The organism is Corynebacterium sp. Marseille-P3884 (genome assembly GCF_017942225.1).
Taxonomy (GTDB): domain Bacteria; phylum Actinomycetota; class Actinomycetes; order Mycobacteriales; family Mycobacteriaceae; genus Corynebacterium.
The window spans coordinates 57,190-172,532 of the sequence record NZ_JAGKSD010000001.1; the positions used below are offsets into that span (position 1 = coordinate 57,190).

Consider the following 115,343-nt stretch of genomic DNA (forward strand, 5'->3'; position numbering starts at 1 on the left):
TGAACATTAAGCCGAATTTCACTCCGCCCCCCATGGCGGGGATGGAAGCCGGGGAACCGAAAACGTTTCCTGGGGTGAACGGGAAGCAAGGAGCGCGCACCGAGTGCGCCGGAGCGTCCCAAAGGTGATTTCCTGCACCGAACCCGTCAGCTAACCCGGTAGGCGACACTGGAAGATATTGGAGATTGTCCATGGCTAAGCACCGCCGCCAGAACACGACTGCAAAGCGCAGCATCGCTACCGCCTCCGCGATCGTCGCGGGCGCAACCCTTTTTGTACCGGCCACCGCTAACGCGGCTCAGGTCACCGTCCCGAACTCTGGCATCGCTACTGAGGTTCCGGGCATCGAGAACGTTCCGGGCATCGCTAACGTCCCGGGTATTGATCAGTGGATCCCGTCCCTCGCCGGCAAGGCTGACAAGGGTGCGGATGTCCGCGCAGCTATCGACGCTGTGAAGAACGTTCCGGGCGTCAACAACGTCCCGGGCTTCAGCGCTTGGATCGCAGGTGTCGAGGCTAAGTACGCCCCGGCCAAGGCTCAGACCGAGTACCGCGCGGCCGCTGCTAAGCCTGCTCCGAAGCCGGCACCGGCTCCGAAGCCGAAGCAGTCCCAGGGTGAGCGCATCGTGTCCATCGCGAAGTCCAAGATCGGCTCCCCGTACGTCTACGGCGCAGCTGGCCCGAACGCTTTCGACTGCTCCGGCTTCACCTCCTGGGTTCACGCTCAGGCTGGCAAGCAGATCCCGCGTACCTCCGGCGCTCAGGCTGCCGCTGGCCGTAAGGTCGCTATCTCCGACCTGCAGCCGGGCGATGTCGTCGTGTACTACAGCGGCGCTTCCCACGTTGCTATCTACGCTGGCAACGGCCAGATCATTGACGCGCTGAACTCCGGCACCCCGGTCGGCTACCGTCCGCTGAACTACATGCCGATCCACTCGGCAGTCCGCTTCTAAGGCGTAACGCTTTTAAGAGCGATCAACCGGCCGCGGCACCCCGCAGCAACCACGGGGTGTACGCGGCCGGTTTTTTGTCTCGTTTTTCACTTCGATCACACCTGTTTCAGTGGCGGAACTTGTCCTTTCTGGGCGTTTGACCTGCGACTGTTTGCAGATTAGTTTTGTTACAAGTTTGTAATCTTTTCACCTGTTGCTGCGGCCCCGACAGTGTGCGTGGGGGACGTCTGCGTTTTTTGAAAGAAGAGGTTCCCGTGATGGGTACGCACCGCGCTTCTTCCCGTGTGAGTGTTCGTGGCTTCAATGGCACCGCGAAGGCGTTCGCCGCCGCCGGTCTCGCGTCGGCGCTCGCAGCTGGCGGCATTGCTACGCCTGCCCAGGCTGATGAGGTCGACGACCTGATCAAGCAGATGAGCGAGATCTCGGATGAGGCCACCTCGAAGGCTGAAGAAGTCAAGGCGATCGAAGACGATATCGCCAAGGGCGAGCGCGAGGTGAAGTCGCTGAAGAAGGTGGCGGACGATGCGCGGCGTGATGCCCGCAAGGCCGCTGACGCTCAGGACGGTGCGCAGGGCGAGGTGGATAACCGTGCGCGCGTCCAGTACCGCAAACTGTCGAATGACGCGAATGTGAATGCGTTGGAGTCGGCGAATCCGCAGGAAGCTATTGACCGGGCAGCGTACCTCGGCTCCCTGTCCCGTTCTGCGCAGCGCACTCTCGACGAGTCGCAGCGGCTCAACCAGCGGGCTGCTCAGCGCGCGACCGATGCGAATATCGCGGTGGCAGTGGCGAATTACCGCCAGTCCGAGCTTGAGGGCAAACGCAAGAAACTGGAGCGCGAGCGCCGCGACCTCGACGACAAGGTCAAGGATGTGGAGAAGCGCGTGGACGCCTTCACTCCGGAGCAGCGTTCCCGTTGGGAGGCGAAGAACGGGCCGGTGAGCCTCAACGTTCCGCCGTCCGCGTCCGCGAACGGTGTTGTCGGCTCGGCGCTGTCCAAGATCGGTTCGCCGTACGGCTGGGGCGCCGCGGGCCCGGGCCAGTTCGATTGTTCGGGCCTGATGTACTGGGCGTACCAGCAGAACGGCAAGTCCATTCCGCGTACCTCCAGCGCCCAGCTCGCCGGCGGCACTCCGGTGTCTATGTCCGAGCTGCAGCCCGGTGACATTATCGGCTACTACCCGGGGGTTACTCACGTGGGCATGTACGTGGGCAATGGCCAGGTAGTCCACGCTGCGGACTATGGCATTCCGGTTCAGGTCGTGCCTTTGAATTCCATGCCCGTCCAGGGCGCCGTGCGCTACTAGTCGCGCAACGCGTCGAATCGCCCCCTTATTGGGCAGCATGGCAACGCTTCTCGTCACGAATGATTTCCCGCCCACAGTCGGCGGGATTCAGTCGTATCTGCGGGATTTCGCGAGCGAATTCGTGCGCCTGCGTGGGCCGGAGTCGCTCGTCGTCTTCGCCTCCACGCAAGATGCGCATGAAGCATCGCTTTACGACGCTACGTTGCCGTACACCGTCCACCGCCTGCCCGCGAAAATGATGCTGCCGACTCCGGCGACGGTGCGCCGTATGCAGGAGCTGATTGAACAGCACGGCATCACCACGGTCTGGTTCGGTGCGGCTGCGCCTTTGGCTGTGATGGCTCCAGCTGCCCGGAGAGCTGGTGCACGCACAATTGTGGCGACGACGCACGGACACGAAGTGGGATGGTCGATGTTGCCGGGAGCGCGTCAGGTGCTCCGTCTGATCGGCAATGCGGCGGATACGGTCACGTATATCTCGGAGTACACGCTCCGGCGTTTTCGCGCCGCATTCGGTGAACGCCCCGCATTCGTACCACTGCCCTCTGGGGTAGACACGGACTTCTTTTGTCCCGCAACGAGCGAGCAGCGGGCTGCGGCGCGCGACCGCTACGGATTCGGCTCTGCCCCCTTGGTCGTGGTCGCTTCCCGGCTCGTGCCGCGTAAGGGGCAGGACCGGTTGATCGAGTGCTGGCCGGCGGTGCGCGATGCAGTGCCGGGGGCGACGCTCGCCGTCGTCGGCGAAGGTCGGTACGAGCCGCGCTTGAAGAAGCTTGCGCGACGCCACGGTGTCGAGGACGCCGTGCGCTTTTTGGGCCGCCTGCCGCGGGAGGACATGCGGGATATCGTCGCGTCGGCTGATGTGATGGCTATGCCTGCGCGCACACGCGGCGGTGGGCTGGATGTTGAGGGGCTGGGCATTGTCTACCTCGAAGCCCAAGCGTGCGGAGTGCCCGTCATCGCAGGACAATCCGGCGGTGCACCGGAAACCGTCACCGCCGAAACTGGCATCGTCGTCGACGGCACCGATAACACCGCGATCACAGCAGCGGTCATCGAATTATTGCGCAACCCGCAGCAACGTGCCGCAATGGGTGCAGCCGGCCGGAAGTTCGTGGGGGAGAGGTTCTCGTGGACAGTGCTGGCCGAACGTCTCGCGGACGTGCTCGAGGATCGTTCGGATCGTGGTGGGGCAACCGGTGGGATATAGACCGCGCCGCCGCGAGGCTAGAATGTTGACCCATGCGTACACAAGACAGTGCCGCCCCGCTCACCATCGGTTTCGATATCGGCGGCACGAATACGCGCGCGGGCGTCGTGGATGCCTCCGGCAGTATTCTCACCACGGTGTCCACGCGCACCCCAGAGGACGAGGACGGCCTGGTCCACGCCATCGTTGAGCTGGTGGAGCAACTGCGCCGGGAGTATTCCGTGGGCGCCGTCGGTGTTGCGGTGGCAGGGTTTTTGGACCCGGAGTGCGAGGTCGTTCGCTTCGCGCCTCACCTGCCATGGAAAGACAATGAGCCAGTCCGCGACATTCTCCAGGAGGAACTCGAACTGCCCGTGCGATTAGAGCACGACGCGAACTCGGCTGCTTGGGGCGAATACCGCTTCGGTGCGGCGAAGGATGCTGATACGTGGGTGCTCTTCGCGGTGGGGACCGGAATCGGTGCCACGCTCATGCACCACGGGGAGATCTACCGCGGCTCGTTCGGCACCGCACCGGAATTCGGTCACCTCACCGTCATGCCGGGTGGGCGGGCATGCTCCTGCGGCAAACGTGGGTGCCTCGAGCGATATGCCTCCGGCACCGCGCTGGTGGACACTGCCGTGGAGATCGCAGAACGGGGCGGGTTCGACGGTTGTGGGCTGTACCGCCGCGTCGTCGATAAGCGTGCGTCCGGTAACGATGTCGTCGCTGCGGCGCGTTCCGGCGATGCGCTCGCGCTGGCGACGATGGATCACTTCGCGGGGTGGCTCGGGCAGGGCCTGTCGATCGTGTGCGATGTCCTCGATCCTGAGCTCATTGTGCTCGGCGGGGGAGTGAGCCTAGATGCTGACATGTTCCTGGATACCGCGCGAAACAAAATGGAAGCTGGCGTGGTCGGTTCCGGGTTCCGTCCCAATCCGCGTCTGGAAACAGCTGAGCTCGGCGCGCAGGCAGGTATGATTGGCGTTGCTGATTTGGCCCGAGACGTGCTGTAAGAGGAAGTATGAACAACAAGTGGTACAAGTTTTTCAAGTACATCCTGATCGGGCCGTGGTTGCGGATCTGGAACCGCCCCGAAACTGAGGGGCTTGAGCACATCCCGCCGGAGGGGAAGCCTGCGCTGATGGTGTCCAACCACCAAGCCGTGATGGATTCCTTCTACTTCCCGCTCGTGTGCCCGCGCCAGCTGGTGCACCCGGCGAAGAAGGAGTACTTCACCGCACCGGGCTTCGTCGGCCGCGTCCAGAAGTTCTTCTTCACCTCCGTGGGCCAGGTGCCCATCGACCGTCAGGCGAAGGATGCTGGCGCGCACCTGCTCGAGGTCGCTCAGAATGTCTTCGATAAAGGCGATCTGTTCTGCATCTACCCGGAGGGAACGCGCTCCCCGGATGGGCGTATTTACAAGGGCAAGACCGGTATGGCGCGCGTGGCGATGGAATCGGGCGTGCCCTGCATTCCGGTCGCCATGATCGGTACCCGCAACGCGAACCCGATCGGCTCCTGGATTCCGCGGCCGGCGAAGGTGCGAGTGAAGATCGGCGAAGCGATCGACCCGCACGAGTGGGCACGTGAGAACGGATATGACCCGAGCGATTCTGCCGTTTGGCGCCCGTTCACCGATTTCTTTATGGAGCGGCTCGTTGAGCTGTCCGGCTACGACTATGTCGATGCGTACGCCGGGGACGTGAAGAAGTCCCTCGAGGCAGGCAACGGCTACCCGGAGGGCACGGAGCCTGACTGGCAGAACATGCAGTGAGGTACTTCTACGACACCGAATTCATCGAGGACGGCACGACGATCGAGCTGATCTCCATCGGGATCGTCGCCGAGGACGGACGCGAGTACTACGCCGTGTCCACGGACTTCGACGCCTCGCGCGCGAATCCGTGGGTGCGCGAGAATGTCCTAGAGAAGCTGCCCAATCCGCAGCGTCCGGAATGGAAATCGAAGCAGACCATCCGCGAGGAGGTCTTCGCCTTTCTCACCGATTCCGATTCGAAGCCCGAGCTGTGGGCGTGGGTGGGCGCGTACGACCATGTCGTGCTGGCGCAGCTGTGGGGCGATATGGCCAAACTCCCGAAGGAGATGCCGCGGTACACACGTGAGCTGCGCCAATACTGGGACATGGCGGGGCGCCCGACGCTGCCTCCCGCCCCCCAGGGCAACCACGACGCGCTTGTCGACGCGCGCCATAATCTCCTTAAATTCAAGATCTGCGCGCGCTCGCTGCCCCTCGATCGTCGGGGTCACGCGACCGCGCGGCCGGAATAATCCAAGCTCATTTCACACTTTTGCTACGTCCGGTGTCGCAGACGTGCTAGAAGTAAAGAGGTGAGTTGGACAGTAGACATCCCCAAAGAAGTGTTGCCCGATCTGCCGCCGCTTCCCGGTGACATCAATGAGGCGTTCCAGGACGCCGTCAACCGCGACGCAAAGCAGCAGCCGACATGGGATGAGAACTCGTCCCTGTATGTGCGCAAAATTCTCGAGTCGGTCCCACCGGTGGTGGTGGCACCCGAGATCCACAAGCTGAAGAGCCAGCTGGCGGACGTGGCTAACGGCGAGGCCTTCCTGCTGCAGGGCGGTGACTGCGCCGAGACCTTCGAGTCCAACACTGAGCCGCACATCCGCGCCAATATCAAGACCCTGCTGCAGATGGCAGTGGTGCTGACCTACGGCGCATCCACCCCGGTGGTGAAGCTGGCGCGTATCGCCGGCCAGTACGCCAAGCCACGCTCCTCCGATCTGGACGAGAACGGTCTGCCGAACTACCGCGGCGACATCGTCAACGGTGTGGAACCGACCGAGGAATCCCGCCGCCACGACCCGGCCCGCATGATTCGCGCCTACGCGAACTCTTCGGCGGCGATGAACCTGGTCCGTGCGTTGACCACCTCAGGAACGGCCGATCTGTACCGCGTTGAGGCCTGGAACCGTGAGTTCGTTGCCAATTCCGCCGCTGGTGCTCGTTACGAGGCACTGTCGCGCGAGATCACCCGCTCGCTCCACTTCATGGACGCCTGCGGTGTGAACGACCGCGAGCTGCGCACCTCCGAAATCTACGCGTCCCACGAGGCGCTGCTGGTCGACTACGAGCGTGCGATGCTCCGCCTCGCGGAGAACGAGAAGGGCGAGACCAAGCTCTACGATCTGTCGGCGCACCAGCTGTGGATCGGCGAGCGCACACGCGGTCTCGAGGACTTCCACGTCAACTTCGCCGCCCTGATCGACAACCCGATCGGCATCAAGCTCGGGCCGAAGGTCACTCCGGAGGAGGCTGTCGCCTACGCCGAGAAGCTGGATCCGAACCGTGAGCCGGGCCGTCTCACCATGGTCGCGCGCATGGGCCACGAGAATGTCCGCGACGTCCTGCCGGGCATCGTGGATGCCGTGGAGCGCTCCGGCCACAAGGTGGTCTGGCAGTCCGACCCGATGCACGGCAACACTTTCACCGCATCGAACGGCTACAAGACCCGCCACTTCGACAAGATCATCGACGAAGTCCAGGGCTTCTTCGAGGTGCACCGCCACCTGGGCACCCACCCGGGCGGCATCCACATCGAGCTGACCGGCGAGCACGTCACCGAGTGCCTCGGCGGCGCGCAGGACATCACCGATATCGACCTGCCGGGCCGTTACGAGTCCGCTTGCGACCCGCGCTTGAACACGGAGCAGGCGTTGGAGCTCGCATTCCTCGTCGCGGAGATGCTCCGCAACTAACAGAGCGGGAACCAACAGAGCGGAGTGGGGGAATTCCCGCTCTACTCAGGCATCCGGAGGATTTCGGGGATCTCCCCGTAGGACCCGGAACCGAACCACCAGCCACCGACAGCGACTGCTGCGGTGGCTGCTGTTATGAGCAGGAGAATCACGACCATCGCAGCCGCCGAGCGGTTCGTGTCCACCGGGGGCTGTTCATCCATTTCGGGCTCCCGCCGGCGATCGTCGACACGCTCCAACGGCGGAACATGCGGTTCGTACGGTGCCGGGGCTGGGGCCGGAGCTTGTGCGGCTGCCGGCGGGAGCGGGGCAGCGTACGGCTCCCGTGGCTCGTCGTGATCCCAGTACCTGTGGTCGTCGCGGCGGCCGAACAGACCTGGTTCCGGTGCCGGGGCAGATTCCGGGGCAGACTGCGGGGAGTCAAGGTGAGTGACGCTCGTGGGAATCGCTGCGGCCCGGTTCGCCGCGGACTGAGTGGGCACTGGGACCGTGAACTCTGGCAGCTCCAACTCGGCGGCGACATCGTCGAGAGCATCGAGAAACTCCCGTGCATCGGCGAAACGCTCGCGGGGATCGCGGGCGGTGGCGGTGGCCACGAGCTCGTCGAAAAGCATTGGCACGCCCTGCATGCGCGACGACGGTGCCGGGACATCCGACCGCAGGCGCGCCATCGCATGGCCGAGCGAGGTGTCCCCATCGAAGGGGACGGTGCCGGTGAGGAGTTCGAAGAGCACGATGCCGGCGGAATACACATCAGAGGTCTGGGTGATTTCTGTGCCGTCGACCTGCTCGGGGGAGAGGTACGCGACAGTGCCGACGATCTGATCCGTGGAATGCCGGGCATCGCTCGCCGCGCGCACGAGACCGAAATCTGCGAGCTTCACCGTGCTGTCGCCGTTGATGAGAATATTGTCTGGTTTGATGTCGCGGTGCACCAGACCGCGACGGTGCGCGACGGACAAGCCCGTCAGCATTGCCCGCATGACTGCGGCGGCGGCATGTGGGGGCATTGGGCCGCGCTCGGCGAGCAGCTCCCGGAGCGTGCCGCCGGTGATCAGCTCCATGATGAGGAAGACATCCTCGCCGTCGGCCGCGAAATCGTACACATTGACCAAATTCGGGTGGCTCAGCTGCGCCATCGCGCGGGCCTCGCGCGCGAAGCGATCGAGAAAAACATCGTCGTGGACATAGCGTTCATCCATCACCTTCGCGGCGACTTCACGGCCCAAACGGTCGTCGAGGCAGCGGTACACGGTGGACATGCCGCCGCGCGCAATGGGGCGGTCGATGATGTACCGGCCTTCCAACACGTCGCCGGCTGCGAGGTGAGTCATAGCACCCAGTATGGTGCACGGGACTTCCCGACCGGTAGACGGCATGCGGTGAGTAGAGTGGCGGGCGTGAATTCTACAGAGCACGACCCCAACGAACACGACCTCGACGCACTGCTGAGCGGGGAAACGCTGCTGCCATTCCCCGAGGTGGCGGAGCGGCTCGGCGTCCCTGTGACAAAGGTCCACGACTACGTCAACGCCGGCAAACTCGTGTCCCACAAAAAGGACGGCACGAAAGTCATCCCCGAGCTCATGCTCGACGGCGGGAAGGAGCTATCCAAATTCATCGCCGGGGCCATCACCGTTCTCCTCGACGGTGGCTTCAACCAGGAGGAAATCCTGGCCTACCTGTTCACGGAAGATGACAGTCTGCCCGGCCGCCCGATCGACGCGTTGCACGGCCACGGGGCCCGTGAAGTGATCAGGCGCGCTCAGGCGATGGCGTTTTAGAACGCGGCAGGACATACGCGGCCGCGCACCAGCCGGCGATCAAAGCGGCGAGCATCCACGGCCCGTTGTAGAAGTGGTGGTTGCCGCTGCCGGAAAACGCGAGCGCCACGATCACTGACAACCCCACAGTCAGGCGTGTTAGCCAGCGCGCCGGGGTGAACGTGCCCGCCACGGACACAGCGGAGGCGAAGTACCACGGCAGCGAGACTGCGTTGAAGACGAATGCGACCATGTATGCCAGCGCCATGCCCATGACATTGCGGCGGTCAGTCTTCCGGAAGATCCACCACACCGCCACGAGACCGGCCAGCATCAGCACCGAACTGATAGTGCGGGTGGTGCCGAGGACGGTGTTGTAGGGGAAGGCTTCGTCGAAAAGCTGCAGGAAGGGCGTGATTGCCTCCGCGGCGAGTGTCGCGGCGGAGAGCGGATTGACCACTTTCGAATTGCCGGAGATCTCCGCCAGCCAGCCCCACGAGGTGCCTGACGCCAGCGTCACCGCCGCGACGGTGGCCACAGCCGTTGCTACTACGGCGAAACCAGCAGCGAAGAAGACACCCACCCGTCGGGCTGGGCGGGACCCCTCGGGCGCGTAGCGGTGCAGAGCCATCCACACGATGAACGGCAACGTGACCGCAGCAGTCGCCTTGAGGGATACAGCCACCCCGACCAGCACGGTGCCCAGCAGGAAGCGTCGCGACAGGCACGCCACAAGGCCGAGACTGACCAAGCCGACCATGACGGCCTCGTTGTGCATGCCGCCGACCATGTGGATGAGCATCACCGGATTGGCCACACCCAGCCACAAAGCGACCGCTGGATCGCCCCCGAGGAAACGCGCGATTTTCGGGACCGCCCACGCAATGGCGGCGAAACCAGCGAGGGAGATGAATTTGTAGCAGATGATGCCCGCCATGACATTGTCACCGACAAAGCTGGTCACTCCATTGCCGATCCACAGGTGCAGCGGGCCGTAGGGCGTGGTGGTGTTGCGCCAGTCGTGGGAGACTTCCAGCAAATACGGGCCGGGGTTTATAGCGGCGCCTTCCGAATACGGGTCGAAACCGTCGCGGACCATGGCGCCCTGCATGAGGTAGGAGTAGATGTCGCGCGACATCAGTGGCGCGGCGAGCAGGAGTGGGGCAGTGGCGGACCACAGTGATGCCCGCGCGAATTCACACCGGTCGCGCACGCCAGGCTCAGTGCGGTCAGCCAGCACATACCTGCCGGCGGCGACCCAACCGAGCACGAGAAGCACAAGCCCTGCGGTCAATGCGATGTTGAGCAGGCCCCGGCCGTGGCCGTACGACAGGAAGGCGATACCGGAAGCATCGAGCACCCCGCCGCGGTTCCTCGTTGCGCCCGCGCCGAAGGAGCCGACCATCATGAGGACGGCACCGGCAGCGCCCAACCACAGCGCGGTTTTCGGGGAGAGTCGTACGGTCATCGGACAGACGCCTCTATTTGCGCCTGGCCGTGGACTTGATAGCCAGGGACGTGAGGGTCTCCACGGCGTCATCGGTGATGTGGGCATCCTCGAGATGCTTCAATCCGGACTCGGTCAGACGCGTGATGCGCTCTTCCGTGACGTCCACAGCGCCGGTCGACTCGATGATGCGCGCCAGTTCCGCGATGTCGTCGGGGGCCGTGGCGGTGCCGATTCCCGAGCGGAGTTTTTCTGCAGCGGCCGGATCTGATGCGTCCGCGGCTTGCAACGCAAGTGCGTAGAGCACGGTCCGCTTGCCTTCGCGCAGATCGTCGCCTGCCGGCTTACCGGTCACCTCAGGGTCGCCGAAGACGCCTAGAAGATCGTCGCGGAGCTGGAAGGCAATGCCGATATCGCGGCCGTATCCGCGCAGCGCAGCGATAGTCGTCTCGTCCGCGCCCGCCAGTGCCGCACCGAGGTGGAGCGGACGTTCCACCGTGTAGGCGGCGGTCTTGTAACGGTTGACAGAATCTGCCATCTCCACGCTTTCGCTGCCGGAGGCTTCCAAGGCGATGTCGAGGATCTGCCCGCCGATGACCTCCGCGCGCATACCGCGCCACGGTTCAGCCGCGCGCAGCAGCGCTGCATCGCTCACGCCGGAGTAGCGCCACATGTCGTCGGCCCAGGCCAGAGCAAGATCGCCAATGAGGATCGCGACATTCTCACCATATATGTCCGCGTCGCCGTGCCAGCCGCGTTGCGCATGTTCCGCAGCGATTGCACGGTGAACCGTGGGCTTGCCACGTCGGGTGTCTGAGGCATCGATGATGTCGTCGTGGACCAGTGCACACGCTTGAATGAGCTCGAGGGCGCTGACCGCACGAAGCACGGCCGCCGGGTCCTCGCCGCTGCCGTCCGCACCGACTGTCGCCGCGTACCCCACCCAACCGTAGGTGGGACGGATGCGTTTTCCTCCGCCGAGCACGAAATTGCGCAAGTGCCCCACGGCCTCAGCGACGGGAGCGCCGATTTCGCTTATCGACGCCGCGTTGTCCCCGAAGAATGCTTCCAGCTCTCGTTCCACTGCTGCTGGGACATCTGCTACCGCAATGTGAGGTGTGCGCTCGCTCAAAAGTGGTGTCTCCTTCTGCCGCACGGAGGGGAGGATGGACGATTACCACTCACTTTACCGGGGTGCTGATCTCCAACGGCAATGTCCGGCCAAGCACCGCGAAGGGGCGCGGATCACCGGTGTAGCGGAAATCGCGGAGCACATCTTCAAAGCCGAGCGAGCGGTAGAGGCCGAACGCGGCGTTGCCCTCGTTCGGCACTTCGGGGGTGGAGAGCAAGACATGTGGCTGCGATGCCCGGCTGAGCAATCTTTCAATGAGGGCTCTGCCGATGCCGTGGCCCTGGAGATGCGGGGCGACGTGAATTTCCGCTAGCTCGAAATAGTTCTCCACGACAGCGGTCATCTCTGGCGTCATCGCATGGCTATTCACTAGTCCGCGTCGAAGCTGCTGGTCCCACCAGCGTTTCTGTGAGCCTCGGAAACCATAAGCGACACCGGCGAGCTGCTCCTCGTCGAATGCGGCGACGGCAGCGAAGTCCCGTTCCAGCGAATCGCGGCGCCAGACAGTCACGCGCTGGTCGTGGATGGCAATGGGGTAGCGCATCGCCGTGATGTAGAGGCCCACGAGTTCGGGAGCCATGGCGGTGAATTCGTACGGGGACAGCTCGCGGATGGTGACGGACACGGTTTCCATCGAACCATGTGGGGCGCGTGGGTGCGTCTGATTCAGCTTATCCACACCCCGACATCGCTGAAACTGCAGGTCATAGCGGTGTGTTGATACGAAGTGGGGCAATAGTTCGAAAACGTGTTCGAACTGCTGGCGGGCTGTGTCCGGTTCGGTTTCTAGTGTGAGGCTCACAAAGTAATTGGAAATGAGGGCGCGAACAGGAATGTGAGCGCCGGGCGGAACGGTAGTGAAACGAGGAGGAGAGTCAGATGTCTAGCGTGATCTCAGCAACGACGGGCGCGGTATACGGGGCGGTGCCCGCGACCTTGCAGCATGATGAATTTCTGGCTTCGGGGCGTGCGCTGCTCGAGGACGCGCATGCGCAGCTCGCTGCCGGCGCATACGGCCTGGCTCTGGAAAGTGCGTACCGCGCGGCACTGCGTACCGCAGGGGCCGTGATTGCGCAGTCGGCAGTGGTGGCCAAGCGGAAGCGTCTGCCCACGAGTGCGTGGGACAAGCTTGCACTCACAGGGGCTCGTGGAGCGTATTGGGCGACTGCGTTCTCCGGATTCTCGCGGCTGAGGGGAAGAGTCGCGTCCGGGATCGAGCTGAATCCGCAACGTGAGGATGTCGAAAGTCTTGTTCAGCTGGCTTCCGAGTTCTTCGGGGAGACGGCCGGGGAGGGAAGTGGCATGACCGCTGCCTAGCCTGCTGTGACTGTTCTGCGGTGGTGTCGGGGCGCTATGATGAAGGGAACAAAACGACGCCGTGGCGCGTTGTAGTTCAGAGAAGACAGCGACCAAACCAGGCTGGGAGTGAAAGTGGCTTTATCTGAGCAGGAACAGAAGTTGCTCCGCGAAATCGAGGAGTCGCTGATGGCCGACGATCCGAAGTTCGGGTCGACGGTGGCTTCTGTGCCTGAGCGTGGATCTGCTGACGGCGGGTTCCGGCCGACCATGCGGGCCGTTGCCCTCATTGTGCTCGGCCTCGTGCTGCTCATTGCGGGCGTCGCCTTGGCTGCTGAAAGCATCTGGTTTGTGGCACTCAGCATCCTCGGTTTCGTTGTCATGTTCATTGGCGGCATTTGGGGGCTGCGTGCACCGGCTCAGGAGAACGTGCCATCGCGTGCTCAAAGCGCTGGGCCGCAGTTGCGCCGCGAAGGGCGCAGCTCCCGGATGGAGGAGAATTTCCGCCGTCGCTTCGAAGGCCAGTAAACCGTCCTCCTGATTCAGTTGCCGCCCTCCCGGCGTGAAGGCCCGTCCACGAGGGCCTGCCCAACTAGGCAAGAGTGCCTGCCCAGCTAGATAGGTTCCCGGCCCTTTAACGGAATAGTTTCAAACCCTCTTACGGAAACGTGAGGGGGAATTTTTGTGCGCGCATCACGGTATCTCGCCTGGGTGGCGCCTTTTTGCTTGGCTTCCCACTTTCCTCCACCTGGGGTTCCCACTTTCCTCCACCCAGGCTCCCCACTTTCACCCACTGGGGTCTCTTGGTTATGGCGTGATCCGTTTTTCCTGCGGGAATGCCGATCGGTCGTAGTGGTAGTGGTGGTGATGGTGGGGTAGTAAAGGGCGATTAGGGGCGGATGTGGTGGAAAGTGGCTAGAGGGGGCGGGTGGACGCGCCACGTGTGATCAGTGTGCTGAACTGTGGATTCGTGACACGCGGAAAGAATTTTGTGTTCCAATGTGGCGTTTGTGGGGGAGAGTGGGTTAAAGTGGGGGACAGTGAAGGGCCGGTGTGACGATGCCGGGTCGGATCTGACAAAAATTCACAGCCGGAGTCATTGAGCGAAGGAAGGTAGGGCGCCGGATGTTTCTTGGCACCTATACCCCCAAGCTGGATGACAAAGGGCGCCTGACGCTGCCCGCCAAGTTCCGTGAAGGACTGGCGGACGGGCTGATGGTGACCAAGGGGCAAGACCACTCGCTGGCGGTCTATCCCCGCGAGGAATTCGCGGCACGCGCGCGTAAAGCGGCTGCGGTTTCCCGCACGAATCCGAAGGCGCGCGCCTTTATCCGAAACTTGGCGGCAAGTGCGGATGAGCAGACGCTGGACGGTTCGGGTCGCATCACGCTGTCACCGGCGCACCGGGACTACGCGAACCTGTCCAAGGAATGTGTGGTCATCGGTTCAGTGGATTTCTTGGAAATCTGGGACGCCGAGTCCTGGCAGAAATACCAAGAAAATACGGAGGCCGCTTTCTCGGCGGCCGATGAGGACGACATTCTCTCGGGCCTGCTCTAAGCGGGCGAACGGAGAGCGTGTACGGACTCTGCTCGGGGCGCGAGTCGTTCTGGTGTACTTCCCCGATATCAGAATGACCGCCCCGAGCAGGGCCCTACACGTTCCCCGTTAGAACAGATTCTTTCAACCGCAGTCAGACCTAATCCGTAGCACGGCACACCAGGCACAAGGGGGGGGTGGACCACATGGCACATGACACGTCGCAGAAGTCGGACATGGACTTCGGTGTCGATGCGAACCATGGTCACGTCCCCGTTATGCGCGACCGCATGGGTGATCTGCTGCGCCCGGCAGTAGAACGCTTCGGAGCTGAGGCCGTGATCGTCGACGGCACGCTGGGTGCCGGCGGGCACACCGAATATTTCCTTACCGAATTCCCCGACGCCACCGTGATCGGCATTGATCGAGACGGGGCGGCGCTGGAAAACGCCACTAAGCGTCTGGCGCGGTTCGGCGATAGGTTCGTTCCGGTCCGGGGCCGCTTCGATTGCCTCGGCGAGGAATTGGCGAGCAACGAAAACGTTGTGTTCGAGCGCGTCCGCAAGACGGGATTGGCGGGCGCGTTCTTTGATCTTGGCGTGTCATCGATGCAGCTCGACCAGGAGGAGCGCGGTTTCGCTTACCGCGTCGACGCACCACTGGACATGCGCATGGATCCGAGCATCGGTCTGACGGCCGCGGATGTCTTGAACACGTACAGCCATGGTGATTTGGCGCGTGTGCTTAAGACGTACGGTGACGAGCGTTTCGCCGGCAAGATCGCCTCGGCAGTGATCGATGAGCGCGAGAAAGAACCCTTCGATCGGTCCGGACGTCTCGTGGAGCTTCTTTACGATGTGATCCCTGCGGCGACGCGCCGCACGGGCGGACACCCGGCCAAGCGTACGTTTCAGGCTCTCCGCGTCGAGGTCAACCGGGAGCTCGAGGCACTGGAAAACGTCATCCCGATGGTTGCGAATGCGCTCGGTGAGGGTGGTCGCGCAGTGTTCATGAGTTACCAGTCGCTCGAAGACAAGCTGGTCAAGCGTGCATTCGCGGATATGACGAAGTCGAAGACCCCGCCGGGTCTCCCGACCGAGCTGCCAGACATGGCACCGAAATTCCGGTTGGTCACTCGTGGCGCCGAGCAGGCCTCCGAGGCAGAGATTGAGCTGAACCGCAGAGCAGCTTCAGTGCGCGTTCGGGCGGTGGAGAAGCTCGACAGCGGGCCACCTGGGGGTGCGCGATGAGCATCCGATCGACGCATTCACGCACAGCACGGCAACCACACACAGCACGGCAACAAGCGAAGGGAACCACGACCATGGGAGCAAGCCGAGACCTCACCGCCGGTAACACTGCCGGCAGCTCGACTGCGCTGCTGGAGCGCACCCCGCAGCGTACGACCCGCCATGCTGACCAGCCTGGCACGCGCACAGCACCGGTGCCGTCGGGGCTGAAGCCGCGCATCGCCCCGCACGTCCCACGCGGACCGCGTCGTCTGGGCTCCAAGCAGGTCGTGTCCGTGCGTGGACGTCGCGTGGCCACCACGGAGGCGAAGCGCAAGTTCTCGACGATGTCGATGCTGGCGTTGCCGCTGTTGGTGCTGGGCATCTTTGGTGCGATGCTGCTGTCTGCTCTGTCCACGCAGCAGACATTCACGATCGAACAGCTCCAGAGCAAGGAGCGCACGCTCAACAATGAAATTGAGACGCTGAACCGCAATGTCGAGGACAGCCGTGCTGCTGCAGAAGTCGCGGCGAAGGCCGATGCTGCGGGCATGGTCGTTCCGGTTCAGCCCGGCATTATCGATGTCGCTGCTGACGGCAAGGCGAACGAGACTCGTGAAGCCGACCCAGAAAAGCACGTGCGTGTTGTCGATGTGAATGAGGAGACGATCCGCACCGACAAGGCGACGAGTGACCGCGAAGCAACGCGCGATATTGCCGATAACCTGTCTGCTCTTCCGCAGAACTCGCTGCCGACCGGACGCGGAGCTGCGCCGTCGCTGCCGACTCCTGGCGGCCAGTCGGGTAATCGCGGGGCTGCTCCGGCGGCACCAGCGCCCGCTGCTGATGCACCGGCACCTAACGCACCGGCTCCGGCAGCCCCAGCACCCGCACCGGCTCCGGCCGCTCCGGCCCCAGCACCCGCACCGGCGGCGGAGGGCGCACTGCCAGCTTTGCCCGGCGGTTTCTGAGCGTCTGCCTAGGCGCGAATGATTCGTACAGGGATTTAGTCCCCAGTTCGTGTGTGGCGGTCATAACCTTGCCCGGTGATCGGGGCAAGATGAAGGCAATCATTGGGATGAAAGCCTCCTATGGGCGCGACGACACAAGAGAAGTAGGTGAGACTGCGACGTGAGCAGAATGGTCCCGCGGAAGCGGCAGGCGCGGGCAGTCCCCGCGCAAAAAGTCATTACTGCCAGTCGCATGCGCATCCTCACGGCCTTCTTCTTGGTTCTCGCCCTCGTCCTCGTCGGGCGTCTCGCCTGGGTCCAGCTCAAGTGGGGCCCGCAATTGCAGACGGTGGCCGCCGAGCAGCGCGAACGGGATTTTGAGGATCCTGCCCGCCGCGGCGCGATCCTGGACCGCGAAGGCAATTACTTGGCCTACACGATGAAGGCCCGCTCCTTGACAGTGTCGCCGGTGACCCTGCGCCGCGAACTCGGTGAGATCGCTCGCAACGAGATGTACGAAAACGGCGCGACCCGCGCTGAAGCGGAAGCGCAGCAGGACGCACGCGTCGAGGACATTCTGCGCCAGATGGCCAATGAGATCCCCACCATGATCAGCGACGATCAGGTGCAGGATCCGAATGGCGAGAGCTCTGAAGATTCAGACGATAAGGATGAAAAAGACGACGACAAGAAATCGGCGGGGGAGAAGGACAAGCTGCCCACCCCGCAGGTGAAGTCCAAGGACATCTTGGAGAAGCTCCACGCGGATACCGATTACGAGGTTCTCGTCCGCAATGTCGACCCAGATGTCGCGGCGAAGGTCGCGGAGAAATTCCACGGCGTGGCCGCTGACCGGCAAGACATACGTGAATACCCGAACGGCGCGATCGGCGAGAATATCGTTGGACGGGTGTCCATGGACGGCCAGGGCCAGTTCGGGCTCGAAGCGTCCAGCGATTCAATTCTCACGGGCATTGACGGCCGTTCCACCGAGGACGTTTCCGCTAACGGTCAGGCGATCCCCGGCACCTTGCGCGATGTGGTGCCGGTCGTCGATGGTGCACGCGTCGAGCTCACGGTCGACCTGGACCTCCAGGCATATGTTCAGCAGTTGCTGGAACAGTCCAAGGCGAATGCGAAGGCCAAGGAAGCAGAAGCAGTCGTGTTGGACGCCAAGACCGGTGAAGTTCTAGCAATGGCGAATACGAATACGATCGACCCGAACGGCGACCTGGACCGCCAGCTCGATTCCGGGCGGAATTTCGAGAACCCGTCGATTTCTCACCCGTACGAGCCAGGCTCTGTCGCCAAGATCATCACTGCTGCGGCAGCGATCGAGGAAGGTCTGACCACGCCAGACGAGGTACACCAGGTGCCCGGTTCCATTGAGATGGCTGGTGTGACGGTCGCAGATGCATGGCAGCACGATGTCGTTCCGTACACCACAACCGGCATCTTCGGTAAGTCCTCTAACGTGGGCACCCTGATGCTTGCCCAGAAGGTGGGCGAGGACCGATTCGACGATTATTTGAAGCGATTCGGCGTGGGCCAATCCACCGGCATCGAATTGCCCAATGAATCCTCGGGCCTAGTCCCGACACGTGAGCAGTGGTCCGGCGGCACCTTTGCCAACCTGCCGATCGGCCAGGGCATGTCCATGACCACGCTGCAGTTGGCCAGCGTCTATCAGGCGCTGGCCAATGAAGGAGAGAGGATCGAGCCCCGCGTGGTCAAGACTGTCACGCAGTCCACCGGCGAGGAGATCCCGCAGGATGATCCGCGTCGCACCCGTGTGGTCAGCGAAAAGACTGCGAAGACGATCGTCGACATGTTCCGCGCACCGTTCCAGGACGACCCGAACGGGGTCAACAGCGGTACCGCGCAGGGCAACTCCATTCCGGGCTACCAGCTGTCCGGCAAAACCGGTACAGCACAGAAGGTGAACCCGGACACTGGCGCGTACTCCAATTCGGATTATTGGATCACGTTCGCCGGTATCGCACCGGCAGACGATCCGCGCTTCGTCGTGGCGGTGATGCTCGATGATCCGGAGCGTGGCCCGCTTGAAGGCGGCGGTGGCGGACAGTCGTCGGCACCGATCTTCACCGAGATCGCCAACTGGCTGATCAACCGAGAAAATATTGCCCAGAGCCCGGACCCGGGCGAGCCGATGGTCCTGCAAGCCCAGTAGCGAAAGCGAGGAGTGGTCATGAACAACATCAACGAGAATTTTGCGGCCGCCGTCGCACTCACCACAGTGGCCGAGATTGCCGCCGCGCGGATCGAGAACGCTCCGACGGAAGAACTGAAGGTCATCGGGATCAGCCTCGACTCGAATGCAGTTGAAGCAGGCTCCATTTTCGCGGCGCTGCCGGGCACGCGCGTGCACGGAGCGACGTACGCGGAGGGATCGAAGGCCGCGGCCATTCTGACCGATGCGGCCGGCTGGGACATCCTCGTTGAAGCGCACGAAACCCGACCGGTGCTCGTTGTCGAGGACGTCCGCGCGATCCTCGGTCTCGTTTCTGCTGAGATCTACGGGCACCCGTCGGAAAAGCTCACCATCATCGGTGTCACTGGCACGTCAGGCAAGACCACCACGACATACATGCTTGAATCCGGGCTGACTGCCGCTGGCTGCGCGGTGGGGCTCATCGGCACCACCGGCACTCGCATCAAGGGCGAAGACGTGCCCACCTCGCTCACCACGCCGGAGGCGCCGAAGCTACAGGAACTCTTCGCGCTCATGGTGGAGCGCGGCGTGACCCACGTGGTCATGGAAGTCTCCTCCCACGCTCTCGTGCTGGGACGTGTGACAGGCACGCATTTCGCTGTCGCCGGTTTCACGAATCTGTCGCAGGACCACCTGGATTTCCACCCGACGATGGAGGAGTACTTCGACGCCAAGGCGATGCTCTTCGAACCCGGTTCACCGGTCGCGACTGAGCAGGCTGTGATCTGCGTTGACGATGAGTGGGGCCAGAAAATGGCGCAGCGTGCCGCAGGAGGGGAGCACGCCGTAATCACCGTGGGCACGAATGGGCAGGATGATGTCGATTGTGCTGCCACACTGAACAGCACCACCGACACCGGCGCACAGGACATCACGGTGAAACTTCACGGCACCGCGATCGATACGCGTCTGCCGCTGCCGGGCGCATTCAATGTCGCCAACGCAGCGCTGGCCACGGCACTCGCTGCCGCAGCGGGCATCGACGCGGAGACCTTCCTCAAGGGCGTCAGCGGCGCCGCGGTCCCGGGCCGCATGGAACGCATTGATGCGGGCCAGGAATTCGTGGCTGTCGTCGACTACGCGCACAAGCCCGCCGCGATCGCTGCTGCCCTGGACTCGCTGCGCGAACAGGTCGATGGCCGCGTCGGTATCGTTGTGGGCGCCGGCGGCGACCGCGACCAATCCAAGCGCGCAATCATGGGCGCGGAGTCGGCGCGACGCGCCGACCTGGTCATCATCACCGACGACAACCCGCGCACCGAGGACCCGGCCACCATCCGCGCGGCTGTGCGGGAAGGCGCCGAACAAGCGGCAGCGTCCGGCAGAAACGTTGAGATCCGCGAGAGCGATTCACGCGGGGACGCGATCAGGCAGCTCGTCGCGTGGGCACAACCCGGCGACGCAGTTATCGTCGTGGGTAAAGGCCACGAAGTCGGGCAAATCATCGGTGACACGACCCACCACTTCGACGATAGAGAAGAAGTACGCGCGGCTTTGGCGGACAATGGCTTCGGCACTGCACCCGCACGGACTGAGAATAAGGAGGACCGGGCATGATTCCGATGACGCTGGCAGACATCGCACAGGTCACCGGTGGCACCCTCAGTGAGTCCGCCGACCCGCAAGCGACGGTGACCAGCTACGTCGAGTTCGACTCGCGGAAGATCACCCCTGGCGGCCTTTTCGTGGCCCTGCCCGGTAGCAATGTCGACGGACACGATTTCGCCGAATCCGCGATTGCGCGTGGAGCAGTAGGAGTGCTCGTCGCGCGCGAAGTGGGAGTTCCCGCAGTCATTCTTCCGCCTGTCGAGCAGATTGAGGGAGATAATTCAGATCTCGCCGCGGGTGATCCGGATGGTTCCGCCCGCGCAGTCGTCGCCGGAATGGCGAAATTGGCGGGGCATGTGGCGCGAACGCTCGTCGATAAGCATGGCTTGCGTATCACTGGCGTGACGGGTTCTGCGGGCAAGACCTCCACGAAGGACTTGATCGCGAATGTGCTCGGTCATGGAGGGGAGACGGTCGCGCCGCCTGGCTCGTTCAATAACGAGATCGGCCTGCCGTACACCGTGCTGCGCTGCACGGAAAACACAGCCTTTTTGGTCGCGGAGATGTCCGCGCGCAATGTCGGGCACATCGCTCAGTTGGCCAGCATCGCGCCGCCGCACATCGGTGTGGTGCTCAACGTCGGTAGCGCCCACCTCGGCGAATTCGGTTCGCGCGAGAATATCGCCCAAGCGAAAGGCGAGCTCGTCGAGGCCCTGCCGGCTGATGGCGTGGCCATTCTCAACGCTGACGACGATCTTGTCGCGGGCATGGCGCCGCGCACCCACGGGCGCGTCGTGCGTTTTTCCGCGGAGCATGGAGGCGCCACAGGGCACGGCGCGGCTGAGTACTACGCCACGGACATAAAGCTTGACGACGTCGCGCGTGCCACCTTCACCATGCATTCCCCCGCGGGCGGCCCGCAGCGGGTGAGTTTGAAGGTCTTCGGCGCCCACCAGGTGTCCAATGCTCTCGCGGCCGCGGCTGTCGGCATCGAAGCTGGGCTGGATGCGGCGACCGTCGCCGACGCGTTGTCGAATGCGCACAGCGTCTCGGTCAACCGGATGGACGTGAACACGCGTGCCGACGGCGTGACCGTGATCAACGACGCGTACAACGCCAACCCGGATTCGATGCGCGCAGGCATCGCCGCCCTCGGCTTCACTGCTGCTGCGCGCCCCGGCGTCCGCTCGATCGCGGTGCTGGGCGAGATGGGCGAACTCGGCTCCGACTCTGTTGAAGCGCACCGTGCATTGGGCGACGAACTCGCCCGATACCGTGTCACCCACCTCGTGGTGGTGGGGGAGAGCGAGGAAACGCGAGTGCTCGCCGAGCGCGCCGCCGGGCGCGGGATTCAAACCCATAGCGCGGGCGGCGTCGACGCAGCCGCAGACATCGTCAGCGAGATCGTGCGCACCGCCCCGCCAGGGGAGGGAAATTGGCGTAACCGCGACGACCGCGATGTGGTGCTCGTCAAAGCATCGAATGCGGTGGGCCTGTGGCGGGTCGCGGAGATTCTGCTCGCCGACGGGCCTGCGCACCCGCAGCAACCGAATACTGTCCCGCATTCGCCGAACATACCGATCACACAACCTGACCAGGAAGACACGAGGTAGCCAACCATGACCCAGATCATCATGTCGGGGGCTATCAGCTTCCTCGTCGCAATCTTCACCACACCGCTGTTGATCCGGTACTTCACCAATGCTGGAAAAGGTCAGGAAATCCGTGAGGACGGTCCGGCCTCCCACATCCGCAAACGCGGCACGCCGACGATGGGCGGCATCGCGATCCTGCTCGGCATTCTCGTCGCCTATCTCGTCGTGGGCATCTGGGGGCAGGCCACTGGCCACGGGGGCTTCACTGCATCTGGCCTGCTGGTGCTGGGGTTGACCATGTGTCTGGGCTTGCTCGGTTTCGCCGATGATGGAATCAAGCTCTTCTTCAACCGCAACCTCGGGCTGAATAAGACCGCGAAGCTTATCGGCCAGCTCGTGGTGTCGCTCGTTTTCGGCTTCCTGCTCCTGCAGTTCCCGCAGGACCGCACCGGCCTGACACCGGGTTCGACGAAGCTGAGCTTCATTCGCGATATCGAGACCTTCGATATCGCCGTCGGTGGTGCAGTCCTGGGCACGATTTTCTTTTTGATCTTCGTCTACTTCCTCATCGCCGCATGGTCGAATGCGGTGAACTTGACCGACGGCCTCGACGGGCTCGCTGCCGGTTCCACCTCGCTGGTGATGTTCGGCTACACCTTGATCACCTTCTGGCAGTTCCGGAATTCCTGCGCCCAAGCGCCGGGTGCCGGCTGCTACGACGTGCGCGATCCGCTCGATTTGGCGGTGTTGTGTTCCGCGGGCCTCGGCGCCTGCATCGGCTTCCTGTGGTGGAATGCCGCGCCCGCGAAGATTTTCATGGGCGATACCGGTTCTTTGGCTCTCGGCGGACTGGTGGCCGGCGTGTCCATCGCCAGCCGCACCGAGGTTCTGATGGTCGTCATCGGTGCTCTGTTCGTCATGGAGGCAGCGTCCGTGGTCATCCAGGTGCTGGTGTTCAAGACCAGCGGTAAGCGCGTGTTCCGCATGGCGCCGTTCCACCACCACTTTGAAAACGGTGGCTGGGCAGAGACCACCGTGGTGGTCCGTTTCTGGGTCATGTGCGCCATCGCCGTCGTGCTCGGCCTGGCTGTGTTCTACACCGATTGGCTCTCCGCCACCGGAGTGAATCTGGCATGAGCGACAGCATTCACTCCACCACGAGCGTGAACGAGACTTTCTCCATCCTGCTTTCCGGCGGAGTTCTCGTCGCCGGAGCCGGAGTGTCCGGCATGGGAACCGCGAAGCTGCTTCGTGAGGCGGGCGTTTTCTTCGCTGTCGCCGACGACAACGAAGCTAACCGCGCAGCCGTGCACGAAGCGACCGGCTGCCGCACCATGACGACGGCGGAAGCCGCCGAGCGGGTCACCGAGTACCCGCTCGTGGTCACCTCTCCGGGTTGGCGCCCGAATTCTCCGCTCCTCCTCGCCGCGCAGGACATGGACTGCACGGTGATCGGCGATGTCGAGCTGTGCTTCCTGTTCGACCAGAACAGCTTCTTCGGCCCGCCGCGCGACTGGCTCGTGGTCACCGGCACCAACGGCAAGACGACCACGACGGGCATGCTCGCCCGCATCATGGAGGAAGCGGGGGAATACACCGGTAAGCGCGCGACAGCCTGCGGCAATATCGGTATCGCGGTCGGCGACGCGCTGTTGAGCACACCGCGCATCGACGTCCTCGTCGCCGAGCTGTCCAGCTTCCAGCTCCACTGGTCCCACGACCTCACCGCTGATGCCGGCGTGCTGCTCAACCTTGCCGATGACCACATCGACTGGCACGGCAGCTTCGACGCCTACGCGGAAGCGAAAGCGAAGGTCTTCGGTTATTCGACAGCCGTCGCTGGCATCGACGACGAGCACGTGTGGAGCTACGCCGAGAAATCCGGCCGCGCGGACATCATCGGTTTCACGCTCAACGAACCGCAGGACAACCAGGTCGGCATCATCGACGGCACGATTGTCTCGCGGATCGGATCAGCGACGACGGAGATCACGCGTATCGACGGCATCGAGCCCGCCGGCACCGCCGGCACGCTCGATGCGCTGGCCGCTGCGGCTGTGGCTATTACCCGTGGCGCCACCCCGGAACAGATCGACCGCGCATTGCACTCCTACGAAGTGTCGGGGCACAGGGGAGCGGTAGTTCACACCGACAACAGCATCGATTGGATCGACAATTCCAAAGCGACCAACCCCCATGCGGCAGATTCGGCCCTCAACGGTGTCGAAGGACAGATCGTGTGGATTGCGGGCGGCCGGCTCAAGGGCGCTGAGATCGACCAGCTTGTCGCCGACCATGCCCAGCAATTCAGGGCAGTCGCTTTGCTGGGGGTGGACAGGGAACAGATCGCACGCGCCGTCGATAAGCATGCCCCCGAAATTCCTGTCTTCCTGACAGATAGCGCGGACCCCGAAGAAGCTATGCGTGCTGTCGTGGAATTCGCGGCGGAGCAGGCTCGCCCGGGTGACTCGGTGATCCTCGCGCCGGCTGCCGCGAGCCTGGATATGTACTCGGGAATGGCGCAGCGCGGAAATATCTTCGCTGACGCTGCGCGCGCCCTCGCCGGAAAACGCGACGTTTAAGGCAGTCTGAAACACGATGACCACAGCAGCTCAGCGCCCACCACGGCCACACCAGCCCCGTAAGCCGCATGCGAAACAGGCACAGCGGCCTACGCGACCGCGCCAGCGTGCCGCTGCCGGGCAGCACTCGTCCGGCATGGCGCGTGCGCTGTCCCGCATGAACGCGTGGATGGATGCGCGTCCGCTGCTCGATTACACGATGGTGCGCACGATCGTGCTCGTGCTCGCCGGTCTCGGCGTGGTCATGGTGACCAGCTCCTCGATGACGTGGTCCGCGCTCAACGATTCTTCTGTGTGGGCCCAGCCGCTCAAGCAGGTCATCGTTGTCACACTGGGCCTGTTCATGTTCTGGGTCGCGCTGCAAATTCCTCCCGAGCGGGTGCAGAAGATCGCGCTGATCCTGATGGTGCTATCGATTCTGCTGCTCATCGCGGTGCTCCTGCCCGGCGTGGGCACCGGGCGTGAGGAAGTGGGCTCCCAGTCGTGGATCTATATCGGCGGCTTCCAGCTGCAACCTTCGGAGGTGGCCAGGGTGGCCATTTGTGTGTGGGGTGCGTCGATTCTGGCGAATAAGGACCCGCGCCGCATGTTCGACATGACCAACGGCTTCGTGCCGTTCGCCGCCGTCGCGGTGCTGTGCGTCGGGCTCATTGCCGCGCAGGGCGACCTGGGCATGGCCGTGTCGTTCTGTATCGTCGTCGCGTTCATCCTCGTCTTCGCTGGCATTTCCTGGAAGTTCATCGGCGTTGTCGCCGCTTTCGGTGTGCTGCTCTTCGCCGGCGTCATGGCTGCCGGCGGATACCGTTCCCAACGCTTCCACGTCTACTTCGACGCGCTCTTCGGCCATTTCGAAGACACCCGCGGCGTAGCGTTCCAGTCCTACCAGGGCTTCTTGTCGCTGGCGGACGGTTCCGTATTCGGTGTTGGTCTCGGCCAGTCCCGCGCGAAGTGGTTCTACCTCCCGGAGGCGAAGAACGACTTCATCTTCGCGGTCATCGGCGAGGAGCTCGGCCTGTGGGGCGGGGCCTTGGTGATCATCCTGTTCACCATGCTGCTCTTCTTCGGTCTGCGCACCGCGCGTCTTGCCGCGAACCAGTACCAGGCTCTTCTGGCGGCCTCGATCACCACTGGAATTGTCTCCCAGGCATTCATCAATATCGGTTATGTCATCGGCCTGCTTCCGGTGACCGGTATTCAGCTGCCCATGATCTCCGCCGGCGGCACCTCGGCAGTGATCACCCTCGGCGCAATGGGTCTGGTCGCCTCCGTCGCCCGTCACGAGCCGGGTGCTGTGTCCTCGATGCAGAACTATGGCCGGCCGTTGTTCGATCGTCTCTTCTTCCTCCGCGAGCCGACCGCGAGCGAGCCACGTCAGCGCGCCGCCGCACGGCCGGGGAAGAAACAGCAGTCGAAGCAGCAGACGAATGACAGCCGCTACGGCACCCCGGTCACTGCGCGTCGCCGTCCCGCGCCGGAGGCACGTGCGGCCCAACACGAAGGACAGCGGCGGGGCCGTGCTCAGGCCCCGACCCGCAGCAGTGGCCGCGGCGATGTCCGTGGCGGTGCCCGCACTGGCGCACGTCCGGCGGCCCGGACGCGATACGATGAGCCACGCGCGCGACGTGAGCCCCGGAACCACCGGAACGCACACGACACCCGCCGCGCCGGATAGTAAAGGCGGTTGAATCACCCAGTGACAGCACGACACATCGTGGTGGCCGGCGGCGGCACTGCCGGCCACATTGAACCAGCTTTGGCAGTGGCGGAAGTCCTGCGCGACTCCTTTGGTGCCGAGGTCACCGCGCTGGGCACTGAGAAGGGCCTGGAGACGACGATCATTCCCGCCCGCGGTTTCCCGCTCGAGCTCATCGAGCCCGTGCCGATCCCGCGCAAGAAGCCGCTGAAGCTGCTCGGCGTGCCTGCGAAACTCATTCGCTCCGTGGCACAGACTCGCGCGGCGCTGAAAAAGGCCAAGGCTGACGCGGTTTTCGGCACCGGCGGCTATGTGTCAGCTTCTGCGTATCTGGCAGCGAAATCGCTGCGCATTCCCTTCTATGTTCTGGAGACCAATGCGCTGGCGGGCATGGCGAACAAGCTCGGCGTGAAGCTCGGTGGCACCGGTTTCAATGCCGTGCCTCATTCAGGCATGCCAGGCGAGGTCCTCGGCATTCCCGTTCGCCCGGGTGTCGGTGTGGACACCGACGGTGTGAAGGCAGAGCGTGGCTACAAAATGTGGAACCTGGATCCGCAGCGCCCGACAGTGCTGGTGACCGGTGGCTCGCAAGGAGCACGCAGCATCAATACCGCACTCGAGGGCGCGGTCGGCCCGCTTGTCGCTGCCGGCTATCAGGTGCTGCACGCCTACGGCCAGAAGAATGACGCGCCGGCCGAGCACGACCACTACACGGCTGTGCCGTACATCGACGACATGGAAGCGGCCTACGCCGTAGCCGATGTGGTCATTTGCCGGTCGGGCGCGATGACGGTGGCGGAGAATTCTGCGGCGGGCGTCCCCGCGATCTACATTCCGCTGCCGCACGGCAACGGAGAGCAAGGACTCAATTCGGCGCATGTCGTCGAGGCAGGGGCGGCAGTGCGTATCGACGACGCCGACCTGACCCCCGAGGCCCTCGTCGACGCTGTCACTGAAATCCTCGGCCCCGGCGGTACCGCTTCTGCCATGCGTGCGGCGTTGGATGACTCCGGGGCAGGCAATGCGGCGGAGGAAATCGCCCGGCGCATCATCGGAGAAAGGACATCATGACTTCTGCGGCACCCATCGCCCTCTCCCGGGTCCACCTGATCGGCATTGGCGGTTCCGGCATGTCGGGCGTTGCCCGCATCTTGCTTGACCGCGGCTCTGTGGTCACGGGCTCCGATGTGAAAGACTCCCGCCCCGTCCGCGCCCTGCGCGCACAGGGCGCCACCATTGCGGTCGGGCACGCGGCGGAGAACCTCGAACTGTCTGGGCAGTTGCCGACTGTCGTGGTGACGAGTTTCGCGGCCATTCCGAAAGACAACCCGGAGCTTCTCGCCGCCGCGGAGCACGGCATTCCGGTGATCCGCCGCTCGGATTTGCTGGGCGAGCTCATGGAGGGCTACACCCAAGTCCTCTTCGCCGGCACCCACGGCAAGACATCAACGACGTCGATGGCGGTCGTCGCCCTTCAGGCAGCGGGGGAGGACCCCTCCTTCGCCATCGGCGGTCAACTCAACCGGGCTGGCACGAATGCGCACCACGGCGGCGGCCACATCTTCGTGGCGGAAGCCGATGAATCCGATGCGTCGCTGCTGCGCTACCGCCCGTCGGTCGCTGTGATCACGAATATTGAGCCGGATCACCTCGACTATTTCGGCAATGCGGAAAGCTACTACCAAGTATTCGACGAATTTGCGGACCGCCTTCCCGACGATGGCACGCTGGTTGTCTGCCTCGACGATGAGGCGACGGTGCGGTGCGGCCTGCGCGCGCAGGAGCGCGGAATCACGGTGCTGGGCTACGGCACGGACACCGCAGCTGCCCGTCACCCGGAGATCCTGGCTGGAGCGGTGATCACCGACGAGTCGGCCGACGGCCATCTCACCGAGGTCGCCGTTGACTTGCGCCTCCAAGGCCACGAGGGCACGGTGGCGTACCACCTCGCGCTGCCAGGTCGTCACATGGTGCTCAATTCCGCCGCAGCGCTTTTGTCCTGCGCGATCGCTGGCGCGGATCCGCGAAAGCTCGCCGAAGGTTTGAGTAGCTTCACTGGTGTGCGCCGCCGTTTCGAGCTGCGCGGGGAGATCACCGCGGGGCCGCAGACCGGCACCCGGGTCTACGACGATTACGCGCACCATCCGACGGAGGTGCACGCCGTTGTGTCCGCCGCGCGCGGCAAGGTCGAATCCGAAGGCAACGGCGCCCGCGTCGTCGTGTGCTTCCAACCGCACCTGTACTCGCGCACGCAGGCCTTCGCGCAGGAATTCGCCGAGGCGCTTTCGCTTGCCGACGCCGCTGTGGTCCTCGATATCTTCGGCGCCCGCGAGGCTCCTGTGGAAGGAGTGGATTCCCGAATCATTACCCAGCACATTGCCGATGGCACTGAGACTGTTTATGAGCCGGATTTCTCCCGCGCGCCAGCCACTGTGCGCTCCGTGACCCAGCCGGGCGACGTTGTAATCACCATGGGCGCCGGCACCGTCACCATGCTCGCCGACCCGATCCTCGAGGCGCTGGCGGGCACTGACACAGCCTCCGGTTCCACCGATGGTGAGGAAGCGAACTAAACACCCATGTCCACAGCCGTGAACCCGTCCAGCAGCGATGATCGGAACGACGATCGCACCCTTGACAGCGGACAAGCGAAGAACGTAGACCGGCAACGCCGAAATGCTGCCCGCGGCCGCCGTGAGCTGCCGTGGCGCCGGATCGCGGGGATCACGGCAGTCGGTGTGGTCGTCCTGGCGCTGCTGTGGGCGATCGTCTATTTCACGCCGTTGTTCTCTGTGAAGAACGTGGCGGTGGAAGGCAACGAGCACCTCGACGAAGAGGCAGTCGTCTCCGCCGCCGGCGTCGCCGAGGGCACGCCCTTAGCGCAGGTGAATATGCGCCAGACGGCGTCGAATGTGGTCTCCCTGCCGTGGGTGAAATCCGCGACTGCAACGCGGAAATGGCCGTCGACAATCTCCGTGAAGGTGGAAGAGAACACCGCCGTCGCATACCGCGCTGCGTCGGACGGCACCCACCTCATTGACCCGGAGGGCAAGGAATTCGCGGTCGACACTCCTCCGGAGGACGCAGTGGAGCTGACCGGCGCTGCTGATTCAGATGAATCCGTGCGCAAAGACGCCGTGGACATCGCCGCGGCTCTCAGCGAGAACGGGCGCGCCGCGGTGACATCCATCGAGGCGAAGTCGAAATACCAATTCGTGCTCAATCTCAAAGACGACCGCACCGTCGTGTGGGGCGCGAGCGAAGACAACAAAAATAAATCCCTGGCGTTGGACACCGTGCTTCAGCGCGAAGGAAAAGAATTCAACGTGACCAACCCGCGGCAGATCACCGTCAAATAGAGACGTTCAAATAGAGACGTTTCTACAAAAGTCCAGGTCATAAACCCTAAAGTATAGGTTGAGGGTGCCGACACGCCGAAAGAATTCGCCGAAATGCCGCATCGTTTAGTCATGATGGGAGGCGTCTTTGAATCACATGTCCCCGTTATCTGAAAGGCGAGCACACACCCATGACCTCACCTAGCAACTACCTCGCCATGATCCGCGTTGTCGGTGTCGGCGGCGGCGGTGTCAACGCAGTGAACCGCATGATCGAAGAGGGCCTGAAGGGTGTCGAGTTCGTCGCCATCAACACGGACTCCCAGGCACTCCTGTTCACCGATGCGGACACCAAGCTCGACATTGGCCGTGAGGCGACCCGCGGTCTCGGTGCAGGCGCTAACCCGGAGGTCGGCCGCACCTCCGCCGAGGACCACAAGCAGGAGATCGAGGAATCCCTCAAGGGTTCCGACATGGTCTTCGTCACCGCCGGCGAGGGCGGCGGCACGGGTACGGGCGCGGCACCGGTGGTTGCCGGCATCGCCAAGAAGATGGGCGCACTCACCATCGGTGTGGTCACCCGACCGTTCTCCTTCGAGGGCAAGCGCCGCACCCGCCAGGCGCTCGAGGGCATCGACGCTCTGAAGGAAGTCTGCGACACCGTCATCGTCATTCCGAACGACCGCCTGCTGCAGCTGGGTGAAGCAGACCTGTCGATGATGGAAGCGTTCCGCGCTGCCGACGAGGTGCTCTACAACGGTGTTCAGGGCATCACGAACCTGATCACCATCCCGGGCATGATCAACGTCGACTTCGCTGACGTTCGCTCCGTCATGGCCGATGCCGGCTCCGCGCTCATGGGCGTGGGCTCGGCCCGCGGCGAGAACCGCGTCATGGCTGCCACCGAGCAGGCCATCAACTCCCCGCTGCTGGAGACCACCATGGAGGGCGCCAAGGGCGTGCTCATCTCCGTGGCCGGCGGTTCCGATCTCGGCCTCATGGAAGTCAACAACGCCGCCTCCATCGTTGAGGAGAAGGCCGACGAAGATGCCAACATCATCTTCGGCACGATCATCGATGACAACCTGGGCGACGAGGTCCGCGTGACCATTATCGCCACCGGCTTCGACGAGAAGGCCAACGCTCGTCCGCAGGCACCGGGCCAGGAGCAGGCAGGCCAGGGCTCCACCCAGGTTGTGGAGACCCAGCAGGTCCAGGTTGAGCCGGCCGCTGCCGCCGAGACCCCGACTCCGGCACCGTCCTCGAGCTCCCTGTTCGAGTCCAGCGACCGTCAGGAACCCGCTGACGCACCCGTGGCTGAGGAGTACACGCCGCGCCACCGTTACGACGAATCCCGCGGCGGCCTGTTCACCAATTCCGACCGTGGCTCCGACCGTGAGTACGACCGTGAGTACCGCACGACCCGCCGCTACGAGGACACCCGCGATTCCCGCGGTGGTGATGACGACCTCGACGTGCCGGACTTCCTCCGGTAGTAGCCTTGGGTGTCATGATTGACACCACCAGCCGCCCCGTCCGCATGCTGTTCACCAGCCGTGCGGGCGGGGTTTCTGCATCCCCGTATGATTCCTTCAACCTCGGCGATCACGTCGGCGACGACGAGCGGGCAGTCTCAGCTAACCGTGCGCGTCTCGCCGATATCGCCGGGCTCTCCCCGGAGCAGTTCGTGTGGATGGAGCAGTTGCACACCAATAACGTCACCGTCGTCGACGGGCCGCAGGATGGCCCAGTCGAGGCGACCGACGCGATCGTGACCACCAAGCAGAACCTGGCGTTGTGCGTGCTGGTCGCCGACTGCGTTCCTGTGCTGCTGTCCGACCACAATGCCGGGGTAGTGGCGGCAGTGCACGCCGGACGACTCGGCGCCCGCAACGGGATCGTGCCGCGCGCGGTGGAGAAAATGCGAGAGCTCGGCGCAGAACCTGCGAATATTCAAGCGCTCCTCGGACCCGCCGCGGCGGGCGAATCCTACGAGGTGCCGCAAGAAATGGCCGATGATGTGGAGAAACACCTGCCGGGCTCCCGCACACGGACCAAGAAGGGCACGCCGGGGTTGGATATCCGCGCTGGCCTGGTGCGGCAGTTGATGGCGGCGGGCGTGACCCACATCGATGCGGATCCGCGCGATACCGTCACCGACGATTCCTTCTTCTCCTACCGACGTGAAGGTACCACTGGACGCCAGGCGGGCGTGATCTGGTTGACGGGCAAATCTGTTGATTCCGGGGAGGAGAACTAAGTGGAATTCACCGATGAGCGCCGTGCCGACATCGCGGCAAAATGGGAGCAGCTCCAGTCCCAGGTGCGCGCGGCCGAAGAAGAAGCGGGCCGGATGCCCGGCAGCGTGAGCATTCTTCCGGTCACCAAATTCCATCCGGCGTCCGATGTCGCCGTGCTGGCGGAACTGGGCATTGACCTCGTGGGGGAGAACCGCGAACAAGAGGCGCGCGGCAAGGTCGAGGAACTCACCGCCGCCGGAGTGGAGATGCGTTTCGCGATGATCGGCCAGATCCAGTCGAAAAAGGCCAATGCCGTCGCACGCTGGGCGAGCGAAGTCCACTCCGTCGATTCGGTGAACCTGGCGAACGGCCTCGACCGCGGGATGGGGCTGGCTCTCGAGCGCGGCGACCGCACCACGGACACATTGCCGTGCTTGATCCAGCTGTCATTCGACAACGACACCAACCGCGGGGGAGTGCCGCATGACGACGCAGAGCTGCTTGATTCCGTGGTCGCCGCCGTCGATACGGCCGAGCATTTGCTTTTCGACGGCTTCATGGTGGTCCCGCCCCGTGAGGCCGAGCCGGGGGAGGTGTTCGCGGCGTCGAAAAGCATCTGCGATGCATACGCGGAAAAGCTCGGCCGTTCCCTGCGGCTGTCAGCGGGAATGTCCGGTGATTTTGAAGATGCAATTGCTCACGGATCGACCGTCGTGCGTGTCGGAACCGGGCTGTTGGGAGCACGGCCCGTAGGCTGACGAACAACGCTAGATCGACTCCCCAAAACAGCCCGCGAACAGGAGACTTACGCGCATGTCCTTCTCTAACAGCCTCAAGGAATTCTTCGGCATCGGCCAGTACGACCCGGCAATGGACCCGTACTACGATGACCCGGCGTACGAAGAAGCTGGCGCCGGCGCGTACTCCCGCACCGCGACCGCTGCTGAGCCCCGCACCCGCGAGCGCGAGTACAGCTACGAGCCGCGCGACTACTCCGCGGCGATCATCAGCGTCCGTCCGCGCAACTACAACGACGCTAAGGAGATCGGTGAGCCGTTCCGTGATGGCGATGCAGTGGTCATGGACCTGTCCAACGTGGATAAGCCGACCGCAATGCGCCTGATCGACTTCGCTGCTGGCCTGTGCTTCGCTGCCCGCGGCAAGATGCACAAGCTGTCCCGCACCGGCGATGAGCATCTCGTGTTCGCCATCGTTCCGGAGAATGCGCGCACCACCGTCAGCGAGCTCGAGCGCGCTGCGCACATCCGTTAGTTCACTGCTAATTCATTTGGCGTACCCGCCTAGGTAGGGTGGGGTCCCGTGAATATGCTCGGAGCCGTTCTCTATTCAATCGTCGGTCTGTACACGCTTTTCGTGATCATCCGGCTGATCATCGAGATGATCCAGTCGTTCTCCAAGCACTTCGACCCGCCGCGCTGGTTCATGGTGGCGGGCGAGTTCTTCTTTGTTGTCACGGACCCGCCGATCAAACTCCTGCGCAGGTACATCCCGCCGCTGCCGCTCGGTGGCGTCGCGTTGGATGTCAGCGTGATCGTGCTGTTCCTCGCCCTCGCGGTGCTTCAAGCGTTGATCCGTGGCATCTTGCTGTAGTGGCAAAACTGCAGAGCGGTTAAATCCCGGAAAATAAAATTCTGAAACTCACCCTCGGGTAAACGTTGAGGGTATAACTACTGTCAGCTAGGCTTTAAGCCTAGACCGTGCCACTGGCCCGATCGGGGCTGGCAAAAAACGTCATTACTTGAAGGGAACGCAAATGCCGCTGACACCAGCTGACGTGCACAATGTCGCTTTCAGCAAGCCGCCGATTGGCAAGCGTGGCTACAACGAGGACGAAGTCGATCAGTTCCTCGACCTCGTTGAGGATACTCTCGCCCAGCTGCAGGATGAGAACGACGATCTTCGCGCACGCATCGAGGAGCTCGGCTCCGGCAGCGGTGCACCGGCTGCGGCAGCTGTCGCTCAGCCGTCCAACCAGGTTGACGAGAATGCGATCCGCCAGGAGATCGAGGCTAAGCTCCGCAAGGAGTACGAGGCACGTCTGAAGGATGCCGAGGACGAGGCCAAGGCAGCCCGTTCCCGCGCCGAGGCCGCAGATGCCGAGATTCGCTCCGCACGCGAAGAGGCTGCGCAGGCACGCAAGCAGGCCGAGGCATCCCAGAAGAGCGACGCACAGGCTCAGGGCATTTCCCGCCCGGTCAGCCAGCAGCAGCCGAAGACCACCGGCGAGGCACACATCCAGGCCGCTCGCGTTCTCGAGCTGGCGCAAGAGACCGCCGACCGTCTCACCCGCGAAGCTGCCGAAGAGTCCGAGCGCGTTGTTGCCGATGCACGCGCCAACGCCACCACTCAGGTGTCCGACGCAGAGAAGAAGGCCGCCGAGACCACCAAGGCCGCCGAGCAGCGTGCTAGCCAGCTCGTCAGCGACGCTGAGCGCAAGGCTGAGGAGACCACCAACGACGCTAACTCCCGCGCCGAGGCACAGATCCGCCAGGCTGAGGAGCAGGCTTCCAAGCTGAAGAGCGACGCTGAGCGCAAGCACACCGAGATCATGAACACGGTCAAGCAGCAGCAGACCGCACTCGAGTCCCGCATTTCCGAGCTGCGCACCTTCGAGCGCGAGTACCGCACCCGCCTGAAGACCCTGCTCGAGTCCCAGCTCGAGGAGCTGGAGACCCGCGGCACCTCCGCTCCGAGCGGCGATGTGACGCAGAAATAAGCGCTCTCTATAGTCAGTTTGCTGAGGCCCGACCGGTGAACCGGTCGGGTCATTTTGCTGTTAAACCAGCGTGTCTTCTGCCAACCTAAGTAAGTTAGGTTGAAGGGTGGAATTTTTGAACTTATTGGTTCAGACGATACAGGCGGAGGCGGACCAATCTTGGTATCTGGTGAACAGGATCTAATGCTGTTAGAGAGCTTGGCTGCGCAGGTGAGCGAAACTGAGACTATTGAGTTCAAAGAAAACCTCAGTGATGCAGAGAAAAGTGGCCGTTATATTTCCGCCCTGTCTAATTCTGCGGTGTTGCAAGAGCAACCACGCGGCTATTTGGTGTGGGGGATTGAAAATGCTACTCACGCGTTAGTAGGGACGCATTTCGACGCTGGTGCCGTGAAAGTTGGTAATCAATCGTTGGAACCGTGGCTGGCGTCAATGCTTGACCCTGTTCCCGGCTTTGTTTTTCGAAAGGTCGAGAAGGAAGGCAAGAAATTTGTAATTCTTGAGATTTGGCCAGCTCCCGGCAACGCCGTGAAGTTTAAGAATATTCCGTACATGCGGTTAGGCAGTCATGTGAAGCGCCTTGCTGACCATCCATCTGAGGAGAAGCGCCTTTATCGTCTGCTGACGGCGGGTTCGGTCGAGTCTCACATTGCTCGTGCTGACTTGCAGGTGGAGCAAGCAATTAAATTGATCGACACGGACCAGTATTTCTCTTTGCAAGGTTTGCCACGCCCGGATTCTGATGAACTAGTACGGGATCACCTACTGGCTGATGGTCTATTGAGTGAACAGCCAAACGGCCAGTACTCTGTCACAAACTTGGGTGCTTTGCTGTTCGCTAACGATTTAAGAGAGTTTCCCCAAGTACAAAGAAAAGCTTTGAGAGTTATCCGCTACCAGGGCTTTAATAAACTGTCCGCTAATAAGGAAAAGTTGTTCTTAGCGGGATATGCTTCGGGTTTTGAAGCGTATATGGAATATATCGAGGTGTTGATTCCCTCTAATGAATTCATTGGAGCGGCTCTTCGAATTGATAAGCCGATGTATCCGCTTGTTGCGGTTCGCGAACTAGTCGCAAATGCGCTGATCCATCAAGACCTTAGTTTCACTGGTGTTTCGCCGATCGTCGAGATTTATGACGATCGTATTGAGGTATCAAACCCCGGCGTACCGCTGATTGAACTAGACAGGTTCGTTGATTCGCCGCCCCGTTCCAGAAACGAAGCTCTTGCGTCTTTAATGCGCCGTGTGGGAATATGCGAAGAACGTGGCAGTGGCTGGGACCGCATCGCAGCAGAGGTTGAGCTGCATCAACTGCCCGCTCCGCGAGTGCGTACTTCAAGTGAGAACACGATTGTTCAGCTTCAGTCCCCGCGTGAATTATCAAAGATGGACAATGAAGAGAAGGCGTGGGCAGTCTACCTGCATTCCTGCCTTCAGTACGTATCGAATTCAGATACGAATAATCAATCGATTCGTGAACGGTTCGGGCTATCGGCTAAACAAAGTCAGAAGGCAAGTTCTCTCATACGGCTTGCCATGGATTATGAGTATCTGATCCCGAAGGACCCTAACGCTGGCCGAAAGAATATGCGCTACCTTCCGTACTGGGCTCGGTAAGGCTCTCAAGTTTGTTATAAATGTATTTTCCTTCTGACATCATTCAGCCCTTTGAACTGCAGGTTTCTTTTTCGCTTCAGAGCTCCGGTGCGTGCCGTGTTCTTAAAAAATGTGCCATCTAAGCGTGATTGAAACAGCATGTTGAACTACCCATTGCGCACTGCTTGAAGGGGAGAGCTACACTGACCCATGTCAGAACCAGACACGCATTGATCCGGCCATCACTGGGGAGCGTTTCCGGAAGAACAGCCATACAGCCTATTTCGCGCCACTGGCCCAGTAGAACCGGACGTGCATAGGGATACGTCAATCCTTCACCACAATGAAGTGGGAATTTCCCCATCCGGGAAGTTCCAAGCGGGGTGGTACCGCGCAGCCTGCTGCGTCCCCGCGCGATGATGTGCGTGGAGGAATCATGGCAGACAAGCAAGGTGTCGGCGGCGTGTACCCCAAGGTCGATATGACCGGGGGCTCGTCGAAATTCCCGGAGATGGAGCAGATCGTCCTGGATTATTGGAACCAGGACGGCACTTTCCAAGCCAGCCTTGAAAACCGCGAGGGCTGCGAGGAATACGTCTTCAACGACGGCCCGCCTTTCGCGAACGGTCTGCCGCACTATGGCCACCTGCTCACCGGTTATGTGAAGGACATCGTTCCGCGCTACCGCACCATGACGGGCTACCATGTACCGCGCGTGTTCGGCTGGGACTGTCACGGCCTGCCCGCCGAGCTTGAGGCGGAGAAGCAGCTGGGCATCACCGACAAGGCCCAGATTGAGGACATGGGTCTGGCCAAGTTCAACGAGTACTGCGGCAAGTCGGTGATGCACTACGCCGACGAGTGGGAGGACTACGTCACCCGCCAGGCACGCTGGGTGGACTTCAACAACGGCTACAAGACGATGGACCCGGAATACATGGAGTCCGTCATGTGGGCATTCAAGGAGCTCTACGACAAGGGCCTGATCTACCAGGGCTTCCGCGTCCTGCCGTATTCCTGGGCCGAGCACACGCCGCTGTCGAACCAGGAGACGCGCCTCGACGACGCGTACAAGGAGCGCCAGGATCCGACGGTCACCGTCACGTTCCCGATCAAGGATGCCAAGGGGCACGAGGAGCTTATCGACGCCGCCTTCATCGGCTGGACCACCACCCCCTGGACGACGCCGTCGAACTTGGCTCTCGCTGTTGGGCCGGAGATCGAGTATGCACTGGTGCGCGTGGGCGAAGACACCTCCGTGCCGGAATTCGCCGGTGCGAAGCTGGTCTTGGCGTCTGACCTGATCAAGGCCTACGCCAAGGAGCTGGGGGAGAACCCGGAGGTGCTGGCCACCTACCGCGGAACCGATTTGGAGGGAATCACCTACGAGCCGCTCTTCGACTACTTCGCCGATGAGCCGAATGCCTTCCAGGTGCTGCTGGCCGATTACGTCACCACGGAGGACGGCACCGGTGTCGTCCACCAGGCACCCGCCTTCGGTGAAGACGATATGAATACCTGCGAGAAGTACGGCATCGGCCTGGTCATCCCGGTCGACGCGGACGGCAAGTTCACCTCCCAGGTTCCCGAATATGAGGGCAAGCTCGTCTTCGACGCTAACCGCGACATCATCCGCGACCTGAAGGCCCGCGGCCGTGTCGTGCGCGACCAGACCATCGTTCACTCCTACCCGCACTCCTGGCGTTCCGGCGAGCCTTTGATCTACATGGCTTTGCCAGCATGGTTTGTCAAGGTCGTCGACATCCGCGACCGCATGGTGGAACTGAACCAGGAGATCGACTGGATCCCGTCGCACATCCGTGACGGCCAGTTCGGCAAGTGGCTGGAGGGCGCCCGCGACTGGAATATCTCCCGCACCCGTTACTGGGGTTCCCCGGTGCCGGCGTGGGTGTCCGACAACCCGGAATACCCGCGCGTGGATGTCTACGGCTCCCTCGATGAGCTGGAGGCCGACTTCGGCGTCCGTCCGGAATCACTGCACCGCCCGTACATCGATGAGCTGACCCGCCCGAACCCGGACGACCCGACTGGGAAGTCCACCATGCGCCGCGTCCCGGATGTTCTGGACTGCTGGTTCGAGTCCGGCTCCATGCCATTTGCGCAGTACCACTACCCGTTCGAGAACAAGCAAGAATTCGACACCCGCCAGCCGGCGGACTTCATCGTCGAGTACTCCGGCCAGTCCCGCGGCTGGTTCTACGTCCAGCACGTGCTGTCCACCGCACTGTTTGACCGTGTGGCGTACAAGCAGGTCGTCGCCCACGGCATCGTGCTCGGCGAGGACGGCCTGAAGATGTCCAAGTCCAAGGGCAACTACCCGGACGTGAAGGAAGTCTTCGACCGCGACGGCTCGGATGCGATGCGCTGGTTCCTCATGTCCAGCCCGATCCTGCGCGGCGGCAACCTGATCGTCACCGAGCAGGGCATCCGCGACGGCGTGCGCCAAGCGATTCTGCCGTTCTGGAATGCCTACACGTTCCTGCAGCTCTACTCCGACCGTGAGGCAACCTGGGATACCAGTTCCGATAACGTGCTGGACCGCTACATCTTGGCCAAGCTGCACGACATGGTGAAGAACACCAGCTCAGCCCTCGAATCCACTGATATCTCCGGTGCATGCGAGGAAGTCCGTCTCTTCGCCGACACTTTGACCAACTGGTACGTGCGCCGCTCCCGCGACCGCTTCTGGGCGGGCCAGGACGAGCACCCGGAGGCATTCAATACCCTCTACACCGTGCTCGAGGTCCTTGCCCGGACCGCGGCTCCGCTGCTGCCGTACATCACCGAGGTCATGTGGCGCGGTCTCACCGGCGAACGCTCCGTGCATCTTGCCGATTACCCGAATGCGGACGACTTCCCGGCCGACGACGAGCTCGTCGCCGCGATGGACACCACCCGCGCTGTGTGCTCCGCTGCGTCCTCGCTGCGCAAGGCGAAGAAGCTGCGTAACCGCCTGCCGCTGCCGGGCCTGAAGGTCGCCCTGCCGGAGGCGGACACACTCGCCCCGTTCGAGTCGGTCATCCGTGACGAGGTCAACGTGAAGAACGTCGAACTCACCCAGGACGTCGCTTCCGCCGGTTCTTTCGACGTCGTCGTCAACGCGAAGGTCGCCGGCCCGAAGCTGGGCAAGGACGTCCAGCGCGCGATCAAGAACGTCAAGGCCGGCAATTACGTTCACGATGGCGAGAACGTCGTCGTCGACGGCGACCTGGTGCTCACTCCGGATCTGTACACCGAGCGCCTCGTCGCCGCAGACCCGGATTCGACCGCGCGCGTGGAGGGCATGGACGGCCTCGTCGTCCTAGACACCACCCTCACCGAGGAGCTGGAGGCCGAGGGCTGGGCCGCCGATGTCATTCGCGGCCTGCAGGACGCCCGCAAGAACGAAGGGCTTGAAGTCTCCGACCGCATTTCGGTCACCCTCCACGTCCCGGCGGACAAGGAGGAGTGGGCCAACCGCCACGCCGACCACATCGCGGCTGAGACGCTGGCCACCTCGTTCACCGTCACCACCGACGCCCACGATGCCGGCCACAAGGTCCTCGACGGCGTCACCGCGAACGTGACCAAGAACGGCTAAAAAAGAACAGCTAGCAAGCGCGCTTACGCCAAACACCTACTTCAGGCCACCTATCCACAACGTCGCGGAAAACCTCGCCGCAGAGCCCACGCTGTGAACAGGTACCTAGGAGTAGGTGTTTAGGCTTTTGTGGAGTTCAAGAGAAAAGACGTGGGGCACTTAAACGTCTTTCTCAAATGGATGGTGGACCGATTGGTCAACATGCGCATCATTTTCGGAGCGAAAACGCGCGTAGTCAACCTTTGGCGCGTTCTGAAAAGCTTCTAAGAGATCTTCTTTGAGCGCGTAGTACGGGCGTCGCGTCAGACGGTTATCCTGCAGTTCTTTCGCATCTGCCATGGTCAAAGTGTAACTCGTTGCTGCAAATGGGATCTTCAACCCGAACCTGCGGTCACCGGGCCTTCCGGCCTACGCTGGAATGGCTATGAATCGCTGGGTGCTGCACATCGACATGGACGCGTTCTACGCGTCCTGCGAGCAGTTGACCCGTCCGACGCTGCAGGGCCGGCCGGTGTTGGTCGCCGGGGTAACGGGTCGCGGAGTGGTCGCGGGTGCAAGTTACGAAGCGCGCAAATACGGGGCGCATTCGGCGATGCCGACGTATCGCGCGGTCCAGCTCGTCGGGCCGAAAGCCGTGCTGGTCACGCCGCGTCGGCCGGTGTACACCACGGCATCGCGCCGGGTCTTCGGGGTCATCGCGCGCCGGGTCGACGTCGTCGAGCAGCTGTCCATCGACGAGGCGTTCCTCGAGCCGCGTGAACTCGCGGGAGCGTCCCCCGACGAGGTCAAAAACTGGGCGGATAATCTTCGCGAAGAGATCCGCACGGAGACAGGTCTGCCCAGCTCCATCGGGGCGGGAACAGGCAAGCAGTACGCGAAGATCGGTTCGGGCCTGGCCAAGCCGGACGGCACGTTCATCATCCCGCGCGAGAAGCAGACGGAGATCCTCCACCCGCTGCCCGTCGGCGAATTATGGGGTGTCGGGCCCGTGACCGCGAATAAGCTCACCGGCATCGGGGTGGAGTCGATCGGCGATTTCGCGGCCATGAGCGAGCGCGAAGTGGAAGTAGCGCTGGGCGGGGTCGTAGCCAAGCAGCTGTGGACGCTGGCCCGCGGCATCGACGACCGCGAAGTCGCGCCGCGCGCGGAGTCGAAGCAGATCTCCGCCGAGCACACCTACCCGCGCGATCTGACAACGAAGAGCGAGGTCGAGGCCGCCATTAGGCGCGCGGCGGAAGGAGCGCACAAGCGGTTGCTTATCGACGGCCGCGGTGCCCGCACCGTCACCGTCAAACTCAAGATGGCTGATTTCCACATCGAATCGCGTTCCAGCACCTTGACCTACGCCACCGATGACATAGACACGCTCACGGCGGCGGCGTTCCGCATCGCCCGCTACCCGGACGAGCTCGGACCGATCCGTCTCGTCGGTGTGGGATTTTCCGGGTTAGAGACCGTCATGCAAGAAGTGCTCTTCCCGGAGCTCGACCGGGCGAATTTGCCCGAGCCGCAGACGGGGGAGATCCTTCCGGTCATGCCCACCGGCACGCGCGCGTGGGCGGCGACGCAGGATGTCCACCACTCCGAATTCGGCCACGGCTGGATTCAAGGAGCGGGTCACGGGTTCGTCACCGTACGGTTCGAGACCCGCGCGACAGGCCCTGGCCCGGTGAAGAACCTCCGCGCGGACGATCCCGATTTGAGCCCCGCCGACCCTGTCGCGTCGTTGGCATGGGAGGACTGGCTGGCTACGACTGAGGATGCTCCGGCCCAGATGGACGATGCCCCGGCGCCGGGTGAGCCGAACGCGGAAGGCTGAGCCGGGCGATGACACCTCCGCCGCGGCGCGGGGTGAGATCGAGGTGGCCGTGGTGGGAGGTGGCGATGGCGTCCACAAGCGCGAGTCCGAGACCGTGACCGGGCCCGGCTACTCGGTTCGCGCCGCGGGCGAAAGGTTCTTTGAGCTGGTTCAACTGCTCCGCGCTCAATTCGGGTCCGCCGTTAGACACTTCGATGACCGCCGTAGTTGCGTCAGTGAACAGACGCAGCTGTGTAGTTCCCTCCGTCCCGTGCGCATGCGCATTGCGCAGCAGGTTGTCCACGGCTTGGCGAATGAGAACAGGGTCGCCGGCGACGGTGACTGGTGCATCGCCGTGAGAGCTATCTGTGTCGGTCGTGGAGGTGATTGCGGAGACGGGCAGCGCATCGGTGAGGTCGAAGACCGACACATTTGGTGTCTGGGCGCGCGCGAGATCGAGGAGCGCGGAGACGGTTTCGGAGCTGCGCGCGTTCACGGTGCGAATCTGGGTGAGCGCCGCGCGCATCTCGTCTTCGCCGGCTTCGGGGGCAAGCGCCACGTCGGCGACGGTCTGAATGGTGGCGATGGGCGTTTTCAACTCATGCGACGCGTTGGCGGAGAAACGCTGCTGGCTGGCAATGGAAGCGGCGAGTGAATCCAGCATGGTGTCGAGTGCGTTGGCGAGGTCGCCGACCTCGTCGTTAGCGCCGGCGTAGCCCGTGCGTTGGTCCAAGTTCCCGGCGGTGACCTGACGCGCAGATTGCGCGATACCGGTCAAGGGAGTGATCGCCCAGCCAGCGACGAACCAGCCGATCGCGCCAGCCAACACGGTGAGAACAGCCAGCGTGGTCAGCGACACCGTGAGCACGACCTTCAAGATGTCGTCTGTGACAGGAACGGCACCGCTGATCGCCGCATCGTCGGAGAAGACTGCTTCGAACGGCACCGGAGTGAGCTTCAAATAGGCGTACATCACCGCGATGAGAATGCCGCCGACACCGGCGACGGTGAGAACGAATAGCAAAGTGATGCGGGCGCGCAGGCTCAACGCTTTTTTCATGAGTCCATCTCCGCTTTCATGAGTCCATCTCTGCGGGGTCGGCGGCGAAATACCCTTCGCCAGGCAGAGTGTGAATGATCCATGGTTCGCCGAGCTTGCGCCGCAAATACGAGATGGTCACACGCGGGGAGTTGGTGAAGGGGTCGGCGTTGGCATCCCACGCTTCCTCGAGCAGCTCCTCGGCGGAGAGCACCGCGCCGCCGGCCTCCATGAGGACTTTGAGGACGGCGAATTCTTTGGGGGACAGGTTGATCTCGTTACCGGCGCGCATGACGCGCTTGCGGGTCTCGTCGAGACGCACGTCCCCGCACACCAGCACTGAATTGCGCTGCGGGGAGGAGCGGCGCGACAGGGCGGTCACGCGGGCGATGAGTTCGGGCAGCTCGAAAGGCTTGGGCAGGTAGTCATCGGCGCCGAGCTCGAAACCGCTCAAGCGGTCGTCCAATGTCCCGGCGGCGGTGAGCATGAGCACTCGGATATGCGGGTAGTCAGCGACGATCCGTGCGCAGATCTCATCGCCATGCACGCCGGGTAGGTCGCGGTCGAGAACCACGACATCCACATCTGCGGCGTGGGAGGTGAGGTGGGTCAGGGCTTGTGTGCCGTCGTAAAGCGCGGAAGCGTCGAAATTCTCCCTGCTCAACGCGGTCGCTATAGCGTCGGCGAGGAAGGTCTCGTCTTCGACGATGAGTACGCGCGAGGTCATGTTTTGTGATCTTAACGCTCTCGCAACATCGCCCTGAATAGCGTGCGAAGCATGCCAAAACGGATTGTAGGAATCGATGTGTGCCGCGCGGTCGCGCTCATCGCGATGATGGCCGCGCATTTGACGACGACGGGCGCGAACACCCTCGGGATCACCGGTCAGTTGCTGTACGGCTTTCCCGCGGCACTGTTCGCCTTCCTGGCGGGTATGTCCATGAAGCTCATGGCGCGTTCTGCTGGGCCGCTGCAGTTCACCGTTCGCGGGGTGCTGCTCATCGCGCTGCACTTTGCGCTCGTGCCGTTTGCGGGCGAGATCACCGTCGTCCTGCTTCCCATTGGCATGTCCATGATCGCGCTCGGGTGGATCACTGGCTGGGACGTGCGCGCGAAACTCGCGCTGTGCGTGGCGCTGTCGGTGGCCTCGGGGCTGATCTACCAGTTCGGTCTCGAACCGTGGTCGCTCTTCGGTCCGCCGTATCCGCTGGTGATGTGGGCGGCGTTGATGACCGCGGGAATGGTCGCCGAAGAACGTGTTTTGCCCTCGCGCACCGCCACTGTTGTTGCGGCTGTGGCTGGCGCCGTTATCGCCGCGCTCGTGGTGGTCGTGCGACTGAACTTCATCGTGCCGTCCGCATGGCTGGAGCCGAACGGGCATACCGGCGGGCTGCTGGATATTGCCGGTTCGGTCGGCATGTCACTCGCCGTGCTGGGCCTGTGCAGTTTTGTCCCGCGGTCGTGGGTGATGCAGCCGCTCGGTTCGATGTCGCTCACCATCTACTGCCTGCACATGCTCAGCGCCCAGTGGCTGAGCTTCACCGTCAGCGTCATCATCGCCGCTGTCTTCGCCGTCGCGTGGTCGGCCTTCTTCCGCCGCGGACCGATGGAATCGGCGATGCGCTGGTGCATCGACCGAATCACAGCTCTGGTGCCAAAGCCGGCATCAACCTCGTAGAACTCTTTGAAGGAGAATCATGAAACTCACTCGTACTCATAGTCGCATTGCCGCACTCGCACTGACTGCTTTGCTGGTGTCGCCGACACCTGCGTGGGCACTGGACAGCAAAGACATGGCTGGTTCGACCCCGGAAGCCGGCACTGTCGTCTCGCTGCGCATGGAAGACAACGAGCCGGATGACGGCAGCTGCACCGGCACCGCGATCGCCCCGCACTGGGTGGTCACCGCGCGCCACTGCATGGAGATGTTCAACAAACCCGGCGGCACTGTTCGCACCGGGGAGGGCGACCAGCAGCGCATGTACAAAGTCGACCGCTGGGAGAAGGCGCCCCGCGGCGATATCGGCCTGGTGCACACCGAGGAGCCGATGCAGCTCGAGCACTTCGCTGAGGTCTCCCATGACGAACTGAAAAACGGGGAGGTCACGGTGTACGGCTGGTCGTCGGAGGGCACCGGCGGTTCGAAGACCCTGCCCGTTGCAAAGGGCGATGCCGATACCTCCGCAGGCGATCAAGCACCCGCGCTTTTCGACGCCCCGTCGGCTGCCGTGGTCTCGCTGAAAAACGGCGCGCGCATCCAAGGCGGCGACTCGGGCGGCCCGATCTTCGCCGACGGGAAGGTCGCTGCTGTGATGTCTGCCGGGCTTTTCGACGACCCGGACAACCCCTCCGAAGAAGACCTCATGAGCAACCCGAAGGTGGCCGTGTCCCCGGTAGCGGACCAGGCGGAGTGGATCGAAAAGACCGTTGCCGGTGAAGAAACAGGATCTGGGGAGGCCGCAGCAGCTGGCGAAGAAGCAGCGTCCGGCGAAGAAGCAGGATCTGAGGCTGTTTCCGGTGCTGACACCATGACGACGGCTGATGACGGTGCCCGTCAGATGCCGGTGAGCCTGTGGATCATCCTGGGCAGCGTCGTCATCATCGCTGGTGCGGTGGTGTGGCGCCTGAGCCGTCGATAAGCGTGCGCGGGTCGATACCTGCCGATAGCGCTGCGGCGAGGGCGATACGTGCCTGACCGGCGCGCAACCACCCGGCCGGAATCGCACCGCGGTCCCCGAGCGTTGCGCCGCCGCCGGCACCGCCATAGGCGAATTCCACCTTGCCGTGCGGCACGACGGTGGTGACCACCACTGGAATCCCGGCGTCCAGTGCACGGTGCAGCGCCTGGCCCATCTGCTCCGAGACATTGCCGGAGCCCATGCCCTCGACCACGATGCCGTCGGGGGCCATCCCGATCACCGCGTCGACGATGTCCCCGTCGGCGCCGGCCCACCCGGCCACGATCGGGATTTTCATTCCGGCAAGCCGCACAGGCTGGATCGGAGCGGGGCGAGGCGGATTCTCGTCGCCGGTTGATCCGGTGGTGGGGCGGAAGGCATCCAGTGCGTGTGTGTCCGCCTTGACTAAGCCCCGCGCCGGGGTGATGTTGCCGCCGAATGCCACGACGACACCAGAAGCGCAGCGGCGGTCAGTGGCGTCGCCTGAGACAGCTCCAGAGATGTAATCCGCGGCAGCACGCAGGTTGCCCGGGCCGTCGGGGGTGTCGGCATCGGCGGCGCGTTGCGCACCCGTGACCACGACCGACTTAGCCGGGTTCGTGTGGAATAGATCGAGTGCAAAAGCAGTCTCCGCCATCGAATCGGTGCCGTGGGTGACCACGACGCCGGCGACGGATGGATCGGCGAGTTGCTCGTGAACGGTGGCGATAAGGGCATCGACATCCGCCAGAGTCATCGACGACGAATCCAGGGCGCGGACGTCGACTGGACGGCACGGCGCAGTGATACCGGCGGATTCGATCAGCTCTTCGGCAGTGCGGCGGGGCACGAGCGCGCCGGTCTCGTCTGCCTCACAGGCGATGGTTCCTCCAGTGGCGACCACAGCGATTTCTAACGCATTCATGAACTTCAGATTAGGCGCGCCGATTAGTCCTAAACCAACTGGCACCGGTAACGTTAGGCCAGTTAACGGAATTCAAGGAGAGATAAATGAACGCACCGACTACCGCACGGAAATTCGCCGCCATCGCGGCTGCGTTCGGCGCTGCAATGACCCTCGCGGCGTGCTCGAACGACGAGACCGGATCCGACTCGGACACTGCCACCGAGACCAACACGGCTTCGCAGCAGGCAGCCCCGGCTGCTGAGAAGCCGACCGCTGAGCAGCTCAACGAGGTGCTCGCACGTGCCACCAACCCGGAACTGCCGATGGAAGAGCGCGTGAAGACGGTTCAGGGCGGCGAAAATGCCCGCGAGCTTTTCGACGTCATGACGCAGGCAAAGAAGGAGTCCGGCGCGGACTTCCAGGTCGTCGAACCGATCTTGCCGGGTTACACCCCGAATGAGGTCCTCGCCGCCGTGAACTTCACGCAGCCGGACCAGGGCCCGTCTGTGGCTGAGAACGTCTCCTTCATCTTCGAAGATGACACCTGGAAGCTGTCCCAGTCCTGGGCCTGCACCCTGATCACCAACACGGTGACTCCGGAGCAGGTCCCGGCAATGTGCAACGCCCAGGCAGGCCAGGACGGCCAGGCCCCGGCGCAGGGCGGTCCGGCCCCGGAGGGCCCGCAGCAGGGCGCTGACGGCGCACAGGCTCCGGCGCAGGGCGGTCCGGCACCGGAGGGCCCGCAGCAGGGCGCAGACGGTGCACAGGCTCCGGCACAGGGCGGCGCACCGGCCCCGGCATTGTAAAGAACACGAAGTCACTGAGCACTGCTATTGAGCATTGCTCGGTGACTTCGCTCAGTCTTCTTCGCGCCACACCTCCTCGGTCCACAGCGTGGACAGGGTGAGAAGTGTGGCGCGTCCGTCTTTCTGGGCGATGCGCTGGCGCCAACGGCGACGGATCCACCGGTCGTGGCTGGTGATGATCACGGTGCCGGGGAAATCCACCAGGGCGGCCTCGAGCTCCTCGGCTAAGGCGAGGGAGAGGTGGTTGGTGGGCTCGTCGAGAAGCAACAAATCCGGCGGAGAGCACAAGATCTTGCCCAAGGAGACGCGGCGGCGCTGGCCGAGCGAGAGGTCCTTCAGCGGCATTGCGGCCTGCGCTGATGTCATGAGCCCCATGTCGACGATTCCCGGCACGATATCGGCACCGGTGACGGAGAGATCCGTCCATGAATCGTCCTGTTCCAGGCGGGCAACGCTCATTTCCTCCGGCATGACGAGCTCGCCGGAATAGTCGGTGAGCTCGCCGTCCAGAATCTTCAGCAGGGTCGATTTGCCGGAGCCGTTCGGGCCCTCGACAAGGAGCTGTGCGCCGGGCTGGACTTTGAGGTTCAACGGTGCGAGACGGTCAGGGACCGCGAGTTCGTTCGCGACGACGGCGGGAACGCCGAGGGAGGTCGCGGTGTGTTCCGGGATGCCGGTGAAACGCAGCGGCTTCGGGGGAGCAGGGATCTGGTACCGCTCCAATTCCTCGAGGCGGTTCTCGGCGGCGCGGCGACGGTTGCCCACGGTCTTGGCGGCGCGGTCGGCATAGAACTTCGCGGCTTTGCGGACCTCGGATTTCGATTCCTGCGAGTGGAAGATGTCCTCCGCCGACTGCTCAGCGGCTTTTTCCAGTCGCTCGCGCTCGTGTTCCTGGGCGGCATAGTCGGCGGCCCAGCGCTGACGGCGCTGCTCGCGTGCCTTCAAATAATCGCTGAAGGAACCGCTGAAACGCGCACCCTGGCGGGTTTCTTCGCCCATACCGCCCTCCGCACCGAGACCCGGGTCGAGGTCGACGAGTGCATCGCAGACCGCGTCGAGGAAATAACGGTCGTGGGAGGCGGCGAGCACGGGGCCGGAAAAAGACTCGAGCTCGCCGACGAGAAAGTCCACAGCTTCATCGTCGAGGTGGTTCGTCGGCTCGTCGAGCACCATCGCGTCCACTGGGCGCAGCAGGAGAGTAGCCAGAGCGAAACGGCGGCGCTGCCCGCCGGACATCTCACCCAGCGGAGTGGACAGATCCACATTGGCCAGTCCGAGACCTGCCAAGACGGCGGCGATGCGGGCATCGAGCTCCCATACGCCGGAATTCTCAGCCCTGGCCAGTGCGAGATCGAATTCATCTGCTAAGCGTGTGTTTTCCGGGTCTTCCGCCATCGCGCCGGAGAGATCCGCAATGGCGCGCTCAACGCCGCGGAGCTCGTCCACGGCGGCGTCGATAAGCATGCTCGCGGGTTCCGTGAACGGCAGCGAGGTCTCCTGGGCGATGAACCCCGTCACTGGCGGGGTGACCAGCGCTCCGGCGGTGGGGGTGAGGTCGCCGGAGATGACGCCGAGGAGCGTCGACTTGCCCGCGCCATTCTCGCCGATCAGGCCGGTGACCGAACCGGACGGCACAGCGAAGGAGATGTCCGTGAGCACGCGGTGGCCGTCTGGGTACGTGAATGAGATTCCGTCGAGTCCGATGTGGAGTGGGGCAGGCATGATGGCTTATTTTCCGTATCGTGTCGCGGTGGTGATGTCCTGGACCACCTTGAAGTCTGGGTTTTGGCCGGTATAGACCAGCCGTGTCGTCGCGGCATTCTGGCCGGCGACGGGGATCGGTTTTGTCAGGTCGACCGTGATCTCCGCTTGCGATGTCGTGCTCGTGCTTTCGGTTTCGAGCTGTACTGTATCGCGATCGTCTTCAATCCCATCGGGGTTAGGCCCGAAGCTAGAGGGGCCTTGTGGCAGCTCCTCCGAAATATCAAGGTCGAGCGTGACCGTGGACCCCTCGATTTTCGTGACCGTGTAAGTGGTCGTGCGGTTCATCGAGGTCTGCCCAGTCGTGCGCGCCTCCGCCGTCCACGATGCGCCTTCGCCGACCTCCTCGCGGGGGAAGACCGGCATGGTGGATAGAAGCTGGAGCAAACCGCGCTCGAGGCGTTCGCGGTCCTCGTCGCTGCTTCCTTCTTCCGGGAGCAGCTTCACGTCGTTGATCTGCCCGCTCGGGTCGGCGGACCAGCGCATGCTAAAACCTTCGGCGACAACGTCGGTGGTCTCCCCGTTGCTGGTGGCCTCGAGCTGCAGCGACTGTGCGTCAGTGGCGCTGGGTTCCGGTGCCTTGGGATCGACCTTGTCCGTGGCCACGCGGCCCTGGTAGATGCCGTTTATGGTCTCGATCCCGGTGGTCTGCTCCGCGCCTTCGGTCGCGTAAGCGAGCACCTTCTTCTCGCCCTCGCCGGCGTTGACGAGCGTGACACGTCCCGGGTCGACGTTGAATGCGGGGACCTCCGCGAACGGGTCGGCATCCTGCGACGAGCACGCGGAAAGCACCGCGGTAGCGCCTACCGCGCCCGCGATCATGATTGCTTGCAGATACCTAAAGCTCACACATTGAACCTACCGCACACGTAACCGACTACAGTAAGGCGACGATGAGCACCTCTACTTCGCAGAAGCCCAACAGCGCCCGCGGAACCACTCGCCGCCGGACCGTGGCAATGGTCGCCGGCATCATGGTCGCCGTGGGGCTCGTGGACCAGGTGGTCAAACAGATCATGGTCACAACCCTGACCCCCGGTGAGCCCGTCGCGGTAATCGGGGACTGGTTCCGCTGGCTGCTGTTATTCAACTCCGGTGCCGCGTTTTCCATGGGGCAGGACCTCACCTGGCTGATCACCGCGATTCAGCTCGCCTTCGTCATCGGTGCGCTCGTGTTCGCGCACCGCCTCCACAACCGCTGGGAGGTCCTCGGCATCGCGCTCATTGCCGGCGGTGCGCTGGGCAACCTCATCGACCGCCTGTTCCGCCCGCCGGGATTCTGGTTCGGCCACGTCGTGGACTACATTTCCGTTGGCGATTTCGCCGTGTTCAATCTCGCGGACACCGCCATCAACATCGGGGTTGCCGTGTTCATTCTCGCCCTGTTTTTCGCCAAGGATGAAGAGGCCACGGCCGAGAAGGACGAGTCATGACCAGCGGTTACAGGTCGATCACGGTTCCGGAGGGACTCGACGGCATGCGTGTCGACGCCGCCGTGGCCAAGGTCTTCGGCGTGTCACGCTCGGTTGCGGCGGATCTCGATGTGCTTATCGACGGCACCGTGGTCCCTAAATCCACCCGCCTCACCCCCGGGCAGACCCTCGAGGTGACCCTGCCGGAACCCAAGACCGTGCCCATGCCGAAGGACGAACCGGTGGAGGGGTTGGAGATTCTCTACGACGACGAGGATGTCATCGTCGTGGACAAGCCCGTCGGTGTGGCGGCTCACCCGACGCTCGGTTGGGAAGGCCCGACCGTCGTCGGCGGCTTAGTGGCCATGGGCTTCCAGCTACCTGACGCCGGTCCGCCCGAGCGCAAAGGCATCGTCCAGCGCCTCGATGTGGGCACCTCCGGCGTGATGGTCGTGGCCAATTCGATCCCCGGCTACTCAGTGCTCAAGCGGGCCTTCAAGGAACGCACCGTGGAAAAGACGTATCACGCGGTGGTTCAAGGATTGCCTGATCCGATCGTGGGCACCATCGACGCGCCGATCGGGCGCCATCCATCTTCCGGGTGGAAATTCGCCGTAACGCAGGACGGCCGGCCGTCGGTGACGCACTACGAGGTGATCGAGGCGTTCCGTGAAGCGAGTCTGCTCGAGGTCCACCTGGAAACCGGCCGGACCCACCAGATCCGCGTGCATATGTCTTCGGTCGGCCACCCGTGTGTCGGGGACCCGATGTACGGCTCCGATCCGAACCTGACCAAACGGCTGGAACTCAAACGCCAGTGGCTGCACGCCACCGGGCTCGGTTTCACCCACCCCGGAACAGGGAAGTGGATGGACGTCACCTCGCCGTACCCGGAGGATCTCCAACGGGCCGTCGAAAAGCTGCGCGCATGAACCGGCGTGAATTCGCGGCGGGCGCAGCCTTAATCCTCGGTGCTGTTGCCGCCGGTGTGCTCGTGGCACTCATCTCCGCGCTGGGCACCCGCACGCGCTTCGAATCGGTCCCGCTTGGCGACACGTTGGGGCAGGACAACGGCGAGACTTTCGCAGAGTATGTCGAACGCGCGGACCGCTCGCTGGCTGAGGCACCGGATGACGAGCCGGTCTTCGCACTTGTGACCTTTGCTGCTGATGCTTCTGCGGAGGAGGCCTCCGCGGTGCTCGAACCCGTGCGAAGGGTCGACGCCGTGATTCCGCCCAATGCTCCGCTCAAGCCCGTCGGCGAACCGGAGGAGGGGCGCGACAGGACCGATATCTTCCGGATCGCGGTGGACGGCGACATTGCCGGCGCCGTCGTCCACGACACCGGCGATGTGCTGCGCGCGCTGTCCTCCGGCGACAGGATCGCCTCTGTCGAGGCCCTTCCATCCGATGCCGTGTGGGGCGCTTTCGGGGTACGTTCAGTGAATATTCAGGCTCGTTAAGCGCCTATCGGTGAGGCCTTCCGAACGTGTAAGGTCATTGAAGGTTAATTTTCGATCCTTAAACGAGGAGATGAGACGTGTCAGCTATCCGTAAAACCGGGGCGTCGATCGCTATCGCTTCGACCCTGTTCTTCGCAACGGCGTGCGGTCTGGGCGGAGGCGGCGGCGACAAGGAAGATGGAGCCTCCCTCGGCGCTGGCGAATACGATGTCGTGGCCAAGGAAGAAGTGGTCAACAGCATCATCGTCGACGGTTCGATCGCCCCGATTCGTCAGGCTGGCATCTCCACCACGCTGCAGGTTCCGGTGGAGAAGATCCACGTCGGCGTCGGCGACAAGGTGAAGCAGGGGCAGCTCCTGGTCACCATGGACACCTCCTCGATTGAGCGCGAGATCGACGCCCAGCGTCAGGCGAACGAGCAGCTGACGAGCCAGGGCCAGGCCGGCGGGGAACCCGTCGAGATGACCGCCGCGTCGAACAACGTGAAGCGGATGGTCGATGACGCGCGCAAGACGATCGACGACTGCATCAAGCAGGTTCTGCCCGGCCCCGCCCCGGCACCCCAGCCGGCACCTGCTCCGGAAGAGAAGGGCCCGTCCCGCGAGCAGATCGAAAAGGCGTTGAGCGAAGCCCACGAGCAAGGCCGCGCCCAGGGCGCACAGGAAGCGCAGGACGCACTGCAGCAGCAGGCACAGATGGGTGGCGGCGGCGGAATGCCGGGCCAGGACGGCATGTCTGAAGAGGAAGCCATGGCCCAGCAGCAGGCGCTCGCCCAGCAGGAAGCGATGGCGCAGGGCGGCGGAATGCCGGGCGGCGGTGGCGCTGACACCAGCATGCTCGAGCACCAGGTTCAGGAGCGTGAAGTCACTTCGCCGATTAACGGTGTCGTGACCAAGATTGAGGCTGAGGAAGGCTCCCCGGCCGGCGGCGCGCTCATGACCATTGCGGACACGTCGCGCTACCTGATCAAGACCACTGTGCGCGAGTCCGACATCGCAAATGTGAAGGAAGGCAACCGCGTCACCTTCACCACTCCGGTCACGGGCGACCGCGAATTCGAAGGCAAGGTGCGCCGCGTCGCACCGATGGCCGACGGCGGCGAAGACGGTGGTGCTGCGGCAGCCGCACGCGCCATGCAGGGCGGCCCTGGCAGCGGTGGTGGCCAGAACAGCAAGAAGGACACCGGCATCAGCTTCCCGGTCGAGATCGAGGTCACCGGTGACACCAAGGGCCTCCGCCTGGGCGGTTCCGCCCGCGTAGAAATCATCACCGAGGAAGACCGCGACCACCTGAGCATCCCGCGCGATGCTGTCTACGACGAGAACAAGGTGCTCGTGCTCAACCGCGCTAACAAGGATGCGGCCGAGGGCACGATCGAAGAACGCACCGTGAAAACGGGCGTGAAGAACGATACCGACATCGCGGTCACCAGCGGTGATCTCAAAGAAGGCGATATCGTCATCGCGTGGCCGGATGATTTCCGCGGTCGCGTGGGCGAGACCCTCAGCATCAATGACGAGAATTTCGGCCCCGGATCGTCCGGCGATGGTGAGAAGGACGACAAGGCTGATCAGGACGAGCAGTCCGACAAATCGGACAAGTAGGGGGAGAATAGCCCTGTGAGCACTGCCATCAACGGCGGCGAACAGCCGGCCATGGTCAAAATCGACCCCGACAAGCTGATCTTCATGCGCGGGATCGTCAAGACCTACAACCAAGGCAAAGACACCGAGCTGACCGTCCTGCACGGCATCGACTTCGACACCGACCACGGCGAATTCGTGTCCATCGTCGGCCCGTCCGGCTGCGGCAAGTCCACATTGATGAACTTGATCGGCATGCTGGACAAGCCGACGCACGGCGGGTACGCGTTCAACGGCGAGGATATTTTCCAGAAAGTGGATAACGAGCTCGCGTCGTACCGCTCGGAAAATATCGGCTTCATTTTCCAGAACTTCAACCTCGTCGGCCGCATCAACGCGCTGCAGAATGTCGCCATGCCGATGATGTATGCGGGTGTGGGCAAGCGGGAGCGCGAGGAGCGCGCTGCGGAATTGCTCGAACTCGTGGGCATGGGCGATCGCATCAAGCACGCACCCAACGAGCTGTCCGGTGGCCAGAAGCAGCGCGTGGCTATCGCGCGCAGCCTCGCCAACGACCCGGATTTGCTGCTTGCCGACGAACCGACCGGCGCCCTCGACTCCGAAACCGGGCGCATGGTGATGGATCTGTTCCACCAGCTCAACCAGGAATACGGCAAGGCGATCGTCTTCATCACCCACAACCCGGAGCTGGCGGAAGAAACCAGCCGGATCGTCGAAATGAAGGACGGCCGCGTCGTGGACGTGCGTTCGGGAGGAGCGGTCTAAACCATGGAATTCCGTGAATCAGTCAACCTCGCGCTCGGCAGTCTGCGGACGAACAAGATGCGTTCGATCCTCACCCTGCTGGGCATCATCATCGGCATCATGGCCGTCGTCATCATTATGACGCTCGGCCGCGGCTTGCAAAACAGTGTGACCAGCGGCCTCGAGGACATCGGCGCATCGCAGCAAGCGGTGTTCATCACCGAGAAGCCCGAGGAATCCGAGGACGGCGCCGAGGACGCGGGCGGCTTCAGCCCGCCTGTCGGCGACGAAGCGGACAAAGTCACGCTCGAGCAGCTGGACGAACTCAAGGACCACTTCGGCGACCGCATCGTTGGCGTGGACATTCAGGACAGCTTCGGCGGCGATGCCAAATTCGAGGGTGAGGATGCCTCGGTCCAGGTGCACCCAGTTCTCGGCGAGTCCATGGAAGTGCGCAACGTCGAGATCGCCTACGGGCGCGCAATCGAGCAGCAGGACATCGACAGCCAGCGCCCGGTCGCGGTCGTTTCGCAGGAGCTTGTCGACGCCTTCTTTGGCGGCGACGGTGCCGCCGCCCTCGGAAAGCGCATCGATCTGAGCGTGGAATCGACCGGTGTCTACACCATTGTCGGTGTCGCCGAGGCGGAGAAGCAAGACGCCAGCAACTTCGGCCAGGATTCCGCTGCTGGCCAAGCCTTTGTGCCACTGAGCTCCATCGACCGTATCGCGGAGCCGATCACGAGCACTGATTTGTTCAACGTGCAGGCCAAAGGTGACGAAGATCCGGCGGAGTTCCGCGACGAACTGCAGAAGTATGTCGACCGGTGGTACTCCAAGAGCGATACGGCCCAGGCCGAAGTCATCGACATGCAAGCGGAGCTCGCGTCCTTCACCAAGATCTTCGGCGCCATCAGTGCTGTGATCGCCTCCATTGCCGGTATCTCCCTGCTCGTCGGTGGCATCGGTGTCATGAACGTCATGCTCATCACTGTTACCGAGCGCACCCGCGAAATCGGTGTGCGTAAGGCGCTCGGCGCGACCCGCCGTGATATCCGCACCCAGTTCATCGTCGAGGCAGTCATGGTCTGTCTCCTCGGCGGCATCATCGGCATCGTTTTGGGTGGTCTCATTGGCTCGGTCGCCAGCGGATTCATCGGCATGTTCGGCGGTGGCGAATACGGACCAATGGCGTGGCCTCCGATCAGCGCTGTCCTTGCCTCGTTGATCTTCTCCATGGCGATCGGTGTTTTCTTCGGCGCGTACCCGGCGAACAGGGCCGCCAAGATGCAGCCGATCGACGCTTTGCGCTACGAGTAAACTACCGGCATGGCCAAAAACTCCTCGTTCGTTCACCTGCACAACCACACCGAGTTTTCCATGCTCGACGGTATGGCCAAGGTGGATCTCTTGGCCGAGGAAGTTGTCCGCCAGGGCATGCCCGCCGTGGGCATGACAGACCACGGCAATATGTTCGGCTCGAACGCGTTCTACCGCCGGATGGTGGAAGCCGGCGTAAAGCCGATCATCGGCATCGAGGCGTATATGGCCCCAGAATCCCGCTTCAACAAAAAGCGTGTGCTGTGGGGCACTCCCGACCAGAAGGGAGACGACGTCTCGGCCTCCGGCGCTTACCTGCACCAGACGATGCTGGCGGAGAACGCCACGGGCCTGCACAACCTGTTCAAGCTGTCCTCCTTGGCGTCTTACGAGGGGCAGCTGGGCAAGTGGCCGCGTATGGACGCAGAGCTTGTCGCCGAGCATGCCGACGGAATCATCGCCACCACCGGCTGCCCGTCCGGTGACGTGCAGACGCGCCTGCGTCTCGGCCAGTACGACCAAGCGCTCGAAGCGGCAGCGATGTGGCAGGACATCTACGGCAAGGACAATTATTTCCTTGAGCTGATGGACCACGGCCTGCACATCGAGCGCCGGGTCCGCGACGACTTGTTGCGCATCGGCCAGGCGCTCGACCTGCCGCCGCTGGTCACCAACGATTGCCACTACGTGCTCGAATCACAGGCACCAGCCCATGAGGCAATGCTGTGCGTCCAGACTGGCAAGACGCTGCTCGATCCGGACCGCTTCAAATTCGACGCCACCGACTTCTACATCAAGTCCGCTGAGCAGATGCGCGCCACGTGGGACGATATGGTGCCGGACGGCTGCGATAACACTCTCTGGATTGCTGAGCGCGTGGGCGACTACGGCGAGCTGTGGGAAGAACACCCGCACGACCGCATGCCGATTGCGACAGTGCCGGAAGGGGAGACCCCGACGACGTGGCTGCGCAAGGAAGTCCATCGTGGTTTGGAGGAGCGCTTCGAGGGCAAGGAAGTCCCGGAGGAGTACTTGAAGCGCGCCGATTACGAGATCAGCGTCATCGACATGAAGGGCTACCCGTCCTACTTCCTCATCGTCGCTGAACTGATCAAGCACGCCCGCTCCGTGGGCATCCGAGTCGGCCCGGGCCGTGGTTCCGCTGCGGGCGCACTGGTCGCATATGCCTTGACGATCACGAATATCGACCCGATCGAGCACGGTCTGCTCTTCGAGAGGTTCCTGAACCCGGAACGTCCGTCCGCACCGGATATCGATATCGACTTCGACGACCGCCGTCGTGGAGAGATGCTCACCTACGCCGCCGAGAACTGGGGCGAGGACAAGATCGCCCAGGTGATCACCTTCGGCACAGTGAAGACGAAGCAGGCCATCAAGGATGCCGCGAAGGTCAATTTCGGCCAGCCCGGCTTCCAGATGGCCGACCGCATCAACGCTGCACTGCCGCCTGCGATCATGGCAAAAGACATTCCGCTCGCCGGCATCACCGACCCGGAGCACGATCGCTACTCGGAGGCCGCCGAGGTCCGCTCCATGGTCGAGACCGACCCAGATGTGGCGAAGATCTACGAGACTGCCCGCGGCCTCGAAGGCGTCGTGCGCCAGGCGGGCGTTCACGCTTGTGCAGTGATCATGGCCTCGGTTCCGCTCATGGACCACATTCCGATGTGGAAGCGCCCCGCTGACGGTGCCTTGATCACTGGCTGGGATTACCCGGCGTGCGAGGCCATCGGCCTGCTGAAGATGGACTTCCTCGGTCTGCGCAACCTGACCGTCATCGGCGACGCAATCGAGAATATCCAGAAAAACAGGGGCGAGACCCTCGACCTTGAAGGCTTGGACACCGATGACCCGAATGTCTACAAGCTTTTGTCCCGCGGCGACACCCTGGGGGTGTTCCAGCTCGATTCCGGCGGCATGCAGGAGCTGCTCAAGCGCATGAAGCCGACGGGCTTCAACGATATTGTCGCCTCGCTCGCGCTTTACCGTCCGGGACCAATGGGTGTGAACGCGCACTGGGACTACGCAGACCGCAAGAACGGCCGCAAACCGATCACGCCGATCCACCCGGAGTTGGAGGAGCCACTGCGCGAGATCCTCGATGAGACGTACGGTCTCATCGTCTACCAGGAGCAGATCATGAGGATCTCCCAGAAGGTAGCCAATTACACGGCTGGTGAGGCAGACGGCTTCCGTAAGGCCATGGGTAAAAAGAAGCCAGAAGTGCTCGCCCAGCAGTACGAGAAATTCTCGCAGGGCATGTTCGACAACGGTTACACCAAGTCTGCGGTCGACGCGCTGTGGGGCACGATCGAGCCGTTCGCGTCCTACGCGTTCAACAAATCTCACGCCGCCGGCTACGCGTTGGTCTCGTACTGGACGGCGTACCTGAAGGCTAATTACGCCTCCGAGTACATGGCGGCACTGCTGACCTCTGTCGGCGATAAAAAAGACAAGTCCGCGATTTACCTCGCTGACTGCCGCCATTTGGGTATTTCTGTTCTGCCGCCGGACATCAACGAGTCGGAGGAAAACTTCCTCGCTGTGGACAAAGACATCCGCTACGGGCTCGCCGCGATCCGCAATGTCGGCGTGGAAGTGGTGGAGTCCATCATGGAGACACGCCGAACCAAAGGCGCGTTCACGAGTTTCTCCGACTACCTGGACAAGATCGACCTGCTGCCGTGCAATAAGCGCATCACGGAATCGCTGATCAAGGGCGGCGCATTCGACTCGCTCGGCCATCCACGCAAGGGGCTGCTGCTCGTCTCCGACGGTGCGGTCGATTCAGTTCTGACGACGAAGAAGGCAGCTGATAAGGGCCAGTTCGATCTGTTCTCGTCCTTCGGCGGAGATGACGGCGACGACAGCGCCGCAAACGCATTCAGCATTGATGTGCCGGAAGAAGAATGGGAGAAGAAGCACAAGCTCGCGCTCGAACGCGAAATGCTCGGCCTTTATGTCTCGGGCCACCCGCTCGACGGGTTCGAGGAAGCGCTCGAAGCGCAGACGGACACTCCGATGCCGAAGATTCTCGGCGGGGAGATGCGCCACGGCGACCAAGTGACCATCGGCGGCATCATCTCCGGTGTCGACCGGCGCTATTCCAAGAAGGATGGCTCACCGTGGGCGATCGTCACGCTGGAGGATCACAACGGCGCCCAGGTGGAGGTTCTGCTGTTCAACAAGGTCTACGCCCTTGTCGCGCCGCAGATCGTCGAGGACAACATCATCTTGGTCAAGGCGCACGTCTCCATCCGTGATGAGCGCATGAGTCTGTTCGGCGACGACGTGAAGGTCCCCGAGCTCGGGCCCGGCAACGGTGCTGGTCTGCCGTTGCGCCTGACCTTGCGCACCGACCAGTGCACAATGGATAACATTCGGAAGCTCAAGCAAGTGCTGGTGAATAATCCGGGCGATTCCGATGTGTACTTGAACCTCGTCAACGGGGATCACTCCCAGTTGATGGTTCTCGGTGACCACTTGCGGGTGGAGCGCTCCGGCAGCCTCATGGGCGATCTCAAGGCAGCCATGGGCGCCGGCGTGCTGGGCTAGGTCAGCAGAGGCGACGTCGATAAGCACGCTTATCGACGCGCAAGCGAAAGACTCCTCGCCCCCACGGATTCATTCCGAGGGGAACGAGGAGTCTTTAACAATTGAGGCGGCCCTTCATCATCTAAGGGGCCGTGCCGTACTTAGCGGAGGCTCCTCAAGAAGTTGTCGAACTGAGCCTTCGCTGTAGGGGAGACAGAGATGATCAGCGCGGCCACCTGGGAGCCCACCGTGATCACGCCCGAGACCAGGGCCACGATCGTGGAGATGCTCTTGAACTGGTTGCTCTGGGTGTAGTTCGAGATGCGGTTCAGGCCGGACGAGCCGAAGGGACCTTCCTTACCGGCTTCGGAGCTGGCACCGCCGTTGTCCCACTTGCCCTTGGTCGGGTCGAGGGCGTTCGGGTTCTCCTCCTCTTCTTCGTCTTCGTCCTTATCCTTCCCAGGCTTATTCGGTGCCGGCTTGGTTTTACCGTTGTCGTCGCCAGTCTCGGAGGTGGTGTCATCGTTGCCGGAGGTGTTGTCACCGTCGTTGTTGGTGCCGGTGTCGGTCGATGCGTTGGACTCGCCGGTGGTCTCGGCGACGGCCGGTGCGGCGCTGAAAGCCATTGCGGCGGAAAGTGTTGCGGCGATGAATGCGGTGCGCTTCTTCACGAAGGACTCCTTCTGCACTGAATACGTTCGGGTAAAGCTAATAGGAACCTCGAAAGAGCTTACGCCTCGCATCAACTAATGCCAAGGGTTTTCGCGGGCTGCTCTGCTTGGCCCAGCCTTTGTCAAGGCCGGAGCTGGTGCAGAGGAAAGGTGATGACTCCGTCGTCCAATTCCGCAGTGATGCCTGTGCCAGTGATCACGGCGGTGAATGAGGGTGCACGTCCTTCGTGATTGATGGCTTCGACGGCTTTCTTGAGGGATTTAGCGCCACGCTCAACTCCGCCGAAACCAGTCTTGACCTCGATAGCTCCCCATCGGCCATCGGGGAGTGTCAGCACTGCATCGATCTCATTCCCGTTCGAGTCGCGGTAGTGGTGGATAGCTCCACCCAACGATTCGATCATGACCGCAAGGTCGTGAATCACGGCAGATTCGAAGAGCAGGCCAGTGGTCTCGGGGTCTTGTTCCAGTGAAGCGGAGGTGGCACCCAGAGCTGCGATGGCGAGTCCAGCATCTGCGAGGTGGTATTTCGGGGACACCCGCAGACGTGCCTTGGAACGGAGCCGCGGTGTCCAAGCGGCGACTGCTTCGACGACAAAAATGCGCTGCAAGCTGTCCAAGAGCTTGTTCACCGTTGGCAGCGAGATGCCCGGGCTTACCGCATCTAGGTCTTTCCGTAACGTGGCCACGGAGACTTCGCCTGCAGTTGACCGCGCGATCGCAGCAATGAGCCGTTCGGTCGCTAAGGGCGAGATGCGGAGATCCACCACCCGCTGCATGTCGGCTCGGGCTGCCTCCGTCAGGTAACCACGCAATTGAGTGAGCACGACTTGCTCGTTCGTGTCCTGGTAGCCGGGAAAACCTGGCCGGAGCAGATCGCGGATGACCTGTTGGTAGGAGATTTGTTTTGCATCTGGAAGTGGGGACTCGCCGTTGAACAACGATTCGAGAGAAACCGCCGGCTCATAGTCTGCCTTCTCAAAAAGTGTCAGAGTGCGCTGCCGCATGCGCAGGAACCGTGCGGCGCCTGTGTGGCGAGTGAGATCATCTGCCGGCACAGCCGAGCCTGCCAAGATGAACTGCCCCGGCTCCCCGGCCTGGTCGATGGCGCGACGGGCGAGATTGAACAGATCCGGTGCAGTCTGCCATTCGTCCAGCAGCCGGGGTCGCGGGCCCGCGAGCACGGACTCAGGTACGAGTCGCGCTACTTGGTTGGTGGCGGGATCGTCAACAAATGCGAAGGACTCGCAGTGGTACAACCCGGTCATCGTCTTGCCGCATCCGCGCGGACCTTCGATGATGACGGCGCCGCTGGCCTGCAGCAAAAATTCGACTCGAGTGTCGACGATCCGTGGACGGTAGCGGCGGCCTGCTAGCTGTTTAGTATCCACACCAATCCCTCCTAATTTATGTTTTGCAGCAAGTGTAGTTTATGTTTTGCAGTAACCATAGTTTATGTTTTGCAGATTCTGGGGCGGGGGACCTGCTGGAAACGCGGCGGTCTTCGGTCGTGGAGCACGCTCGCGGCGTCCGGAAATTTTCGGTTCACATGCGCTTGAGGGGCCATGTGTGAGTCTATGATTGCTCGGTATGACACATTCGCCTGATTTCTCACCCGTCCACGCAGCAGACATCCAAGGGGCACAGGCGAGCATTTCGAGCATTATTGCGCCGACTCCGTTGCAGTATTGCCCGCGTTTGTCGCAGGCCTACGGGGTGGAGGTGTACCTCAAGCGCGAGGACCTGCAGGATGTGCGGTCGTACAAGATCCGCGGCGCGTACTACAACATCAGCAACCTCACCGAAGAAGAGAAAGCCGCGGGTGTCGTCGCGGCGTCGGCAGGCAACCATGCGCAGGGTGTCGCGTACGCGTGCCGCTCGATGGGCATCGACGGAAAGATCTTCGTGCCGAAGCGCACGCCCAAGCAGAAGCGCGACCGCATCAAGGTGCACGGCGGGGACAATGTGGAGCTCGTTCTCGTCGGTGACACCTTCGACGAAGCGGCAGAAGCAGCGCGCAAGGACGCACAATCACGCGGCGCCACCATCGTCGAGCCCTTCAATGCGCGCAATACCGTGATCGGCCAGGGCACCGTGGGCGCTGAGGTGGTCTCCCAGCTGTCGGGTCTGGGCAAGTCACTCGACTCCATCGTTGTCCCAGTTGGTGGCGGCGGACTGCTCGCCGGCATCACTTCCTATCTGGCAGATATGTCACCGCGTACCGCGGTCGTCGGCGTGGAGCCAGCAGGCGGCCGATCGCTGCAGGCGGCGCTCGATGCCGGCGAGCCAGTGACGCTGGAGACCATCGACCCGTTCGTCGACGGCGCCGCGGTCAAGCGCATCGGCGACGTGAATTTCAAGATCATCGAGGAAAACCTCGGGCGCTTGCACGTTGTGGCAGCTGATGAGGGAGCGGTGTGCACGAGCATGCTCGCCCTGTACCAGAACGAGGGCATCATCGCGGAGCCCGCGGGCGCCCTGTCAGTGGCGGCGTTGGCAGATGTAAACCTGACACCTGGCAGCACCGTTGTGTGCGTCATTTCCGGCGGCAATAATGATGTCCTGCGCTACGCCGAGATCATGGAACGGTCCCTGGTGCACCGGGGACTGAAGCACTACTTCTTGGTCAACTTCGCGCAGGAGCCGGGCCAGCTGCGCCGCTTCCTCAACGACGTGCTCGGCCCAGACGACGACATCGCATTGTTCGAGTATCTGAAGAAGAACAACCGCGAGACCGGCGCGGCACTCGTCGGCATCGAGCTCGCGCGCGCATCCGATCTCGACCCGCTGCTCGAGCGCATGGAGGAGGCCGCATTCGACTGCCGCCGGCTCTTCCCGGGCACCCCCGAATACGATTTCATTGTCACTGGCTAGCGCCTGATGACGGCGAATCCCCAGGGCTCCAGCTGAATCGCGTCGGCGGTGACAGTGGGGGAGCCGAATGAGTAGATGAGCTCCCCGCCCGCAGGGACGGTGACTGGCTGGTCAGTGAAATTCGCCGCGAGGAAGACATCGTCGTAGCCCATGGTCAGCCAGGAATCGGAATGATCGACTTCAAGCTCGCGCAGATCCTCGCGGGCGAGGTTCAATTCGCGGCGCAGGGTGATCAGCGTCTTGTACGCCTCGTGCATTGCGGAGGCATCGTCGTTGACATTCCAGTTCAGCTTCGCTGATGCAAAAGTAGCTGGATCAGCCGGATCAGGGACCTCGTCGAAGTCCCAGCCGTAGCGCGCGAATTCGTGGGCGCGTCCCTGACGGGTCAGCTGCATCAGCTTCTCGTCGGTGTGGGAGACGAAGAAGGGAAACGGTGTCTGCGCGAAGGATTCCTCACCCATGAAGATCATCGGCGTGAACGGGCTGAAGAAGATCACGGCGGCTTTCAGCGCGTGCTGGGCCAACGTGAGATTTTGCGACGGGCGGTCGCCCTGCGCGCGGTTGCCCACTTGGTCGTGCGTCGTGGTGTAGGTGATCAGCTTCCACGGCGGGATCGTCGACAAATCCAGTGCACGACCGTGGGTGCGGCCGCGGAAGCTGGAGTAGTGGTTACGGAACCGGAAGCCGTGGCGTAGCGTGTCCGCGAGAATCTCAATCGTGCCGAAGTCTTCGTAATATGCGTTATTTTCGCCGGTGACGACGGTGTGGAGGGCATGGTGGACGTCGTCAAGCCACTGCGCGTCCAGGCCGTAGCCACCGACGGAATAATCGGAGATGATCCGCGGATCATTGAGGTCGCTTTCGGCGATGATGATCGGGTTCGGCCCGAATTCCGCTTCCACCTCGTCGGCGAGCATGTTGATCTGCTCCATGATCGAGTACGCGTTGCGGTCATCGTAGGAATGCACCGCGTCGAGGCGCAGCCCGTCGATGTGGAATTCGGTGAGCCAGCGGCGGACAGCGTCCAGCACATACGCCCGGACCTCGTCCGAATCAGCGCCGGAGAAGTTGACCACGTCACCCCACCCCGTGGAACCCGACGTGGTGTACGGCCCGAATTGGCCGTTGTAATTGCCGTCGGGCCCGAAGTGGTTGAACACCACGTCCAGGTACACGCCCACACCGCGACGGTGCGCGGCATTGACCAGACGCTTAAGCCCGTCCGGCCCGCCGTAGCTCTCCTGCACCGCGAACCAGTCCACACCGTCGTAACCCCAGTTGTGCTCGCCGCCGAAGGGCTGGACGGGCATCAGCTCGATTGTGGTCACGCCCAGGTCCACAAGATAATCAAGCTTATCGACGGCCCCGTCGAACGTTCCCTCCTTACTGAACGTTCCCACGTGGAGCTCGTAGATCACTTGCCCCTTGAGCTCGTAACTGGTCCAGTGCTGGTCGGACCACTCGAATTCGGGATCCGTCACCGCAGACAGACCGTGCACTCCGTCGGGCTGGCGGGTTGAGCGCGGGTCGGGGAGAGGCGAGGTCCACGACGCGCCGTCGAAAAGCGAAAAGCCATAGCGCTGACCTGGAACCTTCTCGATATCGCTCAACCACCAACCCGTGCGCGCGTCGTCGCGGCGCATCGGGTGCTCGACGCCGTCGACCACCACTTTCACATCGTGCGCGTACGGGGCCCACACATCGAACTTCATATGTTCAACCCTAAGTAAAATGATCTACCGATGGCGACAACATATTCATTGCCTGTCGCGGGTGAACCAACGGTGAGCGAGATCGAGATCAAACTTGCCGAAGCGTGACCGCGATGCTGGTAGACCGAATAAGAAAAAGTGCCGCGAGCTAGACAAACTGCGTGGCAGGCGTGGCTAAGCGTGGAGCGGGAAGCGCCGCCAGGGAGAGTTCGGGTCGATCAATGCTTCCGTGAGAATGTGGTCGAACAACTGGAGTTCACCCTGCATGTCGTCTGCGTTGTCCCTGATGGTGTCGGCTGACCAAATGGCGCGACCCCACCAGAAGCTGGCTGCGGCATCCCCCCAAGACCGGAAGTGCTTCTGCAGCTCGGCGACAGCGCGCGAGGCGTAGCTGGAGTACTCCTCAGGGGTGATGAGCCCGACGAGCGCGGCTGTCGCGCCTGTCATTTCCACCCGCATGATGTCCCAGGCGCGGGTCGTTGTCGGGGTCGACGGCGCGTTAACGTTCGCGAACGAAGGGTGGGTGCGCACAGCTATCCAGTGGTCGAAGTCGGTCCAGAGCTGCTTCGGATCCATCCAGTTGGAAATAGCCAAGTGCTCCAGGAAGATCTCCATCGTCCGGCGGCGCGCCGCAAAATCCTGCGAACGCCATTCCTGCGGGGCGAACTCACCCGTGAGCATTTCGGCTGTGTGCAGCACGGCATCCGACGACGCGGTGTGCATGTCGCCGGCGATGAGCATCTCCATCATTTGACGGGCTCCATCAGCCGAGGTGATGCCCCACGAGTGCTCAAGCATGCGCTTGTATTGCACGCGATCTTTCTTTACAGGCAACGTGGGAGTGTCCACGGTCCGGTCGTGTGCCACTCGGTACGGCAGGGCGAAAACCGCCTCCAGCACCGTCTGACGGTCCGGCTGCGGGGCGCTCCATTCCCACAGGTCAACTGCCATATTTTCGGCCTTGGCGCGGGGACGTTCGAACCGTGCGGCGGTGATGGCGGTCATCAGGGGATTCCTTCCTCACAAGACGAAATTCGCGCAATACACATGTTAACCTGCCCTACGTGGTCGATGAGAACGAGTTTGTGCGTAAAGCGTTAGAGCGTTGTGGTGACACCCAGATCGCACCGGCCGTCGTGAATGATGTCATGCATGTGCTTGGCCCTGGAGAGGAAATCCTGGAGGTGGCACTCACGAGTGCTCCCGGGTTCACGTCAGCATGCGTGTGCACGACTTCGCGCCTGTTTCTTGGCACTGCGCCAGGCCAGGTGACAGTGATCGACCACGCCTGGCTCACCGGCTTTTGTGGTCGCCCGTACGGGCCCGCAGAAGAGCTAACGCTCACACTCAAGGCCGTGGACGGGGAAGTGAACTGGATCGGATTCAACCGCACTGGACTGATGCGTATCTTGCACGCCCTTGATTTCGCGATGCAGAGCCCGGCACCGGAAGCAACCATTCCAGAACTGTTCAACCAGTGGATCGATGTCCAGCAGGAAGCGGACAACGTTGAGATGACTTCCGAGCAGTTCGAACTGAACATCCGCGAAGCGATCGGAGAGGGCAAGTGGCTGACATAAACACCTACCCGGAGCCGAGGGCCGCCTTCTCTGGCGACGCGCTTCTACCCGATCCGCCATCGAACCGGCCCCGGCCCAACTACGGGCCGAAAGGTGCTCCCCCGGCGCAGAAGGCTCATAATGGCGCCCCTTACGGTGAGGACTATGATTTCTGGCAACAGGGCCTGTCCCCGGTGAAGCTCTCCGTTCAGACGCAGCTCATTCTGGCCACCGTGATCGTGACCATTATCGTGACTTTCGCGGTGATCTTCGTTTAAGGATCTAGCGCAGCTCTGCGCCGCCCACACATCGAACTTCAGGTGTTCAACCCTAAGTAAAATGGTCCGGCGATGGTGACAACATATTCATTGCCTGTCGCGGGTGAACCGACGGTGAACGAGTTCGAGATCAAACGCTCCCGCTTCATCACCTGGATTGCACGAGCTGAGACCGAAGAAGAAGCACGCGATGTCATCGCGCGCGCACGACACGAATTCCCCGATGCGCGGCACCACTGCTCCGCATTCATCGTGCACGTCGACGGTGCTGTGCCCATTGAACGCTCCAGCGATGACGGCGAACCTGCCGGCACAGCCGGTAAACCGATGCTCGATGCACTGCGCGGCTCTGGCCTCGAATCCGCCGTGGCCGTGGTGATCCGCTATTTCGGCGGTGTGAAACTCGGCGCGGGTGGGCTCGTCCACGCCTATTCGGAATCTGTCTCACAAGCTCTTGACGCCGTGCCACGGGCGGAGAAATCCCTTCGCGAACTCGTCGCAGTCGATCTTCCTCATGCCGATGCCGGGCGGATTGAAGCGGAACTGCGCACCCACGGCATCGACGTCGTCGACGTGGCCTACGGTGCGCACGCGAGTTACCGGCTCGCCATCGCCCCCGGAACCCGCGACGAATTCGATGAGCTGCTCGCCGCCGTCACCCAAGGAAACGCAACCGCGCGCGAGGCGGGAACAATGTGGGTGGAGCGCGCCCGCTAAACTTGTGCTCATGACTCTTCAGCCCCGCCCGAATAACCCGATCGAAGCCCGTAAACAAGCCGTGCGCCGCTACTCCCGCAACGGAGTGGCTTGCGTCGGTGGCGGTGTGCTCGGCGGTGTGGCGCTGGGCCTGATCTTCTCCTCCTTCTGGTTTTGGTTCGCCCTCGGCATGGTCGTCGCTGTCGGCGGCGGGCTGTACAACTACAGCAAGATCCAGAAGATCATCAACCACCAGGACAACTACTAATTCCGTGGCTGGTGCTGAACCCGACGGCAGCCCCGTCCGCATCGACGTGTGGGTGTGGGCCGTCCGCATGTACAAGACCCGTTCCGAAGCCGCCAACGCGGTGCGCGCCGGGCACGTCAAGCTCAACGGCAACGCCGTGAAACCATCCACGCAAGTCGTGCCGGGCGACCGAGTCAAAGCGTGGAAAGACTACCGGGACATCGAGTACGAAGTGGTGCAGACCCTTCGCAAACGCGCCGGTGCACCTGTAGCCCGGACCTGCTACATCGATCACTCGCCGCCGCCTCCGCCGAAGGAGTACTTCTACTCCATGCCGAAGCGCGACCGGGGTGCCGGCCGGCCGACCAAGAAGGAGCGGCGCGAACTCGACCGGCTGATGGGTCGGCGCTGAACTGGGACTGAGCAGACGAGCTCTGGATGCGGGCATCCGCGGCGAGGATGTGAACCCCAAAACTTAGTTAGCCCAGGTCGGCGAAAATGGCCTGAAATCCGCGACCTGGGGTAACTCACTTCTGGGGTCAACATCTAGAGAACCGAAGTCCAGGGGGCTGAGTTTGAGCCGCGCTACACGTCGGTGTGGACAGCGACCAAAAGCGCCGTCGGCAGGACGTCCAGGACATCGCGGACGAGGACCGTGCCCGCGAAAGTCGAGCCGGTGAGCCGGTCCGTCCACTCGCCCTCGGGCAAGGTGACGGTGGTCTCGCCCCATCCGCCACGGTCTTCCAGCAGGAGCGGGCGGCGGGTGGCTAGCGCGACAACATCGAGGCCGTCGGTGCCTCGCGCCATGCCGACGAGGTGGCTCGCAGCTTCGCCCACGCCGAAGACTGCCTGGTAATCACCGTCCAAGAAGAAGTCCGGGTGCTCCCGGCGGAGGTAGACGCCCTCGTGGGTGACAGCTTGCTTGGCGCGGTCGATGATGCCGGCCAGGTGCGGATAGAGGCCGGGCTGCTCGTCGTCCGCCGCGGCGTCGCGGTCCCGGACCAATTCGGCGTGGACACGGCCGGACAACGCCGCCTCCTTGAACTGTTCCAGTGTTTGCTCGCGTGCCACGTAATCGACGAAGCGGCGATTGTCCGGGTCCACCAGCGACAAATCCCAGAATTCCTGGCCCTGGTAGGTGTCCGGGATACCGGGGCCGATGAGCTGGAGCATCTTCCGGCCGAGGGAGACTTGCACGGCACCGCGGTGAATCTCACGGAGGAAGTCATCGATCATGGGGGCGGCGGGGCCGTCGATAAGCGCGTCGACCCAATCCGTGATCGTCCGTTCGAAATGCTCCTCGTTGTCGAACCACGACGTGTGCACGCCAGCTTCGCGCACTGCTTTGACGGCGTAGTCCTTGAGGCGCTCGCGGATGGTGTCGGTGCTGCCGTCGGTCGGCCAGATACCGATGATGTTCTGGAGGAGGAAATGCGCCGTCGCATCGTCTGGCGCGGGGACCAGGGCGCTGATCTGCTGGGCCAGCTCCGCGAAGTCCTTGTGGCGCTCGGTGAGCTCGATGATGCGGGCGCGGGTGTCCTCGCTGCGCTTCGTGTCGTGGGTGCTCAGCGATGTCATGGCGTGCGGCCACAGCATCGCACGCTCCTGCTGGAGCAGATGGAATTCCGCAGCCGACACCCCGAACCGGCCGGGCGCGCCGCCGACTTCCTGGAGCGCGACGAGGCGGCAGGCCCGGTAAAACAGCGTGTCCTCCACGCCCTTTGCCATGACGGCACCGCAGACCTGGGCGAAGCGTGTCTTGGCTTCGCCGTTCGCGAGAAACGCCGCAGAGATCAAATCGAGTGCTCCGCGGCGTGACGGGAAGCGCCGCACCATGTCCGCCACGATCGTCGACGTCTGGCGGGATAGGGAGATATAGTCCGCGCGGTAAACCGGCATAGCGGCGACGAGGTCGATGACAGTGCGTTCCAGATCCTCGTCGGTCACGTCCGCGCCGGCCGTGGAGAAATTATCGCGGCGGATGGCGCGGGTCAGACGGCGGACCTCAGCGGCCAGCTCCGACTGCGCCACGTCTCGTTTGAGCTGGTGCTCGGCTGCGGCGATAGCTGCTTCATCCCATGTCGAGCCGGACTGCTGGAGGGAGAGCATGCTCAACGAATCCTCGGCGTCACGGGAAATGAAAATGCCGTCGAGCTCCCGCAGCGCGTCGTATCCGGTGGTGCCGTCGACGGCCAAACGCGGGTCGAGCGGTTCGGTGACGCCGAGAATCTTCTCGGCAACCAGCCACCGGTCCTTCCCGATTAGATCCCGCAAGCGGTTCAAATAGGTAAATGGGTCGGCGAGTCCGTCCGGGTGGTCCACGCGGACGCCATCGATCAGGTCTTCTGCGATGATCTGGCGCAATGTGCGATGGGTGTGCTCGAAGATGAGCGGGTCCTCCTGGCGGATGCCCGCCAGGCCGTTGACGGAGAAGAAACGGCGGTAGGAGATCACTCCGTCCCGCCAGAACATGAGGCGGTAGCTCTGCTTTTCGTAGACCTCGCGCGGATCATCGTCGAGGCTGGAAAAAGAGCCCGGCGCGAGGGGGAAATAACTGTCGAAATAGGCGAGCACCGGCTCATCGATATCGTCGAGATAGGTCAGTTCGAATTTGTCCTCGTCGCCCGGCTGGCCCAGCACGGGGAGCCCCAACTTGCCGCCTGCGCCGTTGTCCTCATGCCAGTCGATGTCGAAATACGACTCGAATTCCGAGTCCTGCCCGTTTTTGAGTACGTCCCACCACCAGGCATTCAACTGGGGCGTCTCCACACCGAGGTGATTGGGCACAATATCCACGATCAGACCGAGTCCCGCCGCGTGCGCTGCCGCCGCTAGGTGGCGCAGCCCTTCGATTCCGCCGAGTTCCGGGTTCACCTCGGTCGGGTCTGTCACGTCGTAATTGTGGTTGGACTCCGGATACGACGTGAAGATCGGGGAGAGGTACAGGTGGGAGACCCCTAACTCCTTCAAGTAGGGGACGAGAGCGGCGGCGTCGGCGAAGGTGAAGCTTCGGCCCGCCGGGTCCGCTTTCGCGCCGCGCAACTGCAACCTGTACGTCGAGGTGATCGGACGGGGCATGTGCGGACACTCCTTATCGTCGTGACACTGTGTTGTACACCCTCACACACTAGTGAGATGAAGCCGCGCTCTCACCGCTTCCGCAGTCATGATGGTTGACCGGAAAGCCGTAGGAATAGGTGAATACCGCAGCAGCCGGGAATTCCTCGCGTACCTGGCGCGCATCTGCGTCGAGAACAAAGAGCTCTTTGTGGTCGCGGGTGAGAAACACCAGTGCTGCTCCGGGGGAGAGGATCTCCGTGAAATGTGCGTGGAGCACTCTGAACGTCCGCGGATGCGCCAGCCACGCTGCCGGCGGATGCGCACCGCCTCGCACTTCGAGGCCCCGGGGCGCCGTATCCCCAAGTGCGAAAGATGCATTGCGCACCGTGAATTCGATTCTGTCGTGCTGCGTGCGCAGCAATGTGTCGGCGGCGGTATCCCAGGCCTGCTGCGTGCTCAATTCCATGTGCCCCAGATCAAGCGGTGTCAGTAAACGCCCGTCTGGGGCTTTCAACAACGCCACATGGTCGCGGGAGAGCGCGACATATGCCGGCTTGGCGGAGGAACCCGGGTGCGCCCAGCCGGTGGACTTCACAGCACGCGTCCGCGGGGCGGGAACAGCGTGCAGTGCACTCGCTGGGAGCTGAGCGACGGCCAACCCGGCGGATGAAGACACCGGGGACGGGACGGAAACGGGGACAGGGACAGGGACAGCGACAGGAGTAGGAACGGCAGGTGGTGCAGGATTCAGCGCGACATTCATGCCTTTTTAGACTGCGCTGACCCAGCCCGCGGTTCCCTCGCCGCCGAAATTTCTTTAAAACGGGGGCTGCTCGTTCAACCCGAGAATGTCCAGCAGTTTGTCCGCGGGCCAAATCTCAATCTCTTGGCCCTTCTCCATCAGCTCACGGGCACGCTTCTCCTTGGAGGTCATCGACGCCCATTCGCCAACGACGAGAATCGTCGTCTTCTTGGTCACGTTCTTGCCCACCTGGCCGCCACGTGCAGCGATGCCGTCCCACAGCTGGCCTTTGTCGAAGGGCTCGAATTCGCCGGTGAGCGTGACATTCTGCTCGTACAGCGGGGACTCCGGATCAGCATCGACAGCCGGTTCCGGGATCGTGTCCGGGGTTGCCACCGACTGCCACGGCGCAGGGCCGCGGCCGGATTGTCCGGAGCTCCCGTTCTCGTCCGGCTCGCTCTTCTCCTCAGCGGCGGAGGCGGACTGCAAGGCCGTCTGTGCGCCGGAGAGGTCTTTGAGCACAGGGGTGACGCGGGCAGTGTCGACGGATCCCAGGGCGAAGCCAGCGGAATGGACGTATTCGGCCAGCGAGCCGGTGTGTTCCGCGCGCCGGGCGAGTCCGAGCATCACGCCTGCGCACGCTTCCGCATCAGCGGCGGCATCGTGGTGGTTGTCGAGTGCGACACCGAAATGCTCTGCCACCGTGGGCAAACGGTGGTTGGCCACGCCCAAGTCCGCGGCGCGCGACTGCGCCAGCGCGCACGCGAAGGTGATGTGCGGAATCTTCGCGCCCGAGGCCTGCGCCGCGTAGCGCATAGCGGAGGCATCGAAATACGCATTGTGCGCCACGACGGGCAGGTCGCCGACGAAGTCCGTGAATCGCTCAAACAGCTCACCGACAGCGGGCTCATCGGCGACGGCGTCTGCCGTGATGCCATGGCAATCGACATTGAACGGATCGAACTCGTCGATGCCTTCCGGTGGGCGGCACAACCACGATGCGCGCTCGACGATCTCGCCGTCGATGACGCGTACCAGCCCCATTTGGCAGACCGAACCCCAATTCTGATTCGCGGTTTCGACATCGAAGGCAACAAAGCTGAAGCCTGGAATGCTATCCGCGCTGATCTTCTTGCCCGAACGCGCGGCATCCACGATGGCCTGCAGCTGTTCCGGCCCTTTTTCGTCGCCAGGGACGAAACGAATAACAGTCTCACCAGCGCCGCCAGCAAGGACGACACGTGCGCCATCCCAGTCATCGCCGGGAAGCACGCTTATCGACGACACCTCCGCCAGCGGGAGCACCACCGCCTCTGCCGTGCCGGTCAATGCGGCTTCCAGCGGATCCGGGTGAACCTCCAGCGCGGAGTCGGTGACCAGGATTCGGGCACCGTGCGTGTTAATCATCTGCGCCCTGTGCCTCCTCGACGCCTTCGTTGTTCTTGTCGTTCTCGTTGTTTTCGTCGTCCTTGTTCTCGTTGCTCTCGTTGTTCTCGTCGAAAATCGGAGGCTCGATCTGGCGGAGCACGATGGTGGAGCGCGCCGGCACATTCTTGGTGCCGCCGGCTTCGATCTCTTCGGTCTCTGCCGGGTGGCCGAGGGGTTCGGTGGTGTCGATGAGAACTTCCCACTTCGCGCCGAGGTTCTTCGATGGCAGGGTGAACTCGATGTCCTCGTGGAAGGCGTTGAACATCAACAGGAAGGAATCGTCGATGACCTGCTGGCCGCGTGAATCCGGCTCAGCGATCTGGCTGCCGTTGACGTATGCCTGCAGCGCCTTGCCGAAAGCGAAGTCCCAGTCGTCCTGCGTCATCATTCGGCCATCGGGCGTGAGCCACGCGACATCGCGGTCCTGGGCGTCAGTGCCCAGCGGGCCACCAGCGAGGAAGCGGCGACGGCGGAAGACCGGGTGGTTCTTGCGGATGGCGATTAGGCGCTTGGTGAAGTCGTGCAGGTCGTCGCCCACTTCCAGGCGGTCCCAGTTCATCCAGGACGTCTCGTTGTCCTGGCAGTACACGTTGTTGTTGCCGCCCTGGGTGCGCGCGAATTCATCGCCGTGGGCGATCATCGGTGTGCCCAGCGAGAGCAGCAGCGTGGTGAGGAAGTTGCGGCGCTGCTGCGCACGCAGCTTCAAGATCTCTTCGTCGTCGGTCGGGCCCTCCACACCGCAGTTCCAGGAGCGGTTGTGGCTCTCACCGTCGCGGCCGTCCTCCTGGTTCGCGTCGTTGTGCTTCTCGTTGTAGCTGACCAGGTCGTTGAGGGTGAAACCGTCGTGCGCGGTGATGAAGTTGATGGACGCGGTGGGGCGGCGGCCATTGTGGTTGTACAGGTCCGACGAACCGGTCAGACGCGACGCGAACTCACCGAGCGTGGCAGGTTCGCCGCGCCAGAAATCACGCACCGTGTCGCGGTACTTGCCGTTCCACTCGCGCCACAGCGGCGGGAAATTGCCCACCTGGTAGCCGTTCTCGCCCACATCCCACGGCTCGGCGATGAGCTTGACCTGGGACACGATCGGGTCCTGCTGCACCAAGTCGAAGAAGGTAGCCAGGCGGTCCACATCCGAGAACTCGCGGGCCAGGGTGGACGCGAGGTCGAAGCGGAAACCATCGACGCGCATCTCGGAGACCCAATAGCGCAGCGAATCCATGATCAGCTGCAAAGAGTGCGGGTCACGGACGTTCAGCGAGTTACCGGTGCCGGTGTAGTCCATGTAGTGGAACCGGTCCTCGTCGACAAGCCGGTAGTAGGCCTCGTTGTCGATGCCGCGGAAGGCGATCGTCGGGCCCATGTGGTTGCCTTCTGCCGTGTGGTTGTACACGACGTCGAGGATGACCTCCATGCCCGCCTCGTGGTACGCACGGACCATGCCCTTGAACTCGGCGACAGCGTCGCCCGGCTTCTTGCTGGCCGCGTAATCCTGGTGCGGCGCGAAGAAGCCGAAGGTGTTGTAACCCCAGTAGTTGCGGAGGCCGAGGTCGCGCAGACGATCGTCCTGCAGGAACTGGTGGACCGGCATGAGCTCCACCGAGGTGACTCCGAGGTCCTTCAAATAGGAAATGACGCTCGGGTGGGCAAGCCCGGCGTAGGTGCCGCGGAGATCCTCCGGCACATCCGGGTGCAGCTGCGTCATACCTTTGACATGCAGCTCGTAAATAATCGCGTCGTTCTCCGGAATGCGCGGAGACCTGTCATCGCCCCAATCGAAGAACGGGTTGATCACCACGGACTTCATTGTGTGGCCGAGCGAGTCCTCCTCGTTGCGTCCGGTGCCCGGCTCCTCGGCGTGAATGTCGTAAGAGAACAAGGACGAATGTCCGTCGAATTCGCCGTCGAATGCGCGGGCGTACGGGTCGACCAGGAGCTTGGACGGATCGCAGCGCTTGCCGTTTTCCGGGTCCCACGGGCCGTGGACGCGGTATCCGTAGCGCTGGCCAGGCAGGACGCCCGGCAGGTAGGCGTGCCAGACATGGTTGTCCACCTCTTCGAGGTTGACGCGCACTTCATTTTCTTCACGGTCGATCAGGCAGAGCTCCACCTTCTCGGCGACGTTGGAAAAGATGGCGAAATTGGTGCCAGCACCGTCGTATGTAGATCCCAGGGGGTAGGCGGATCCAGGCCACACCTGGATGGTCTGCTCGTTCGCGCTCGGATTTGTCATGAGACCCGATGTTAATAGAAATCGGGGTGCGTGACGCACCTAGTGCGGGTCCGAGTCGAGCCCCGCGAGAAGGAAATCCACAGCAGCATCGACCTGCTCGGCCGAACCATAAAGAACCTGCTTTTCACCTGCAGTTATTTCTCGCAGTTGTGTGCCAGCCTGGTGAAGGCTCGTGGCGCCCAAGGTGAGATAGAGCAGTCCGGCGGCCGCCGACTCAGGCGGGTCTCCGGCAAAGCACGCCCGTATTCCGTCGAGTAATGCGGGAAAGACAGGGGAGTCGGCCTGGGACGCGGCGGTGGAGACCACATCGGCGCCGTCGATATGCGATAAAAGCGCCTCGCGCAGAGCCGCGCAGAATTCTTTGGGCCCGGGGTGTGGGGAGGCGAGCACAGGGGCGATGATCTCGTCGGCCATCGCGGCGATGAGTGCTTGTTTGCTGTCGATATGCCAGTACAAAGCGCCCGGGGCGACACCCAAGGACGCGGCGACCCGGCGCATGGAAACATCGGCGAGACCGTAGGAATCCAAGATCTCCACGGCTGCTCGGGCGATCACCGGGCGGGACAGTTGCATGCTATAACAGCGTACACGCAGCTCCCCGGCCATTCTCACAGCTAGTTCATGGCATCTTCAACGTCCCACAGTTAATGGGAATCGCGTGGCCGTTGCTATGATCTGATGTGCACTGAAAGCAACACTAAGCAATACGCGTTATCAAAGATGTTCCCGCGTCACGTGACGCGGTGGCTTTCGCCGGGACATCGGTAGGCCCCCACTGTTTCGAAGAGGGCTTCGGATAACGGAACAGTTTGAGGAGACTTCTTTTATGACGTTGACCATCGCTCCGAAGAAGACGGTCGCGGCAGCTATTCTGATCGCACCTTTGGCTCTTGCTGCCTGCGGGTCCAACGAGGACGAGAATGTCGCCGAGGGCATGGCCACCGAGACCAATGTCGTCACTGTCGATCCGGAGGCTGAGAAGCCTGCGGACGATAAGGAGAAGAAGGACGGCGACGACAAGGACAAGGACAAGGACAACAAGGACGAGGAGTCCAAGCCTGAGGACGCACCGAAGCCGGAAAACGACCCTGCGGCGCAGGGCGTGCCGAATGAGGGCGCAGCTGGGGTGGTCAACCCGTTCGAGGACGGCACGCTGCCGACCGTCGAGGCGAAGCCTGTCGAGGGTGGCCAGCAGGCCAGCGAGTCAGACGTCAAGGGCATGACCGAAACGATGAACAAGATCTACAACCCGAAGGATCTTGTCTCCTGGTCCCGCGTGATCATGGAGAACTCCTGCCAGAAGGTCGTCGACCAGACCAACCAGGAGCTGGCTGGCCGCGGCACCTCCCTCGAGCAGACTGAGCGCGAGATGCAGCAGGCAGTCGACGCAGCACGAGCTGCGGGCCGCCCGTTGCCGCCGGTCCCGCAAACCCAAGCGGAGCTTAGCGACGTTCGAGTGAACGGCGACTCCGCCTCCGCCACCGTGACCGTCAATACCAACGGCCAGACCGAGTCTGGCGTCCAGCGCTTCCAGCGCGAGGGCGACCAGTGGAAGGTGTGCAACTAAGTCATTCCCCGCGTATTTCCCAGCCTTTCGGCTGGGGCGCGGGGCTTGTTGCGCTTGGGGGCATTATCGCCGCGCTTGTCGGCGGCGTGTGGGGCCTTACTCGTCCGGGCTATTCCGCCACCGTCGATGATGGCGGCGCACGGATCGACCCGGCGTTGAACGCCGATAATGTCGAGTTCATTTCTTTTGTCGGCTTCGTTCTTCTGACCACACTGCTGGGTCTATTGATCGGCGTAGTGGCTTTTCTGACCGCGGGAAAACGCGCGGGGATCGGGCGGATGCTGTTCACCATTGCCGTGGCGGCGTTTTCAAGCTGGACGTTATTTATTCTCGGCACCTGGTCCGCGGAGCTGTACCACGGAGTACCTGATCCCCATGATGTGGAGCCGGGGCAGACACTGACCTTTGTGCCGGTCCTGCGCCCGGGGCCCGCGTGGCTCGCGGGGCCGTTCGTGGCGGCATTGGCGTATTGGCTCGGCGCGGTTTCATCGGTGGGAAGTGGCCCGGTGCCGCGTGACGCCGAATATGATGAGCGCCATGCTCAATGTGACTGATCTTCGTGGACGCACTCCTTCGACATCCGAGCTGCGCCGGGTTCTGCCCCGGGGCGGCATGGATATTGCATCGGTGGTTCCCACTGTCACTCCGATCATTGAGGACGTGAAGCAGGGCGGCGCCGCAGCGGCGCTCGACTACGGCGAGAAATTCGATTTGATCCGTCCCGAGACTGTGCGGGTGCCGGACGAGGTCATCGCCCGCTGCGTTGAGGATCTCGACGGTGAGCTCCGCGCCGCCCTGGAAGTGGCGATTGCGCGGATCCGTGCAGTCCACGCCGCACAGAAACCGTCTGAGCACACTATCGACGTGTCCGCCGGAGCCACGGTCACTGAGGTCTTCCTCCCAGTGGAGCGCGTCGGCCTCTACGTGCCGGGCGGTAAAGCGGTCTACCCGTCGTCGGTGCTCATGAATGCCATTCCGGCGCAGGAAGCAGGAGCAGAATCGCTCGTGGTGTGCAGCCCGCCGCAGGCGGAACACGGTGGATGGCCGCACCCGACGATCCTCGCGGCGTGCGCGATGCTCGGTGTGGATGAAGTCTGGGCCGTCGGCGGTGCGCAGGCGGTCGGCCTCATGGCCTATGGCGATGACGCGGAGAACCTCGAGCCTGTCGACATGGTCACCGGCCCCGGCAATGTCTTCGTCGCTGCGGCGAAACGCGTAGTCAACGGGGTAGTCGGGATCGATGCAGAAGCGGGACCGAGCGAGATCGCGGTGCTCGCGGACGATTCCGCGGACCCGGTCCTTGTCGCCGTGGATCTGATCTCTCAGGCAGAGCACGATGAGAATGCTGCGTCGGTGTTGATCACGGATTCGGAGGAACTCGCAGCCGCCGTCGACAAAGAGATCGACGCGCGAGCAGCGCAGACCCTCAACGCCGACCGTGCGGCGACAGCGCTTGGCGGGCAGCAGTCCGGCATCATTCTCGTCGACGATCTCGCCACAGGCATCGCTGTGGCCGATGCGTATGCTGCAGAGCACCTTGAGATCCACACACGCAATGCCGCCGATGTGGCAAGGAAGATCACGCACGCCGGCGCGATCTTCGTCGGACCATTCTCCCCGGTGCCGTTGGGGGACTACATCGCCGGTTCGAACCACGTGCTGCCCACGTCTGGCACAGCACGTTTCACCCCGGGTCTGTCCACCCACACGTTCCTGCGCCCAGTCAACATCATCGAATACGACGAGAAAGCTCTCGCCGAAGTCGGGCCGCACATCATCACCTTGTCTGGCGACGAGCAGCTTCCCGCCCACGGTGAAGCGATCAAGGCCCGCACCGAGAAATAGTGAAGGGAAGACAAGGAGAAACAATGACTGAGCGCAATCAGCAGAACCAGCTTGCCCTGTCCGACCTGCCGCTGCGTGAGGAGCTGCGAGGCAAGTCCCCATACGGCGCGCCGCAGTTGAGCGTGCCGGTGGCGCTGAACACGAACGAGAACCCGTACCCGCCGTCGGATGAGCTCATCGCGGACCTCGTCGAGGAGGTCCAGCGGGTCGCTGCAGGACTGAACCGCTACCCGGAGCGTGACGCGGTCGAGCTTCGCGACGACCTCGCCGCGTACGTGTCCAAGCAGACCGGTGTCACAGTCACGCGCGACCAGGTGTGGGCGGCGAACGGCTCCAACGAGGTGCTCCAGCAGCTGCTCCAGGCCTTCGGCGGGCCGGGCCGCACAGCGATGGGGTTCGTGCCCAGCTACTCCATGCACCCGATTCTCTCGTCGGGCACGCAGACGGAGTTCATCGGAATTCCGCGCGGAGAGGACTTCCGCATCGATGTGGATCTGGCCGTTCGCGAGATCAACGAGCAAAAGCCTGATGTGGTCTTCGTGACCACCCCGAATAATCCGACGGGCGATGTCACCGCGCTCGCTGACATAGAGCGCATCCTCGAAGCAGCCCCCGGCATCGTGATCGTGGACGAGGCGTATGCGGAATTCTCCCCGTCGGCATCCGCCGTGTCGTTGCTGGAGAAGTACCCGGCCAAGCTCGTGGTCTCCAGAACCATGTCGAAGGCCTTCGATTTCGCGGGAGGCCGTCTCGGCTATTTCGTCGCCGCCCCCGCCTTCATCGAGGCAGTCATGCTCGTCCGCTTGCCGTACCACCTCTCGGTCCTGTCACAGGCGGCAGCGCGGGTGGCGTTGCGGCATGCAGGGGAGACGCTGGCAAACGTCGATAAGCTCGCGTCTGAGCGTGAGCGCGTTCAAGCTGCGCTGCTTCAGCTGGGGTACGAGGTCGTGGACAGCGAATCGAATTTCCTCTTCTTCGGCGATTTCGAGGATGCGCACGCCGCCTGGCAGGAATTCCTGGATCGCGGGGTGCTCATCCGCGATGTCGGCGTGGCTGGACATTTGCGCGTGACAATCGGGTTGGATGAAGAAAACGACGCGTTCTTGGCTGCAGCGAAGGAGATTAAGAATAATGACTGACCGGATCGGCACAGCGACGCGCACGACCAGCGAGTCGGATATCTCGGTGGAGATCAACCTCGACGGCACCGGCAAAGTCGAGGTGGACACCGGCCTACCGTTCTTCGACCACATGCTCACCGCATTCGGCACGCACGGCAGCTTCGATCTGAAGATCAAGGCGGAAGGCGATACCCACATCGATGCGCACCACACCGTGGAGGACACGGCGATCACGCTCGGCTGGGCGCTCATCGACGCGGTGGGGGACAAAAAGGGCATCCGCCGCTTCGGCTCCATGTCGCTGCCGATGGACGAGACCCTCGTCGACGCCATCGTGGACATTTCCAACCGCCCGTACTTCGTCATGAACGGCGAGCCGGAATCCATGGAGTGGCAGATCATCGGCGGACACTACGCCACGGTGATCAACCGCCACTTCTTTGAGACGTTGGCGTACAACGCGCGCATCACGCTGCACGTCAATGTCCAGTACGGACGCGACCCGCACCACATCACGGAGGCCGAGTACAAGGCCGTCGCACGCGCACTGCGCCAGGCCTACGAACGCGATCCGCGCGTTGAGGGCGTACCCTCTACCAAGGGTGCGCTTTAAAGCACGCTTATCGACGTCAGCGTTGTTCCGCGAACCGCCGCGCCCAACGCTGATTTTTCGGGCTTTTCCAACTGTGAGTCCTCACGGTTGGTGGGAGCCTGATTTTTCTTGTTGGAACCGTCCGGTTCCTTTTTTCTTTGTGCAGTCGATGTGAGTTTTGGGAGGGTTTTCACCGTGGGTTCCCCGCAAGGGACTGGTCCGGACGATGCTTCCCAGACTGAGGTCAACTCGGTCTGGGAGGCATCTGGCTTCATTCCGACTCTGGTGGCGGTCGCCGCCGCTTTCGGTTCGTGGGCGCTGTTGCTGCCGGTCGTGCCGGTGGCAGTCCTCGATGCAGGTGGCTCACACGCCCTCGCCGGTGCGTCGACAGGCGTGTTCATGGCTGCGACTGTGCTCACGCAGGTCTTCATGCCGCGGTTGCTGCGCCGGTTCAGCTACCGCTCCGCGATCGCCGTTTCGGCGGTGCTGCTCGGTGTCCCGGCGCTGGCGTTCATGTGGAATATGGACCCGCCGGTGGTTCTTGCGGTGAGCGTGGTGCGCGGTATCGGCTTCGGCGCGATGACTGTTGCTGAGGCCGCGATCATTGCTGAGCTCGTGCCCCGCAAACTGCTGGGTAAAGCCTCCGGTGTCTTCGGTGCTTCGAGCGGTTCGGCCCAGATGATCGCGTTGCCGTTGGGCCTGTTCCTCAGCGAGAAAATCGGGTACGAACCCGTGTGGATCATAGCCACAGTGATCGCTGCCGTCGGCGGCTTGGCGTGTGCTGCTATCCCGCCCATCAAGGGTGCCCAACCCGATCCGGTGGCCAGCGGCGCGATGTCCGCCCCGACGTGGAAGCTCGTGCTCGTGCCCACCCTGGCGCTGGCGATCGCCGCGATGGCGTACAGCCTGATCGCCAACTTCCTGCCCGATGCCGCCCGCGACACGGGAATCACCTCCGGCACCACGCTCGGCGGCCTGATCCTGGCGGTGATCAACCTGGCAGTCATGTCGGCGCGCATCTTCACCGGTGTCGTCGCCGACCGCCGCGGCGAGCCGGGCACCCTCATGATCCCGTTCCAGATCGCCGCCGCCATCGGCATGTTCGGCTTCGCCGCCTGCCTGGCTACCAGCGCCCACCCAGTGTGGATGGTAGTCTCCGCGATCTTCTTCGGGGCTGGCTTCGGCGCCGTGCAAAATGAGTCCCTGCTCAGCATGTTCTACCGGCTGCCCCAGTCCAAGATCAGCCACGCTTCCGCCGTGTGGAATGTCGGTTTCGACGGCGGCCAGGGCATCGGCTCCTTCATGTTCGGCGGCATGATCGCCGGGCTCGGCGCCGCCGGAGCGTTCGCTTCCTCCGGTGCTGTCGTCGTCGCCGGGATCGTGATGACCACGGCGGACTGGATCATCGGAAAACGGCGTCTCGGGAGGTAGCTCCAAATGGTACCTGAATGGTACCGTTTTGCCATGGCTTTGAATCTCCGCTTGACCGCCGAGGAAGATCATCAATTGAGCGACCTCGCCGCTTCCTCGGGGCTGTCCAAGCAAAGGGTCATTTCCATGCTGATTCGCAGAGAGTGGGAAACAGAGCAGGCGCGCCTTGCAAACTCCCGGGATATAGGCGAGTTAATGGGCGAGCGGAACGTTCTGATGCAACGATTGAAAGACGCTTAATAGAAGCTATGTCTCTGCAACGACGCAGATTCACGCTCGAGACGGTTCTTCCCGCTCTCGAAGAGCACGGGTTTACCGTCGGAGATATGGGCCTTCTCGCGTCAGCTTTAGAGCGGCCGTGGGCGACTTTTTGCGGTGAAGAGCTCTACCCGGACGAATGGTCGAAGACTGCGGCGCTCGTGCACAGCATCGAATCGAATCATCCGTTCCTCGACGGAAACAAGAGGGTGGGAGTCCTGCTGGGATCGATCATGCTCAGGGTTCATGGCCGGGATGACCGCCGTATCTCCGACGACGATTGGTTTGATCTGGTGGTAGCGGTTTCCGCCGGTGAGCTCGACACCGAGGGAATTGCTCGACGTCTGGAAGCGGTGTACCGGAAGGGTGGGGTAGACAGCTAAACTTCCCACTCATGAGCAACGTGGTGGCCCTTCTGGATTACGGTGCAGGAAATCTCCGCTCGGCGCAGCGCGCACTCGAGCATGTCGGGGCGGACGTGGTGGTCACGCGCGACCCCATGATCGCGGTGGAGGCAGACGGCCTGGTCGTGCCGGGGGTCGGGGCATTCGACGCGTGCATGCGTGGGTTGAAGGGCGTCGCCGGGCCACGCTTGATCGGGCAGCGGTTGGCTGGCGGTCGGCCGGTGCTGGGGATCTGCGTGGGGCTGCAGGTGATGTTCGAGAAGGGAGTCGAGCATGGCATCGAGGCGGAAGGGTGTGGGGAGTGGCCGGGGGTCGTCGATAAGCTTGATGCCCCTGTCTTGCCGCACATGGGCTGGAATACCGTCGATGTGGCGGACGGCTCTGAGATGTTCGCGGGGTTGGATGCGGACACGCGGTTCTACTTCGTGCACTCCTACGGCGTGCAGAACTGGGAAATGGCCGAGGATGACTTCATCGCCGCGCCGAAAGTCTCGTGGTCGCAGCATGGCAATTCGCGGTTCGTCGCAGCCGTGGAAAACGGCCCGCTGTGGGCCACGCAATTCCACCCGGAGAAGTCCGGGGACGCCGGTTTGACGTTGTTGCGGAATTGGGTCGGCCATCTGAATTAGACTGCGGATATGAGTTTCACTGTTCTGCCCGCAGTAGACGTCGTCGACGGCCAGGCTGTCCGCCTTGACCAGGGGGAAGCTGGTACGGAGAAGAATTACGGCGCCCCGCTGGACGCGGCGCTGCAGTGGCAAGAAGAAGGCGCGGACTGGTTGCACTTCGTCGACCTGGACGCGGCGTTCGGGCGCGGCTCCAACCACGAGCTGATGGCGGAGATCACCAAGACGCTGTCCATCAACGTGGAGCTGACCGGCGGGATTCGCGACGACGCGACGCTTCAGCGTGCGCTGGCGACGGGTGCGAAGCGCGTCAATATCGGTACGGCTGCGTTGGAGGACCCGGACTGGGCGGCCGAGGCGATCGCGAAGCACGGCGACAAGATCGCTGTGGATATCGCCGTGCGCGAAGAAAACGGTGAGTGGCGGACGAAGGGCCGCGGCTGGACATCGGACGGCGGCGACTTGTGGGAGGTCCTCGAGTTCTTCGATTCCGCCGGGTGCGCGCGTTTTGTGGTCACCGATGTGAGCAAGGACGGCACGCTTACTGGCCCGAACATGGACCTGTTGCGTGAGGTCTCCGCGGCCACCGACGCTGCTGTGACGGCGTCGGGCGGCGTGTCTGCACTCGCCGATATCGCCGAGATCGCGCGCTACGCCGATGAAGGCATTGACAGTGTGATCGTGGGCAAGGCTCTCTACGAGAAGCGCTTCACGCTGCGCGATGCCCTCGCAACCGCGGCCGCGCCGGGGGACGAGTAGAACGCAATGCAGGCAGACGAGTTGAACAGGTTCCTCGCGGTCGCGGAGGAAGCTGCGGATATCGCGCGCCAGCAGTTCATCGAGGGTCTCGGGTCAGCACCAGCGCTGTATAAAAGCTCCAACGACTTCGCCACAGAGGTGGACCTGCAGATCGAGACGACGCTGCGCAAACACCTCACCGAATCCACGGGGATTCCGGTGCTCGGTGAAGAAAAGGGAGGGCAAAAGCTTAGCGACGCCCTGTGGGTCGTCGACCCCATCGACGGCACCGCTAATTTCTCTTCGGGCAACCCGAATTGTGCGGTGCTGATCTCCCTAGTGGTGGATGGCCAGCCGGTCGTTTCCGTCACGGATGTGCCGATGTTGAATATGCGTCTTTCCGCCACCGAAGGTTCCGCCCTCACGCTGAACGGAAGGCAGCTTCCGCGTATCGACGACGTCGAGCCGGTGAGCAACCAAGTCGGCGTGGGCACTGTGGGCACCGACGACACGAGCCGTGTCCCGCCCGACAGCCGCCTGAAGCTGATCAAGGCACTCGAATACTCCAATATGCGCCCGCGGATCAGCGGATCGGTCGGCCTTGACCTGGCTTTCGTCGCGCAAGGAATCTATGAGGCCACCGTGAGCTTCTCGCCGTTCCCGTGGGACAACGCCTCCGGTGTGCTCCTCGCGCGCTGCGCCGGCGCCGTTGTCACAGACGTGGATGGCAAGCCGTGGGAGTTGGGCTCCCTCGGTGTCATCGCTGGGTCGCCCGAAGTGCATGCTTCAGTGCTGCGTACCATGAAGTCCATTCAGCGTGAAGCCGGAAGGAAGTGATTGAGCCATGGCCGTGGCAACCAGGGTGATTCCGTGCCTAGACGTGGACAACGGCAGGGTCGTCAAGGGCGTGAACTTTGAAAACCTGCGTGATGCAGGCGATCCGGTGGAGCTGGCCAAGCTCTACGGCGAACAGGGCGCAGACGAGCTGACCTTTCTCGACGTCAGCGCTTCCAAGCAGGGCCGCGGCACGATGCTCGACGTGGTGCGCCGCACCGCCGACCAGGTGTTCATTCCGCTCACCGTTGGCGGGGGCGTGCGCACGGAAGACGATGTGCGCGAGCTTTTGCGTGCTGGTGCAGACAAAGTCTCTGTCAACACCGCGGCTATCTCCCGGCCGGAGCTGTTGCGCGAGCTCTCCCAGGTCTTCGGTGCACAGTGCATTGTTCTATCCGTAGACGCCCGCCGAGTGCCGGAAGGCGGCACCCCGCAGCCGTCCGGATTTGAAGTGACCACCCACGGCGGCACCCGTTCCGCGGAATTGGACGCCATCGAGTGGGCTCGCACGGGCGAGAAACTCGGGGTGGGGGAGATCCTGCTCAATTCCATGGACGGCGACGGAACGAAGGAAGGCTTCGATCTCGAGCTCATCGAGCGCGTCCGCGAGGCCGTCTCCATTCCTGTGATCGCTTCCGGCGGTGCTGGCCAGGCCGAACATTTCCCGCCTGCGGTTCGCGCCGGGGCGGATGCGGTGCTGGCCGCTTCCGTCTTCCACTTCCGCGAGGTGAGCATCAGTGAGGTCAAGCAGGCGCTTGCCGACGCCGGATGCGAGGTGCGTCAGTGATGCGCGATAACCCTACCGATGAACTCATCCCTGAGAATGCCCAGCTCGACGACGCGCTCCGTGACCACGTCCGCTTCAATGATGCCGGGCTGGTGCCCGCCGTCGTCCAAGCCGCTGGCACAAACGAGGTGCTCATGATGGCGTGGATGGACGAGCATGCGCTCGCCTACACCCTGGCCACGCGCCGCGGCACCTACTACTCCCGTTCCAGGTCCGAATACTGGATCAAGGGACTCACGAGCGGCAATACCCAGTACGTCACGGAGGTGCGCCTCGACTGCGACGGCGACACCGTGCTGATGAAAGTGGAGCAGCGCGGCGGAGCCTGCCACACCGGCGACCACACCTGCTTCGATAGCGACCTACTCCTCGCACCGGAGGAAGGACGATAATGAGCGACACCGACGGAACGAACGAAGCTGTCCAGGACAAACGCCATGCCCGCCTGGGCGCCCTGCTGATGGGAATCGGAGCGCTGGTGCTCTGGCTGGCTTCGCGCGTGAGCTGGATGACGGTCAATTACGAAGATGACCGCACGGGCGACGGCGCCGTGGACGTCAACGGCGCCACCTGGTCGACGGAGGTCACGGCGGTAGTGCTGTTGCTGCTCGCCGCCACAGTGGCCGGGCTAGCTTTGCGGCGCTGGGGACGCCGTCTCGTTGGCGCAGTCGGAGCTATCGCAGCCGTGGCTGTGACCATTCCGCCGCTCGGGCTGCTGGCGGGGTCGCCGGATCCGGAACGCGCTAAAGCATTGCTGACCCTGGGCGGCGAGGAAACAGCTATCGGCAGCACCGTCGGTGAGACTGCGATCCCGGAGTGGGCGAATATTTCCAGTATCGATGTCGCCGCACTTGGCCCCATCGCGGCTGTGCTGGGGGCACTCGCCGCCGCAGCTGGCGGCCTTCTGCTCGCGGTCCGACCCGGCTATGACGCGGCGACGGTGAATAAGTACGAGAAGACATCGCAACGCCGCGAGAAGATCGAGCAGGATCTCGAGTCTGAGCCCGATTCCGGTCGCGTTCTGTGGGATGCGATCGACGCGGATCTGGACCCGACCGACACTGAAACGCGAAGTGGGCCCAAGCGGACGGAATGAAACTCCGCGCATGTAGAACACTTTTGCACCGCTTGATTTCGTGGACTGCGCACAACCCGATAACCTCATAGGCATGACTGCGGTGCAGGGCAAGCAACAGCTGGTCACCGACGCGACGCACAATCCAGTTGTCGCGGGGGTGCTGGCTGATGTTGCCGAGCGCGAAGCGCAAATTCCTTTCAAGGAGATCAAAGCCCGTTCGCGCAGCATGCCCGAGACGAGGGATGTCCGCGCCGCCTTGCTCGGTCCCGGCTGCGGGGTGATCGTGGAGATCAAACGCACCTCGCCCGTTTTCGGACCCACCGGGGTGATCGACTCCATGGCGCATCTCGCCGCCGAGATCGAGGCCGGAGGCGCCGCACTCATCGCGTGCCAGACAGAGCGTTTGCGTTTCGACGGTTCCCTCAACGACATGGAGCAGGCACGCAATGCGACCAGTCTTCCCATGGTGTGCCGCGACGTGATCGTCGACCCTTATCAAATTCACGAGGCCCGCTGCTACGGCGCCGATATGGTGCCGCTGCAAGTGGGCCTTTTGGAGCAGGCGCGGCTGGAGAGCCTGCTCGACCGAGTGGAATCCCTGGGCATGGTGGGAATGGCAGAGGTCCGCACGGTCGAGGAAGCCGACCGGGCACTACGCGCCGGGGCATCGGTGATCGGCGTGAACTCGTGGACGTTCGACACCAACGATCTGAACCGCGAAGCCTTCGGCGAGATCGAGCCCGGCCTTCCGGAAAGCGTGCTGCGGATCAGTCTCGGCGGCGTCCGCAATGCCCGTGACTTGATCTCCGCTGCCTCCATCGGCGCCGATGCTGTGCTCGCCGGTGAGGCAGTGATGACCAGCACCAACGTGACCGCCGCCACCCGCCGTCTCGTCGCTGCCGGCCAGCACCCGGCCTGCCCGTCGCGCTAAGACCGCGCGGGGCTGTCGCCATCGCAGCCGTAATCAGGCAAACTGATCTTCGTGGTTACAGAAGTTCTCGCTAATTTCCCGTCGCCCCCGCAGGGCGTGTGGCACCTCGGGCCGATCCCGATCCGCGCCTACGCGCTGTGCATCATCCCCGGCATCATTGTCGCGTTGACGCTCACGCTGCGCCGCTACAAGGCACGCGGCGGGGCCCCGGACATGGTGTGGGATGCGGCGATCGTAGCTATTCCCGCCGGCATCATCGGCGGGCGCACGTATCACGTGGTCACGGACTACGACAGCTATTTCGGGCCCGGCAAGGACCCGTGGCAGGTGTTCAACTTCTCCGCGGGCGGTCTGGGCATCATGGGCGCGGTGGCGTTGGGCACGCTCGCGGTGTGGGCGCTGTTCCGGTACCGGAAGGTGCCGCTGCCGCCGTTCGCCGATGCGGTCGGCCCGACCATCATTCTCGCCCAGGCGATTGGCCGTCTCGGCAACTATTTCAACCAGGAGCTCTACGGCCGCCCGACGGATGTGCCGTGGGCGCTGGACATCTTCTACCGCGTCGACGAGAACGGCAATTTCGCGCCGTTGACGGGACGCTCCACGGGCGAGATCGTCACCAGTGTTCACCCGACATTTCTGTACGAGATGATCTGGAATGTCGCGGCATTCGCGTTCCTGCTCTGGGCGGAGCGGCGCTTCCGACTCGGCCACGGCCGCGTCTTTGTGCTCTACATCGCGTCCTACACTCTGGGCCGCGTCTTCATGGAAACGATGCGTGACGATGCCGCGAACACCATCTTCGGTCTCCGTGTGAATTTCGTGATTTCCGCGGTGATCTTCATCGTGTCCACGACTGTGTTCTTCCTCATGCGCCGCGGGCGTGAAACTCCGGATGAAGTCGATCCGCGCGAGCTGGAGGACGCAGACGAAAAGCACGAAGAGCACGCCGCATCGCTTGATGGCGCAGACGCTGCCGATGCGGAGCGCGGAGAGCAGAAGACTTCAGTCGGCGTGCGCGAACAATCGCAGAAGCAAAAGCCATAGTGTTTCGGTAGCGTGGGCGACGTATCCAATCCTTGTCCAGCCAGCTGAAAGCCCGGCTGGGCCGCATAGATCAGAAGAAGGAAGCTGTGGATAGACGCACCAAGATTGTTTGCACTCTCGGACCTGCAGTAGCCAGCAAGGACGCAATCCTTGGACTCGTGCGTGACGGCATGGATGTCGCCCGCCTGAATTTCTCGCACGGTGATTACCCGGACCACGAACAGAACTACAAGTGGGTGCGCGAAGCGACCGACGAGACGGGCCACGCGGTCGGTATTCTCGCCGACCTCCAGGGCCCGAAAATCCGTCTCGGCCGCTTCGAAGGCGACGGTAAGACCTACTGGGAGACGGGCGAGACCGTCCGCATCACGGTTGACGATGTCGAGGGCACGCATGACCGCGTGTCCACGACGTACAAGAATCTTGCGCAGGATGCGAAGCCGGGCGACCGCCTGCTTGTCGACGATGGCAAGGTCGCCCTCGTCTGCAAAGAAGTCGACGGCAACGATGTGGTCTGTGAGGTCACTGAGGGCGGCCCTGTCTCCAATAACAAGGGCGTCTCCCTGCCGGGTATGGACATCTCCGTGCCGGCGCTGAGCGAGAAGGACATTGCGGATCTGCGTTTCGCGCTGAAGCTCGGTGTGGACTTCATCGCCCTGTCGTTCGTGCGTTCCCCGTCCGACGTGGACTTGGTCCACGAAGTGATGGATGAGGAAGGTCGCCGCGTTCCGGTCATCGCGAAGCTGGAGAAGCCGGAGGCTGTTGACGCGCTCGAGTCCATCGTGCTGGCCTTCGACGCCGTCATGGTCGCCCGCGGCGATTTGGGTGTGGAGATCGCACTCGAGCAGGTGCCGCTGGTGCAAAAGCGCGTGATCCAGATCGCGCGTGAGAACGCCAAGCCGGTGATCGTCGCTACGCAAATGCTCGATTCGATGATCGATAATTCCCGTCCGACCCGCGCGGAGGCCTCTGACGTGGCTAATGCCGTGCTCGACGGCACTGACGCGGTCATGCTCTCCGGTGAGACCTCGATCGGTGTGGACCCGCACAACGTCGTGCGCACGATGGACCGCATTGTGCGTGTGGCGGAGTCGATGGGCTCTGTCCCGCCGCTCAACCACATTCCGCGCACTAAGCGTGGCGTGATCTCGTATTCTGCGCGCGATATCGCGGAGCGCCTCAACTCCCGCGCACTCGTCGCTTTCACCAGCTCCGGTGAAACCGCTCGTCGCATGGCGCGTCTGCACTCGCACCTACCGCTGCTCGTGTTCACACCGAACCAGGAGGTGCGCTCGCAGCTCGCTTTGACCTGGGGTGCGGAGACATTCCTGTGCCAGGATGTGGACAACACCGACCAGATGATGAGGGTTCTCGACGAATCGCTGCTGCACCTCGACAAGTACAAGGAAGGCGACATGATGGTCGTCGTCGCCGGCACCCCGCCGGGAATCGCAGGCACGACGAACATGATTCACGTGCACCAGCTGGGAGAGGACACGCGCAACCCGCGTTAGAGTCCCACTCTCGTTACGCTGGTGGGCATGCCTGAAACAACTGAGATTTCCACTGGAATCAAAGTCAGGGAAGCCCACCTGCACAACCTGAAGAATGTCGATGTGGACATTCCCCGTGGCACTCTCGTCGCGGTGACGGGAGTGTCCGGTTCCGGCAAATCCTCCCTCGCTTTCGGCACGATCCACGGCGAGGGACAACGGCGCTACCTTGAATCGGTGGCGCCTTTTGCGCGCCGACTCATCGGCTCGGCGGTGGATCCGCAGGTCGGGGAGATCGACGGGCTTCCGCCCACGGTGGCGCTGCAGCAGTCGACGTCCGGCGGCGGGGCACGTTCCACCGTGGGAACAGTTTCTGCGCTGTCGAACAGTATCCGCCTGCTGTATTCGCGTTCCGGCGATAACCCGGAGGGGCTGTACTCCGACTCGTTTTCCCCGAATACGCCAGAGGGCATGTGCCCGACCTGCCAGGGCACCGGGGTCGTGCACGAGCCCACGGAGCAGTCCATGGTTCCGGATCCGACGCTGTCTATCGAAGACGGTGCGATCCAAGCCTGGCCGGGTGCATGGGCGGGCAAGAATTTCCACGACATCCTGCAGACACTCGGTTATGACCTCGATTCGCCGTGGCGGGATCTGCCGCAAAAGGACCGCGAGTGGATCCTGTTTACTAACGAGCGACCCGTGGTCACGGTCAAGCCGTTGCGCGGCGAGGACCAGATCCAGCGTAATTACAAGGGCACGTGGCGTTCGGTGGCGGCGTATCTGACCAACACGCTTGCAGAAACTCAGTCCGACACCTTGCGCAAGCGCGTCCTGTCGTACATGGAATCCCGCACGTGCGAGACCTGCCACGGTCGCCGCCTCAATCCAGAAGCGCTCAAGGTGACGTACGCGGGCATGCCTATCGACGAGCTCGGCGCCCTGTCCCTCGACCGCGTTCATGCCGTGCTGTCGGAGCAGACCCCCGAGGAGAATTCTGCTGAAGATCTCCTTCTCAAGCAGATCCTTCCGGCGTTGCAGTCAGCGCTCGACTTGGGGCTTGCGCACCTGAGTCTCGACCGACCTGCACCGACGCTATCCGCGGGCGAGCTGCAACGCATCCGTCTCGCCGCGCAATTGCGTTCCGGCCTTTTCAGCGTGGCGTACGTGCTTGACGAGCCATCGGCGGGTTTGCACCCGTCCGAGCGCAATGCGGTGCTCGAGATCTGCCGCCGCTTCATTGAGGCCGGCAATTCCGTCCTGCTGGTCGAGCACGACATGGAGCTTGTTGCGGAGACTGATTGGCTCGTCGATGTCGGTCCGCGTGCAGGCGAGCGCGGCGGTGAGGTGGTCTATTCCGGCCCCACCGCGGACTACGACGCGGACACACCTACCGCGAACGCGCTGGGCAACCGCACGCTTTCGCTTAACGACGACCCGCGTGACGCCACAGGAACCCTGTCGCTTTCGGGAGTCCACGCCAGGTCCATCGACGGGCTCGACGTCGATTTCGGTTTGGGACAGTTCACCGCAGTTGCCGGAGTCTCTGGTTCGGGCAAGTCCACGCTCGTCAGCACCGTGCTCGCCGGTGTGCTGCGCGAAGCGGCGTCGGCTGTCACCGACGACGAGGACGAGGACGAGGATGGGGCGCAGGATACGGGGGAGTGGAACGTCGATAAGCGTGCTGGTGTCGATGCTGTGAGCCGCATCGTGCAGATCACCCAGAAGCCGATCGGCCGGACGCCGCGTTCGACGCTCGCCACGTATACCGGGCTTTTCGACGGCGTACGCAAGCTCTTTTCCTCCACGCCCGAGGCGAAGAAGCGGAAGTGGACTGTCTCGCGCTTTTCCTACAACGTGAAGCAGGGGCAGTGCCCGACGTGCGGCGGCGCCGGCAAGACTGAAGTCGAGCTGGTGTTCCTGCCTGGCTCGTACACCACATGCCCGGATTGCCGTGGCGCGCGGTACAACGACGAGACCCTCGAGATCACGTGGGAGGGCCTCACGATCGCCGACGTGCTCGGACTCACCGTGGACGAAGCGGCGGACGTCTTCGCCGATGAGCCGAAGATTCTCCGCGCAGTGGAAACACTCCAGGCGGTCGGCTTGGGCTACTTGACGCTCGGCCAGGGCGCACCGGAACTCTCAGGCGGTGAGGCGCAGCGCATCAAGCTCGCCACCGAGCTGCAGCGTTCCCGCAATTCGCGCCGGGGCCACACGGTGTACCTGCTCGACGAGCCGACCACGGGCCTGCACCCGGCGGATATCGAACTGTTGGTGAAAGAGTTGAATGGCCTTGTCGACGCTGGTCAGACCGTGATTGTGGTCGAGCACGACATGTCGGTCATCGCGCAGGCCGACCGCGTCATCGAGATGGGGCCGGGCGCAGGTGCCGAGGGTGGGCAGATCATCGCCGACGGAACACCCGCTGAACTAACGAAGCAAGAAACTGCGACGGGACGTGTATTGTTTTCGCGCTCCTAAGCGATAGACGGGTTGCAAGGATCACTGATGCACAACGAGGAGGAGAACAATGATCCGTCAACGTATCGCTGCTCTCGCCGTTGCCAGCACGGTGGCGTTCGGCGCCGCAACCATCCCCACCCCGGCAGCTACTGCAGAACCTGAGCAGCCAGCACCTGAGGCAGCACAGGCACAGCTGTCCTCTGGTGGCGGCATGGATGAGGTGAAGAAAGCGCTCAGTGCGATGATCGCCATTCCGCTCGGCCTGTCGAGCATCGGCCTCGGTCTTTTCGCGCCGCAGGAATACACGTGTGAAGGCCTCGTTCCGTACCTTTGCTTCGATAAGCACAAGAAGTAGCGCGGAGCGCAGTCCTTGGGTCGCGCATAAGAAAAGCAGCTCCCTCAATGCAGTTCACTGGGCCCTTTCTCGGGCCGGGTGTCTGCACCTAAGAGGAGCTGCTTTTATCGTCGAGCGGGTGAGGAGCTAGCCCTTCTTGATCGGGGTCGGCTCGATCTTCCAGACCTCGGTGGCGTAATCGCGGATCGTGCGGTCGGAGGAGAAACGGCCGGACTCGCAGATATTGATCCAGCACATGCGCGCCCAGTGCAGCGGGTCATCGAAGTACTCCGCGGCCATGCGGTCGCGGGTCTCCTTGTAGGACTCGAAATCGCCCAGGACGTAGTAGGGGTCCGGGGTATTCCAGCCGCCGTCGACAAGCAGTGAATCGCGCAGGTCGGCGAAGATGCCGGTGTGGTTGTCGTCGAGGGTGCCGTCGATTAGCGCATCAAGTGCGCGCTTGATGGCGGGGTTGTTCTCGTAGATCTCGGTCGGGTTGTAATTCTTCTTCAGCTCCGGGAGCTCTTCCTCGCGGGCGCCGAAGATGTACGCGTTGTCCTCGCCGACGGAATCGACGATCTCCACGTTCGCGCCATCCATCGTGCCCAAGGTGAGCGCGCCGTTCATCATGAACTTCATATTGGACGTGCCCGAGGCCTCCTTGCCCGCGGTGGAAATCTGCTCGGAGACGTCCGTGGCGGGAATGATCTGCTCGGCGGGCGATACGTTGTAGTTCTCGATGAAGACCACGCGCAGGTACTCGGAGACCTCCGGGTCGTTGTTGACCATGTCGCCGATGGTGTTGATCAGCTTGATGATCGCCTTGGCGCGGTCGTAGCCCGGTGCCGCCTTCGCACCGAAGATGAAGGTGCGCTTCGGAATGTCCTTCTCGCCGTCTTTGATGCGGAAGTACAGGTCGAGAATGTAGAGCGCGTTGAGCAGCTGGCGCTTGTACTCGTGGAGGCGCTTGATCTGCGTGTCGTAGACCGACTCAGGATCGATCTCGACGCCCTCGTGCACTCGCACCCAGTCGGCGAAGTCCTGCTTATTGGCCGCCTTGATCTTGCGGAGCTCCTCCATCACCGCGTCATCCTCGGCGTAGTGGCGCAGCTCCTTGAGCATGTCCATGTCCGTGACCCATGCATCGGAGCCGACGAGACGGTCGAGCAGCTCGGACAGGCGCGGGTTGCACATGCGCAGCCAGCGGCGCGGAGTGACGCCGTTGGTCTTGTTGTTGAACTTCTCTGGGTAGAGCTCGTGCCAGTAGTTCAGGGTGTCGCGCCGCAGAATGTCGGTGTGGATCGCGGCGACACCATTGATGGAGTACGAGGCATAGCAGGCGATCCAGGCCATGTGGACCTTGCCGTCGTGGACTGGGGAGTAGTGATGCGCGTCCTCTGGGCCGATCCCGCGGGACGCCATGTCCTCGCGGTAACGGCGGTCGATCTCCACGACGATCTCCCAGATGCGGCCGAAGAGCTTCTCGAAGATGGACACATCCCAGGTCTCCAGAGCCTCTTCGAGCACCGTGTGGTTGGTGTAGGCGAACGTCTTGGTGGTCACGTCCCAGGCGTCTTCCCAGGTCATACCGTGATCGTCGAGAAGCAGGCGCATGAGCTCCGGAATGCCCAGCACCGGGTGGGTGTCATTGAGCTGAACGGAGTTGTACTCGGCGAAGCCGCGCAGGTCCTCGCCGTGGTGCGCGATGTAATTGTCGATCATCTCCTGCAGCGATGCCGACACGAAGAAGTACTGCTGGCGCACACGCAGCACCTTGCCCTCGTACGTCGTGTCGTTCGGGTACAGCACGCGGGTGAGGTCGTGGACTGCCTCGCGCTCCAGGATCGCGTCGGAGAAGCGCTGGGAGTTGAAAGCGTCGTAGTCGAACTCAGCCATCGGCGACGCATTCCACAGGCGCAGGGTGCCCACATTGTCGGTGCCGTAGCCGGTGATCGGCATGTCGTAGGGGATCGCGCGGACGTGCATATCGTCGAATTTCACGATGCGCTGCTGCGTGCCGCGGCGGACGATGAACGGGTAGAAGCTCTCCTTCCACGCGTCCGGGTGCTCCTTCTGGAAGCCGTTTTCGATCTCCTGGCGGAACAGGCCGTAGCGGTAGAGCAAGCCGTAACCGGTGACCGGGTAATCCTGCGTCACAGCGGAATCGAGGAAGCAGGCAGCGAGACGGCCCAGGCCGCCGTTGCCGAGCGCGGCATCGTGCTCGGCCTCGAGAGCGTTGAGGAAGTCGTGGCCGTTCTCCTCCGCCGCCTTAATAGCGTCGTCGACGAGCCCCAGGTTGGTGAGGTTATTCAACAAAGCGCGGCCCATGAGGAACTCGGCGGAGAAATACGCCTGCTGGCGCGTCGCCTTGTACGCCTTGCGGGTTTCATCCCACTTGTCGGCGAACTGCTCCATCGTGGCCAGGGACAGGCCGGTCCAGAATTTCTTGCGGGTCGAGGTCTCGGGAGCGGAGCCGGAGACGGACCGGACGTGGCCGCCGACCGTGTCCATGAAAGCAGGGGGTTTAGCTGGCAAATTCATGCGTTGATTACCTCAGGTCATCAGATGGTCAGATCATCTAGAAGGATCGCTAACACGCGCCACTGTACCGGGGGATCGGAGCGCTGGTGGGGACGAAGCGGCGCGCGGGAAGCCGAGTCTACGGCTGACGGTCGAGCGGGTGCGCGAGATACGTGAGCACAGCTGCCGCAGCAGCATTCGTGGCGGCATACACCGTGGGCTCATATTCCGGCAGGAATGTGGGCATGTGGTTGACCGGCACATCAGTGATGACGCGGTCTTCCGCGACAGCCTTATCCCAGACAGTGCGCGGGGTAGAACCGATGAGCCAGAAGATATAGGGAACCCCGAAGGCCAGCGGAATATTCGGGAAGTCCTCCGACACCGTCGACGGCTCCGAATCCACCGAGTCAGGCCCGAAGACCTCGTCGAAGGTGGAGCGGACTGTCATGAACGCGCCGCGGTCATTGTCCAGCAGCTCGCCGTGAGCGAAGTACTCGAAATACGGCTCCTCCTTGATGCCGGATGCCTCGCATTCCGCGATGACAACGCGCTGGATCGCCTCGTACACCTTGTGCTTCACCGTGTCGTTGTAGAAACGGCAGTTGACCACCAGCTCAGCGTGGTCAGGAATGATGTTGTTCGTCATGCCGGCATTCACCTGGCCGACGGAGACCACCGCGAAATCCTTCGGCGCGACTTCGCGGCCGACAATGCCCTGCAGGCGCAGGATGATGTGAGCCACCGTGTAGGTCGGGTCGACGGCGGCGTGAGGCATCGAACCGTGGGCACCGCGGCCCGGGATGCGGATGCGGATGGAATCGCAGGCGGCGAACTGTGGGCCCGGCTTGGTCTGCACTTGGCCGGCGCGGCCGGGCATGACGTGCTGGCCCAGGCAGATGTCGGGGCGGGGAATGCGGTCGGTGAGCCGGTCGGTGATCATGGCGGTCGCGCCGCGGCCGATCTCCTCGCCGGGCTGGAACAGAGCCACGAATGTGCCTGACCAGTGTTCCCTGTTGTTGTCCATGATGTCGCACAGGCCAAGGAGAGCAGTCACGTGCATATCGTGGCCGCAGGCGTGCATGAGGCCGGTCACGGTGCCGTCGTCACGCGTTGCTGTGTCCGTCGATGCGTACGGCGCGCCCGTTGTCTCCGTGACCGGGAGCCCATCGAAGTCCGCGCGGAAAAGCACTGTCGGGCCCGCCGATCCGTGTGTCGGCTCCCCGTTGTGGAAGACCGCGACGATGCCGTACCCGCCGATCGGGGCGATGACACGGCAATCGAAACGCTCGAGCTCCTTGAGAATGCGCGCGTGAGTGTTCTTTTCCTGCATGGACAGCTCGGGGTGTGCGTGCAGGTACTGGTACAGGTCGCGCTGCCATGCGGAATCCACCGTGTAGTTCTGCAGAATCTCCTTGATCGCATTCGGATCAGCATGGGCGGGCATGTAGCTCAGGGCCTCCTTGTTCAGTTTGTTCAATGCCGTTTGCGACCGTGCAGTCACAGTCGCGCATTTGTCTAGTGTAGGCCGGATAGTTTCGTAGTGCTCACCGGCGCGTTTCGGGTCAGCGGCCCAACACCGGGTTGTACCGCAGCACGTTGCGGGCCGGCGCGCATTCGGTGGCGATGCGGATCTCCTTTGAGATCCGGCCCTGCTCGCGCAATTCGTACAGGCTGCTGACCATTCGGTCGCGGATATCGTACGGGGAGAGGGTGTTGACGTTGATCTTCGTGCCGCCCTCGAAGCCGGCGAGAACCGAGACGCGCCACTTGATGTTGATGCGCCACGGCATGGGCACATCCAAATCGATTGGCTTGTGGTGCCATTCCTCGTTGCACGGGACCTCAGGCCCGGTGCCGGCGTGCGCGGCGTGGAGAATATCCGACATCCCACGCACCTCCTCCTCGGTTTGCCGCCACGGCTCCGGGGTCGGGGACTTCGAGTACACGTTGATGGTGGGGTAGCGGTGGCCGACGCCAGCGCACATCACCGCGTGGTCGTTCTCCGCGATGATCAGATTGTGGTAGCTCGCGAAGTTCACGCCCCACTCGTTGTACATATTGGGGTTCTGCCGCAGCCTGGCGATCTCGAGTTCGGAATGCATGCCGCGTTCGTCAATAGCCACGAGCTGTTTGTGCAGGTGCTCGAATGACGCGCCCGCCGGAGCAAGCCAGTTCTGGAAGACAGAGACATACGGTGCGTACCGGTTGCGTTCGTACAGGTCGCGCAAGGAATCGATAGTGAACGCGATGAAGCCGTAGTGCTCGTCGAGCGACAGGGTACCGGAGGACGCCAGCTGGGTGGAATCCGTGGCGCCATCGATGAAATGGCGGCGGGCGATGATCACGTCGTGGCCACCGCCGAAATACGCAGGAGCGTGGGAGAGAAGTTCTTCTTCGCTGACGTTATCGTCCTGCCCCGATGCCTTCAGTCGTGTGCGCACGATGTCGAGAACATGGCGGCGCCCTTCGTCGTCGGCGAGATAGCGTTCCATCTGGTTCGCGCGGGATTCATCCATGGTGAAGCCGTAATTCTGCGCCCAGTAATCGTAGGAGACGATTTCAAACAGGTTGGGCACGCGGCGAAAAGCGGCCTGAGTGTCGCCCAGCTCGTGGGGGAGCAGGTCGCGGATAATCTCCCATCGCCCGTCGCGGGACACCGTGCGCGATTTCTCGGGCGGCGTCTGAAGCAGCTTATCGACGCAAAAATTGCACCTGGCCGTGAAATCCTCCGGCTTGAGCTGCTCCGGTTCCTTTTGCGGGACCGACAGTGGCCTGTTTCCGCGGCCCGGCACAGTCCAGACCTGCGTGCCGGTGAAAGGGTTGAGTTGTTTGAGTGTGCCGTCCGCCATCCGCTGCAGTGGGTCCCGCGAGGCGGAAAGAGGGGTCGACAAGGGAACCGTTGGGTGTGTCATGTCCACCAAGGCTATTCGCTACGCTGGCTGCATGCCGACGATCCAGTTTGACGTGATTGTTCCCGACGACGCCGCAGGAAAGCAGGTGGAGGAGGCGTTTTCGCGCGCCGTCGAGATCCTCGTGCGCCATGAACGCCTCACCTCTGGTTCCGTGGAGCGCGACAAGGACCCGAATGTGCACGAGGACATGGTGGCGCTGTTTCGCCGCGCCTTTGAAGAAGAGCGCGGCGAGGAACCGGGAGACGCTATCGTGCAGCGCTACCTCATTTCGGCAGAGGGGGCGAGTTCGATGAACCAGCTCGCCATGGGCTTGTCCCGCGTGCTCACGCCGAAGGCGGAGCTGCCGAACGATCCGGTGGCGCTGGAGCGCCAAATGGACTTCGAGTTGCCCGCCGTCTATCCCTGGGCTGTCGAGGTATTGAGGTAGGCCACTGCGGCTTGAGCACCCGCGTGGATCAGCTGCGCGCGGACATCGTCGTGGTCATCCTGTTCACCGATATTCACCGCGAGGGTGCCTTCTGGCACATCAGCCTCGAAGGCGCCGGCGAGAATCGCTACGGTCGCTCCGCTGTCGTGCGCGAGCTCCGTCACCACAGAGGCGACCTTGCCGGCGGCGGACTGCTCGTCGTATTTCCCTTCGCCGGTGACCACGAAATTCGCTTCCGCGATCTTCTCTTTGAGCCCTTGGGCAGCCGCGACGGTGCGCGCGCCGGAGACGACCTGGACGTGGTCCGTGTTGCCGTGCATCAGCTCGGACAGCCACGTGATCCCGATGGGAAGGCCACCCGCTGCACCATATCCGGGCTGGTCCGGGTCTACGCCAGTGACCTCGCACAGGTGCGCCAGCGCCGCGTCGACCTGCTCGACGTCTGCGGGGCTCGCGCCCTTCTGCGGTCCGAAGATGCGCGCCGCGCCCTGCGGGCCGGTAGCCGGGAACTCCGAATCGGCGAGCAACACCCAGTCCACCGACGCGGCGGGAATATTCACCTTGGCGGTGTCGAAATGGTCGAGCTCGCCCAGTGCGCCGCCACCGTGGCGCAGCGGATGGCCGTCGACATTGAGCGGGTTCGCGCCGAGCGCGACGAGAATTCCGGTCCCGCCGTCGATCGTTGCCGAACCGCCGAGGCACAGCACGATGCGTCGCGCGCCGCGGGTCTGCGCGTCCGCAATCAGCACACCGGTGCCGTAGGTGTCACCGGTAAGCGGTACGGGCTTGTCTTTCACAGCAGGCAATCCCGTCGCGGCGGCGACATCGATATAGGCCGTTTCCTCGGCTGCGTTGTAGACGTAGCTGGCTTCGGTCAGACGTCCGGCGGCGTCGGTCGTGGGAAGTGTGATGGACTCGCCACTAAAGAGCTCCGCTGTTCCCTCGCCCCCATCAGCCATGGGTATGTGATCAACGTCACAGTCAATAATCACGGATTGAATGCCTTCCGCGATCCACTCCGCCGCGTCGTGGGCGCTCGCTGATCCTTTGAAAGAGTCCGGCGCGACGACGACGCGGACCGTCTTTGCGTCGGCTACGAAATTCGCTGGTAAGCCCGCAGTCTCTTCGTCTGCCGAAGAACCGGCGGTCATCGGGCGAGTATTCACCATGGTGGGAGTGCTCCTTTATTTTCCTGCGGGGCGCGGCGGAATCGGTCGCGGTCAATCATTGCGTTTGGCGCCCCAGACGTTATCAATTCAGTTGAGAAGCGGATTCAATCACTCTTTCCCGGACTATAGTTTTCTAATTATCGAGCAGTCGGAAGAAAGGATCGATGGTGACGTCGAACGAAGACCAGATCTCGGGGTACTACAACAAGCTTCTGAAGCGTAATGCAGGGGAGCCGGAATTCCACCAAGCGGTTGCGGAGGTTCTTGATTCGCTCAAGATCGTTCTGCAGAAAGATTCTCACTACAACGACTACGGCCTGATCGAGCGTCTCTGCGAGCCGGAGCGCCAGATCATCTTCCGCGTCCCGTGGATCGCGGACGATGGGGAAGTGCGTGTCAACCGTGGCTTCCGCGTCCAGTTCAACTCCGCGCTCGGCCCGTACAAGGGCGGCCTGCGCTTTCACCCGAGTGTGAACCTCGGCATCATCAAATTCCTTGGCTTCGAGCAGATCTTCAAGAATTCCCTGACCGGCCTGCCGATTGGCGGCGGTAAGGGCGGCTCCGACTTTGACCCGAAGGGCAAGTCCGAGGCCGAGGTCATGCGTTTCTGCCAGTCCTTTATGACAGAGCTGCACCGCCACATCGGCGAGTACCGTGACGTCCCCGCCGGTGATATCGGCGTCGGCGGTCGCGAGATCGGCTACCTGTTCGGTCAGTACCGTCGTCTGACCAACGAGCACGAGTCTGGTGTCCTCACCGGTAAGGGCTTGGCCTGGGGTGGATCCCTTGTCCGTACCGAGGCCACCGGTTTCGGCACCGTCTACATCACCAACCAGATGATGGAAGAAAACGGCGAATCCCTCAGCGGTGCCAAGGTGATTGTCTCCGGTTCCGGCAACGTGGCTATTTACGCCATTGCTAAGGCGCAGGAGCTCGGTGCGACCGTCGTCGGGTTCTCTGACTCGTCTGGCTGGGTGGAAACTCCCAACGGCGTCGACCTTGAGCTGCTCAAGGAAATCAAGGAGGTCCGCCGCGGCCGCGTCTCCGAATATGCCGAGAAGGTCGACGGTGTGACCTTCCACGACGAGGGCTCCATCTGGGACCTTGAGGCCGATGTCGCGCTGCCGTGCGCGACCCAGAACGAGCTCGAGGGCGCGCACGCTCAGAAGCTCGTCGATAACGGCATCAAGTACGTCGCGGAGGGCGCGAATATGCCGTCCACCGCCGAAGCGATCGAGATCTTCCGTGAGAACAAGATCCACTTCCTGCCGGGCAAGGCTGCGAACGCCGGCGGTGTGGCCACGTCCGCGCTGGAGATGCAGCAGAATGCATCGCGCGACTCGTGGAATTTCAAGTACACGGACTCCCGTCTGAAGCAGATCATGGAAGATATTTTCAGCAACACCTCTGCCACCGCCGCCGAATACGGCCACGAGGGTGACTACGTGGTGGGCGCGAATATCGCTGGCTTCAAGAAGGTTGCCGACGCAATGCTCGCCCAGGGCATCATTTAGGCTGGTTCATTCCAGGTCGGCTTTCTGCCGAGCTATTGCAGGACACGCGCCCCGGCTTGCCGGGGCGTTCGTCGTTTCGCCAGTACAGTTGGGCTCATGTACCGCGTATTTGAAGCTCTCGATGAACTGGTCAACACCGTCGAACAGGCCTACGGCGTTCCGATGACGTCGAACTGCATGGTTCCCCGCAACGAAGTGCTCGCGCTTCTCGACGACATCCGTAACGCCTTCCCCGTCGAGATCGACGATGCGCAAGACGTTCTGGATAAGCAGGACGAGATCCTGCGCGGCGCCGAGGACCGCGCGGACGCGATTATCGGCGATGCGGAAGGGGAGGCCCAGCGCCTTGTTACTGACGCCCGCAATGAATCCGATTCCATGTTGAGCGATGCTCAGCAGCGTTCCACCGTCATGGTCGCCAATGCTGAAGAAGATGCCAACAGCACCGTGACCCGCGCGCGGGATGAGGCGGAGCAGATGGTGGAGCGCGCTCGTCGAGAAGCGGAGCGTCTGGTCGCTGACGGTAACGAATCCTACGATCGCTCTGTCGCTGAAGGCCTCCAGGAGCAGCAGCGTCTCGTCTCCGAGGCTGAGGTCACCCGCCGGGCCGACGAAGAAGCGCACCGTATCGTCGAATCCGCGCATGCCGAGTCCAGCCGTCTGCGCGGCGAATGCGACGACTACGTCGACGGCAAGCTCGCCGAATTCGAGGAGACCTTGAGCGGGGTGCTGCGCACCGTCACCTCCGACCGTTCCGCACTGCGTCAGGGTGCTGGTGCGTCTGGCCGCTACGACCGCGGGGCACGCGATGTCCGAGTTGAGCGTGTCGAGCGCGTCGAACGCGATGACCGCGGCGGTTACGCTCGTTAACTCTCCCGGGCCCGCAGGATCGACCGCGATGTATTGTGGGGTGCGTTATGGCTACTAATCCCTTTGTTGTGGACGTGTCGGAAGCCCAGCGTGGCGACGGGCTTCCAGTGACCACCACCTTGACCGGCCCGTCGCCGTCGCGCATCGGCCCGGAAATGATCGCCATCCCCGAAGGCCAAGAGATCACCGTCGAAGCGACCGTGACTCCGCTCGGCGGGGGCGTGCTCGTGGACGCTACGGCGAATGTCCAGCTCCAGGGGCACTGCGTCCGTTGCCTCCGTGAGCTCACGCCCACCGAGGAGATTTCCGTCTCCCAGGTGTTCTCCGGCTCCGACGACTTCATCACGGGAGACGACTCCGGTGAAGAAGATGACGGGTCAGGCGACGATGTCCCGGTGATTGTCGACGACACTGTCAACCTCGAGCAGGCGTTCATCGACGAAGTCGGCCTGAACTTGCCCTTCAACCCGGTGTGCGAGCCCGCTTGCCCGGAAGACTCCGATGTTCCTTCGCCCGACGGCGTGTCCGGCGAACAGAACGACCTTGTGGACCCGCGCTGGGCTGGTCTGGAGAAATTCCTCGGCGGGGCCGAATCCGGCTCCGAAAAATAGCTGGGGGTCATGTGCCACGCGCGAAAAAGAACAAGATCCCAGGCGATCAGGCCTTGGCTGAGGCATTCGCGGCTGTCGACCACACGCCGCTGCTGGACAAGCTCGGCGTCGACATCGAACCGGACAAGCTGCGTCTCGCATTGACGCACCGCTCGTTCGCGAACGAGCACGGCACTCTGCCGAATAATGAGCGCCTCGAGTTCGTCGGCGACGCAGTGCTTGGTCTGACCATTGCGAATGCGCTGTTCGAGAAATTCCCCTCGCGTCCGGAGTCGGACTTGTCACCGATGCGAGCCCGCATTGTGTCGCGCTACGGGCTCGCGGAGGTCGCCCGCGAAATCGGCCTCGGCGCGCACATTCTGCTGGGCAAAGGCGAGGAGACGACCGGCGGCCGCGACAAGGACTCCATCCTGGCGGATACCACTGAGGCAGTGCTTGGCGCCATCTACCGCCAGCACGGTTTCAACCCCACCCGCGATGTCATCTTGCGCCTTTTCGCAGACAAGATCGACAACGCCCACTGGATCCAGGACTGGAAGACGGAGCTCCAGGAACGCGTTGCGGAGCTCGGCGGCAACCCGCCCGTTTACACCGCCACGGCCGAGGGGCCGGAGCACGAGCAAGTCTTCACCGCGCACGCGCTTATCGACGGCACCGACCGCGGCACCGGACGCGGCCACAACAAAAAGACTGCGGAGCAAAACGCCGCCCGCGAGGCGTTCTTCTTCCTCAAAGACCACCCGGAAACCGTCGCATTGCGTAAAGGGTAGGGAAGGGACGTGCCTGAACTCCCGGAAGTGGAAGTGGTGCGCCGTGGGCTCGACACCCACGTTGTCGGTGCGACATTCGGTGCCGTCGAGGTTTTGCACCCGCGCGCTGTCCGCGGCAACGACGTGGATCTCGCTGAGGTCTTGCCGGGCCTGACGATTACCGGTACTGACCGCCGCGGCAAGTTCCTCTGGCTCACGCTCTCCGACGGCGCCGCGCTGTTAGTTCACCTGCGCATGTCCGGCCAGATGCTCGTCGGAAAGCCTGGCCTCGTCGATAGTCCGCACTTGCGTATCCGTGCGCAACTGTCGTCGGCAAGCGGCGTGCAGGAGCTCGCCTTCGTCGATCAGCGCACCTTCGGTTCGTGGCAGTATGTTCCGCTCACCGCCCCGGACCCCGGTGCTGGCCGACCCGTTCCCGCGACCATCCCTCATATCGCGCCCGACCCCTTCGAGCCCGATTTCGATGTCGTGGCCACCGCCCGCGCAATGCGCAAAAAGAACGTCGCGGCGAAGACGCTTCTTCTCGACCAGTCCGTGGTCAGCGGTATCGGCTCCATCTACGCCGACGAAGCGATGTGGGCCGCCGGCGTGAAACCCACCCGCAAGGGCAGAGCGATGCGCCAGCGCGATGCTGTGGCGGTGCTCGAAGAATCCCGCGCCGTCATGGCCCGTGCGCTTGAAGCCGGCGGAACGAGCTTCGATTCGCTCTACGTCAATGTCAACGGTGCCTCCGGCTACTTCTCCCGCTCGCTCAATGCCTACGGGCAAGCGGGAAAATCATGTGTGCGCTGCGGAACTCCAATTGAACGCACCGTAGTCAACGGCCGGTCGAGCTACTACTGCCCGGTGTGCCAGACGCGCTGACACACGACATAGCGCCACCAAAAATCGTTGGCGGGCCCCACTGGCATATAGAATTTCCGGCATGGAAAAACTCGAGCTGTTCGTGACGGACATCGTCAACGACAACCTGTGGAAGGTCATCCCGTTCCTGCTTCTGGCGGCGGGTGCCTACTTCGGCCTGCGCACCATTTTTGTTCAGCTGCGCATGGTCCCCGACATGTTCAAGGCAGTGGCGGAAAGCCCGAAGGGCAAAGACCGCGATGGCCGGGACCTCGATGAGGAGTACGGCGGTATTTCCGCCTTCAAGGCGTTCACCATCTCCGCAGCCTCTCGCGTGGGCACCGGCAATATCGCCGGTGTCGCGGTGGCGATCACGATGGGCGGCCCCGGCGCCGTGTTCTGGATGTGGATCATCGCCCTGGTCGGTGGCGCGACTGCTTTTGTCGAGTCGACCCTGGCGCAGCTGTGGAAGACCAAGGACGCCGATGGCAACTACCACGGCGGCCCGGCGTACTACATCACCCGCGGCCTCGGTGAGAAGTGGAAGCCCCTGGCTGTCATCTTCGCTGTGGCTATCTCTTTCACGTACGGCTTCATCTATAACGCCATCCAGACCAACTCGATTGTCGAGGCAGTCGGCGGTTCCTTGGGCACCGACTCGAACATGATGAAGGCAGTCGTCGCCGGCATCGTCGCCCTTGTTACCGCGTTGATCATCTTCGGCGGTGTCACCCGCATCGCCAATGTCACCCAGGTCGTCGTCCCGTTCATGGCCCTCGCGTACATCATTCTCGGCGTCATCGTGCTCACTGTGAACGCCAGCGAGATCCCCGGCATGTTCACCCTCATCGTCGAGCACGCGCTCGGCTTGAAGGAGATCGCCGGTGCGGCCGTTGGCGCCGCATTCATGAACGGCATGCGCCGCGGTCTGTTCTCCAACGAGGCCGGCCAGGGTTCCGCCCCGAACGCCGCCGCCACCGCGACGGTGTCCCACCCGGTCAAGCAAGGTCTGGTACAGACCTTGGGCGTCTACTTCGATACCCTCATCGTCTGCTCCATCACCGCGTTCATCATTCTCCTCGGTCCTGCGCCGATGTACGGCGAAGAAGTGCAGGGCGCTACGCTGACGCAGTCCTCCTTGTCTGACTCGGTCGGCACGTGGGGTGCCCACTTCATCACGTTCATCCTGTTCTTCCTGGCCTTTTCCTCTGTGATCGGCAACTACTACCTCGCGCAGGCGAATATCGAGTACCTGACCGACAAGAAGTCCGTTCTCACCATTTTCCGTCTCGGCGTGATCGGCTTTGTCATCTTCGGTGCCTTCGGCTCCCTGCCGCTGGTGTGGGCTCTTGGCGACACGATGACCGCCACCATGGTCTTCATCAACCTGATCGCGATCGTCCCGCTCGGCGGCATCGCCTTCAAGCTGCTCAAGAACTTCAGTGAGCAGCGCGCCCAGGGCATCGACCCGGTCTTCCACCGCGATATGCTGCCGGAGCTGAAGAACGTCGAGTACTGGGATGGCTCTGACCCGGTCACCCGCCGCAGCGCGGAAGATCGCGTCACGGTCGATCAAGCACGCCGCGACGGCGCCGCAGAAGACACCGACGAAGGTGGCCTGACCCGCATCTAACGCGGCGAAAGCTAGTGTGGTGCCCATGAGCACCACACGCATGACAGCATTCGTCACCGGCCACGTTCAAGGCGTCGGCTTCCGCTGGTGGACGCGCAGCCGCGCCCTCGAACTCGGACTGGCCGGTTACGCGAAGAACCTGCGCGACGGCCGCGTGGAAGTGGTGGCAGAGGGGGAGCAGGCAGACGTCGATAAGCTTCTTGCTCTGCTTGAAGAGCAACCCTCGACCGCCAAGCGCCCCGGCGAGGTGCGCGCCGTCGTGCCGCAGTACAGCGAACCGCGCGGCGCGACAGGCTTCGAAGAGCGGTAGGCCTACCGCTTCAACAGATCCAGAACCAGCGCCGGTAGGCCCATCCGGCGCGTGGCATCCGAAATGTACTCGCGCGCATACGGATAGATCGCGAACAACCCGGTGGTCTCGGCGAAAGCATCTAGCGCCTCCTGCGCCGGCTCCGAGTCCATGTGCGGTTCGAAAGCGGCGACGAAGGTGCACTCGACCGAGGCGACCGGCTCCGAATCGTTTCCCGCGTCCACGATGGTGACGGTGAAATCGGCGTTGATGAGGAGCAGACCGTTCGTCCCCGCGTCGAGCGAGATGCTCCCAGACGGCGTCATCTCGACGCTCACGCTCAATTGCGCGTCAGGGGAGGGGACCCGCTCGAGGCGCGCGGTCGACTGCACGAGGCGGACGTCGAAGAGATTGCTGGTGCCCGCGATCTCGCCCGCGCGCACCCGAAGTTCCGCGTGGACTTTGGCATCAGACATGGCTTAACTCACCTGAATGTCCTGGTAGGAGGGCACCACGCGCAGCGCCGGGCGACGCCCCGACGACGCCGACGGTGCCGCAACCGTCTTCGATACCGAGACATACGGCGATGCCACGCGTGTGACATTGCTGCCCGGCTGATCGACGAGGATGCGCACGCGCGCGCCCGTCGCGCGCGCATAACGCTGAATCGTGGACAGCTGCGGGTCAGTCTCCCCGCGCTCGAAGTCAGATACTGCGGACTGGGTCGTGCCCATGGCGGCGGCCACCTGCTTCTGTGACAGACCAGACTGCTTCCGCCCGTCGCGGAGCGTTTCTGTGACGGCGAGGCGTTCTTCGGCTTCGCTCATCGCAGCGCGCACTTCCGGGTCGTCGAGGAGTTCGTCGAAGTCGAATTCCTCGGAATCGCCCGCGTGGTGCTCGCTGTAGTCGTCGATATTCATGGCAGCTCCTTTACTATCGGCTGTGACCGATAAAGCACAATTTAATCGCCTCAGACCGATACTGCAATTCACTGCCGCCAACGCTTCAACCGCTTCTCCGCTTTGTCCAGTTCGTGCTTCGGTGTTTTCTGCTGGTTCTTGAAAAAGCACGACAAGATGATGAAGTGCACCGGGGAGTCTTGGATGACGATCGCCCGGTAATGGTTATTGCCTACCTGGGCCCGGATCTCATACAGGTCCCCGCGCAGGTGCCGGAGATCGCTGAGCCCAATTTTCGCCTGGGCGAGCTGCTTAATGCGGGCGGCGAGAGCACCCTGGCCCTCTTTCGATAACGCCTTGAACTCCCGTTTGCTCACGGCTTCCGATTCACCGCCCGGGGCGAACCAACGGATCTGGTTTCTCGGCACCTTTCACCTCCCGCGGAACGTCTCGGCCAGCTTTAGGGCAGAGCTTACAAAACGACCGCGACACAGCCTGCTCGTCCTGCGATGACAGCGCCGAAGGGCGGAGCCGGTTCGGTAATATCAGCACAATGCACCTGACATCGCTGACGCTCAAAGGCTTCAAGTCCTTTGCGTCTGCGACGACGATGAAATTCGAGCCGGGCATCTGCGCGGTCGTCGGGCCGAACGGCTCAGGCAAGTCCAATGTGGTCGATGCGCTCGCCTGGGTGATGGGCGAGCAGGGCGCGAAGAATCTGCGCGGCGGAAAGATGGAGGATGTCATCTTCGCGGGCGCGGGGGAGCGCAAGCAGCTCGGCCGCGCGGAAGTGACGCTGACATTCGACAACACGGACGGCCGTCTACCGATCGAGTACACGCAGGTAGCTATCACGCGCCGCATGTTCCGCGACGGCGCCAGCGAATACGAGATCAACGGCTCCAAAGCGCGTCTCATGGACATCCAGGAGCTGCTGTCCGACTCGGGCATCGGCCGCGAGATGCACATCATCGTCGGCCAGGGCAAGCTCAACGAGATCCTCGAATCCCGTCCGGAGGACCGTCGTGCGTTCATCGAGGAAGCAGCAGGTGTGCTAAAGCACCGCCGGCGCCGTGAGAAAGCGCAGCGCAAACTGACCGGCATGCAGGCGAATCTCGACCGCCTGACCGACCTCACTGACGAGCTGGGCAAGCAGCTCAAGCCCCTCGCACGCCAGGCCGAAGCCGCGCAACGCGCCGCGACCGTCCAGGCAGATGTCCGCGACGCACGTCTGCGCCTTGCGGGCCACAAGGTGGTCACCCTCAGGGCATCGCTTGACGACGCCGCCCGTGCCGCCCACCTCCACGCCCAGCACGTCGAATCCGTGACAGAAGAGCTGGCCGAAGCTGAATCGAATCAGGGCGAAGTCGAAAAGCTGCACTCGGTAGCCTCCGCGAATTCGGAGCGCGCACAGCAGCTCTGGTTCGGGCTGTCATCTCTTGCTGAGCGCACGTCTGCGACACTGCGCATCGCCACCGAGCGTGCCTCGCATGTCGGCGACACCACCGAATACCGCGGTCAAGACCCCGACGAGCTGATTGCCCGGGCCGAGAGAGCCGAAAAGCAGCACGCCGACGCACTCGCCGAATACGACAAAGCGGAAGCCCGCCGCGCAGAGATTGCAGCTCAGGTCGAGGAGCTCGCGGAGAAAGCCCGCGCCGCCGAAGCCGAGCATATGGCGCAGGTCCGCGCGATCGCCGATCGCCGCGAGGGCGTTGTGCGCCTGCTCGCCCAGGAGGAGAGCCAGGTCGCAGCAGTCGAGAGTGCGAAGCAGGAAATTGAGCGCCTTGCAGCCGCTGCCGACGAGACACGTCGGCGTGCCCAGGACGCCGACGCGGAAGCACAGGCCGCCGCCGAGAAGGTCGCTGAGATCGCCCGTGGCCGCGAACCCCTTGAGAATGCCCATGTTCGCGCCGCCGCCGAGGCCGATGCCGCCGAGCAGCGCTTGGAGCAGCTGCGCGCGGAGCAGAAGACACGAGAAAAAACGGTGTATTCGCTCTCAGCGCGCATCGCCACGCTGAGCGAGACCGCCCCTGTCGCTGAGGCCGCCGACGTTCTGGGTGAGACATTCTCTCCCGTCGCCGACCGCATGAAGCCGGAGAAAGGCGTGGAGAAAGCGCTCGCGGCGGCACTCGGGCCCCATGCAGAAGCACTCGCAGGCGAGATCGACGAAAGCGTTGTTGCCGATGGCCTCGGCAACGCCTCCCGCGCCGTCGTGGTGGATACATCTGCTGGCGGACAGTCGTGGCGCCTCGAAGGAACACCGCCGGCAGGCACTACGTGGTTGCTCGACCACGTGAGCCTCAACGACGACGTCGTGGGCCCCATCACCCGCATCCTTGTCGATGTGGTGCTCGCCGACGATGTCGCCTCCGCGCGCCGGGCGGTTGCCGATGATCCACGTCTACGCGCAGTCACTGCCGACGGTGTCGTCGTTGGCGAAGGATGGCTCGCCGCGGGGTCCGGTGGTGCATCGAGCGTGGAGGTCGCTGCCCACATCGAGGTCGCTACGGCGGAACTCGAGCAGGCCCAGGCCGCGCTCGATGAGCTGTCCGGCACCTTCGAAGGCGCGAAGATCGCGGCTGAGGAAGCGCGCGTGGTCGCCGCATCGGCGAAGGCTGCGCTGAAGGAACACGACGCGCAGGCCGAGTCGTGGAAGCGCGACCACCAGCGCTTGGTCAAACAGGCCGAGCAGGCGCAGAAACAGCACGCCAGTTCCGCGAAGCAGGCCAACGAGGCGGATATCCGGCTCAGCGGCCGCGAGAAATCTCTCGCCGAGACCCGCGACCGGCTCTCGCGCGTCGAGCGCCCTGATTCCGACGAAGAGGCCGATGCCACTGCACGCGACGAAGCCAATGCTGCGCTGACTAAAGCCCGGTCGCAGGAAATGGAAGCGACACTTGCCGCCCGTTCTACTCAGCAGGCGGTGGATAACGTGGCGGGAAGGGGAGCGGCGCTGCGTCGTCAAGCGGAGCACGAGCGACAAGCGAAAGCGCGGCACGACGCGGCGATGGCACGCAAGCGCGCGCAGGCCGAGCTCGCCCAGGCGGTCGCGGAACACGCGCGCGACCTCGCCGCGAAAATCGCCGAATCGCTCGAGCGCGCCACGCAGCGCCGCGACACGCTTTCCGCCGACGTGAAGCAGCTCGCCGCGCGCCAATCCCAGGCCCGCGACAAGGTCAGTGCGCTGCGTCAGCAGCTCGCCCGTCTCGGCGACACTTCGCATGCCGCGGATATCGCGCGCGAGCAGGCGCAGGTCCGCATCGACGAAGCTGAAGCCAAGATTGTCGAGCAGCTCGGCATCGCTATCGACGACCTGCTCGCCGATTACACGCCCGCGGAGGACTTCGACGAAGCGGAAGAGAAGAAGCGCCTCAAGAAAGCGGAGAAGGACCTCGCTGCGCTCGGCAAGGTCAATCCGCTCGCGCTCGAGGAGTACAAGGCACTTGAGGAACGCTACAGCTTCCTGTCCACCCAACTCGCCGACGTGGTCCAGGCGAGGAAGGACTTAGCGGGGGTGATCGACGACGTCGATAAGCAAATCCTGCAATTGTTCACCGACGCGTGGCACGACGTCGAACGCGAATTCCCGCGCGTGTTCCAAACGCTGTTCCCCGGCGGCGAAGCGCGTCTGTTGCTCACCGACCCCTCCGACATGCTCACCACCGGCATCGAGATCGAGGCGCGCCCGCCCGGCAAGAAAGTCAAGCGCCTGTCGCTTCTGTCCGGCGGCGAGAAATCGCTCACTGCGCTCGCGATGCTCGTGGCCATCTTCCGCGCGCGCCCTAGCCCGTTCTACGTTCTCGACGAGGTCGAAGCCGCGCTTGACGACGTCAACCTCCGGCGGCTTATCGCCCTTCTCGAAGAACTCCGCGAGGACTCGCAGCTCATCGTGATCACCCACCAGAAACCCACGATGGATGTGGCGAACGTGCTCTACGGCGTCACCATGCGTGGCGACGGCGTGACACGCGTGATTTCCCAGCGCATGAACCCCGCTCCGCGCGAGACTGCCGACTAGCCGCACCCCGCCGCGCCATCTGGTGGCACTATGGGGGACATGATGAATTCAACTGTTCTGTGGGTCGTTATCGCCGTCGTCGTGGCGCTGCTCATCATCCTGGGCATCGTCATTGTCGTCGGCAACAACCGGAAAAAGTCGAAGACCGTCTCCTTTGAAAAGAAGGAGCCGGAACAGCAAAAAGAACTCACCCAGCAGGAGAAATCCGGCAACTACCAGGCAAAGGGCGGCTTCAATTTCGCGCCCGCCGGCGCGCCGACGGCCGAAAAAGAGCCCGTGCGTGTCGACGAGCCGTTGAAGCGCGACACCCCTGCCACCTCCGCTAAGGCCGCGGGTGCTGGCGCTGCCGGCGTTGCTGCGGCAGGTGCTGCTGGCGCCGCCGCGTCCGCAAAGCCTGCTGAAACAACGGATTCTTCTGACGTATCCGATACCGCCGATGCCACCGAGACCGAGCAGATCGCACCGGCACCGACTGCCGCGGACGAGGTCGACCCCGTTGAGCTCGGCGAGACCGAGACCGAAGTGATTGAGCCCGATCCGGCCGAGGTCGAGCAGGTTGAGCCGGTTGAGCAGGTCGAGCAGGAGGACAAGTCCGGCGAGATTGCCGGAGCCGACCGCCCGGTCGAGTCCGAAGAGTCCTCCGATGCCTCCCAGGCTGGCACCGAGGCGGAAGCACAGGAAGCGGCTGAGGCCGCGCGTTCGACTGCCGAGGCTGCCGAGGAAGCACGCGAGCAAACGCCGGCGCCGGAGACGGGTGCAGGCGCGGCCGCGGCTGGGGGAACAGCTGCTGGTGCAGCGGGCGCCGCCGGTGCTGCGGCAGCTGCCGACGAGTCGACTGCCGAAGAGACCGAGGCCAGCGTCATCGAGACGGATCCGGTGCCGGACGAGCAGCTCGACGACATCGAGCCGGCGGCGGGCCGCATCGGCAAGCTGCGTGGGCGTCTGTCGCGCTCCCAGAACGCGATCGGCCAGGGGCTGCTCGGCATTCTCTCCGCGGGCGACCTGGACGAGGACGCCTGGGAAGAAATCGAGGACACGCTGATCATGGCGGACCTCGGCGCGGAACTGACCATGAAGGTCACTGAATCCCTGCGCGAGAAGATCGCCGAGCGCGGCGTGTCCAGCGAGGAAGAAGCTCGCGCCATGCTGCGCGAGACCCTTATTGAGGCAGGTAAGCCGGAACTGGATCGCTCCATCAAGGCGATGCCGAATAACGGCAAGCCGGCGGTCATCCTCGTCGTCGGTGTCAACGGCACCGGCAAGACCACCACGACCGGCAAGCTGGCGCGCGTGCTCATCTCCATGGGCCACAGCGTGGTGCTCGGCGCGGCGGATACTTTCCGTGCGGCCGCAGCAGACCAGCTGGAGACGTGGGGCCGCCGCGTGGGTGCTTCCACCGTCCGCGGCAAGGAAGGCGCAGACCCCGCGTCCGTCGCTTTCGACGCGGTCAAGACCGGTGTGGAGCAGCAAGCTGATGTCGTGCTCGTCGACACCGCAGGCCGCCTGCACACCTCCACCGGCCTGATGGACCAGCTGGGCAAGGTCAAGCGCGTTGTGGAGAAGAAGTCTCAGGTCGACGAGGTTCTGCTGGTGCTCGACGCCACCGTTGGCCAGAATGGCCTGACCCAGGCGCGCGTGTTCAAGGACGTCGTCGAGATCACCGGTGTCGTCCTGACCAAGCTGGACGGCACCGCCAAGGGAGGCATCGTCTTCCAGGTCCAGGAGGAACTCGGCGTGCCGGTCAAGCTCGTGGGCCTTGGCGAGGGTGCGGATGACCTCGCTCCGTTCGAGGTGGAGGGCTTTGTCGACGCGTTGCTCGGCTAGAGCACAGGCAATGTGATTCAGGTGGTGGGGAGCAGCTAGGCTGGTTCCCACCACTTTTTCGATATCTAAGGGAGCTTTTTCGTGTTCGAGTCATTGTCCGACCGCTTGCAAACAGCGCTTAAAGGTCTGCGCGGCAAGGGCAAACTCACGGAAGAGGACATCAACGCCACCGCCCGTGAGATCCGCATCGCCCTGCTCGAGGCCGATGTCTCCCTGCCTGTTGTCCGCGCATTCATCAAGCGCGTCAAGGAGCGTGCGCTCGGCGCGGATGTCTCGGAGGCGCTGAACCCGGCGCAGCAGGTCATCAAGATCGTCGACGAGGAGCTCACCAATATCCTCGGCGGCGAGACCCGCCGCCTTAACTTGGCGAAGAACCCGCCGACCGTGATCATGCTCGCTGGTCTGCAGGGTGCGGGTAAGACGACGCTGGCGGGCAAGCTCGCCATGCACCTGTCCAAGCAGGGCCACACTCCGATGCTGGTGGCCTGCGATTTGCAGCGCCCGGGGGCGGTGCAGCAGCTGGAGATCGTCGGCAAGCGAGCTGGCGTTCCCACCTTCGCGCCGGACCCGGGCACCTCGCTCGACTCGAGCGAACATGAAATGGGAACATCCCACGGCGACCCGGTCGCGGTGGCCACCGAGTCGATCGAGGAGGCCCGCCGCACGCACGCGGACGTGGTCATCATCGATACCGCTGGCCGACTCGGTATCGATGAGACGTTGATGACGCAGGCGCGCAATATCCGCGATGCCGTCAACCCGGACGAGGTCCTCTTCGTCATCGACTCCATGATCGGCCAGGATGCTGTCGCCACCGCGCAGGCCTTCGCCGACGGCGTCGATTTCACTGGCGTTGTGCTGACCAAGCTCGACGGCGATGCCCGCGGCGGTGCCGCCCTGTCCATTCGCGAGGTCACGGGCAAGCCGATCCTGTACGCGTCCACGGGCGAGAAGCTCGAGGACTTCGACATCTTCCACCCGGACCGCATGTCCAGCCGCATCCTCGGCATGGGCGACCTGCTCTCGCTCATCGAGCAAGCTGAGGCGACGATGGACCAGCAGAAGGCGGAAGAAGCCGCCATGAAGCTGGGCTCCGGTGAGCTGACACTCGAGGACTTCCTCGACCAGCTGCTGATGATCCGCCGCATGGGCCCGATCGGCAACCTGCTGAAGATGATGCCGGGCGGCAAGCAGATGAACGAGATGGCCGACATGGTCGACGAGAAGCAGCTCGACCGCATCCAAGCCATCATCCGCGGCATGACACCGGCGGAGCGCGAGAACCCGAAGATCCTCAACGCGTCGCGCCGCAAACGCATTGCGAACGGTTCGGGCGTCACCGTCGCCGAGGTCAACCAGCTCGTCGAGCGCTTCTTCGAGGCGAAGAAGATGATGGGCAAGATGGCCAGCCAATTCGGCATGGGCGGAATGCCAGGCATGCCAGGTATGGGCGGCCGTTCCGCGACGAAGAAGAAGCCGAAGGGACGCAAGGGCAAAAACGGCAAGCGTAAGCCCGCGAAGAAGCGCGGCGGCGGCCCGAAGATGCCGGGCATGCCGGGGATGGGCGGCATGCCAGGTATGCCGGGCATGGATCAGCTCGATCCCGCTCAGCTGAAGAAGATGCAGGAGCAGCTGCCGCCGGGCATGGACGGCATCGATCTGAACAACCTCGACTTCGGCGAAGCCATGAAGCGCATGGGCAAGGGCAAATAAGTCCCCCAGTCACCTCCTCCCGCAGGCTAGTTCGGCCTGCGGGAGGATTTTTTATTGGTCGCCGAGCTCAGGCAAAAGGTCGGGGTTCGCTTCAACGCTTGGCTTGCCGACGTCTCCCGCGTCCACCCCGTTTTCCTGCTTCCCCGCAGGGACACCCTGTTCCGGATCGAGCGCGGGGCCGTCCTCGAGTCCGTCCACCTGGGTCCCCAGAGCCGCGAAGACCTCTTGGAGCTTGGCCCACAGCAGTGGGGCAGTGGTCGCCGCGTACGCGTTCGAGACGTGATTCTGGTCGCGGTAGACGTACACGTTGCCGATGATCGGCGGGCAGAATTCGTCGTCGCAGAACCAGTCAGCGGTATCGAGACCCCACTGCTTATTCTCCGGGAAAAGGTATTCGACAGACGGATCCACATCACCGTAGACGGTGTCGCGCAGTGTCGAACACGCCTCGAAGTCGTTGCCGGCGATCAGGCACTCGTTCGGATCCATGTGCTGGCCTTCGCGGCTGAATACCCACGGGTTGTCGCGCAGACCGAGGAACGGAATGTCGTTGGCCTGGAGCTCCTCCCAGACGGTGGCATAGGAGCTCGGCACCATGTCGGGGCCGGGGCTGCCCTCGCCAGCGCGGCCCTCAGGGCGCGTGGCAGTGGAAATGGTCAGATCCGGATTCATCTCGATGATCCGGTCAAACGCCAGACGCGACCATTCGGCGCACTCCGGGCTCACGGTGTCGAGGTCGTCGAGGATCAGTGGGCACGACTGGCGCACCATCGGCATCACCTTGAAACCGTGCTCTTTACCCAGTTGGTCGAGCGGGATCAGCCAAGGCTCCGAGTGGGAGCCTCCGAAGAGCACGACGGTGGTCTCAGCTTCTGGGTCGCCCCACACGCAATGCGGCCCCGGCAGCATGTCCGCCGGCTGATCCATGAAGATGACGCAGTTATCGTCGGCAGTCGGCGGCCAGATGTCCGCGATCAGGTTCGGGTCGGGCTGAGCTTGCGCCTCGGGAACCTCCGCCCCGAAATGCGCCATCACGCCGGGGTAGTCATTGGAGGCGAGATTGAAATCCGCATCGTCGATCTGGCGGGCGTAGAGCGGCTGGATCGACAAAACCCCGAGCAGAATGGCTCCGATGAGGGCGCCGCCGACGGCGCGGCCGCGGCCCTCGGGCGTCGTTAAGCTTGCTCGCGCATTGCGCACTGGCGTGTCAGTCGCCTTCGGGCGCTTGCCGTGCTGGCGCAGCGGATCCTCAACCAAGGTGTACGTGAGGTGCGCGAGGCACAGTGACAACGCGATGACGAGGATCCCGAGCCCCACCGTCGGCGTCGGGCGGCCCGACTTCACGGTGAACAGAATCAGCAGCGGCCAGTGCCACAGGTACAGCGAATACGCGACCTTACCCAGCCACAGGATCGGACCCGACGACAACACGCGCGCCACCGGCTGATCCGGCCCAGCCATGACCACAAGCGCCGCACCCAGCAGCGGAATGAGCGCCGCCG

104 protein-coding genes and 1 riboswitch (2 of these 105 only partly in view) are annotated in these 115,343 nt (G+C 63.1%); of the genes, 77 read left to right on the plus strand and 27 right to left on the minus strand.

Annotated elements, in window-relative coordinates:
- Positions 1 to 180, plus strand: a riboswitch (cyclic di-AMP (ydaO/yuaA leader); it begins 1 nt to the left of the window's first position.
- 11 nt (positions 181 to 191) lie between these two features.
- The 7 genes from J5Y21_RS00255 (at position 192) to J5Y21_RS00285 (ending at position 7,190) form a co-directional block, all read left to right on the plus strand.
- Positions 192 to 953, plus strand: a complete 762-nt coding sequence (locus tag J5Y21_RS00255) for a C40 family peptidase (protein ID WP_210571588.1) — start codon at positions 192 to 194, stop codon at positions 951 to 953.
- A 257-nt stretch (positions 954 to 1,210) separates the two neighbouring features.
- Positions 1,211 to 2,260 (plus strand): C40 family peptidase, encoded by a 1,050-nt coding sequence (locus tag J5Y21_RS00260; RefSeq protein ID WP_210571589.1) that lies wholly within the window; start codon positions 1,211 to 1,213, stop codon positions 2,258 to 2,260.
- Between the two features lie 37 nt (positions 2,261 to 2,297).
- Positions 2,298 to 3,470, plus strand: a complete 1,173-nt coding sequence (locus J5Y21_RS00265) for a glycosyltransferase family 4 protein (RefSeq protein ID WP_210571590.1) — start codon at positions 2,298 to 2,300, stop codon at positions 3,468 to 3,470.
- Positions 3,471 to 3,502: 32 nt separating this feature from the next.
- Positions 3,503 to 4,465 (plus strand): ROK family protein, encoded by a 963-nt coding sequence (locus J5Y21_RS00270; RefSeq protein WP_210571591.1) that lies wholly within the window; start codon positions 3,503 to 3,505, stop codon positions 4,463 to 4,465.
- A gap of 8 nt (positions 4,466 to 4,473) precedes the next feature.
- Entirely contained in the window at positions 4,474 to 5,226 is a 753-nt protein-coding gene (locus tag J5Y21_RS00275; RefSeq protein ID WP_210571593.1) for a lysophospholipid acyltransferase family protein, read from the plus strand.
- Positions 5,223 to 5,741, plus strand: a complete 519-nt coding sequence (locus J5Y21_RS00280; protein ID WP_210571595.1) for a polyadenylate-specific 3'-exoribonuclease AS — start codon at positions 5,223 to 5,225, stop codon at positions 5,739 to 5,741. The genes J5Y21_RS00275 and J5Y21_RS00280 overlap by 4 nt, the downstream gene beginning before the upstream one ends.
- A 60-nt stretch (positions 5,742 to 5,801) precedes the next feature.
- On the plus strand, positions 5,802 to 7,190 hold the full coding sequence (locus J5Y21_RS00285; RefSeq protein ID WP_210571598.1) for a 3-deoxy-7-phosphoheptulonate synthase class II: 1,389 nt from the start codon (positions 5,802 to 5,804) through the stop codon (positions 7,188 to 7,190).
- Positions 7,191 to 7,231: 41 nt separating this feature from the next.
- Here the strand turns inward: J5Y21_RS00285 and J5Y21_RS00290 are convergent, their stop codons facing one another.
- Positions 7,232 to 8,524: a protein kinase gene (locus tag J5Y21_RS00290; protein WP_210571600.1), complete on the minus strand. Its 1,293-nt coding sequence runs from the start codon at positions 8,522 to 8,524 to the stop codon at positions 7,232 to 7,234.
- Positions 8,525 to 8,590: 66 nt separating this feature from the next.
- On the opposite strand from J5Y21_RS00290, the gene J5Y21_RS00295 reads away from it, so the two are divergent.
- A complete protein-coding gene (locus J5Y21_RS00295; protein ID WP_210571601.1) occupies positions 8,591 to 8,974 on the plus strand; it encodes an Rv2175c family DNA-binding protein in 384 nt (127 codons plus the stop codon).
- Here the strand turns inward: J5Y21_RS00295 and J5Y21_RS00300 are convergent.
- From J5Y21_RS00300 to J5Y21_RS00310, 3 genes are all read right to left on the minus strand, one after another.
- Positions 8,946 to 10,421: an alpha-(1->6)-mannopyranosyltransferase A gene (locus tag J5Y21_RS00300; RefSeq protein ID WP_210571602.1), complete on the minus strand. Its 1,476-nt coding sequence runs from the start codon at positions 10,419 to 10,421 to the stop codon at positions 8,946 to 8,948. The genes J5Y21_RS00295 and J5Y21_RS00300 overlap by 29 nt on opposite strands.
- Before the next feature lie 13 nt (positions 10,422 to 10,434).
- Positions 10,435 to 11,472, minus strand: a complete 1,038-nt coding sequence (locus J5Y21_RS00305; RefSeq protein WP_246874816.1) for a polyprenyl synthetase family protein — start codon at positions 11,470 to 11,472, stop codon at positions 10,435 to 10,437.
- Positions 11,473 to 11,581: 109 nt separating this feature from the next.
- A complete protein-coding gene (locus J5Y21_RS00310; protein WP_210571827.1) occupies positions 11,582 to 12,157 on the minus strand; it encodes an N-acetyltransferase in 576 nt (191 codons plus the stop codon).
- 254 nt (positions 12,158 to 12,411) lie between these two features.
- Between J5Y21_RS00310 and J5Y21_RS00315 the strand changes: the two genes are divergently transcribed.
- From J5Y21_RS00315 to ileS, 22 genes are all read left to right on the plus strand, one after another.
- Positions 12,412 to 12,849, plus strand: a complete 438-nt coding sequence (locus J5Y21_RS00315) for an SAV_6107 family HEPN domain-containing protein (protein ID WP_210571604.1) — start codon at positions 12,412 to 12,414, stop codon at positions 12,847 to 12,849.
- A gap of 114 nt (positions 12,850 to 12,963) precedes the next feature.
- Positions 12,964 to 13,356 carry a DUF3040 domain-containing protein gene (locus J5Y21_RS00320; protein ID WP_210571605.1) on the plus strand — a complete coding sequence of 131 codons (393 nt, stop codon included), beginning with the start codon at positions 12,964 to 12,966 and terminating at the stop codon, positions 13,354 to 13,356.
- Positions 13,357 to 13,953: 597 nt separating this feature from the next.
- Positions 13,954 to 14,388 carry a division/cell wall cluster transcriptional repressor MraZ gene (mraZ, locus tag J5Y21_RS00325; RefSeq protein ID WP_076598706.1) on the plus strand — a complete coding sequence of 145 codons (435 nt, stop codon included), beginning with the start codon at positions 13,954 to 13,956 and terminating at the stop codon, positions 14,386 to 14,388.
- Positions 14,389 to 14,603: 215 nt separating this feature from the next.
- Positions 14,604 to 15,617 (plus strand): 16S rRNA (cytosine(1402)-N(4))-methyltransferase RsmH, encoded by a 1,014-nt coding sequence (gene rsmH, locus J5Y21_RS00330; protein ID WP_210571829.1) that lies wholly within the window; start codon positions 14,604 to 14,606, stop codon positions 15,615 to 15,617.
- Positions 15,618 to 15,691: 74 nt separating this feature from the next.
- A complete protein-coding gene (locus tag J5Y21_RS00335; protein WP_210571606.1) occupies positions 15,692 to 16,567 on the plus strand; it encodes a hypothetical protein in 876 nt (291 codons plus the stop codon).
- A gap of 232 nt (positions 16,568 to 16,799) precedes the next feature.
- Positions 16,800 to 18,737: a penicillin-binding protein 2 gene (locus J5Y21_RS00340; RefSeq protein ID WP_246874794.1), complete on the plus strand. Its 1,938-nt coding sequence runs from the start codon at positions 16,800 to 16,802 to the stop codon at positions 18,735 to 18,737.
- An 18-nt stretch (positions 18,738 to 18,755) separates the two neighbouring features.
- Entirely contained in the window at positions 18,756 to 20,336 is a 1,581-nt protein-coding gene (locus J5Y21_RS00345) for a UDP-N-acetylmuramoyl-L-alanyl-D-glutamate--2,6-diaminopimelate ligase (RefSeq protein WP_210571609.1), read from the plus strand.
- On the plus strand, positions 20,333 to 21,940 hold the full coding sequence (gene murF, locus J5Y21_RS00350; RefSeq protein ID WP_210571610.1) for a UDP-N-acetylmuramoyl-tripeptide--D-alanyl-D-alanine ligase: 1,608 nt from the start codon (positions 20,333 to 20,335) through the stop codon (positions 21,938 to 21,940). The genes J5Y21_RS00345 and murF overlap by 4 nt, the downstream gene beginning before the upstream one ends.
- Before the next feature lie 6 nt (positions 21,941 to 21,946).
- On the plus strand, positions 21,947 to 23,059 hold the full coding sequence (mraY, locus tag J5Y21_RS00355; RefSeq protein ID WP_210571611.1) for a phospho-N-acetylmuramoyl-pentapeptide-transferase: 1,113 nt from the start codon (positions 21,947 to 21,949) through the stop codon (positions 23,057 to 23,059).
- Positions 23,056 to 24,504 carry a UDP-N-acetylmuramoyl-L-alanine--D-glutamate ligase gene (gene murD, locus J5Y21_RS00360; protein WP_210571612.1) on the plus strand — a complete coding sequence of 483 codons (1,449 nt, stop codon included), beginning with the start codon at positions 23,056 to 23,058 and terminating at the stop codon, positions 24,502 to 24,504. Before mraY ends, murD begins: the two co-directional genes overlap by 4 nt.
- Before the next feature lie 136 nt (positions 24,505 to 24,640).
- On the plus strand, positions 24,641 to 26,176 hold the full coding sequence (locus tag J5Y21_RS00365; protein ID WP_210571833.1) for a putative peptidoglycan glycosyltransferase FtsW: 1,536 nt from the start codon (positions 24,641 to 24,643) through the stop codon (positions 26,174 to 26,176).
- 21 nt (positions 26,177 to 26,197) lie between these two features.
- Complete coding sequence (murG, locus tag J5Y21_RS00370; RefSeq protein ID WP_349236891.1) at positions 26,198 to 27,268, plus strand: undecaprenyldiphospho-muramoylpentapeptide beta-N-acetylglucosaminyltransferase; 1,071 nt, start codon at positions 26,198 to 26,200, stop codon at positions 27,266 to 27,268.
- Positions 27,265 to 28,770 (plus strand): UDP-N-acetylmuramate--L-alanine ligase, encoded by a 1,506-nt coding sequence (gene murC, locus J5Y21_RS00375; RefSeq protein ID WP_210571613.1) that lies wholly within the window; start codon positions 27,265 to 27,267, stop codon positions 28,768 to 28,770. The genes murG and murC overlap by 4 nt, the downstream gene beginning before the upstream one ends.
- A 6-nt stretch (positions 28,771 to 28,776) precedes the next feature.
- Positions 28,777 to 29,556, plus strand: a complete 780-nt coding sequence (locus J5Y21_RS00380; RefSeq protein WP_210571614.1) for an FtsQ-type POTRA domain-containing protein — start codon at positions 28,777 to 28,779, stop codon at positions 29,554 to 29,556.
- A 170-nt stretch (positions 29,557 to 29,726) separates the two neighbouring features.
- Positions 29,727 to 31,031: a cell division protein FtsZ gene (ftsZ, locus tag J5Y21_RS00385; RefSeq protein WP_210571615.1), complete on the plus strand. Its 1,305-nt coding sequence runs from the start codon at positions 29,727 to 29,729 to the stop codon at positions 31,029 to 31,031.
- A 14-nt stretch (positions 31,032 to 31,045) separates the two neighbouring features.
- A complete protein-coding gene (gene pgeF, locus J5Y21_RS00390; RefSeq protein WP_246874795.1) occupies positions 31,046 to 31,795 on the plus strand; it encodes a peptidoglycan editing factor PgeF in 750 nt (249 codons plus the stop codon).
- A complete protein-coding gene (locus tag J5Y21_RS00395; protein WP_210571618.1) occupies positions 31,796 to 32,533 on the plus strand; it encodes a YggS family pyridoxal phosphate-dependent enzyme in 738 nt (245 codons plus the stop codon).
- A 55-nt stretch (positions 32,534 to 32,588) separates the two neighbouring features.
- Positions 32,589 to 33,047, plus strand: a complete 459-nt coding sequence (gene sepF, locus J5Y21_RS00400; protein WP_210571620.1) for a cell division protein SepF — start codon at positions 32,589 to 32,591, stop codon at positions 33,045 to 33,047.
- Between the two features lie 54 nt (positions 33,048 to 33,101).
- A complete protein-coding gene (locus J5Y21_RS00405) occupies positions 33,102 to 33,386 on the plus strand; it encodes a YggT family protein (RefSeq protein WP_210571839.1) in 285 nt (94 codons plus the stop codon).
- Positions 33,387 to 33,549: 163 nt separating this feature from the next.
- The gene (locus J5Y21_RS00410; RefSeq protein WP_210571622.1) at positions 33,550 to 34,512 is read left to right on the plus strand and encodes a DivIVA domain-containing protein; all 963 of its coding nucleotides are present in this window, start codon (positions 33,550 to 33,552) and stop codon (positions 34,510 to 34,512) included.
- A 99-nt stretch (positions 34,513 to 34,611) separates the two neighbouring features.
- Complete coding sequence (locus tag J5Y21_RS00415) at positions 34,612 to 36,132, plus strand: ATP-binding protein (RefSeq protein WP_246874796.1); 1,521 nt, start codon at positions 34,612 to 34,614, stop codon at positions 36,130 to 36,132.
- A gap of 415 nt (positions 36,133 to 36,547) precedes the next feature.
- Positions 36,548 to 39,712 carry an isoleucine--tRNA ligase gene (gene ileS, locus J5Y21_RS00420; RefSeq protein ID WP_210571624.1) on the plus strand — a complete coding sequence of 1,055 codons (3,165 nt, stop codon included), beginning with the start codon at positions 36,548 to 36,550 and terminating at the stop codon, positions 39,710 to 39,712.
- A gap of 159 nt (positions 39,713 to 39,871) precedes the next feature.
- Here the strand turns inward: ileS and J5Y21_RS00425 are convergent, their stop codons facing one another.
- A complete protein-coding gene (locus J5Y21_RS00425; protein ID WP_210571626.1) occupies positions 39,872 to 40,051 on the minus strand; it encodes a hypothetical protein in 180 nt (59 codons plus the stop codon).
- An 85-nt stretch (positions 40,052 to 40,136) separates the two neighbouring features.
- Between J5Y21_RS00425 and J5Y21_RS00430 the strand changes: the two genes are divergently transcribed.
- Positions 40,137 to 41,531, plus strand: coding sequence for a DNA polymerase IV (locus tag J5Y21_RS00430; protein ID WP_210571843.1), 1,395 nt, complete (start codon positions 40,137 to 40,139; stop codon positions 41,529 to 41,531).
- On the opposite strand, the gene J5Y21_RS00435 is transcribed toward J5Y21_RS00430, so the two are convergent.
- Positions 41,461 to 42,570 (minus strand): HAMP domain-containing sensor histidine kinase, encoded by a 1,110-nt coding sequence (locus tag J5Y21_RS00435; RefSeq protein ID WP_210571628.1) that lies wholly within the window; start codon positions 42,568 to 42,570, stop codon positions 41,461 to 41,463. The genes J5Y21_RS00430 and J5Y21_RS00435 overlap by 71 nt on opposite strands.
- Positions 42,571 to 42,586: 16 nt before the next feature.
- A complete protein-coding gene (locus J5Y21_RS00440; RefSeq protein WP_210571630.1) occupies positions 42,587 to 43,276 on the minus strand; it encodes a response regulator transcription factor in 690 nt (229 codons plus the stop codon).
- A 51-nt stretch (positions 43,277 to 43,327) separates the two neighbouring features.
- Here J5Y21_RS00440 and J5Y21_RS00445 point away from each other — a divergent pair, with 51 nt between their 5' ends.
- Both J5Y21_RS00445 and J5Y21_RS00450 read left to right on the plus strand, forming a co-directional pair.
- Entirely contained in the window at positions 43,328 to 44,227 is a 900-nt protein-coding gene (locus J5Y21_RS00445) for a DUF418 domain-containing protein (RefSeq protein ID WP_210571632.1), read from the plus strand.
- A gap of 19 nt (positions 44,228 to 44,246) precedes the next feature.
- Complete coding sequence (locus J5Y21_RS00450) at positions 44,247 to 45,188, plus strand: trypsin-like serine protease (RefSeq protein WP_210571634.1); 942 nt, start codon at positions 44,247 to 44,249, stop codon at positions 45,186 to 45,188.
- On the opposite strand, the gene J5Y21_RS00455 is transcribed toward J5Y21_RS00450, so the two are convergent.
- The gene (locus tag J5Y21_RS00455) at positions 45,148 to 46,131 is read right to left on the minus strand and encodes an asparaginase (protein WP_210571637.1); all 984 of its coding nucleotides are present in this window, start codon (positions 46,129 to 46,131) and stop codon (positions 45,148 to 45,150) included. The two genes, J5Y21_RS00450 and J5Y21_RS00455, sit on opposite strands and share 41 nt — an antisense overlap.
- 86 nt (positions 46,132 to 46,217) lie before the next feature.
- Here J5Y21_RS00455 and J5Y21_RS00460 point away from each other — a divergent pair, with 86 nt between their 5' ends.
- Positions 46,218 to 46,919 carry a hypothetical protein gene (locus J5Y21_RS00460; protein WP_210571639.1) on the plus strand — a complete coding sequence of 234 codons (702 nt, stop codon included), beginning with the start codon at positions 46,218 to 46,220 and terminating at the stop codon, positions 46,917 to 46,919.
- 51 nt (positions 46,920 to 46,970) lie between these two features.
- Here the strand turns inward: J5Y21_RS00460 and J5Y21_RS00465 are convergent, their stop codons facing one another.
- Complete coding sequence (locus J5Y21_RS00465; RefSeq protein ID WP_210571641.1) at positions 46,971 to 48,641, minus strand: ABC-F family ATP-binding cassette domain-containing protein; 1,671 nt, start codon at positions 48,639 to 48,641, stop codon at positions 46,971 to 46,973.
- 6 nt (positions 48,642 to 48,647) lie between these two features.
- On the minus strand, positions 48,648 to 49,529 hold the full coding sequence (locus tag J5Y21_RS11810) for a DUF6263 family protein (RefSeq protein ID WP_210571642.1): 882 nt from the start codon (positions 49,527 to 49,529) through the stop codon (positions 48,648 to 48,650).
- Between the two features lie 44 nt (positions 49,530 to 49,573).
- Here J5Y21_RS11810 and lspA point away from each other — a divergent pair, with 44 nt between their 5' ends.
- The 7 genes from lspA (at position 49,574) to dnaE (ending at position 58,795) form a co-directional block, all read left to right on the plus strand.
- Positions 49,574 to 50,113: a signal peptidase II gene (lspA, locus tag J5Y21_RS00475; RefSeq protein WP_210571643.1), complete on the plus strand. Its 540-nt coding sequence runs from the start codon at positions 49,574 to 49,576 to the stop codon at positions 50,111 to 50,113.
- On the plus strand, positions 50,110 to 51,024 hold the full coding sequence (locus tag J5Y21_RS00480; protein ID WP_210571644.1) for an RluA family pseudouridine synthase: 915 nt from the start codon (positions 50,110 to 50,112) through the stop codon (positions 51,022 to 51,024). Before lspA ends, J5Y21_RS00480 begins: the two co-directional genes overlap by 4 nt.
- Entirely contained in the window at positions 51,021 to 51,554 is a 534-nt protein-coding gene (locus J5Y21_RS00485) for a hypothetical protein (protein ID WP_210571645.1), read from the plus strand. The genes J5Y21_RS00480 and J5Y21_RS00485 overlap by 4 nt, the downstream gene beginning before the upstream one ends.
- Before the next feature lie 77 nt (positions 51,555 to 51,631).
- Positions 51,632 to 53,158 (plus strand): efflux RND transporter periplasmic adaptor subunit, encoded by a 1,527-nt coding sequence (locus J5Y21_RS11815; RefSeq protein ID WP_210571646.1) that lies wholly within the window; start codon positions 51,632 to 51,634, stop codon positions 53,156 to 53,158.
- A 51-nt stretch (positions 53,159 to 53,209) separates the two neighbouring features.
- Positions 53,210 to 53,923 (plus strand): ABC transporter ATP-binding protein, encoded by a 714-nt coding sequence (locus tag J5Y21_RS00495; protein ID WP_282597841.1) that lies wholly within the window; start codon positions 53,210 to 53,212, stop codon positions 53,921 to 53,923.
- 3 nt (positions 53,924 to 53,926) lie between these two features.
- A complete protein-coding gene (locus J5Y21_RS00500) occupies positions 53,927 to 55,219 on the plus strand; it encodes an ABC transporter permease (protein ID WP_210571647.1) in 1,293 nt (430 codons plus the stop codon).
- Positions 55,220 to 55,228: 9 nt separating this feature from the next.
- Positions 55,229 to 58,795 (plus strand): DNA polymerase III subunit alpha, encoded by a 3,567-nt coding sequence (gene dnaE / locus J5Y21_RS00505; RefSeq protein WP_210571648.1) that lies wholly within the window; start codon positions 55,229 to 55,231, stop codon positions 58,793 to 58,795.
- Between the two features lie 140 nt (positions 58,796 to 58,935).
- Here dnaE and J5Y21_RS00510 read toward each other — a convergent pair whose 3' ends face one another.
- Both J5Y21_RS00510 and J5Y21_RS00515 read right to left on the minus strand, forming a co-directional pair.
- A complete protein-coding gene (locus tag J5Y21_RS00510) occupies positions 58,936 to 59,445 on the minus strand; it encodes a hypothetical protein (protein ID WP_210571650.1) in 510 nt (169 codons plus the stop codon).
- 122 nt (positions 59,446 to 59,567) lie between these two features.
- The gene (locus tag J5Y21_RS00515; RefSeq protein ID WP_259901886.1) at positions 59,568 to 60,836 is read right to left on the minus strand and encodes a DUF4143 domain-containing protein; all 1,269 of its coding nucleotides are present in this window, start codon (positions 60,834 to 60,836) and stop codon (positions 59,568 to 59,570) included.
- A gap of 199 nt (positions 60,837 to 61,035) precedes the next feature.
- Here J5Y21_RS00515 and ilvA point away from each other — a divergent pair, with 199 nt between their 5' ends.
- A complete protein-coding gene (ilvA, locus tag J5Y21_RS00520; RefSeq protein WP_210571651.1) occupies positions 61,036 to 62,319 on the plus strand; it encodes a threonine ammonia-lyase IlvA in 1,284 nt (427 codons plus the stop codon).
- Here ilvA and treZ read toward each other — a convergent pair.
- The gene (gene treZ, locus J5Y21_RS00525; protein WP_210571653.1) at positions 62,316 to 64,031 is read right to left on the minus strand and encodes a malto-oligosyltrehalose trehalohydrolase; all 1,716 of its coding nucleotides are present in this window, start codon (positions 64,029 to 64,031) and stop codon (positions 62,316 to 62,318) included. The two genes, ilvA and treZ, sit on opposite strands and share 4 nt — an antisense overlap.
- Before the next feature lie 174 nt (positions 64,032 to 64,205).
- Positions 64,206 to 65,036, minus strand: coding sequence for a DUF1266 domain-containing protein (locus tag J5Y21_RS00530; RefSeq protein ID WP_210571656.1), 831 nt, complete (start codon positions 65,034 to 65,036; stop codon positions 64,206 to 64,208).
- 59 nt (positions 65,037 to 65,095) lie between these two features.
- Between J5Y21_RS00530 and J5Y21_RS00535 the strand changes: the two genes are divergently transcribed.
- The 5 genes from J5Y21_RS00535 to J5Y21_RS00555 all read left to right on the plus strand — a co-directional run bounded on the left by J5Y21_RS00535 (position 65,096) and on the right by J5Y21_RS00555 (position 67,223).
- Positions 65,096 to 65,611: a hypothetical protein gene (locus tag J5Y21_RS00535; RefSeq protein WP_210571658.1), complete on the plus strand. Its 516-nt coding sequence runs from the start codon at positions 65,096 to 65,098 to the stop codon at positions 65,609 to 65,611.
- The gene (locus tag J5Y21_RS00540) at positions 65,599 to 65,868 is read left to right on the plus strand and encodes a hypothetical protein (protein WP_210571660.1); all 270 of its coding nucleotides are present in this window, start codon (positions 65,599 to 65,601) and stop codon (positions 65,866 to 65,868) included. The genes J5Y21_RS00535 and J5Y21_RS00540 overlap by 13 nt, the downstream gene beginning before the upstream one ends.
- 72 nt (positions 65,869 to 65,940) lie before the next feature.
- Positions 65,941 to 66,585, plus strand: a complete 645-nt coding sequence (locus J5Y21_RS00545; RefSeq protein ID WP_210571661.1) for a YigZ family protein — start codon at positions 65,941 to 65,943, stop codon at positions 66,583 to 66,585.
- 10 nt (positions 66,586 to 66,595) lie between these two features.
- A complete protein-coding gene (locus tag J5Y21_RS00550; RefSeq protein ID WP_210571662.1) occupies positions 66,596 to 66,832 on the plus strand; it encodes a hypothetical protein in 237 nt (78 codons plus the stop codon).
- 4 nt (positions 66,833 to 66,836) lie between these two features.
- Complete coding sequence (locus J5Y21_RS00555) at positions 66,837 to 67,223, plus strand: RNA-binding S4 domain-containing protein (RefSeq protein WP_210571663.1); 387 nt, start codon at positions 66,837 to 66,839, stop codon at positions 67,221 to 67,223.
- A gap of 173 nt (positions 67,224 to 67,396) precedes the next feature.
- Here J5Y21_RS00555 and treY read toward each other — a convergent pair whose 3' ends face one another.
- The 5 genes from treY to J5Y21_RS00580 are packed head-to-tail and all read right to left on the minus strand — an operon-like array spanning position 67,397 to position 74,847.
- Positions 67,397 to 69,889 carry a malto-oligosyltrehalose synthase gene (gene treY, locus J5Y21_RS00560; protein WP_210571664.1) on the minus strand — a complete coding sequence of 831 codons (2,493 nt, stop codon included), beginning with the start codon at positions 69,887 to 69,889 and terminating at the stop codon, positions 67,397 to 67,399.
- A 49-nt stretch (positions 69,890 to 69,938) separates the two neighbouring features.
- Positions 69,939 to 70,634, minus strand: a complete 696-nt coding sequence (locus J5Y21_RS00565) for a hypothetical protein (RefSeq protein ID WP_210571665.1) — start codon at positions 70,632 to 70,634, stop codon at positions 69,939 to 69,941.
- A gap of 54 nt (positions 70,635 to 70,688) precedes the next feature.
- A complete protein-coding gene (locus tag J5Y21_RS00570; RefSeq protein ID WP_210571667.1) occupies positions 70,689 to 72,020 on the minus strand; it encodes an exonuclease domain-containing protein in 1,332 nt (443 codons plus the stop codon).
- Positions 72,013 to 74,274: a glycogen debranching protein GlgX gene (gene glgX, locus J5Y21_RS00575; RefSeq protein ID WP_210571669.1), complete on the minus strand. Its 2,262-nt coding sequence runs from the start codon at positions 74,272 to 74,274 to the stop codon at positions 72,013 to 72,015. The genes J5Y21_RS00570 and glgX overlap by 8 nt, the downstream gene beginning before the upstream one ends.
- 39 nt (positions 74,275 to 74,313) lie before the next feature.
- Positions 74,314 to 74,847 (minus strand): TetR family transcriptional regulator, encoded by a 534-nt coding sequence (locus tag J5Y21_RS00580; protein ID WP_210571671.1) that lies wholly within the window; start codon positions 74,845 to 74,847, stop codon positions 74,314 to 74,316.
- A gap of 253 nt (positions 74,848 to 75,100) precedes the next feature.
- Here J5Y21_RS00580 and J5Y21_RS00585 point away from each other — a divergent pair, with 253 nt between their 5' ends.
- From J5Y21_RS00585 to J5Y21_RS00675, 19 genes are all read left to right on the plus strand, one after another.
- Positions 75,101 to 75,841 carry a hypothetical protein gene (locus J5Y21_RS00585; protein ID WP_210571672.1) on the plus strand — a complete coding sequence of 247 codons (741 nt, stop codon included), beginning with the start codon at positions 75,101 to 75,103 and terminating at the stop codon, positions 75,839 to 75,841.
- Positions 75,823 to 76,395, plus strand: a complete 573-nt coding sequence (locus J5Y21_RS00590) for a hypothetical protein (RefSeq protein ID WP_210571675.1) — start codon at positions 75,823 to 75,825, stop codon at positions 76,393 to 76,395. Before J5Y21_RS00585 ends, J5Y21_RS00590 begins: the two co-directional genes overlap by 19 nt.
- A complete protein-coding gene (gene hisD / locus J5Y21_RS00595; protein WP_210571676.1) occupies positions 76,379 to 77,686 on the plus strand; it encodes a histidinol dehydrogenase in 1,308 nt (435 codons plus the stop codon). The genes J5Y21_RS00590 and hisD overlap by 17 nt, the downstream gene beginning before the upstream one ends.
- A gap of 23 nt (positions 77,687 to 77,709) precedes the next feature.
- On the plus strand, positions 77,710 to 78,825 hold the full coding sequence (locus J5Y21_RS00600) for a histidinol-phosphate transaminase (protein ID WP_210571679.1): 1,116 nt from the start codon (positions 77,710 to 77,712) through the stop codon (positions 78,823 to 78,825).
- Entirely contained in the window at positions 78,818 to 79,420 is a 603-nt protein-coding gene (gene hisB, locus J5Y21_RS00605; protein WP_210571681.1) for an imidazoleglycerol-phosphate dehydratase HisB, read from the plus strand. The genes J5Y21_RS00600 and hisB overlap by 8 nt, the downstream gene beginning before the upstream one ends.
- Before the next feature lie 174 nt (positions 79,421 to 79,594).
- On the plus strand, positions 79,595 to 80,830 hold the full coding sequence (locus J5Y21_RS00610) for an MFS transporter (protein ID WP_210571683.1): 1,236 nt from the start codon (positions 79,595 to 79,597) through the stop codon (positions 80,828 to 80,830).
- A 33-nt stretch (positions 80,831 to 80,863) separates the two neighbouring features.
- Complete coding sequence (locus J5Y21_RS00615; RefSeq protein WP_210571684.1) at positions 80,864 to 81,070, plus strand: hypothetical protein; 207 nt, start codon at positions 80,864 to 80,866, stop codon at positions 81,068 to 81,070.
- An 86-nt stretch (positions 81,071 to 81,156) separates the two neighbouring features.
- The gene (locus J5Y21_RS00620; protein ID WP_246874797.1) at positions 81,157 to 81,471 is read left to right on the plus strand and encodes a Fic family protein; all 315 of its coding nucleotides are present in this window, start codon (positions 81,157 to 81,159) and stop codon (positions 81,469 to 81,471) included.
- Positions 81,472 to 81,482: 11 nt separating this feature from the next.
- Entirely contained in the window at positions 81,483 to 82,121 is a 639-nt protein-coding gene (gene hisH, locus J5Y21_RS00625) for an imidazole glycerol phosphate synthase subunit HisH (RefSeq protein ID WP_210571686.1), read from the plus strand.
- Between the two features lie 9 nt (positions 82,122 to 82,130).
- The gene (priA, locus tag J5Y21_RS00630; RefSeq protein WP_210571687.1) at positions 82,131 to 82,877 is read left to right on the plus strand and encodes a bifunctional 1-(5-phosphoribosyl)-5-((5-phosphoribosylamino)methylideneamino)imidazole-4-carboxamide isomerase/phosphoribosylanthranilate isomerase PriA; all 747 of its coding nucleotides are present in this window, start codon (positions 82,131 to 82,133) and stop codon (positions 82,875 to 82,877) included.
- Between the two features lie 6 nt (positions 82,878 to 82,883).
- Positions 82,884 to 83,693, plus strand: coding sequence for an inositol monophosphatase family protein (locus J5Y21_RS00635; protein WP_210571688.1), 810 nt, complete (start codon positions 82,884 to 82,886; stop codon positions 83,691 to 83,693).
- 7 nt (positions 83,694 to 83,700) lie between these two features.
- Positions 83,701 to 84,477, plus strand: a complete 777-nt coding sequence (gene hisF, locus J5Y21_RS00640) for an imidazole glycerol phosphate synthase subunit HisF (RefSeq protein ID WP_210571689.1) — start codon at positions 83,701 to 83,703, stop codon at positions 84,475 to 84,477.
- Positions 84,477 to 84,869, plus strand: coding sequence for a phosphoribosyl-AMP cyclohydrolase (hisI, locus tag J5Y21_RS00645; protein WP_210571691.1), 393 nt, complete (start codon positions 84,477 to 84,479; stop codon positions 84,867 to 84,869). The genes hisF and hisI overlap by 1 nt, the downstream gene beginning before the upstream one ends.
- Positions 84,869 to 85,573, plus strand: a complete 705-nt coding sequence (locus tag J5Y21_RS00650; protein WP_210571692.1) for a TIGR02234 family membrane protein — start codon at positions 84,869 to 84,871, stop codon at positions 85,571 to 85,573. Before hisI ends, J5Y21_RS00650 begins: the two co-directional genes overlap by 1 nt.
- 73 nt (positions 85,574 to 85,646) lie before the next feature.
- Complete coding sequence (locus J5Y21_RS00655; protein WP_210571694.1) at positions 85,647 to 86,486, plus strand: indole-3-glycerol-phosphate synthase TrpC; 840 nt, start codon at positions 85,647 to 85,649, stop codon at positions 86,484 to 86,486.
- 51 nt (positions 86,487 to 86,537) lie between these two features.
- Positions 86,538 to 87,530, plus strand: coding sequence for a prolipoprotein diacylglyceryl transferase (gene lgt / locus J5Y21_RS00660; protein ID WP_210571696.1), 993 nt, complete (start codon positions 86,538 to 86,540; stop codon positions 87,528 to 87,530).
- 86 nt (positions 87,531 to 87,616) lie between these two features.
- Positions 87,617 to 89,044, plus strand: coding sequence for a pyruvate kinase (pyk, locus tag J5Y21_RS00665; protein ID WP_210571699.1), 1,428 nt, complete (start codon positions 87,617 to 87,619; stop codon positions 89,042 to 89,044).
- A 27-nt stretch (positions 89,045 to 89,071) separates the two neighbouring features.
- Entirely contained in the window at positions 89,072 to 91,507 is a 2,436-nt protein-coding gene (locus J5Y21_RS00670) for an excinuclease ABC subunit UvrA (RefSeq protein ID WP_210571701.1), read from the plus strand.
- 49 nt (positions 91,508 to 91,556) lie between these two features.
- Positions 91,557 to 91,844, plus strand: coding sequence for a hypothetical protein (locus J5Y21_RS00675; RefSeq protein ID WP_210571702.1), 288 nt, complete (start codon positions 91,557 to 91,559; stop codon positions 91,842 to 91,844).
- Positions 91,845 to 91,970: 126 nt separating this feature from the next.
- Here J5Y21_RS00675 and J5Y21_RS00680 read toward each other — a convergent pair whose 3' ends face one another.
- From J5Y21_RS00680 to J5Y21_RS00690, 3 genes are all read right to left on the minus strand, one after another.
- On the minus strand, positions 91,971 to 94,364 hold the full coding sequence (locus tag J5Y21_RS00680) for a glycogen/starch/alpha-glucan phosphorylase (RefSeq protein WP_210571704.1): 2,394 nt from the start codon (positions 94,362 to 94,364) through the stop codon (positions 91,971 to 91,973).
- A gap of 118 nt (positions 94,365 to 94,482) precedes the next feature.
- The gene (locus tag J5Y21_RS00685) at positions 94,483 to 95,790 is read right to left on the minus strand and encodes an amidohydrolase (RefSeq protein ID WP_210571705.1); all 1,308 of its coding nucleotides are present in this window, start codon (positions 95,788 to 95,790) and stop codon (positions 94,483 to 94,485) included.
- Positions 95,791 to 95,908: 118 nt separating this feature from the next.
- Positions 95,909 to 97,258: a DUF4921 family protein gene (locus J5Y21_RS00690; RefSeq protein ID WP_210571706.1), complete on the minus strand. Its 1,350-nt coding sequence runs from the start codon at positions 97,256 to 97,258 to the stop codon at positions 95,909 to 95,911.
- Between J5Y21_RS00690 and J5Y21_RS00695 the strand changes: the two genes are divergently transcribed.
- The gene (locus J5Y21_RS00695) at positions 97,257 to 97,685 is read left to right on the plus strand and encodes a hypothetical protein (RefSeq protein ID WP_246874798.1); all 429 of its coding nucleotides are present in this window, start codon (positions 97,257 to 97,259) and stop codon (positions 97,683 to 97,685) included. The two genes, J5Y21_RS00690 and J5Y21_RS00695, sit on opposite strands and share 2 nt — an antisense overlap.
- Here J5Y21_RS00695 and J5Y21_RS00700 read toward each other — a convergent pair.
- Entirely contained in the window at positions 97,655 to 98,854 is a 1,200-nt protein-coding gene (locus tag J5Y21_RS00700; RefSeq protein ID WP_246874799.1) for a glycerate kinase, read from the minus strand. The two genes, J5Y21_RS00695 and J5Y21_RS00700, sit on opposite strands and share 31 nt — an antisense overlap.
- A 167-nt stretch (positions 98,855 to 99,021) precedes the next feature.
- Here J5Y21_RS00700 and gdhA point away from each other — a divergent pair, with 167 nt between their 5' ends.
- The 7 genes from gdhA (at position 99,022) to J5Y21_RS00735 (ending at position 105,405) form a co-directional block, all read left to right on the plus strand.
- Positions 99,022 to 100,368: an NADP-specific glutamate dehydrogenase gene (gene gdhA, locus J5Y21_RS00705; RefSeq protein ID WP_210571860.1), complete on the plus strand. Its 1,347-nt coding sequence runs from the start codon at positions 99,022 to 99,024 to the stop codon at positions 100,366 to 100,368.
- Between the two features lie 96 nt (positions 100,369 to 100,464).
- On the plus strand, positions 100,465 to 101,238 hold the full coding sequence (locus tag J5Y21_RS00710; RefSeq protein WP_210571707.1) for a DivIVA domain-containing protein: 774 nt from the start codon (positions 100,465 to 100,467) through the stop codon (positions 101,236 to 101,238).
- A gap of 47 nt (positions 101,239 to 101,285) precedes the next feature.
- Complete coding sequence (locus tag J5Y21_RS00715; RefSeq protein WP_210571708.1) at positions 101,286 to 101,849, plus strand: YceD family protein; 564 nt, start codon at positions 101,286 to 101,288, stop codon at positions 101,847 to 101,849.
- Positions 101,850 to 101,860: 11 nt separating this feature from the next.
- Positions 101,861 to 102,619 carry a ribonuclease III gene (rnc, locus tag J5Y21_RS00720; RefSeq protein ID WP_210571709.1) on the plus strand — a complete coding sequence of 253 codons (759 nt, stop codon included), beginning with the start codon at positions 101,861 to 101,863 and terminating at the stop codon, positions 102,617 to 102,619.
- Between the two features lie 9 nt (positions 102,620 to 102,628).
- Positions 102,629 to 103,483: a bifunctional DNA-formamidopyrimidine glycosylase/DNA-(apurinic or apyrimidinic site) lyase gene (gene mutM / locus J5Y21_RS00725; RefSeq protein WP_210571710.1), complete on the plus strand. Its 855-nt coding sequence runs from the start codon at positions 102,629 to 102,631 to the stop codon at positions 103,481 to 103,483.
- 61 nt (positions 103,484 to 103,544) lie between these two features.
- A complete protein-coding gene (locus J5Y21_RS00730) occupies positions 103,545 to 105,095 on the plus strand; it encodes an alanine/glycine:cation symporter family protein (RefSeq protein WP_210571712.1) in 1,551 nt (516 codons plus the stop codon).
- 25 nt (positions 105,096 to 105,120) lie between these two features.
- A complete protein-coding gene (locus J5Y21_RS00735; RefSeq protein WP_210571714.1) occupies positions 105,121 to 105,405 on the plus strand; it encodes an acylphosphatase in 285 nt (94 codons plus the stop codon).
- A 2-nt stretch (positions 105,406 to 105,407) separates the two neighbouring features.
- Here J5Y21_RS00735 and J5Y21_RS00740 read toward each other — a convergent pair whose 3' ends face one another.
- From J5Y21_RS00740 to J5Y21_RS11600, 3 genes are all read right to left on the minus strand, one after another.
- A complete protein-coding gene (locus tag J5Y21_RS00740; protein ID WP_210571716.1) occupies positions 105,408 to 105,860 on the minus strand; it encodes a protein-export chaperone SecB in 453 nt (150 codons plus the stop codon).
- Positions 105,861 to 105,863: 3 nt separating this feature from the next.
- Positions 105,864 to 106,304 carry a helix-turn-helix transcriptional regulator gene (locus J5Y21_RS00745; protein WP_246874801.1) on the minus strand — a complete coding sequence of 147 codons (441 nt, stop codon included), beginning with the start codon at positions 106,302 to 106,304 and terminating at the stop codon, positions 105,864 to 105,866.
- Between the two features lie 68 nt (positions 106,305 to 106,372).
- Positions 106,373 to 106,711, minus strand: coding sequence for a type II toxin-antitoxin system RelE/ParE family toxin (locus J5Y21_RS11600; protein WP_210571717.1), 339 nt, complete (start codon positions 106,709 to 106,711; stop codon positions 106,373 to 106,375).
- A 125-nt stretch (positions 106,712 to 106,836) separates the two neighbouring features.
- Here J5Y21_RS11600 and smc point away from each other — a divergent pair, with 125 nt between their 5' ends.
- The 3 genes from smc (at position 106,837) to ffh (ending at position 113,841) form a co-directional block, all read left to right on the plus strand.
- Positions 106,837 to 110,304 carry a chromosome segregation protein SMC gene (gene smc / locus J5Y21_RS00755; protein WP_210571719.1) on the plus strand — a complete coding sequence of 1,156 codons (3,468 nt, stop codon included), beginning with the start codon at positions 106,837 to 106,839 and terminating at the stop codon, positions 110,302 to 110,304.
- 42 nt (positions 110,305 to 110,346) lie between these two features.
- Complete coding sequence (gene ftsY / locus J5Y21_RS00760; protein ID WP_210571864.1) at positions 110,347 to 112,128, plus strand: signal recognition particle-docking protein FtsY; 1,782 nt, start codon at positions 110,347 to 110,349, stop codon at positions 112,126 to 112,128.
- 81 nt (positions 112,129 to 112,209) lie between these two features.
- The gene (gene ffh / locus J5Y21_RS00765; RefSeq protein WP_210571721.1) at positions 112,210 to 113,841 is read left to right on the plus strand and encodes a signal recognition particle protein; all 1,632 of its coding nucleotides are present in this window, start codon (positions 112,210 to 112,212) and stop codon (positions 113,839 to 113,841) included.
- 51 nt (positions 113,842 to 113,892) lie between these two features.
- Here ffh and J5Y21_RS00770 read toward each other — a convergent pair whose 3' ends face one another.
- A protein-coding gene (locus J5Y21_RS00770) for an acyltransferase family protein (RefSeq protein ID WP_210571723.1) crosses the window boundary here: on the minus strand, positions 113,893 to 115,343 show its 3' portion. 823 nt of this gene lie beyond the right edge of the window; the window shows 1,451 of its 2,274 coding nt (coding positions 824–2,274); its start codon lies off the right edge, out of view — the gene reads right to left on this strand; the stop codon is at positions 113,893 to 113,895.

Bases quoted from the DNA above. Each gene is read 5' to 3' on its own strand.
- J5Y21_RS00255 (WP_210571588.1), top strand. From the start codon at position 192: ATGGCTAAGCACCGCCGCCAGAACACGACTGCAAAGCGCAGCATCGCT.
- J5Y21_RS00260 (WP_210571589.1), top strand. From the start codon at position 1,211: ATGGGTACGCACCGCGCTTCTTCCCGTGTGAGTGTTCGTGGCTTCAAT.
- J5Y21_RS00265 (WP_210571590.1), top strand. From the start codon at position 2,298: ATGGCAACGCTTCTCGTCACGAATGATTTCCCGCCCACAGTCGGCGGG.
- J5Y21_RS00270 (WP_210571591.1), top strand. From the start codon at position 3,503: ATGCGTACACAAGACAGTGCCGCCCCGCTCACCATCGGTTTCGATATC.
- J5Y21_RS00275 (WP_210571593.1), top strand. From the start codon at position 4,474: ATGAACAACAAGTGGTACAAGTTTTTCAAGTACATCCTGATCGGGCCG.
- J5Y21_RS00290 (WP_210571600.1), bottom strand. From the start codon at position 8,524: ATGACTCACCTCGCAGCCGGCGACGTGTTGGAAGGCCGGTACATCATC.
- J5Y21_RS00300 (WP_210571602.1), bottom strand. From the start codon at position 10,421: ATGACCGTACGACTCTCCCCGAAAACCGCGCTGTGGTTGGGCGCTGCC.
- J5Y21_RS00315 (WP_210571604.1), top strand. From the start codon at position 12,412: ATGTCTAGCGTGATCTCAGCAACGACGGGCGCGGTATACGGGGCGGTG.
- mraZ (WP_076598706.1), top strand. From the start codon at position 13,954: ATGTTTCTTGGCACCTATACCCCCAAGCTGGATGACAAAGGGCGCCTG.
- rsmH (WP_210571829.1), top strand. From the start codon at position 14,604: ATGGACTTCGGTGTCGATGCGAACCATGGTCACGTCCCCGTTATGCGC.
- J5Y21_RS00335 (WP_210571606.1), top strand. From the start codon at position 15,692: ATGGGAGCAAGCCGAGACCTCACCGCCGGTAACACTGCCGGCAGCTCG.
- J5Y21_RS00340 (WP_246874794.1), top strand. From the start codon at position 16,800: ATGCGCATCCTCACGGCCTTCTTCTTGGTTCTCGCCCTCGTCCTCGTC.
- J5Y21_RS00345 (WP_210571609.1), top strand. From the start codon at position 18,756: ATGAACAACATCAACGAGAATTTTGCGGCCGCCGTCGCACTCACCACA.
- murF (WP_210571610.1), top strand. From the start codon at position 20,333: ATGATTCCGATGACGCTGGCAGACATCGCACAGGTCACCGGTGGCACC.
- mraY (WP_210571611.1), top strand. From the start codon at position 21,947: ATGACCCAGATCATCATGTCGGGGGCTATCAGCTTCCTCGTCGCAATC.
- murD (WP_210571612.1), top strand. From the start codon at position 23,056: ATGAGCGACAGCATTCACTCCACCACGAGCGTGAACGAGACTTTCTCC.
- J5Y21_RS00365 (WP_210571833.1), top strand. From the start codon at position 24,641: ATGGCGCGTGCGCTGTCCCGCATGAACGCGTGGATGGATGCGCGTCCG.
- murC (WP_210571613.1), top strand. From the start codon at position 27,265: ATGACTTCTGCGGCACCCATCGCCCTCTCCCGGGTCCACCTGATCGGC.
- J5Y21_RS00380 (WP_210571614.1), top strand. From the start codon at position 28,777: ATGTCCACAGCCGTGAACCCGTCCAGCAGCGATGATCGGAACGACGAT.
- ftsZ (WP_210571615.1), top strand. From the start codon at position 29,727: ATGACCTCACCTAGCAACTACCTCGCCATGATCCGCGTTGTCGGTGTC.
- pgeF (WP_246874795.1), top strand. From the start codon at position 31,046: ATGATTGACACCACCAGCCGCCCCGTCCGCATGCTGTTCACCAGCCGT.
- sepF (WP_210571620.1), top strand. From the start codon at position 32,589: ATGTCCTTCTCTAACAGCCTCAAGGAATTCTTCGGCATCGGCCAGTAC.
- J5Y21_RS00405 (WP_210571839.1), top strand. From the start codon at position 33,102: ATGCTCGGAGCCGTTCTCTATTCAATCGTCGGTCTGTACACGCTTTTC.
- J5Y21_RS00410 (WP_210571622.1), top strand. From the start codon at position 33,550: ATGCCGCTGACACCAGCTGACGTGCACAATGTCGCTTTCAGCAAGCCG.
- ileS (WP_210571624.1), top strand. From the start codon at position 36,548: ATGGCAGACAAGCAAGGTGTCGGCGGCGTGTACCCCAAGGTCGATATG.
- J5Y21_RS00425 (WP_210571626.1), bottom strand. From the start codon at position 40,051: ATGGCAGATGCGAAAGAACTGCAGGATAACCGTCTGACGCGACGCCCG.
- J5Y21_RS00430 (WP_210571843.1), top strand. From the start codon at position 40,137: ATGAATCGCTGGGTGCTGCACATCGACATGGACGCGTTCTACGCGTCC.
- J5Y21_RS00435 (WP_210571628.1), bottom strand. From the start codon at position 42,570: ATGAAAAAAGCGTTGAGCCTGCGCGCCCGCATCACTTTGCTATTCGTT.
- J5Y21_RS00440 (WP_210571630.1), bottom strand. From the start codon at position 43,276: ATGACCTCGCGCGTACTCATCGTCGAAGACGAGACCTTCCTCGCCGAC.
- J5Y21_RS00445 (WP_210571632.1), top strand. From the start codon at position 43,328: ATGCCAAAACGGATTGTAGGAATCGATGTGTGCCGCGCGGTCGCGCTC.
- J5Y21_RS00450 (WP_210571634.1), top strand. From the start codon at position 44,247: ATGAAACTCACTCGTACTCATAGTCGCATTGCCGCACTCGCACTGACT.
- J5Y21_RS00455 (WP_210571637.1), bottom strand. From the start codon at position 46,131: ATGAATGCGTTAGAAATCGCTGTGGTCGCCACTGGAGGAACCATCGCC.
- J5Y21_RS00460 (WP_210571639.1), top strand. From the start codon at position 46,218: ATGAACGCACCGACTACCGCACGGAAATTCGCCGCCATCGCGGCTGCG.
- J5Y21_RS00465 (WP_210571641.1), bottom strand. From the start codon at position 48,641: ATGCCTGCCCCACTCCACATCGGACTCGACGGAATCTCATTCACGTAC.
- lspA (WP_210571643.1), top strand. From the start codon at position 49,574: ATGAGCACCTCTACTTCGCAGAAGCCCAACAGCGCCCGCGGAACCACT.
- J5Y21_RS00480 (WP_210571644.1), top strand. From the start codon at position 50,110: ATGACCAGCGGTTACAGGTCGATCACGGTTCCGGAGGGACTCGACGGC.
- J5Y21_RS00485 (WP_210571645.1), top strand. From the start codon at position 51,021: ATGAACCGGCGTGAATTCGCGGCGGGCGCAGCCTTAATCCTCGGTGCT.
- J5Y21_RS00495 (WP_282597841.1), top strand. From the start codon at position 53,210: ATGGTCAAAATCGACCCCGACAAGCTGATCTTCATGCGCGGGATCGTC.
- J5Y21_RS00500 (WP_210571647.1), top strand. From the start codon at position 53,927: ATGGAATTCCGTGAATCAGTCAACCTCGCGCTCGGCAGTCTGCGGACG.
- dnaE (WP_210571648.1), top strand. From the start codon at position 55,229: ATGGCCAAAAACTCCTCGTTCGTTCACCTGCACAACCACACCGAGTTT.
- ilvA (WP_210571651.1), top strand. From the start codon at position 61,036: ATGACACATTCGCCTGATTTCTCACCCGTCCACGCAGCAGACATCCAA.
- treZ (WP_210571653.1), bottom strand. From the start codon at position 64,031: ATGAAGTTCGATGTGTGGGCCCCGTACGCGCACGATGTGAAAGTGGTG.
- J5Y21_RS00530 (WP_210571656.1), bottom strand. From the start codon at position 65,036: ATGACCGCCATCACCGCCGCACGGTTCGAACGTCCCCGCGCCAAGGCC.
- J5Y21_RS00545 (WP_210571661.1), top strand. From the start codon at position 65,941: ATGGTGACAACATATTCATTGCCTGTCGCGGGTGAACCGACGGTGAAC.
- J5Y21_RS00550 (WP_210571662.1), top strand. From the start codon at position 66,596: ATGACTCTTCAGCCCCGCCCGAATAACCCGATCGAAGCCCGTAAACAA.
- treY (WP_210571664.1), bottom strand. From the start codon at position 69,889: ATGCCCCGTCCGATCACCTCGACGTACAGGTTGCAGTTGCGCGGCGCG.
- J5Y21_RS00565 (WP_210571665.1), bottom strand. From the start codon at position 70,634: ATGAATGTCGCGCTGAATCCTGCACCACCTGCCGTTCCTACTCCTGTC.
- J5Y21_RS00570 (WP_210571667.1), bottom strand. From the start codon at position 72,020: ATGATTAACACGCACGGTGCCCGAATCCTGGTCACCGACTCCGCGCTG.
- glgX (WP_210571669.1), bottom strand. From the start codon at position 74,274: ATGACAAATCCGAGCGCGAACGAGCAGACCATCCAGGTGTGGCCTGGA.
- J5Y21_RS00580 (WP_210571671.1), bottom strand. From the start codon at position 74,847: ATGCAACTGTCCCGCCCGGTGATCGCCCGAGCAGCCGTGGAGATCTTG.
- J5Y21_RS00585 (WP_210571672.1), top strand. From the start codon at position 75,101: ATGACGTTGACCATCGCTCCGAAGAAGACGGTCGCGGCAGCTATTCTG.
- hisD (WP_210571676.1), top strand. From the start codon at position 76,379: ATGCTCAATGTGACTGATCTTCGTGGACGCACTCCTTCGACATCCGAG.
- J5Y21_RS00600 (WP_210571679.1), top strand. From the start codon at position 77,710: ATGACTGAGCGCAATCAGCAGAACCAGCTTGCCCTGTCCGACCTGCCG.
- hisB (WP_210571681.1), top strand. From the start codon at position 78,818: ATGACTGACCGGATCGGCACAGCGACGCGCACGACCAGCGAGTCGGAT.
- J5Y21_RS00615 (WP_210571684.1), top strand. From the start codon at position 80,864: ATGGCTTTGAATCTCCGCTTGACCGCCGAGGAAGATCATCAATTGAGC.
- J5Y21_RS00620 (WP_246874797.1), top strand. From the start codon at position 81,157: ATGGGCCTTCTCGCGTCAGCTTTAGAGCGGCCGTGGGCGACTTTTTGC.
- hisH (WP_210571686.1), top strand. From the start codon at position 81,483: ATGAGCAACGTGGTGGCCCTTCTGGATTACGGTGCAGGAAATCTCCGC.
- priA (WP_210571687.1), top strand. From the start codon at position 82,131: ATGAGTTTCACTGTTCTGCCCGCAGTAGACGTCGTCGACGGCCAGGCT.
- J5Y21_RS00635 (WP_210571688.1), top strand. From the start codon at position 82,884: ATGCAGGCAGACGAGTTGAACAGGTTCCTCGCGGTCGCGGAGGAAGCT.
- hisF (WP_210571689.1), top strand. From the start codon at position 83,701: ATGGCCGTGGCAACCAGGGTGATTCCGTGCCTAGACGTGGACAACGGC.
- hisI (WP_210571691.1), top strand. From the start codon at position 84,477: ATGCGCGATAACCCTACCGATGAACTCATCCCTGAGAATGCCCAGCTC.
- J5Y21_RS00650 (WP_210571692.1), top strand. From the start codon at position 84,869: ATGAGCGACACCGACGGAACGAACGAAGCTGTCCAGGACAAACGCCAT.
- J5Y21_RS00655 (WP_210571694.1), top strand. From the start codon at position 85,647: ATGACTGCGGTGCAGGGCAAGCAACAGCTGGTCACCGACGCGACGCAC.
- J5Y21_RS00670 (WP_210571701.1), top strand. From the start codon at position 89,072: ATGCCTGAAACAACTGAGATTTCCACTGGAATCAAAGTCAGGGAAGCC.
- J5Y21_RS00675 (WP_210571702.1), top strand. From the start codon at position 91,557: ATGATCCGTCAACGTATCGCTGCTCTCGCCGTTGCCAGCACGGTGGCG.
- J5Y21_RS00680 (WP_210571704.1), bottom strand. From the start codon at position 94,364: ATGAATTTGCCAGCTAAACCCCCTGCTTTCATGGACACGGTCGGCGGC.
- J5Y21_RS00685 (WP_210571705.1), bottom strand. From the start codon at position 95,790: ATGCCCGCCCATGCTGATCCGAATGCGATCAAGGAGATTCTGCAGAAC.
- J5Y21_RS00695 (WP_246874798.1), top strand. From the start codon at position 97,257: ATGTCCACCAAGGCTATTCGCTACGCTGGCTGCATGCCGACGATCCAG.
- J5Y21_RS00690 (WP_210571706.1), bottom strand. From the start codon at position 97,258: ATGACACACCCAACGGTTCCCTTGTCGACCCCTCTTTCCGCCTCGCGG.
- J5Y21_RS00700 (WP_246874799.1), bottom strand. From the start codon at position 98,854: ATGGTGAATACTCGCCCGATGACCGCCGGTTCTTCGGCAGACGAAGAG.
- J5Y21_RS00710 (WP_210571707.1), top strand. From the start codon at position 100,465: ATGTACCGCGTATTTGAAGCTCTCGATGAACTGGTCAACACCGTCGAA.
- J5Y21_RS00715 (WP_210571708.1), top strand. From the start codon at position 101,286: ATGGCTACTAATCCCTTTGTTGTGGACGTGTCGGAAGCCCAGCGTGGC.
- J5Y21_RS00730 (WP_210571712.1), top strand. From the start codon at position 103,545: ATGGAAAAACTCGAGCTGTTCGTGACGGACATCGTCAACGACAACCTG.
- J5Y21_RS00735 (WP_210571714.1), top strand. From the start codon at position 105,121: ATGAGCACCACACGCATGACAGCATTCGTCACCGGCCACGTTCAAGGC.
- J5Y21_RS00740 (WP_210571716.1), bottom strand. From the start codon at position 105,860: ATGTCTGATGCCAAAGTCCACGCGGAACTTCGGGTGCGCGCGGGCGAG.
- J5Y21_RS00745 (WP_246874801.1), bottom strand. From the start codon at position 106,304: ATGAATATCGACGACTACAGCGAGCACCACGCGGGCGATTCCGAGGAA.
- smc (WP_210571719.1), top strand. From the start codon at position 106,837: ATGCACCTGACATCGCTGACGCTCAAAGGCTTCAAGTCCTTTGCGTCT.
- ftsY (WP_210571864.1), top strand. From the start codon at position 110,347: ATGAATTCAACTGTTCTGTGGGTCGTTATCGCCGTCGTCGTGGCGCTG.